The organism is Hydrogenophaga sp. (assembly GCF_019635465.1).
Taxonomy (GTDB): Bacteria; Pseudomonadota; Gammaproteobacteria; order Burkholderiales; family Burkholderiaceae_C; genus Hydrogenophaga.
Genome location: NZ_JAHBZK010000012.1, coordinates 1 through 113,181, shown reverse-complemented (window position 1 = coordinate 113,181; position 113,181 = coordinate 1). Strand labels below are relative to the sequence as shown.

General features: G+C 66.8%; 106 protein-coding genes, 1 tRNA gene, 1 other RNA gene and 1 pseudogene (1 of these 109 only partly in view). 46 read left to right on the top strand and 63 right to left on the bottom strand.

Annotation, left to right across the window (positions count from 1 at the left end):
• The 5 genes from KF871_RS12535 to KF871_RS12515 all read right to left on the bottom strand — a co-directional run.
• On the bottom strand, positions 1-646 hold the 5' portion of the coding sequence (locus tag KF871_RS12535; RefSeq protein ID WP_291142819.1) for a methyl-accepting chemotaxis protein. 1,625 nt of this gene lie to the left of the window's left edge; the window shows 646 of its 2,271 coding nt (coding positions 1-646); its start codon is at positions 644-646; its stop codon lies beyond the left edge, outside the window.
• Between the two features lie 62 nt (positions 647-708).
• Entirely contained in the window at positions 709-1,248 is a 540-nt protein-coding gene (locus KF871_RS12530) for a chemotaxis protein CheW (RefSeq protein WP_291142818.1), read from the bottom strand.
• Positions 1,249-1,270: 22 nt separating this feature from the next.
• Complete coding sequence (locus KF871_RS12525; RefSeq protein ID WP_291142817.1) at positions 1,271-1,636, bottom strand: response regulator; 366 nt, start codon at positions 1,634-1,636, stop codon at positions 1,271-1,273.
• The gene (locus KF871_RS12520; RefSeq protein WP_291142870.1) at positions 1,636-2,034 is read right to left on the bottom strand and encodes a response regulator; all 399 of its coding nucleotides are present in this window, start codon (positions 2,032-2,034) and stop codon (positions 1,636-1,638) included. The genes KF871_RS12525 and KF871_RS12520 overlap by 1 nt, the downstream gene beginning before the upstream one ends.
• Before the next feature lie 91 nt (positions 2,035-2,125).
• Positions 2,126-2,299 (bottom strand): rubredoxin, encoded by a 174-nt coding sequence (locus KF871_RS12515; protein ID WP_291142816.1) that lies wholly within the window; start codon positions 2,297-2,299, stop codon positions 2,126-2,128.
• 154 nt (positions 2,300-2,453) lie between these two features.
• Here KF871_RS12515 and KF871_RS12510 point away from each other — a divergent pair, with 154 nt between their 5' ends.
• Positions 2,454-3,401 carry a bifunctional hydroxymethylpyrimidine kinase/phosphomethylpyrimidine kinase gene (locus tag KF871_RS12510; protein WP_291142815.1) on the top strand — a complete coding sequence of 316 codons (948 nt, stop codon included), beginning with the start codon at positions 2,454-2,456 and terminating at the stop codon, positions 3,399-3,401.
• Positions 3,402-3,406: 5 nt separating this feature from the next.
• Entirely contained in the window at positions 3,407-4,711 is a 1,305-nt protein-coding gene (gene hemL / locus KF871_RS12505; protein WP_291142814.1) for a glutamate-1-semialdehyde 2,1-aminomutase, read from the top strand.
• Here the strand turns inward: hemL and KF871_RS12500 are convergent, their stop codons facing one another.
• The 4 genes from KF871_RS12500 to dusB form a co-directional block, all read right to left on the bottom strand.
• Positions 4,712-6,073 (bottom strand): MFS transporter, encoded by a 1,362-nt coding sequence (locus KF871_RS12500; RefSeq protein WP_291142813.1) that lies wholly within the window; start codon positions 6,071-6,073, stop codon positions 4,712-4,714. It abuts the gene before it with no gap.
• A 19-nt stretch (positions 6,074-6,092) separates the two neighbouring features.
• Positions 6,093-7,679, bottom strand: coding sequence for a bifunctional phosphoribosylaminoimidazolecarboxamide formyltransferase/IMP cyclohydrolase (gene purH, locus KF871_RS12495; protein WP_291142812.1), 1,587 nt, complete (start codon positions 7,677-7,679; stop codon positions 6,093-6,095).
• Between the two features lie 72 nt (positions 7,680-7,751).
• Positions 7,752-8,006, bottom strand: a complete 255-nt coding sequence (locus KF871_RS12490; RefSeq protein ID WP_291142811.1) for a Fis family transcriptional regulator — start codon at positions 8,004-8,006, stop codon at positions 7,752-7,754.
• Positions 8,003-9,037, bottom strand: a complete 1,035-nt coding sequence (gene dusB / locus KF871_RS12485; protein ID WP_291142810.1) for a tRNA dihydrouridine synthase DusB — start codon at positions 9,035-9,037, stop codon at positions 8,003-8,005. Before dusB ends, KF871_RS12490 begins: the two co-directional genes overlap by 4 nt.
• 185 nt (positions 9,038-9,222) lie before the next feature.
• On the opposite strand from dusB, the gene KF871_RS12480 reads away from it, so the two are divergent.
• The 5 genes from KF871_RS12480 (at position 9,223) to KF871_RS12460 (ending at position 13,103) form a co-directional block, all read left to right on the top strand.
• On the top strand, positions 9,223-9,705 hold the full coding sequence (locus KF871_RS12480) for a YqaA family protein (RefSeq protein WP_291142808.1): 483 nt from the start codon (positions 9,223-9,225) through the stop codon (positions 9,703-9,705).
• Positions 9,702-10,904, top strand: a complete 1,203-nt coding sequence (locus KF871_RS12475) for an MFS transporter (protein WP_291142806.1) — start codon at positions 9,702-9,704, stop codon at positions 10,902-10,904. Before KF871_RS12480 ends, KF871_RS12475 begins: the two co-directional genes overlap by 4 nt.
• A gap of 119 nt (positions 10,905-11,023) precedes the next feature.
• Positions 11,024-12,118, top strand: a complete 1,095-nt coding sequence (locus tag KF871_RS12470; RefSeq protein ID WP_291142803.1) for a hypothetical protein — start codon at positions 11,024-11,026, stop codon at positions 12,116-12,118.
• A 147-nt stretch (positions 12,119-12,265) separates the two neighbouring features.
• Positions 12,266-12,745 carry a type III secretion system chaperone gene (locus KF871_RS12465; RefSeq protein WP_291142801.1) on the top strand — a complete coding sequence of 160 codons (480 nt, stop codon included), beginning with the start codon at positions 12,266-12,268 and terminating at the stop codon, positions 12,743-12,745.
• A gap of 16 nt (positions 12,746-12,761) precedes the next feature.
• On the top strand, positions 12,762-13,103 hold the full coding sequence (locus tag KF871_RS12460) for a hypothetical protein (RefSeq protein WP_291142799.1): 342 nt from the start codon (positions 12,762-12,764) through the stop codon (positions 13,101-13,103).
• Between the two features lie 59 nt (positions 13,104-13,162).
• Here the strand turns inward: KF871_RS12460 and ychF are convergent, their stop codons facing one another.
• Both ychF and KF871_RS12450 read right to left on the bottom strand, forming a co-directional pair.
• Entirely contained in the window at positions 13,163-14,254 is a 1,092-nt protein-coding gene (ychF, locus tag KF871_RS12455) for a redox-regulated ATPase YchF (RefSeq protein ID WP_291142796.1), read from the bottom strand.
• A gap of 94 nt (positions 14,255-14,348) precedes the next feature.
• Positions 14,349-15,236, bottom strand: coding sequence for an MOSC N-terminal beta barrel domain-containing protein (locus tag KF871_RS12450; RefSeq protein WP_291142793.1), 888 nt, complete (start codon positions 15,234-15,236; stop codon positions 14,349-14,351).
• A gap of 99 nt (positions 15,237-15,335) precedes the next feature.
• Between KF871_RS12450 and KF871_RS12445 the strand changes: the two genes are divergently transcribed.
• The 3 genes from KF871_RS12445 to KF871_RS12435 are packed head-to-tail and all read left to right on the top strand — an operon-like array spanning position 15,336 to position 19,032.
• Complete coding sequence (locus tag KF871_RS12445) at positions 15,336-16,472, top strand: FAD-dependent monooxygenase (protein WP_291142790.1); 1,137 nt, start codon at positions 15,336-15,338, stop codon at positions 16,470-16,472.
• Between the two features lie 38 nt (positions 16,473-16,510).
• Complete coding sequence (locus tag KF871_RS12440; RefSeq protein ID WP_291142787.1) at positions 16,511-17,227, top strand: DsbC family protein; 717 nt, start codon at positions 16,511-16,513, stop codon at positions 17,225-17,227.
• A gap of 2 nt (positions 17,228-17,229) precedes the next feature.
• On the top strand, positions 17,230-19,032 hold the full coding sequence (locus tag KF871_RS12435; protein WP_291142784.1) for a peptidase M61: 1,803 nt from the start codon (positions 17,230-17,232) through the stop codon (positions 19,030-19,032).
• A gap of 12 nt (positions 19,033-19,044) precedes the next feature.
• Here KF871_RS12435 and KF871_RS12430 read toward each other — a convergent pair whose 3' ends face one another.
• The 4 genes from KF871_RS12430 to KF871_RS12415 form a co-directional block, all read right to left on the bottom strand.
• Positions 19,045-19,557 carry a hypothetical protein gene (locus KF871_RS12430; protein ID WP_291142778.1) on the bottom strand — a complete coding sequence of 171 codons (513 nt, stop codon included), beginning with the start codon at positions 19,555-19,557 and terminating at the stop codon, positions 19,045-19,047.
• Positions 19,558-19,675: 118 nt separating this feature from the next.
• Entirely contained in the window at positions 19,676-20,971 is a 1,296-nt protein-coding gene (gene paaK, locus KF871_RS12425) for a phenylacetate--CoA ligase PaaK (RefSeq protein WP_291142775.1), read from the bottom strand.
• Entirely contained in the window at positions 20,968-21,408 is a 441-nt protein-coding gene (gene paaI / locus KF871_RS12420) for a hydroxyphenylacetyl-CoA thioesterase PaaI (protein ID WP_291142771.1), read from the bottom strand. The genes paaK and paaI overlap by 4 nt, the downstream gene beginning before the upstream one ends.
• Positions 21,408-22,202, bottom strand: coding sequence for an enoyl-CoA hydratase-related protein (locus KF871_RS12415; protein WP_291142768.1), 795 nt, complete (start codon positions 22,200-22,202; stop codon positions 21,408-21,410). The genes paaI and KF871_RS12415 overlap by 1 nt, the downstream gene beginning before the upstream one ends.
• Before the next feature lie 128 nt (positions 22,203-22,330).
• On the opposite strand from KF871_RS12415, the gene KF871_RS12410 reads away from it, so the two are divergent.
• The 3 genes from KF871_RS12410 (at position 22,331) to KF871_RS12400 (ending at position 23,881) form a co-directional block, all read left to right on the top strand.
• Positions 22,331-23,113: an enoyl-CoA hydratase gene (locus tag KF871_RS12410; protein ID WP_291142766.1), complete on the top strand. Its 783-nt coding sequence runs from the start codon at positions 22,331-22,333 to the stop codon at positions 23,111-23,113.
• A 43-nt stretch (positions 23,114-23,156) separates the two neighbouring features.
• A tRNA-Met gene (locus KF871_RS12405) sits at positions 23,157-23,233 on the top strand.
• An 87-nt stretch (positions 23,234-23,320) separates the two neighbouring features.
• Complete coding sequence (locus KF871_RS12400; protein ID WP_291142763.1) at positions 23,321-23,881, top strand: YaeQ family protein; 561 nt, start codon at positions 23,321-23,323, stop codon at positions 23,879-23,881.
• A gap of 27 nt (positions 23,882-23,908) precedes the next feature.
• Here the strand turns inward: KF871_RS12400 and KF871_RS12395 are convergent, their stop codons facing one another.
• On the bottom strand, positions 23,909-24,502 hold the full coding sequence (locus tag KF871_RS12395) for a carboxymuconolactone decarboxylase family protein (protein ID WP_291142760.1): 594 nt from the start codon (positions 24,500-24,502) through the stop codon (positions 23,909-23,911).
• Positions 24,503-24,638: 136 nt separating this feature from the next.
• Here KF871_RS12395 and KF871_RS12390 point away from each other — a divergent pair, with 136 nt between their 5' ends.
• The 7 genes from KF871_RS12390 to mdoH all read left to right on the top strand — a co-directional run bounded on the left by KF871_RS12390 (position 24,639) and on the right by mdoH (position 33,691).
• Complete coding sequence (locus tag KF871_RS12390) at positions 24,639-25,037, top strand: hypothetical protein (RefSeq protein WP_291142757.1); 399 nt, start codon at positions 24,639-24,641, stop codon at positions 25,035-25,037.
• A 71-nt stretch (positions 25,038-25,108) separates the two neighbouring features.
• The gene (gene miaB, locus KF871_RS12385) at positions 25,109-26,464 is read left to right on the top strand and encodes a tRNA (N6-isopentenyl adenosine(37)-C2)-methylthiotransferase MiaB (protein WP_291142754.1); all 1,356 of its coding nucleotides are present in this window, start codon (positions 25,109-25,111) and stop codon (positions 26,462-26,464) included.
• Between the two features lie 21 nt (positions 26,465-26,485).
• Positions 26,486-27,904 (top strand): ATP-binding protein, encoded by a 1,419-nt coding sequence (locus tag KF871_RS12380; RefSeq protein WP_291142751.1) that lies wholly within the window; start codon positions 26,486-26,488, stop codon positions 27,902-27,904.
• The gene (locus KF871_RS12375; protein ID WP_291142749.1) at positions 27,894-28,568 is read left to right on the top strand and encodes a hypothetical protein; all 675 of its coding nucleotides are present in this window, start codon (positions 27,894-27,896) and stop codon (positions 28,566-28,568) included. The genes KF871_RS12380 and KF871_RS12375 overlap by 11 nt, the downstream gene beginning before the upstream one ends.
• Positions 28,569-28,575: 7 nt before the next feature.
• A complete protein-coding gene (locus KF871_RS12370) occupies positions 28,576-29,976 on the top strand; it encodes a sigma 54-interacting transcriptional regulator (RefSeq protein ID WP_291142746.1) in 1,401 nt (466 codons plus the stop codon).
• Between the two features lie 191 nt (positions 29,977-30,167).
• A complete protein-coding gene (locus tag KF871_RS12365) occupies positions 30,168-31,739 on the top strand; it encodes a glucan biosynthesis protein G (RefSeq protein WP_291142744.1) in 1,572 nt (523 codons plus the stop codon).
• Positions 31,712-33,691: a glucans biosynthesis glucosyltransferase MdoH gene (gene mdoH / locus KF871_RS12360; protein ID WP_291142741.1), complete on the top strand. Its 1,980-nt coding sequence runs from the start codon at positions 31,712-31,714 to the stop codon at positions 33,689-33,691. The genes KF871_RS12365 and mdoH overlap by 28 nt, the downstream gene beginning before the upstream one ends.
• Before the next feature lie 123 nt (positions 33,692-33,814).
• Here the strand turns inward: mdoH and KF871_RS12355 are convergent, their stop codons facing one another.
• Together KF871_RS12355 and ffh are read right to left on the bottom strand one after the other, a co-directional pair.
• Positions 33,815-34,432 carry a hypothetical protein gene (locus KF871_RS12355; RefSeq protein ID WP_291142739.1) on the bottom strand — a complete coding sequence of 206 codons (618 nt, stop codon included), beginning with the start codon at positions 34,430-34,432 and terminating at the stop codon, positions 33,815-33,817.
• Between the two features lie 45 nt (positions 34,433-34,477).
• Positions 34,478-35,848, bottom strand: coding sequence for a signal recognition particle protein (ffh, locus tag KF871_RS12350; protein WP_291142736.1), 1,371 nt, complete (start codon positions 35,846-35,848; stop codon positions 34,478-34,480).
• Between the two features lie 149 nt (positions 35,849-35,997).
• Between ffh and KF871_RS12345 the strand changes: the two genes are divergently transcribed.
• The 8 genes from KF871_RS12345 to KF871_RS12310 all read left to right on the top strand — a co-directional run bounded on the left by KF871_RS12345 (position 35,998) and on the right by KF871_RS12310 (position 46,301).
• Positions 35,998-36,798, top strand: a complete 801-nt coding sequence (locus KF871_RS12345; RefSeq protein ID WP_291142733.1) for an inner membrane protein YpjD — start codon at positions 35,998-36,000, stop codon at positions 36,796-36,798.
• Positions 36,799-36,808: 10 nt separating this feature from the next.
• The gene (locus KF871_RS12340) at positions 36,809-37,051 is read left to right on the top strand and encodes a PP0621 family protein (RefSeq protein WP_291142730.1); all 243 of its coding nucleotides are present in this window, start codon (positions 36,809-36,811) and stop codon (positions 37,049-37,051) included.
• A gap of 8 nt (positions 37,052-37,059) precedes the next feature.
• Positions 37,060-38,865, top strand: coding sequence for an ATP-binding protein (locus KF871_RS12335; protein ID WP_291142727.1), 1,806 nt, complete (start codon positions 37,060-37,062; stop codon positions 38,863-38,865).
• Between the two features lie 6 nt (positions 38,866-38,871).
• Positions 38,872-40,395, top strand: a complete 1,524-nt coding sequence (locus KF871_RS12330) for a sigma-54 dependent transcriptional regulator (protein ID WP_291142723.1) — start codon at positions 38,872-38,874, stop codon at positions 40,393-40,395.
• Positions 40,388-40,987: a 1,6-anhydro-N-acetylmuramyl-L-alanine amidase AmpD gene (ampD, locus tag KF871_RS12325; RefSeq protein ID WP_291142719.1), complete on the top strand. Its 600-nt coding sequence runs from the start codon at positions 40,388-40,390 to the stop codon at positions 40,985-40,987. Before KF871_RS12330 ends, ampD begins: the two co-directional genes overlap by 8 nt.
• Positions 40,988-41,328: 341 nt before the next feature.
• Complete coding sequence (locus KF871_RS12320) at positions 41,329-44,235, top strand: ribonucleoside-diphosphate reductase subunit alpha (RefSeq protein ID WP_291142716.1); 2,907 nt, start codon at positions 41,329-41,331, stop codon at positions 44,233-44,235.
• A gap of 147 nt (positions 44,236-44,382) precedes the next feature.
• Positions 44,383-45,567: a ribonucleotide-diphosphate reductase subunit beta gene (locus tag KF871_RS12315; RefSeq protein WP_291142713.1), complete on the top strand. Its 1,185-nt coding sequence runs from the start codon at positions 44,383-44,385 to the stop codon at positions 45,565-45,567.
• A 227-nt stretch (positions 45,568-45,794) separates the two neighbouring features.
• On the top strand, positions 45,795-46,301 hold the full coding sequence (locus tag KF871_RS12310) for a histone H1-like DNA-binding protein (protein ID WP_291142709.1): 507 nt from the start codon (positions 45,795-45,797) through the stop codon (positions 46,299-46,301).
• An 81-nt stretch (positions 46,302-46,382) separates the two neighbouring features.
• On the opposite strand, the gene KF871_RS12305 is transcribed toward KF871_RS12310, so the two are convergent.
• From KF871_RS12305 to KF871_RS12275, 8 genes and pseudogenes are all read right to left on the bottom strand, one after another.
• Positions 46,383-47,279 (bottom strand): carbohydrate kinase family protein, encoded by an 897-nt coding sequence (locus KF871_RS12305; RefSeq protein ID WP_291142706.1) that lies wholly within the window; start codon positions 47,277-47,279, stop codon positions 46,383-46,385.
• A gap of 18 nt (positions 47,280-47,297) precedes the next feature.
• Complete coding sequence (locus tag KF871_RS12300; protein ID WP_291142704.1) at positions 47,298-48,296, bottom strand: DUF3426 domain-containing protein; 999 nt, start codon at positions 48,294-48,296, stop codon at positions 47,298-47,300.
• Between the two features lie 183 nt (positions 48,297-48,479).
• Positions 48,480-48,584, bottom strand: a pseudogene (locus KF871_RS18780) (zinc-ribbon domain-containing protein); the annotation flags it as partial.
• Between the two features lie 36 nt (positions 48,585-48,620).
• Positions 48,621-49,505 (bottom strand): 50S ribosomal protein L11 methyltransferase, encoded by an 885-nt coding sequence (gene prmA, locus KF871_RS12295; RefSeq protein ID WP_291142867.1) that lies wholly within the window; start codon positions 49,503-49,505, stop codon positions 48,621-48,623.
• Between the two features lie 37 nt (positions 49,506-49,542).
• A complete protein-coding gene (accC, locus tag KF871_RS12290) occupies positions 49,543-50,892 on the bottom strand; it encodes an acetyl-CoA carboxylase biotin carboxylase subunit (RefSeq protein WP_291142701.1) in 1,350 nt (449 codons plus the stop codon).
• 13 nt (positions 50,893-50,905) lie between these two features.
• Positions 50,906-51,379, bottom strand: coding sequence for an acetyl-CoA carboxylase biotin carboxyl carrier protein (accB, locus tag KF871_RS12285; protein WP_291142699.1), 474 nt, complete (start codon positions 51,377-51,379; stop codon positions 50,906-50,908).
• Between the two features lie 175 nt (positions 51,380-51,554).
• On the bottom strand, positions 51,555-52,082 hold the full coding sequence (locus tag KF871_RS12280) for a TlpA disulfide reductase family protein (protein ID WP_291142695.1): 528 nt from the start codon (positions 52,080-52,082) through the stop codon (positions 51,555-51,557).
• Complete coding sequence (locus tag KF871_RS12275; RefSeq protein WP_291142692.1) at positions 52,079-52,690, bottom strand: hypothetical protein; 612 nt, start codon at positions 52,688-52,690, stop codon at positions 52,079-52,081. The genes KF871_RS12280 and KF871_RS12275 overlap by 4 nt, the downstream gene beginning before the upstream one ends.
• Before the next feature lie 39 nt (positions 52,691-52,729).
• On the opposite strand from KF871_RS12275, the gene mpl reads away from it, so the two are divergent.
• On the top strand, positions 52,730-54,115 hold the full coding sequence (gene mpl / locus KF871_RS12270) for a UDP-N-acetylmuramate:L-alanyl-gamma-D-glutamyl-meso-diaminopimelate ligase (protein ID WP_291142689.1): 1,386 nt from the start codon (positions 52,730-52,732) through the stop codon (positions 54,113-54,115).
• 3 nt (positions 54,116-54,118) lie between these two features.
• Here the strand turns inward: mpl and KF871_RS12265 are convergent, their stop codons facing one another.
• From KF871_RS12265 to rodA, 7 genes are all read right to left on the bottom strand, one after another.
• Entirely contained in the window at positions 54,119-54,439 is a 321-nt protein-coding gene (locus KF871_RS12265) for a hypothetical protein (protein ID WP_291142686.1), read from the bottom strand.
• Between the two features lie 76 nt (positions 54,440-54,515).
• Positions 54,516-55,643 carry a 3-deoxy-7-phosphoheptulonate synthase gene (locus KF871_RS12260; protein WP_291142683.1) on the bottom strand — a complete coding sequence of 376 codons (1,128 nt, stop codon included), beginning with the start codon at positions 55,641-55,643 and terminating at the stop codon, positions 54,516-54,518.
• Positions 55,644-55,851: 208 nt separating this feature from the next.
• The gene (gene chrA, locus KF871_RS12255; protein WP_291142680.1) at positions 55,852-57,201 is read right to left on the bottom strand and encodes a chromate efflux transporter; all 1,350 of its coding nucleotides are present in this window, start codon (positions 57,199-57,201) and stop codon (positions 55,852-55,854) included.
• On the bottom strand, positions 57,198-58,034 hold the full coding sequence (locus KF871_RS12250; RefSeq protein ID WP_291142677.1) for a chromate resistance protein ChrB domain-containing protein: 837 nt from the start codon (positions 58,032-58,034) through the stop codon (positions 57,198-57,200). Before KF871_RS12250 ends, chrA begins: the two co-directional genes overlap by 4 nt.
• 126 nt (positions 58,035-58,160) lie before the next feature.
• Positions 58,161-59,621: a metalloprotease TldD gene (gene tldD / locus KF871_RS12245; protein ID WP_291142674.1), complete on the bottom strand. Its 1,461-nt coding sequence runs from the start codon at positions 59,619-59,621 to the stop codon at positions 58,161-58,163.
• Between the two features lie 39 nt (positions 59,622-59,660).
• Positions 59,661-60,572, bottom strand: a complete 912-nt coding sequence (locus KF871_RS12240) for an NAD(P)-dependent oxidoreductase (RefSeq protein ID WP_291142671.1) — start codon at positions 60,570-60,572, stop codon at positions 59,661-59,663.
• The gene (gene rodA / locus KF871_RS12235; protein WP_291142668.1) at positions 60,569-61,726 is read right to left on the bottom strand and encodes a rod shape-determining protein RodA; all 1,158 of its coding nucleotides are present in this window, start codon (positions 61,724-61,726) and stop codon (positions 60,569-60,571) included. The genes KF871_RS12240 and rodA overlap by 4 nt, the downstream gene beginning before the upstream one ends.
• A 22-nt stretch (positions 61,727-61,748) precedes the next feature.
• Between rodA and KF871_RS12230 the strand changes: the two genes are divergently transcribed.
• The 7 genes from KF871_RS12230 (at position 61,749) to ruvC (ending at position 68,323) form a co-directional block, all read left to right on the top strand.
• Entirely contained in the window at positions 61,749-62,357 is a 609-nt protein-coding gene (locus tag KF871_RS12230; protein ID WP_291142666.1) for a YqiA/YcfP family alpha/beta fold hydrolase, read from the top strand.
• Between the two features lie 38 nt (positions 62,358-62,395).
• On the top strand, positions 62,396-64,456 hold the full coding sequence (locus KF871_RS12225; RefSeq protein WP_291142664.1) for a ribonuclease catalytic domain-containing protein: 2,061 nt from the start codon (positions 62,396-62,398) through the stop codon (positions 64,454-64,456).
• 100 nt (positions 64,457-64,556) lie between these two features.
• On the top strand, positions 64,557-65,402 hold the full coding sequence (locus KF871_RS12220; protein ID WP_291142865.1) for an energy transducer TonB: 846 nt from the start codon (positions 64,557-64,559) through the stop codon (positions 65,400-65,402).
• A 14-nt stretch (positions 65,403-65,416) separates the two neighbouring features.
• Entirely contained in the window at positions 65,417-66,163 is a 747-nt protein-coding gene (gene mtgA / locus KF871_RS12215) for a monofunctional biosynthetic peptidoglycan transglycosylase (protein ID WP_291142661.1), read from the top strand.
• Complete coding sequence (locus KF871_RS12210; RefSeq protein ID WP_291142657.1) at positions 66,160-66,780, top strand: 1-acyl-sn-glycerol-3-phosphate acyltransferase; 621 nt, start codon at positions 66,160-66,162, stop codon at positions 66,778-66,780. Before mtgA ends, KF871_RS12210 begins: the two co-directional genes overlap by 4 nt.
• The gene (locus KF871_RS12205; protein ID WP_291142655.1) at positions 66,780-67,766 is read left to right on the top strand and encodes a phosphatidate cytidylyltransferase; all 987 of its coding nucleotides are present in this window, start codon (positions 66,780-66,782) and stop codon (positions 67,764-67,766) included. The genes KF871_RS12210 and KF871_RS12205 overlap by 1 nt, the downstream gene beginning before the upstream one ends.
• A gap of 8 nt (positions 67,767-67,774) precedes the next feature.
• Complete coding sequence (ruvC, locus tag KF871_RS12200) at positions 67,775-68,323, top strand: crossover junction endodeoxyribonuclease RuvC (RefSeq protein ID WP_291142652.1); 549 nt, start codon at positions 67,775-67,777, stop codon at positions 68,321-68,323.
• Positions 68,324-68,335: 12 nt separating this feature from the next.
• On the opposite strand, the gene KF871_RS12195 is transcribed toward ruvC, so the two are convergent.
• Together KF871_RS12195 and lpxC are read right to left on the bottom strand one after the other, a co-directional pair.
• Positions 68,336-68,512 carry a hypothetical protein gene (locus tag KF871_RS12195; protein ID WP_291142649.1) on the bottom strand — a complete coding sequence of 59 codons (177 nt, stop codon included), beginning with the start codon at positions 68,510-68,512 and terminating at the stop codon, positions 68,336-68,338.
• Positions 68,513-68,521: 9 nt separating this feature from the next.
• On the bottom strand, positions 68,522-69,445 hold the full coding sequence (gene lpxC / locus KF871_RS12190) for a UDP-3-O-acyl-N-acetylglucosamine deacetylase (RefSeq protein WP_291142647.1): 924 nt from the start codon (positions 69,443-69,445) through the stop codon (positions 68,522-68,524).
• Between the two features lie 220 nt (positions 69,446-69,665).
• Between lpxC and KF871_RS12185 the strand changes: the two genes are divergently transcribed.
• Positions 69,666-72,770, top strand: a complete 3,105-nt coding sequence (locus KF871_RS12185; protein WP_291142643.1) for a hypothetical protein — start codon at positions 69,666-69,668, stop codon at positions 72,768-72,770.
• 53 nt (positions 72,771-72,823) lie between these two features.
• Here the strand turns inward: KF871_RS12185 and ftsZ are convergent, their stop codons facing one another.
• The 19 genes from ftsZ to dksA all read right to left on the bottom strand — a co-directional run bounded on the left by ftsZ (position 72,824) and on the right by dksA (position 95,283).
• On the bottom strand, positions 72,824-74,050 hold the full coding sequence (ftsZ, locus tag KF871_RS12180; protein WP_291142641.1) for a cell division protein FtsZ: 1,227 nt from the start codon (positions 74,048-74,050) through the stop codon (positions 72,824-72,826).
• A 162-nt stretch (positions 74,051-74,212) separates the two neighbouring features.
• Positions 74,213-75,442 (bottom strand): cell division protein FtsA, encoded by a 1,230-nt coding sequence (gene ftsA / locus KF871_RS12175; protein WP_291142638.1) that lies wholly within the window; start codon positions 75,440-75,442, stop codon positions 74,213-74,215.
• 15 nt (positions 75,443-75,457) lie between these two features.
• Complete coding sequence (locus KF871_RS12170; protein ID WP_291142635.1) at positions 75,458-76,243, bottom strand: cell division protein FtsQ/DivIB; 786 nt, start codon at positions 76,241-76,243, stop codon at positions 75,458-75,460.
• 14 nt (positions 76,244-76,257) lie between these two features.
• Positions 76,258-77,199: a D-alanine--D-alanine ligase gene (locus KF871_RS12165; protein WP_291142632.1), complete on the bottom strand. Its 942-nt coding sequence runs from the start codon at positions 77,197-77,199 to the stop codon at positions 76,258-76,260.
• Between the two features lie 147 nt (positions 77,200-77,346).
• Complete coding sequence (gene murC, locus KF871_RS12160) at positions 77,347-78,747, bottom strand: UDP-N-acetylmuramate--L-alanine ligase (protein WP_291142629.1); 1,401 nt, start codon at positions 78,745-78,747, stop codon at positions 77,347-77,349.
• The gene (gene murG / locus KF871_RS12155) at positions 78,744-79,823 is read right to left on the bottom strand and encodes an undecaprenyldiphospho-muramoylpentapeptide beta-N-acetylglucosaminyltransferase (RefSeq protein WP_291142625.1); all 1,080 of its coding nucleotides are present in this window, start codon (positions 79,821-79,823) and stop codon (positions 78,744-78,746) included. The genes murC and murG overlap by 4 nt, the downstream gene beginning before the upstream one ends.
• Before the next feature lie 154 nt (positions 79,824-79,977).
• Positions 79,978-81,291, bottom strand: coding sequence for a putative lipid II flippase FtsW (ftsW, locus tag KF871_RS12150; protein ID WP_291142622.1), 1,314 nt, complete (start codon positions 81,289-81,291; stop codon positions 79,978-79,980).
• Entirely contained in the window at positions 81,288-83,117 is a 1,830-nt protein-coding gene (gene murD, locus KF871_RS12145; RefSeq protein ID WP_291142619.1) for a UDP-N-acetylmuramoyl-L-alanine--D-glutamate ligase, read from the bottom strand. Before murD ends, ftsW begins: the two co-directional genes overlap by 4 nt.
• Positions 83,114-84,292, bottom strand: coding sequence for a phospho-N-acetylmuramoyl-pentapeptide-transferase (gene mraY / locus KF871_RS12140; protein WP_291142616.1), 1,179 nt, complete (start codon positions 84,290-84,292; stop codon positions 83,114-83,116). Before mraY ends, murD begins: the two co-directional genes overlap by 4 nt.
• Positions 84,282-85,709 carry a UDP-N-acetylmuramoyl-tripeptide--D-alanyl-D-alanine ligase gene (gene murF, locus KF871_RS12135; protein ID WP_291142613.1) on the bottom strand — a complete coding sequence of 476 codons (1,428 nt, stop codon included), beginning with the start codon at positions 85,707-85,709 and terminating at the stop codon, positions 84,282-84,284. Before murF ends, mraY begins: the two co-directional genes overlap by 11 nt.
• Entirely contained in the window at positions 85,706-87,217 is a 1,512-nt protein-coding gene (locus tag KF871_RS12130; RefSeq protein ID WP_291142610.1) for a UDP-N-acetylmuramoyl-L-alanyl-D-glutamate--2,6-diaminopimelate ligase, read from the bottom strand. The genes murF and KF871_RS12130 overlap by 4 nt, the downstream gene beginning before the upstream one ends.
• Positions 87,217-88,950: a penicillin-binding protein 2 gene (locus KF871_RS12125; RefSeq protein ID WP_291142608.1), complete on the bottom strand. Its 1,734-nt coding sequence runs from the start codon at positions 88,948-88,950 to the stop codon at positions 87,217-87,219. The genes KF871_RS12130 and KF871_RS12125 overlap by 1 nt, the downstream gene beginning before the upstream one ends.
• The gene (ftsL, locus tag KF871_RS12120; RefSeq protein ID WP_291142606.1) at positions 88,947-89,243 is read right to left on the bottom strand and encodes a cell division protein FtsL; all 297 of its coding nucleotides are present in this window, start codon (positions 89,241-89,243) and stop codon (positions 88,947-88,949) included. The genes KF871_RS12125 and ftsL overlap by 4 nt, the downstream gene beginning before the upstream one ends.
• Positions 89,240-90,163 (bottom strand): 16S rRNA (cytosine(1402)-N(4))-methyltransferase RsmH, encoded by a 924-nt coding sequence (rsmH, locus tag KF871_RS12115; RefSeq protein ID WP_291142604.1) that lies wholly within the window; start codon positions 90,161-90,163, stop codon positions 89,240-89,242. The genes ftsL and rsmH overlap by 4 nt, the downstream gene beginning before the upstream one ends.
• A gap of 8 nt (positions 90,164-90,171) precedes the next feature.
• Complete coding sequence (gene mraZ / locus KF871_RS12110) at positions 90,172-90,588, bottom strand: division/cell wall cluster transcriptional repressor MraZ (protein WP_291142861.1); 417 nt, start codon at positions 90,586-90,588, stop codon at positions 90,172-90,174.
• A gap of 272 nt (positions 90,589-90,860) precedes the next feature.
• Positions 90,861-92,189, bottom strand: coding sequence for an ATP-dependent protease ATPase subunit HslU (gene hslU, locus KF871_RS12105; protein WP_291142601.1), 1,329 nt, complete (start codon positions 92,187-92,189; stop codon positions 90,861-90,863).
• Between the two features lie 85 nt (positions 92,190-92,274).
• Entirely contained in the window at positions 92,275-92,820 is a 546-nt protein-coding gene (gene hslV / locus KF871_RS12100) for an ATP-dependent protease subunit HslV (protein ID WP_291142600.1), read from the bottom strand.
• 81 nt (positions 92,821-92,901) lie between these two features.
• The gene (locus tag KF871_RS12095; RefSeq protein WP_291142597.1) at positions 92,902-94,683 is read right to left on the bottom strand and encodes an STAS domain-containing protein; all 1,782 of its coding nucleotides are present in this window, start codon (positions 94,681-94,683) and stop codon (positions 92,902-92,904) included.
• Positions 94,684-94,719: 36 nt separating this feature from the next.
• Positions 94,720-95,283, bottom strand: coding sequence for an RNA polymerase-binding protein DksA (dksA, locus tag KF871_RS18775; protein WP_367172055.1), 564 nt, complete (start codon positions 95,281-95,283; stop codon positions 94,720-94,722).
• On the opposite strand from dksA, the gene KF871_RS18770 reads away from it, so the two are divergent.
• Positions 95,282-95,839 (top strand): hypothetical protein, encoded by a 558-nt coding sequence (locus tag KF871_RS18770; RefSeq protein WP_367172054.1) that lies wholly within the window; start codon positions 95,282-95,284, stop codon positions 95,837-95,839. The genes dksA and KF871_RS18770 overlap by 2 nt on opposite strands.
• A gap of 213 nt (positions 95,840-96,052) precedes the next feature.
• Here the strand turns inward: KF871_RS18770 and KF871_RS12085 are convergent, their stop codons facing one another.
• The 6 genes from KF871_RS12085 to dapF all read right to left on the bottom strand — a co-directional run bounded on the left by KF871_RS12085 (position 96,053) and on the right by dapF (position 101,541).
• Positions 96,053-97,117 (bottom strand): GTP-binding protein, encoded by a 1,065-nt coding sequence (locus KF871_RS12085; protein ID WP_291142591.1) that lies wholly within the window; start codon positions 97,115-97,117, stop codon positions 96,053-96,055.
• A 60-nt stretch (positions 97,118-97,177) separates the two neighbouring features.
• Positions 97,178-98,362 carry a class I SAM-dependent methyltransferase gene (locus KF871_RS12080; protein ID WP_291142588.1) on the bottom strand — a complete coding sequence of 395 codons (1,185 nt, stop codon included), beginning with the start codon at positions 98,360-98,362 and terminating at the stop codon, positions 97,178-97,180.
• A gap of 68 nt (positions 98,363-98,430) precedes the next feature.
• The gene (locus KF871_RS12075) at positions 98,431-98,868 is read right to left on the bottom strand and encodes a DsrE family protein (RefSeq protein ID WP_291142584.1); all 438 of its coding nucleotides are present in this window, start codon (positions 98,866-98,868) and stop codon (positions 98,431-98,433) included.
• A 107-nt stretch (positions 98,869-98,975) separates the two neighbouring features.
• Positions 98,976-99,950, bottom strand: a complete 975-nt coding sequence (locus KF871_RS12070) for a tyrosine recombinase XerC (protein WP_291142581.1) — start codon at positions 99,948-99,950, stop codon at positions 98,976-98,978.
• Positions 99,947-100,645, bottom strand: coding sequence for a DUF484 family protein (locus KF871_RS12065; RefSeq protein WP_291142579.1), 699 nt, complete (start codon positions 100,643-100,645; stop codon positions 99,947-99,949). The genes KF871_RS12070 and KF871_RS12065 overlap by 4 nt, the downstream gene beginning before the upstream one ends.
• A 20-nt stretch (positions 100,646-100,665) precedes the next feature.
• A complete protein-coding gene (dapF, locus tag KF871_RS12060; protein WP_291142576.1) occupies positions 100,666-101,541 on the bottom strand; it encodes a diaminopimelate epimerase in 876 nt (291 codons plus the stop codon).
• A gap of 222 nt (positions 101,542-101,763) precedes the next feature.
• On the opposite strand from dapF, the gene KF871_RS12055 reads away from it, so the two are divergent.
• From KF871_RS12055 to KF871_RS12020, 8 genes are all read left to right on the top strand, one after another.
• Positions 101,764-102,771, top strand: coding sequence for an ABC transporter ATP-binding protein (locus tag KF871_RS12055; protein WP_291142573.1), 1,008 nt, complete (start codon positions 101,764-101,766; stop codon positions 102,769-102,771).
• A gap of 53 nt (positions 102,772-102,824) precedes the next feature.
• Positions 102,825-104,111, top strand: coding sequence for an extracellular solute-binding protein (locus KF871_RS12050; protein WP_291142571.1), 1,287 nt, complete (start codon positions 102,825-102,827; stop codon positions 104,109-104,111).
• Between the two features lie 234 nt (positions 104,112-104,345).
• Positions 104,346-105,269, top strand: coding sequence for an ABC transporter permease (locus tag KF871_RS12045; protein WP_291142569.1), 924 nt, complete (start codon positions 104,346-104,348; stop codon positions 105,267-105,269).
• A complete protein-coding gene (locus KF871_RS12040) occupies positions 105,269-106,165 on the top strand; it encodes an ABC transporter permease (RefSeq protein WP_291142566.1) in 897 nt (298 codons plus the stop codon). Before KF871_RS12045 ends, KF871_RS12040 begins: the two co-directional genes overlap by 1 nt.
• Positions 106,162-106,929, top strand: a complete 768-nt coding sequence (locus tag KF871_RS12035; protein WP_291142564.1) for a GntR family transcriptional regulator — start codon at positions 106,162-106,164, stop codon at positions 106,927-106,929. Before KF871_RS12040 ends, KF871_RS12035 begins: the two co-directional genes overlap by 4 nt.
• Before the next feature lie 6 nt (positions 106,930-106,935).
• Positions 106,936-107,679, top strand: coding sequence for an aspartate/glutamate racemase family protein (locus KF871_RS12030; protein ID WP_291142561.1), 744 nt, complete (start codon positions 106,936-106,938; stop codon positions 107,677-107,679).
• 55 nt (positions 107,680-107,734) lie between these two features.
• A complete protein-coding gene (locus KF871_RS12025; RefSeq protein ID WP_291142558.1) occupies positions 107,735-109,435 on the top strand; it encodes an MBL fold metallo-hydrolase in 1,701 nt (566 codons plus the stop codon).
• 79 nt (positions 109,436-109,514) lie between these two features.
• Positions 109,515-110,453: a bifunctional helix-turn-helix transcriptional regulator/GNAT family N-acetyltransferase gene (locus tag KF871_RS12020; RefSeq protein ID WP_291142555.1), complete on the top strand. Its 939-nt coding sequence runs from the start codon at positions 109,515-109,517 to the stop codon at positions 110,451-110,453.
• A gap of 16 nt (positions 110,454-110,469) precedes the next feature.
• On the opposite strand, the gene rnpB is transcribed toward KF871_RS12020, so the two are convergent.
• The 3 genes from rnpB to KF871_RS12005 all read right to left on the bottom strand — a co-directional run bounded on the left by rnpB (position 110,470) and on the right by KF871_RS12005 (position 112,837).
• Positions 110,470-110,819: RNase P RNA component class A (gene rnpB, locus KF871_RS12015), an RNA gene on the bottom strand.
• A 39-nt stretch (positions 110,820-110,858) separates the two neighbouring features.
• On the bottom strand, positions 110,859-112,214 hold the full coding sequence (locus KF871_RS12010) for an MATE family efflux transporter (RefSeq protein WP_291142552.1): 1,356 nt from the start codon (positions 112,212-112,214) through the stop codon (positions 110,859-110,861).
• Between the two features lie 35 nt (positions 112,215-112,249).
• Positions 112,250-112,837 (bottom strand): DUF2239 family protein, encoded by a 588-nt coding sequence (locus KF871_RS12005; protein WP_291142549.1) that lies wholly within the window; start codon positions 112,835-112,837, stop codon positions 112,250-112,252.
• Between the last annotated feature and the right edge of the window lie 344 nt (positions 112,838-113,181).

The following is a 113,181-nucleotide window of genomic DNA, read 5'->3' as shown; positions in this document are numbered from 1 at the left end:
TCGTGCGCAGTGCGGAGCCCACCTGCGTCAGCGTGGCCTGCTGGTTCAGCACCGTGGAAGCACTGGCTTCGGCCGCGTCCACCTGCGGAAGAATTTCGTTCAGTGCGCCACCAAATTCCTGGCCCAGCGGTGCCAGGCCCATGTTGTTGTCGCCCTGCTTGAGACCCCGCACGCTGGTAGCCAGCACGTTCGCGCTCTCACGCACCTCCGGGAAAGCGGACGGTGCGCCCACCAGCGCCTGCGACACGCTCTTGGCCAGACGTTGCGACTGCATGAGCGCCTGACCGCTGGCAGCCACCTGCTGACTGTTCTTTTCGGCCTGACTCAGGATGAAGAACGTGATGGCACCAAGCACCAACAGCGCGAAGGCCAGCAGCACAGCCAGCGAGCGCTGATGCTGCTCGGCCGGTCGGCGGCCCAGCAGTGGCAGCGAAACCATCGCCTCCTTGCCGCCTTCTTCGTCGCCATCCGATTCGTCGTCGGTAATCAACAGGTTGTCACCCAGGTCGCCACCGCCATCGTCGGGCGCAAGGCGAGCGGCGGCGAGTTCGGCAATCTCCTGATCGGTCGCCTTGGACAGGTCCGGCTCTTCGCTGTTCTTGCTTTTCTTCGAGAACAGCCCCTGGAATCGATCTAGCGTGGCCATGTTGTTACCTTCCAACTCAGAGAACAGGTGACGTGAACGTCGGTTGCCGCATTGCGGCGTCGTCAGGCCGAAATGGCCAGAAATTCGGGTTCGGCAACCAGGGCCTGCAAGTCCAGCTCTTGCCAGGACTGCCCACGGTTGTCCACCAGTGATCGCGTGACATAGGCGGGCGCACCCTGCGGCCGCTCGCCAACTTGATTGAAGGTCGCCGGGCTGCGAAGTCCCAGCAGCCGGTCGATCCAGAGAACGGCGTTGAGCCCCAGCGCGGAGTGAAGACTGACCAGACGTGATTCGGACGAGACCCTGTCGACGGGGCGCGCCGCGGCCGGACGGGTCTGACCCTGAAGCAGGGCGGCCAGATCAATCACGCCGTGCAGACCACCCCGGAGGTTGGCGACACCGAGATACCAGTTCTTTGTGTATGGCACTGCCTGTGGTGCCGTCCACGGAAAGATCTCACCCGACTGGACCAGAGGCACCAGGTAGGGCTGCGACCCCGCCTCGATGGCCAGCCAGGTTGCCGTCACCGCTTCGGTCTTTGCCGCGGTGAGGCGCTGGGCCAAGCGTTCCTGCAGCTCTTTCAGCGACTGTCGTTTGGCCATGCTGTGCTTACTGCCGGACCACTCAGGCCAGCGCGCGGATCTTGGACAGCAGCTCGTCGCCGTTGACCGGTTTGGTCACGTAATCGCGCGCGCCCTGGCGCATGCCCCAGACGCGGTCGGTTTCGAGGTTCTTGCTGGTGCACATCACGATCGGAATGGTCGAATACTGCGGATCGCGGGTGATGGCCCGCGTCAACTGAAAACCATTCTGGCCGGGCATCACCACGTCCATCAGAATCAGATCGGGCTTTTCCTCTCCAAGACGACGAAAGGCCTCGTCCGCATTCTCGGCGGTGCGCACTGTGTAGCCATTTTTGGTCAACAGATCGGACAAGACCATCAGCTCGGTCTTGGAATCGTCGACGACAAGGATCTTCTGGATGGGCATCAGGACACTCCGTTGATGTTGGCACCGAACTGCTGCACGGCCTGCAGCAGCTGGTCTTTGGTAAAGGGTTTGGTGAGGTAGTCCTGCGAGCCGACCATGCGCCCGCGCGCCTTGTCGAACACGCCGTCCTTGGAAGACAGCATGACCACGGGAATGTTGGAGAAGCGGGCGTTGCGCTTGATGATTGCGCAGGTCTGATACCCATCGAGGCGGGGCATCAGGATGTCGCAGAAGATCAGGTTCGGCAGGTAGTCGTTGATCTTCGCGAGGGCGTCGAAGCCATCGTCGGCAAGCAGGACTTCATGGCCGCCCTGCTTGAGGAAAATTTCGGCACTACGCCGAATGGTGTTGCTGTCGTCGACGACGAGAACTTTCAGGGCGGACGATGCGCTCACGATGGACGGACTCCTCAACACCTTCTGTGCCTGCGTGGCAAGGCCACCTCAGCACATGGAACATCCGGCCGGCGAGTTCTCCCGCGCCGTCCGGTCAGATTTGCACCATCTCGAAGTCTTCTTTGCGTGCACCGCACTCAGGGCAGGTCCAGTTCATCGGAACATCTGCCCAGGGTGTACCCGGTGGCACGCCATGCTCAGGAGCACCTGCCGCTTCGTCATAGATCCAGCCGCAGATCAGGCACATCCAAGTCTTGCTTTCGCTCATGGCTTTATGGGTCGCTATCGTAAAATGCAAGAATTGTATCGAGCCTGTTCAAGCGCTCTGCGGCGCGATTTCTCAGGCGAATGGACGCGGCACTGATGCATGCGCATCATCTGACGGGTATGCAGCACCCGGCCTGCAAGACTCCCCCATCCAAATGTCCGACGCTCCAGACCACCCCGACACCCCCGAAGCCACCGATTCTGCCGAGGGCTCCCTGCCCTGCGTGCTGACCTTCAACACCAATGACCCGAGCGGCGCCGGCGGCCTCAGCGCCGACCTCACGGCCATGGCCAGTGCATCGGCGCACGTTCTGTCCGTGGTGACAGGTACCTATGTGCGCGACACGACCGCCATTCGCGATCACATTGCGTTTGACGAGGAGGCGGTAAGCGACCAGGCACGCTGCGCGCTCGAGGACATGCCCGCGCGTGCCTTCAAGGTCGGCTTTGTGGGCAGCCCGGAGAACCTCAGCGCGGTGGCCCAGATCACCAGCGACTACGCCGAACTGCCCGTCATCGCCTACATGCCCGACCTGTCCTGGTGGGACGAGCTGGCGATTGAAACCTACCTCGATGCCTGCACCGAGCTGCTGCTGCCCCAGACCACCGTGCTGGTGGGCAACCACAGTACCTTGTGCCGTTGGCTGTTGCCCGAATGGGAAGGTGACCGCCCCCCCGGCCCACGCGAAGTTGCCCGGGCGGCATCGGTGCATGGCGTGCCCTACACCCTGGTGACCGGCCTGAACGCCGCCGACCAATACCTCGAAAGCCACCTCGCCTCGCCGGAATCGGTGCTGGCATCCGCGCGCTATGAGCGCTTCGAAGCCACCTTCAATGGCGCCGGCGACACTCTGTCGGCGGCACTGTGCGCCTTGCTGGCGGGCGGTGCCGACCTGCAGACCGCCTGCGCGGAGGCGCTCACCTACCTGGACCAATGCCTGGACGCCGGCTTTCAGCCCGGCATGGGCAACGCCGTGCCCGACCGTCTGTTCTGGGCCCACGACGACAGCGAAGAAGCCCAGGCCGACGAGGGGGCCGACAGCCCCGGCTCGGACAGCACGCTGGACGCCGACGACTTTCCCCTGGACACCACCCGCCACTGATTCCCATGACCGATCGCAACCTTGAACTGTTCGAGCGGGCCAAGCGCCTGATTCCCGGTGGCGTGAATTCCCCTGTCCGCGCCTTTCGTGCGGTCGGCGGCACGCCCCGCTTCGTGCAACGTGCCCAGGGTGCTTACTTCTGGGACGCCAACGGCAAGCGCCATATTGATTACATCGGCTCCTGGGGACCCATGATCCTGGGCCATGGTCATCCGGCCGTGCTCGAAGCCGTGCAGAAGGCGGCGCTCGACGGGTTCTCGTTCGGCGCCCCCACGGAGCGCGAGGTCGAACTGGCGCAGGCCATCGTTGACCTGGTGCCCAGCATCGACATGGTGCGCCTCGTCAGCTCGGGCACCGAAGCCGGCATGAGCACCATTCGCCTGGCGCGTGGCGCCACCGGGCGCAAGAAGATCATCAAGTTCGAAGGCTGCTACCACGGCCACGCCGACGCCCTGCTGGTCAAGGCCGGCTCCGGCCTGGCCACCTTCGGCAACCCGACCAGCGCTGGCGTGCCGCCCGAGGTGGTGCAGCACACCCTGGTCCTCGAATACAACAACATCGTGCAACTCGAGGCCGCCTTCGACGCGCACGGTGCCGACATCGCCTGCCTGATGATCGAGCCCATCGCCGGCAACATGAACTTCGTGCGCGCCAGCGTGCCCTTCATGAAGCGCTGCCGCGAGCTGTGCACGCAGCACGGCGCGCTGCTGGCCTTCGACGAGGTCATGACCGGCTTCCGGGTGGCCCTGGGTGGCGCACAAAGCGTGTACGCCAGGCTCATCCCGGGCTTCGAGCCAGACATGACGGTAATGGGCAAGGTCATTGGCGGTGGCATGCCGTTGGCCGCCTTTGGCGCCAAGCGCGCGGTCATGGAACAGCTCGCACCCCTGGGCCCGGTCTACCAGGCCGGCACCTTGTCGGGCAATCCGGTGGCCACCGCCTGCGGCCTCGCCACGCTGGCCGAAATCCGCAAGCCTGGTTTCTTCGAGGCGCTGTCGGCCCGCACCCGTGCGCTTGTCGATGGCCTGCAGGCAGCGGCCAACGGCGCCAGGGTGCCTTTCAGCGTCGACTGCGAAGGCGGCATGTTCGGCTTCTTTCTGCTGCCCGAACTGCCTCAGCACTACCAGGCCGTCATGGCCTCGGACGGCCAGCGCTTCAACCAGCTCTTCCATGGGCTGCTGGATCGGGGCGTGTACATCGCGCCCGCGCTCTACGAGGCCGGTTTCGTCAGCGCCGCCCACACCCAGGCCGACATCGACGACACCGTGGCGGCGGCCGCCGAGGTGTTTCGATCGCTGGCCCAGGGCTGATCAGACCCGCAATCGCGTCAGGCTGAAGGCGCCCGCCGCACAGGCCATCAGCGCGGCCAGGCCCAGCGACAGGTAAGGGCCCAGGCCCTGTGCGGGCGGCCACTGGCTGAACACCGCGGCGGCGGCAATCGCGCCGCTCATGTGCCCGCTCAGCCTCGCCGCGCTTTGCATGCCACCCGCCCCGCCACTGCGGTGCGCCGGCGCCGAGGTCACGATGGTGTGGTTGTTCGGCGACTGGAACAGGCCGAAGCCCGCCCCGCACAGCAACAGGCAGGCAACGATCCAGGTGGCCGACGCCGTGGGGGGCAACAGCGCCAGCGTGCCCATGCCCAGCGCCATGGCACCCAGGCCGATGCCACCCAGCAAGCCCGATGGCACGCGCCCGATCAGGCGACCCGCAAAGGGCGCCACGCTGATGGTGGCCAGCGGCCAGCACATCATGAGCAGCCCGGCCTCCCAATGCCCGCGCCCGTGCGGGCCCAGAAACAGGAACGGCAACGACACGTTGGCCAGCATCTGCGCACAGAAGGCACTCACCGACGTGCACATGGACAGGGCAAACAGCCGGATGCGCAGCAGATCAAGCGGCAGCACCGGCACGGCCAGGTGCAACTGGCGCCGCACATAGATGCCCCCCGCCAGCAAGCCGCCAGCAAGCAACGCCACCGCCATCTGCGGCCGAAGCCACCCACCTTGTTCGCCCGCACCGGTGACCAGTGCATCGACGCCCAGAAACACCAGGCCGAAGGTGAGCACGTTGAGCACCACGTCGACCGGGCGCACGGTGGTTGAGGCCTTCGTCTCGCTGTCGGGCAGGGCCGCCAGACCGATCCACAGCAGCCACAACCCCACGGGCACATTGATGGCGAACAGCCAGGGCCAGTCGGCCACCGACAGCACCGCCGCGGCCACCGAGGGCCCCGCCACCGCGGTGGTGGCCACCACCATGGAGTTGATTGCGATGCCGCGCCCGAGCATGGCACGGGGGTAGACCGAGCGCACCAGCGCCAGGTTCACGCTCATCATCCCGGCGGCCCCCAGGCCTTGCACAAACCGAAGGCCCGCCAGCCACGGCAGGCTCGGCGCCATGGCGCAACCCAGCGAGGCCAGCGTGAAGACCGCTGTGCCGGTGAGGTAGACGCGGCGATAGCCGAGGCGATCGCCCAGCGACGCCAGGGGCAGCAGCACGCACAGCACCGCCAGCTGGAACGCATTGACCACCCAGATGGCGTGCGCCGCGCTGACCTGGAACTCGCTGGCCAGCGTCGGCAGTGCCAGGTTCACCAGCGTGCCGTCGAGCACGGCCATGCCGATGCCGACGAGGATCACCAGCACCGCCCAGCGGCGCTGCGGCTGGGGCAAGCCGTCGGGTGCCGCGCGCTCAGTGGCGGAAATGCCGCACCCCGCTGAAGACCATCACCACGCCGCGCTCGTCGGCGGCGTCGATGACCTCCTGGTCGCGCATCGACCCACCCGGCTGGATCACGCAGGTGGCACCAGCGTCGACCACCACGTCCAACCCGTCGCGGAACGGGAAGAACGCGTCGCTGGCCACCGCGGTGCCCTGCAGCGAGAGCTTGGCGTGGCCGGCCTTGATGCTGGCGATGCGGGCGGAGTCGAGCCGGCTCATCTGGCCGGCGCCCACGCCCATGGTCATGCCGTCCTTGCAGAAGACGATGGCGTTGGACTTGACGAACTTGGCCACCTTCCAGGCAAACATCAGGTCGTCGATCTGCTGCGGCGTGGGTTGCAGCCTTGTGGCGACCTTGAGGTCGGCGCGCTGCAGCACGTGGTTGTCGGCACTCTGGATCAACAGGCCCGAGCCCACGCGTTTGACGTCGGACAGGTTCAGGCCCTTGTCCCAGGCGGTGGGGCCGCCCGGCGGCAGGTCGATCTGCAGCACGCGCACATTGGCCTTGGCCTTGAACACCGCCAGCGCCTCGGGCGAGTAGCCGGGCGCCATCAACACCTCGACGAACTGCTTGCTGATGGCCTCGGCCGCAGCGGCGTCCAGCGGCCGGTTGAGCGCGATGATGCCGCCGAAGGCGCTGGTCGGATCGGTCTGGAAGGCCTTCTGGTAGGCCTGCAACGGGCCGTCGCCCAGCGCCACGCCGCAAGGGTTGGCGTGCTTGACGATGACGCAGGCCGGCACGTCGAAGCTCTTGACGCATTCCCACGCTGCGTCGGCGTCGGCAATGTTGTTGTACGAGAGCTCCTTGCCCTGCAACTGTTTGGCCGTGACCAGCGAGCCCGGCGCGGGGTACAGGTCGCGGTAGAAGGCCGCCGTCTGGTGCGGGTTCTCGCCGTAGCGCAGGTCCTGCAGCTTGACGAAGCGCCCGTTGGTCTGAGCCGGGTATTCGCTGCGCTTGGGCACGTCGGCGGTCTCGTCGAATTCGATCGACGACAGGTAGTCGCTGATCGCGCCGTCGTAATTGCTGATGCGGTTGAACGCCGCCACCGACAGCGCAAAGCGCGTCTTGAGCGAGAGTTGCCCCGCGGCCTTGAGCTCGTCGATCACGCCCGCGTATTGCGACGCGTCGGTGAGCACCGCCACGTCTTTCCAGTTCTTGGCGGCGCTGCGCACCATGGCCGGGCCGCCGATGTCGATGTTCTCGATCGCGTCGGCCAGCGTGCAGCCGGCTTTGGCCACCGTGGCCTCGAAGGGGTAGAGGTTGACCACCAGGATGTCGATGGTGGCGATGTCGTGTGCGGCCAGCGCGGCCATGTGCTCGGGCAGATCGCGTCGCGCCAGCAAGCCGCCATGCACCTTGGGGTGCAGCGTCTTCACCCGGCCGTCGAGCATTTCGGGGAAGCCGGTGACTTCGGCCACCTCGGTCACCGGCAGGCCTTGTTCGGCCAGCAGCTTGGCCGTGCCGCCGGTGGAGATGAGTTGCACATCCAGCGCGTGCAGGGCGCGGGCGAGGTCGACGATGCCGGTCTTGTCGGAGACGGAGATGAGTGCGCGCATGGGAGGGAAAAAAGGTACGGATTGAGAAAGGGTCAGTCAGACGGGTTGGACGGATCAGACAGGTTGGGCAGGTCAATCCGTCAGGCCGTGGTCGAGCAGCTTCTTGCGCAGCGTGTTGCGGTTCAGGCCCAGCCACTGGGCCGCACGCGACTGGTTGTTCTGCGCCTGCGCCATCACCACCTCCAGCAAGGGGCGCTCCACCGCCTTCACCAGCATGTCGTGCAGGTTGGCGGGCTCGGTGCCGTTCAAGTCGCGAAAGTAGGCTTGCAGGCTGTCGCGCACGCACGCGTCCAGTGGGTTGCTGCTCGGGTTCTTCTTGGTGCTCATGCGGCCAGCTTCCAGGCGGAGGGCGCCAGTGTGAGGGGTTGTGCGTCGATCCACGCGTCGAAGGCATCGGCCACCACGCGGCGCTGGGCCTCGATGGTGGTGGTGGTGTTCACGCTCGCGCGAAAAGCCGCAACGTCTTCGCGCGGCAGGTCCAGCGACTGGGCGTACCAGGCCAGGTGCTTGCGCGCGCTGCGCACGCCGGTGTCTTCGCCGTACAGGTCGTAGTGGTCGTCCAGGTGATCGAGCAGCCACCCGCGTACCTCGTGCAGATCGGGGGGCGGCAATTGCTCGCCAGTGCTCAGGTAGTGCGCGATCTCGCGAAAGATCCACGGCCGGCCCTGCGCCGCCCGGCCCACCATGATGGCGTCGGCACCGGTGCGTCGCAGCACCTCGCGCGCGCGCTCGGGCGAGGTGATGTCGCCATTGGCCACCACCGGAATGCGCACATGGCTTTTGATGTGGGCCACGGTGTCGTGCTCGGCCTCACCGCGGTAGCCCTGCTCGCGCGTGCGGCCATGCACGGTGAGCATCTGCACGCCCGCGGCTTCGGCCGCCAGGGCCAGCGTGGGCGCGTTTCGCACCGCGTCGCACCAACCGGTGCGCATCTTGAGCGTGACCGGCACGCCCTGCGGCGCGCAGGCGGCCACCACCGCCTCGACGATGGCGATGGCCAGCGCTTCGTCCTGCATCAGGGCACTGCCGGCCCACTTGTTGCAGACCTTCTTGGCCGGGCAGCCCATGTTGATGTCGATGATCTGCGCGCCGCGGTCGATGTTGTAGCGCGCGGCGTCGGCCATCATGGCCGCGTCGGTGCCAGCAATCTGCACCGCAATCGGCGCCACCTCGCCGTCGTGGTTGGCGCGGCGCGAGGTCTTGAGGCTGTCCCAAAGGTCACGCCGGCTGGTGACCATTTCGCTCACCGCGTAGCCCGCACCCAGCCGTTTGCACAGCTTGCGAAAGGGCCTGTCGGTCACCCCTGCCATGGGCGCGACGAACAAGGCGTTGGGCAGGCGGTACGGCCCGATCTGCATGGCGGCGGGAGGGGGGGTGGAACGAGGGGAAGGCGCGGATTGTAGCTGCCTGCTTTTTGAGCAGACAGTCCGAGGCGACAACGCCGCCTGCGAAGTCCGGGCGCACTCAGGCCCGGCCCCTTGCCCCCACCTCAGCGCCCTTCTGGCCCCGGTGACAGAATCCCCGCGGCCCACCCGCCGCACCCATGCCCACCTGGTTCGCCACCCTCGCCCACGCCCTGGCCTTGCCCGAAGTCGGTCTGACGACCGTCTTTGTGGTGGCCTTCATTTCCGCCACGCTCTTGCCCATGGGGTCGGAACCGGCGGTGTTTGCGCTGGTCAAGCTCAACCCTGAGCTGTTCTGGCCCGCCGTCCTGGTGGCCACGGTGGGCAACACCCTGGGTGGCGCGGTGAGCTGGCTCATGGGCGCGGGCACGCACCGGCTGGTGGACCGCGCACGCGGCAGCGCCACCGAGCTGCAGGCCTTGCGCTGGCTGGAGCGCTTCGGGCCCAAGGCCTGTCTGCTGGCGTGGCTGCCTGTGGTGGGCGACCCGCTGTGTGCGGTGGCGGGCTGGCTGCGTTTTCCGTTCTGGCCCTGCGTGGCCTACATGGCCATCGGCAAGCTGGCGCGCTACGTCACCATGACGGCGGGCTTGCTGTGGGTCTTTCCAGGGGTTTTCACACCATGACAGCTTCCACGGCCTCGCCGGGGTCTTCTCGCGCCAACGCCCTGCCCCGCGCTTTGTGGGCGCTGATGGTCGGCAACTTCGTCATCGGCACCGGCGTGATGGTGGTGCCCGGCACGCTCAACGAGATTTCGCACGCACTGGGTGTGTCCATCCCGCAGGCGGGGCAACTCATCACGGCGGGCGCCATCCTGATGGGCGTGGGCGCGCCGCTGTTCGCCACCCTGGTGGCCGGCTGGGACCGGCGGCGCCTGCTGACCTGGTCGCTCATCTGGTACGGGCTGCTGCACCTGGCCTGCGCGCTGGCGCCCAACTACGCCACGCTGCTGCCGCTGCGGGTGCTGGCGGTCATCTCGCCCGCGGTGTTCACGCCGCAAGCAGCGGCCAGCGTGGGCCTGCTGGTGCCCGAGCACCTGCGCGGGCGCGGCATCACCTTCGCGTTTCTCGGCTGGTCGGTGGCGTCGGTGCTGGGCATGCCGCTGTCGGCCTGGATCGGCGGCGAGCTGGGCTGGCGCTGGGCCTTCGGACTGGTGGCGGTGATGTCGGTGATCAGCGGCGTGTGGGTCTGGCGCGCCATGCCCGACGGCATCCGCCCCGCCGCGCTCTCGCGCGAGGGCTGGGGCCGCACCCTGGGCTCGGCCCGCCTGATGACCACGGTGGCCGTCACGCTGCTGTTCGCCTTCGGCCAGTTCACGCTGTTCTCGTATTTCGCACCCTACTTCGCCCAGACCCTGGGGCTGGCTGGCGGCGGCCTGTCGCTGCTGTTTCTGTGGTTCGGCGCCTTCGGCCTGCTGGGCAATGTGGTGGTCACCCGCTCGATCGACCGCGTGGGCGCGCCGCGCGCGGTGCTGGTCACCCTGGGGCTGATCGCGCTCAGCCTGCTGTTGTGGCCGTTGGGCCGGCACAGCGTGTGGCTGCAGGCATTGATCGTGGTGCCCTGGGCCCTGGGCTGTTTTTCCGCCAACTCGGCCCAACAGGCGAGGCTGGTGGGCCTGTCGCCGGCCCTGGCGCCGGCCACGGTGGCGCTCAACACCTCGGCCATGTACGCCGGCCAGGCCATGGGCGCGGCCCTGGGCGGCGCGCTCATCGCCCAAGGGGCCATGCTGCAGCTGCACTGGGTGGGGCTGGGGGTGATGGGGGTGGCGATGGGGGTGAGTGCGTGGGCGGGACGGGGCCAGCTCGTTCGCTCGCAGGTACTTTGAGGTTGTTGGAACCCGTTGCAGGTATCGGGTTACCCAAAGGCCAGTTCCGAAACCATCGGCTGGCTTGATGCGCCAAAGCGCTGGGCCACGGCCTCGCCGTTACCTTTTCATCGATTCCCATGGCCTCCAACCTGAATAGCCAGCTTTCCCATATCGCCTCGAAAATGAGGACCGCGGTGTCTCCGCACAAGGAGAATGCCAAATCGGCAGCATCGCTCTCTGCATCGACTGGCCTTGCGCCACCGAACGGTCACTTTGACGAGCAGGATGCCAAAGGCGCAAACAGCGGCAAAGTGCTGCTTTGGCGCAGGCCGGATGACAAGTCAAAGATCATCAAATACAAGTCCAACTGGGTTGGCCGCAAGCTGAGGGGACTTAGCCACGGGAAACATGAAAAATCGGGAATGGCCGCGAAGTTCGCCTTCGCCACCAAACTCGTGCGTGGTCTCAAGGGCCCCAAAAAACAAGCCGCGGAATGGTTGGTTAATTCCTTTGATGCCCGGCCCAACAACAACGGCGTGCGATATAAAGTCTCCCTCACGAACGAGTTAAGAGCATGCGTCGCAATCCTCGCCGGCGAACAAACGTCCATTACCACCGATTTCCTCAGGTCAGGGGCGCCAGAACCCGCTCCGGCGCTTTCGGTACCCGAGCCGAACGTTGAAGTCCTTCTTAAACCCCAGACAGTTGAAGCTCCTCAACTGATTGAACTCACGTCGGAAAGCGAAACCGAAGCCGAAGCAACACGAGCGCCAGGTACGACATCCGGCTCTGATGATGTCAGTGACACAAGGAAAGAAGTCTTGGCGTCATCCGTCAGGGCCGAAGCAGTAAAGCCATCAGAAATGTCCGAAGCCCAGAGATCCGGGGTTCGCGAAATCATGTGGGATTTCGCGCACACGGTAAATCAAGCCCCCGCCGGCGCTGGAGGGCATGTAAGTTTTGTCGGGGTTGTTCAAGTGACAGAGGCGGCAAAAAAAGCCGGCGAGGAAATGGCCGCTCTATTCAAAGGTGTGGCAGCGAAGCAAGAAGGAGCGCCCAACACGACAAAGACCGAGCGCGAAGCATTAAAACAAAACGTTATTCGCTACCTTGAGAAAAACTTGGTTGGCGGCAGCGCAATGGGCACTTACAGAGTGACCAAGGATTCCCAAGAGGGCCACTTCCTGCAGGCTCTCATCGACTCCTTCAGCAAGGCCTTGGATCGAGCATAAGCCCTTTCGTCAAACAAGTAGCGACTTGCTGAAGGGAATCTCGATTGTGCGTTCACCATCACACCTACGCATTAAGTGAGTCTTCTTTGCCGTCATAGCCTTGCAGCAACTGCTGCTCGCATTCCCTGTTCCAGAACTGCAATCAATATGAACGCCATCGCCACCCCCGAATCCGCCGCCCACTGCTTGGTGGCCGCCGCTGAATATTGCGAAGCCCTTGAAGCCGTGGTCGAGCTCGCGCCGGGCACCTGGTTTGTGCACTTCGAGACGGGTGGCGAATGTCTGGTGGAGTGGGCAGAGTCGCCCACGCGGTTGGTGGTGACCACCGGCGTGGGTGAGCCGCGCGAGTCGGCGCGAGCCGGTATCTACGCCAGTTGCCTGGAGTTCAACACGCTGTGGAGCGAGATGGGCTCGATGCGCCTGGCCAAGGACGACGAGGACGAGCAGCTGCTGCTGATCAACGACTTCAGCGTGGACGACGAGCACGAAGCCCATGTGGAGCTGGCCAACGCCCTGCTGCGACAGGAGGGCATGCGCCTGTTCTGGAGCCTGATCGTGGACAACGCCACCGACGAAGCCAGCGCCGCTCGACGCCCGCTGGACATGCTGGCCATGCAACGTGCCTGACCCCCAGCCGACCACCATGACGTCTACCACCCCCATGAACCCGGATGACGCCCAGGCCGCGGACGGTGTCGCCATTGAGGACGGACACCCGTCGTCGGCCGGCGCGACCAGCTCCGCCGACACCGCCCGCACACTCTTTTCGCGCAACGCCACCGGCACCCAGGCCGTGGACAGCAAGGTGCGCGCGCGGCGCGAACGGCTGCTGTCGCACGCCGACCGATCCCGCGCCCGCCGCCATGCGCTGGCCGAGCTGCTGCGCAGTGGCGCACTGGCCGACGCGGCGTCGGTGGACCCGCTGTTGCGCCAGGACGTGATGCGTCTGGTGGCGTTTGTTCGCGACGACAAACCGGTCGCCTGAACAACTTCCCTGTTGGCCGGCCACCGACCGGGGTGGCGGCCCTGCGGCTGAAACGCCGTTCAGCCGCTGAAGAGGAAGTTCATCACGTCGCCGTCCTGCACGACGTAGTCCTTGCCTTCGGCGCGCATCTTGCCCGCCTCTTTGGCCCCCTGCTCGCCCCCGAAGGCGATGTAGTCGGCAAAGGCAATGGTCTGGGCCCGGATGTAGCCCTTCTCGAAATCGGTGTGGATCACGCCGGCCGCCTGCGGGCCGGTGTCGCCCTTGTGGATGGTCCAGGCGCGCACTTCCTTCTCGCCAGCGGTGAAGTAGGTCTGCAAACCCAGCAGGCTGTAGGCGGCGCGGATGAGGCGGTTCAGGCCGGGCTCGTCCTGCCCCAGCTCCTTGAGGAATTCGAGCCGGTCGGCGTCGTCCATCTCGGACAGCTCGGCCTCGATCTTGGCGCAGATGGCCACCACCGGCGCGTGTTGCGCCTCGGCGTAGGCCGTCAGGCGATCGAGCAGCGGGTTGTTCTCGAAGCCGTCTTCGGTCACGTTGGCCACAAACATGGCCGGCTTGGCGGTGATGAGGAACAAGGGTTTGAGCAGGGCGCGCTCTTCCTTGGCCAGGTCCAGGGTGCGCACCGGTTTGGCTTCGTTGAGTGCGGTCTGGCATTTCTCCAGCAGCACCAACAGCTTCTGCGCCTCTTTGTCGCCGGCGCGGGCTGTTTTTTGCGCGCGCTGGATGGTCTTTTCGACCGTGGACAGATCGGCCAGACACAGCTCGGTCTGGATCACCTCGATGTCGGCGATGGGGTCGACCTTGCCGGCCACGTGGATGACGTTGGGGTCTTCAAAGCAGCGCACCACGTTGACGGTGGCGTCGGTCTCGCGGATGTGCGCCAGAAACTGGTTGCCCAGACCCTCGCCCTTGCTGGCGCCAGCCACCAGACCGGCAATGTCGACGAACTCCACGATCGCCGGCACGGTGCGCTGCGGCTTGACGACCTCGGCCAGCTGAGCCAGACGCGGGTCGGGCACTTCGACCACGCCCGTGTTGGGCTCGATGGTGCAGAAGGGGTAGTTCTCAGCCGCGATGCCGGCTTTGGTGAGGGCGTTGAAGAGCGTGGACTTGCCCACGTTGGGCAGGCCCACGATGCCGCATTGGAGGCTCATGGGGGGCTTTCGTCCGGGTCGGTCCCGGGGGGCGCAAAGCCGGGGATTTTACGGGGCGCGTGTGGCGCGCCCCGGTGCCGGGCTGGCGGAGCGCTCAGTCGAAGCGCCAGTCGCCCGTCACCCGCTGCCCGACCCGCAGCACCTGCCCGTCGCCGTCGAGCACGATGGCGTTCATGCCGAAGGTGATGGCGCCTTTGACACGGGCGTCGGCGCGGTAGCCGCGCAGGGTGTCGCCCACGGCCGTGCCCGGGGTGGCGGTGTCGGGGTCGATGTCGGGGATGGGGCAGCGTGAGCAGGGCTTGACCGGGGCGATCAATGCGGACGCATCCTCGCCGGTGGCGATCTGCAGTTGCTCGACGCGGTCTTCGTCGTGCGCCTGCACGCCGGCCAGCACGATGTTCGGGCGCATGCGGCGCTGGTCCACCGGCGCGTGACCACCGGCGGTCAGGCGTTGGTTGAGTTCGTCCAGCGACGCGGCGCTCGTCACCAGCAGCGCAAAGCCGTCGGCGAACTGCGTGCCGGCCTCGCGCCCACCGGTCCACTTCGGGTCGCTGGGGCGCTTGACCTCGGGGTCGAAGCGCACCAGGCGTAGGCGCTTGAGGTTGTCGGGCGCGTCGGCGCCCAGAAAGTCGCTGAACCACTGCGCGGCCAGATCGCCCATGTCCCAGGCCGCCACCTCGTCGCGCCAGACGCGCGCGGTGGTCTGGAACTCTGCAGCGGCCAGCTCCAGGTGCAGCGACAGCATGCCGGGCGCGCGCAGCACCAACTGGCCCATCTTGAAGCCCGGCTGGATCAGCGCCATGCGCGGCAGCTCGCGCTGGCTCACGAATTCACCGTCGCTGTCCACCACCATCCAGGCGCGGTCGTACAGCAGACCGGTGTCGGTGAGCTCGGCTTCGCGAACGGCAATGCCGGCGCAGCTCTTGACCGGATAGATCCAGAGTTGCTCGATGGTGGCCTCAAGGGCGTCGTGGTCGCTCATGGGTGGCGCGGCGCTGGGCCGGGAAGGGGTGGCAGGGAAAGCGGCGCATTGTGCCCGCACCGGCGCAGCGGGCGCTGCGCCTCCCTAGAATCCCACCCCATGTCATCGAACACCTCGACCCGACGCGCCGACGTGGCCATCCGCGGCGCGGGCGTGGTGGGCCAGACCCTGGCCCTGCTGCTGGCGCAAGACCGATTGCGTGTGGCCCTGGTGGCCCCGCCGGCCGCGCCCAAACCCCACGACGTGCGCGCCTACGCCCTCAACGCGGCGGCGCGCGATCTGCTGCAAGGCCTGCGTGCCTGGCCCGACGACACCCCGGGCGCGGTCACCCCGGTGCGGCGCATGCAGGTGCGTGGCGACGATGGGGGCCAGCTTGCCTTCGACGCCGCCGAGCTGGGCCAGGACGCGCTCACCTGGATCGTCGATGTGCCGGCGCTGGAGCAGCGCCTGAGCGCTGCCATCGGCTTTGCCGGGGGCGTCGAGCGCGTGGGCGAGGCGCCTCCGGCGCGGCTGACCGTGGTCTGCGAAGGTCGCCACAGCGCCACGCGCGAGTCACTGGGCATCGAAACCGATGTGCGCCCCTACCCGCACAAGGCCCTGGCCGCCCGGCTGCGCGCCAGCCGGCCGCACGCGGGCGTGGCGCACCAGTGGTTTGCGCAGGGCGACATCGTCGCGCTGCTGCCGATCGGCGGCGAGGAAGGATGTGAGTACGCACTCGTCTGGTCGTTGCCTGCCGCCAGAGCGGACGAGTGGCTGGGTGCAGACCCGGCGGCCCTGGCCGAGGCGGTGCAGGCGCGCGCGGGCGACGCGGTCGGCACGCTGGAGCTGGTGTCGCCCGCTCAGGCCTGGCCACTGAATCTGGCGCGCGCTCAGCGCTGGATCGCGCCGTCGCCTGGCGGCACGGTGGTGCTGGCCGGCGACGCGGCCCACACTGTGCACCCGCTGGCCGGCCAGGGGCTCAACCTGGGCCTGGCCGACGTGGCCGAGCTGGCCCGCGTGCTGCACGCGCGCGAGTACTGGCGCGAACTTGATGACCCGAAACTGCTCAGACGCTACGAGCGGGCCCGTGCGGCCGACCTGCGGGCCATGGCCCTGGTCACCGACGGCCTATTCTCTTTGTTCGGCCTGAACGATCCCCGGGTGCAGTTGCTGCGCAACCGGGGGCTCAGCGGGTTCGACCGCAGTGGCCCGCTCAAGCGCTGGTTCGCGCGACAGGCCATGGGCTCGTCGCTGTGAGGCCTGTTTCCACCGATACCCTGACCTCGGGTCACATCATGAAACGCATCCGATCCCTGGCCCTGGGCCTGCTTGCCGCGCTGAGCCTGCACGCGTTCGCCCAAGAGGCGGCCATCCGCAAGAACCTCGCCGAGCGCCTGCCCAACTTCCCGCCCATCGAGGAAGTCACCAAGACGCCCTTCCCCGGCCTGTGGGAAGTCCGCCTGAGCGGCAACCAGCTGCTCTACACCGACGACGCCGGCACCTACGTGCTGGGCGGCCCGCTGATCGACACCAAAAACAAGGTCAACCTGACCGAGGCGCGCACCGAAAAGCTCAACGCCATCGCCTTCAAGGATCTGCCTTTCAAAGACTCCTTCAAGCTGGTCAAGGGCAAGGGCACGCGCCAGGTGGCGGTGTTCGAGGACCCGAACTGCGGCTATTGCAAGAAACTGCACCAGGAGCTCACCCGCATCGACGACGTGACCATCCATGTGTTCCTGATCCCGGTGCTGGGGCCGGATTCGGTCGACAAGTCGCACCGCATCTGGTGCGCCAAGGACCGCGCCAAGACCTACAGCGACTGGATGCTCAACCAGAACCCGCCCGCCGAGGCCAAGTGCGACGTCGCCGCCATCGAGCGCAACAGCCAGCTGGCCGCCAGTCGCGGCATCAACGGCACGCCGACGCTGATCTTCGTCAACGACAAGCGCGCGCCGGGCTATGTGCCGGCCGAGCGCCTGGAAGCCTTGCTGCAAGACGCCAAGCCGCGCTGACCATGGCGACCACCCGACGCCGCGCCGCCCCACCCGCCATCCAGTTCCGCGTCGAGATTCGCGACCTTCACGCGCACCTGTTCGCCGTGACGCTGCAGGTCAGCCGGCCGGCCCGGCGCCAACGCTTTGCCTTGCCGGTGTGGATTCCGGGCAGCTACCTGGTGCGCGAGTTCTCGCAGCATCTGCAGGGCCTGCGGGCCCGTCAGGGCGGCCGGTCGGTCGCGCTCAAGCAGCTCGACAAACACCGCTGGCAGGCCGAGTGCGAGGCCAACCAGCCGCTCACGCTGCACTACGAGATCTACGCGCTCGACGCCTCGGTGCGCACCGCCTGGCTGGACGCCACGCGCGGCTTCTTCAACGCCACCAGCACCTGCCTGCGCGTGCTGGGACAGGAAGACCAGCCGCATGCGCTGGACGTGTCCGACAAAGGACTGCCGGAGGACTGGACGCTGGCCACCGGGCTGCGCCCACAACGCGTGGACGCGCGCGGCTGGGGCCGCTACGTGGCGGCCGACTACGACGAACTGGCCGATGGCCCGGTCACCTTCGGCCACTTGCTGAGCGCCGAGTTTGTTGCCGGCGGTGTGCCGCACCGCTTCGTGATCACCGGCGCGGGCGCCTGGGTCGACATGGACCGGCTGATCGAAGACACCCGGCGCATCTGCGACACGCAGATCGCCTTCTGGCACGGCGACGGGGCGCCCCCCTTCGAGCGCTACGTCTTCATGCTGCACGCCAGTGGCGAGGGTTATGGCGGTCTGGAGCACCGCAACAGCACCGCGCTGATCTGCCAGCGCAACGAGCTGCCCGCGCTGCGGGCGCCAGGCGCCAAGCCCGCGGCGCTGAAAGCCACCGATGGCTACACCACGCTGCTTGGCCTCATCAGCCACGAGTACTTCCACACCTGGAACGTCAAGCGCTTGCGCCCGGCCGAATTCGCGCGCTACGACTACGACCGCGAGAACCACACCGAGCTGCTGTGGTTCTTCGAAGGCTTCACCAGCTACTACGACGACCTGTTTTTGCGCCGCGCCGGCCTGATCGACGACGGCACCTACCTGCACCTGGTCACCAAGACCCTGAACCAGGTGGCCCAGACGCCGGGACGGCAACTGCAATCGGTGGCGCAGGCCAGCTTTGACGCGTGGGTCAAGTACTACCGCATGGGCGAGAACACGCCCAACGCCACAGTGAGCTACTACACCAAGGGTTCGCTGGTGGCCCTGTGCCTGGACCTGACCCTGCGCCGCGATGGCCACGGCTCGCTCGACGACGTGATGCGCGCGCTGTGGCAACGCTGTGCCGGCGGGCCCATGAAGGAAAGCGACGTCCGCCGCGTGCTGCGCGAGGTCGGCAAGCGCTCATTCGACAAGGAACTGGACGCCTGGGTGCACGGCACCGGCGGGCTGCCCACCGACACCTTGCTGCCGGCCCTGGGCGCGCGTGTGCAGCAAGACCCGGCGCCGCTGGCGCAGCAGCTGGGTCTGCGCGTGGGTGAGGCCGGCGGCTCGCTCACCATCAAGACGGTGCTGCGCGATGGTGCCGCCGAGCGGGCGGGCTTTGCGGCCGGTGACGAATGGCTGGGCGTGGAGTTTGCGCCCGCGCGACGTGGGCAGGCGCCCGAAGCCTGGCGCGTTCAGCGCCTGGACGACGTGCAGGCGATGCGCGGCGAACGCACCCAGCTCACCGCCCTGGTGGCGCGTGACCGGCAGTTGCTGCGCCTGGCGCTGCAATGGCCGGCGGTGCAGCACAGCCAGCGCGTCACCGTGGGCGACGCCACCTTGCTGGCCGGCTGGCTCGGCTGAGCGCTGCCGGGCTCAGACCAGCGGCAGACGCGGCGCCACGTCCACGTCGAACTGGGCGGCAGCGGCCGTGTTTTTCATGTTGAGCAGCACGTCGCGAATACGTGGCAGCAGCGCCTGCAGGTCGCCGGGGTTCTTGCAGCCCTCGACTTTGATGGCCAGGGTCTCGCCCATCGGCCCCAGCTGATCGTTGATGAAGCGCGCCACCAGGCGGCGTGCCTCGCCAAAGGGCAGCAGGTCTTCGGCCAGTGGGGGCGGCAGGGTTTCGATGACCCGCTGGTCCACGGGGGCGCTGAACGCCTCGGGTGTGGACACCACCATGGCCGTGACCCAACCTTGTTCGGCCAATGACTCGAGCAAGGGCAGCGAGGCGCCCTCGCCGCCCAGCAGCTTGTCCAGATCGCCCACGGTGCGCTTGCCGTCGACCATGATGAGCAGCGAGCGCAGGCGCGGGCCCAACCCGGGCGGGCGACTCGTCAACGCCTCACGGCCCTGATCGGTCTTCACAAAGACGGTTTGTGTGTCCATCGCATCCCAACCTTTGCGCGCGACTGTAGCCACAGGGGGTCAATCGTCAACACCGGGTTTGACCCCAGTGACGGCCGCGCAGGTGACAGGCGTCACGCCGGGCCGCACGGACGCGCCCTCAGCGTGGCCGCTGGTCCACAACCCGCTTGGCCTTGCCCTGGCTGCGCTCGACGCTGCCCTCGGGCCGCAGCTCAACCTCGATGCTGCTGCCCACGAACACCTTGACGTCGTGCTGCAGCGCGCGCGCCGCGGCCTTGGCCTCGGGCGACTGCGGGTCCAGCCCGGGGCGGGTTTCCACCCGCACGCTCAGACAGTCCATCGGGCCTTCGCGCGTGAGCACGCACTGGTAGTGCGCAGTGAGTGCGGGCTGCTTGAGGATGAGCTCCTCGATCTGGGTGGGAAACACGTTGACGCCGCGCACGATCATCATGTCGTCGCTGCGCCCGGTGATCTTCTCCATGCGCCGCATGGTGCGCGCGGTGCCGGGCAGCAGCCGGGTCAGGTCGCGCGTGCGGTAGCGGATGATGGGCAGCGCCTCCTTGGTCAGGCTGGTGAACACCAACTCACCCAGCTCGCCATCGGGCAGCACCTGCCCGGTCTCGGGGTCGATGATCTCGGGGTAGAAGTGGTCCTCCCAGATGGTGGGGCCGTCCTTGGTCTCCACGCACTCGTTGGCCACGCCCGGCCCCATCACCTCGCTCAGGCCGTAGATGTCGACTGCGTCGATGCCCATGCGCTGCTCGATCGCCTTGCGCATGTCGTTGGTCCAGGGCTCGGCGCCGAAGATGCCGATGCGCAGGCTGCTCTCGCGCGGGTCCAGCCCCTGGCGCTCGAACTCGTCGGCAATGGCCAGCATGTAGCTGGGCGTGACCATGATGATGTCGGGGCGGAAGTCCTGGATGAGCTGCACCTGCCGCTCGGTCTGACCGCCGCCAAAGGGCACCACCGTGAGCCCCAGCCTCTCGGCGCCATAGTGCGCACCCAGGCCGCCGGTGAACAGGCCGTAGCCATAACTCACGTGCACCATGTCGCCCGGTCGCGCGCCGCTGGCGCGCACGCTGCGCGCCACCAGCGAGGCCCAGGTGTCGATGTCGCGCGCGGTGTAGCCCACCACCGTGGGCTTGCCGGTGGTGCCGCTGCTGGCGTGGATGCGTGCGCAGCGCTCGCGCGGCACGGCGAACATGCCAAAGGGGTAGTTCTCACGCAGGTCGGCCTTGGTGGTGAAGGGAAACTTCGCCAGGTCGGCCAGGCTGTGGCAATCGTCGGGGTGCACGTCGGCGGCGTCGAACTTGGCGCGGTAGACGGGCGAATTGGCGTAGGCGTGCTGCAGCGTGGCGCGCAGGCGCTTGAACTGCAGGGCACGCAGTTCGTCAACGCTGGCCTTTTCGATCGGCTCAAGGGGAAAGTGGCTCATGACGGGCTCTCTTCGGGAAACACGGTGCCGGGGATCTGCGCGCTCTTGCCGCGGAACATGGCCACCACCTCCCCGCGCTGGTTGGTGACCTTCATGTCGTAGATGCCGTGGCGGCCCGACAGGGTCTGCTCGACCCCTTCACAGGTGAGTACGTCGCCCGCGTGCGCCGGTCGCAGGAATTCGATGCTGCAGCCCGCCGCCACCGTGTTGCGGTTGTGGCTGTTGCAGGCAAAGGCAAAGGTCGAATCGGCCAGGGTGAAGATGAAGCCGCCGTGGCAGATCTGGTGCCCGTTGAGGTGCAGCGGCTGCACCGGCATGCGGATGACCGCCCGCCCCGGCTCGCAGCTGAGCAGCTCCATGCCCATGGTGTCCTTGCTCGCCGTGTCGACGGCGAACATGGTCTCGCCCACCTTCTTCGCGCGTTCCTGGGGCGTCATCACTGCCCCTTGAAGCGCGCCGGGCGCTTCTCGCGAAAGGCCATCACGCCTTCGATGTAGTCGTGCGTGCGGCCCAGTGCCGACTGCGTGTCGCGTTCCACGTCGAGCTGCGCATTGAAGCTGCGCGTGGCCGCGTCGCGCAGCAGGTGGCGCGTGGCAACCAGGGCCTGCGTGGGCATGGCCGCAAGCTTGTCGGCCATGGCCATGGATGCACCCAGACAGTCCTCGGCCACGTCCCAGATCATTCCCCACTCCCTGGCTTGCGCGGCGGGCAGCTTGTCGCCGGTCATGGCCAGCGCCATGGCGCGCGCCAGACCCAGCCGCTCGACCAGCAACCAGCTGCCGCCAGCGTCCGGGATCAGGCCGATCTTGCTGAAGGCCTGAATGAAGCTCGCGCCCGGTGCGGCAATGGCGATGTCGCAGCACATGGCCAGCGACGCACCGGCACCGGCGGCGACGCCATTGACGGCCGCGATGGTGGGCATGCGCAGTTTCATCAGCCGGCGCGCGCTGGGATTGAAGGCCTGCTCGATGACCGGCCCGGGGTCGGCGCGGGCGACCAGGTCGGGGCCGGGCTCGAAGTCGAACTCGGCCAGATCGGCGCCGGCGCAGAAGCCGCGGCCGGCACCGGTGATGACCAGTGCGCGGATCGCGGCATTGCCCTCGGCCTGGTCGAGCGCGGCCCACAGGTCGCGGTGCATGGCCCGCGTGAAGCTGTTGAGCGCGTCCGGCCGGTTGAGCGTGAGCAGGGCCACGGCCCCGCGTTCTTCGTACACCACAGTGGTGTCGCTCATCGTGTCTCCTCGGTGGGTGGCGTTGGCGGGCAATTTACCATTAACCAACCGATCGGTCGGCTAATGGTTTCCCGCATATCGGACCGCTATAGTGCCCGCCTGAACCCGAAACCCCCCGAGGAGATTCCATGAGCAACGCCCCCGAACTGATCACCGTGCGCACCGAAGGGCGCGTGGGCATCGTCACCCTGAACCGCCCCAAGCAGCTCAACGCACTGAACAACCAGCTCATGGACGAACTCGGCGCCGCGCTCAAGGCCTTTGACGCCGACGAAGACATCGGCTGCATGATCGTCACCGGCAGCGAGAAGGCCTTTGCCGCCGGGGCCGACATCGGCGCCATGGCCACCTACAGCTTTGCCGACGTTTACAAGGGCGACTACATCACCCGCAACTGGGAAACCATCCGCGGCATCCGCAAGCCGGTCATCGCGGCAGTGAGCGGCTTTGCCCTGGGCGGCGGCTGCGAGCTGGCCATGATGTGCGACTTCATCATCGCCGCCGACAACGCCAAGTTCGGTCAGCCAGAAATCAAACTGGGCATCATTCCGGGCGCCGGTGGCACCCAGCGCCTGCCGCGCGCGGTGGGCAAGTCCAAGGCGATGGACATGGCGCTCACCGGCCGCATGATGGACGCCACCGAGGCCGAGCGCGCCGGTCTGGTCAGCCGCGTGGTGCCGCTGGACAAGCTGATGGACGAAGCCCTGGGCGCCGCCCTGATCATCTGCGGCTTCTCGCAGATCGCGGTGATGGCCGCCAAGGAATCGGTCAACCGCTCGTTCGAGGGCACCCTGTCGGACGGCGTGATGTTCGAGCGCCGCATGTTCCATGCCCTGTTCGCCACCAGCGACCAGAAGGAAGGCATGGACGCCTTCGTGAACAAGCGCGCACCCGTCTTCAAGAACGCCTGATGTCGCCGGCGGCTGTCAGATTCTGGCTATAATGCGCGGCTTCGGCGATATAGCTCAGTTGGTTAGAGCGCAGCATTCATAATGCTGATGTCGGTGGTTCAAGTCCACCTATCGCCACCAGATTCGAGGCGGGCTCCGGCAACGGAGCCCGCCTTTTTCATTGCCCGTCTGCTTCGCTCAACGCCACACGCCACACGCAAAACGCCCATGGCCCTAAAGTCCACCATCTTCAAGGCAAACCTGCAGATCGCCGACATCGACCACGGCTACTACGCCGACCACGCCCTGACGCTGGCGCGCCACCCGAGCGAGACCGACGAACGCATGATGGTGCGGCTGGTCGCACTGGCGCTGAACGCGCACGAACTGGTCGACACCTGCAACGGTGACGGCACGCTTGCCTTCGGCGCCGGCCTGTCGGACCCCGACGACCCGGACCTGCACCTCACCGACTTCACCGGCCGCAAGCGCCTGTGGGTCGAGGTGGGCCAGCCCGAGGACAAACCCCTGAGCAAAGCCTGCAGCCAGGCCGACGCCGTACGCGTCTACGCCTACGGCCCCGCCGCCGAGGTCTGGTGGCGTGGCATCGAAGGAAAGCTTTCGCGCCTTGAGCGGCTGCAGGTCTGGCGCCTGAGCGCCGACAGCGCGCAAGCCCTGGTCGAACTGGCCGAACGCAGCATGCAGTTGCAGGCCACGGTGCTGGAGGGCGTGCTCACGCTCAGTGGCGAGCGTGGCAGCGTCAGCCTGGAGCCCGTGCGCTGGAAGTGAGCTGCCCGCGCCGGTGAATGCGCCGGTTCATGCGCCGTGCTTGCCCGGCGTCCAGCCTTGCGCGCCCAGCGCGCGCTCAGCCACTGCGGTCGGCACCGCCTCCAGCGGCGTGGCCATGGTGTCGTTCCAGCGGTTGAGAAAGGCGAACATGGCCACCACGCCCAGGATCTCGACGATCTCGCCATCGCTCCAGTGGCGCTGCAGTTCAACGAACTGCTCGTCCGTCACCGCATTGGGCTGGCTCGCCGCGGCCAGCGCAAAGTCCAGGGCCAGGCGTTCGCGCTCGCTGTAGTGCGGGCTGCTGGCGAAGGTCCAGATGTCGGCCAGCTTGGCCTCGCTCACGCCGAAGTTCTTGGCCCCCAGCAGCGTGTGCGCCTGGCAGTAGCGGCAGCCCGAAACCTGACTCACGACGTGGCCGATCAGGCGGCGAAAACCCAGATCGACATCACTCTCAGGGTCCATCACGGCAGCGTTGAGCACCGCCAGCGCCTGCGCCAGCTTCGGGCGCCGCTGCATGGTCAGCACGCTGTTGGGCGTGAAGCCCAGGGTGCCCAGAAAGAAGTCGAAGTGGGGTTTGAGCTCGGGCGTGGTTTCGGGGGGCAGGGGCGCCAATCGGGGCATGGGAGTCTCCGGGTTTCGAATGCACCACACTGTGCCACCCGCAGACCAAAGGGCGCGCCGATCCACCGCGCGGCAAGCCGGCGTCGGTGACCCGCATGCGACAATCCGCGCCTTCTTCAGCCTCTGGATCTACACCATGAACCGCTGCTTCACCACCCTGCTGGCCGCCCTGGCCATCGCTGGCGGGGTACACGCCCAGGAATCGGTGCGCAAGTTCCCCAAGCAGACATTGCGTGGTGAACTGGTTGTCAAACTGCCGCCCTATGTCGAGATGGATGAACGTGTGGTGCGCCTGTCGCCCGGCGCCCGCATCATCGACACCAGCGACCGCATCCTGCGCTCGGCCACCCTGGTCAACCAGACCCTGACCGTCAACTACCTCCTCGACAAGCGCGGCCAGATCAGCCAGGTCTGGCTGTTGACCGAGGCCGAGATGAAGGAAAAGCGCCCAGGCTACGGCGTGGAGCGCAACTACACCTTCGAGTCGCAGCAAAGCAGCGACGGCCAGCCGGCGGCGTCGACCACCGCCAACTGACCCCCATTTGAATGCGCACCGCCAGGCATCGGGCGGTGCATCGGGCGTTGCACGCCCGCAGGAGCCCCACCATGACCCGCAAAGTCTTCATCAAGACCTTTGGCTGCCAGATGAACGAGTACGACTCGGACAAGATGGCCGACGTCCTCGGCGCCGCCGAGGGATACGAACCCACCAACGACCCCGAGCAGGCCGACCTGATTCTGTTCAACACCTGCTCGGTGCGGGAGAAGGCGCAGGAGAAGGTGTTCTCCGACCTGGGCCGCATCAAGCACCTCAAGCAAAAGGGTGTGCTCATCGGTGTCGGCGGCTGCGTCGCCAGCCAGGAGGGCGAGGCCATCATCCAGCGCGCGCCCTTCGTGGATGTGGTGTTCGGCCCGCAGACCCTGCACCGCCTGCCCGAGCTGCTGGCACAACGCGCTGCGCAGGCGCGCCCGCAGGTGGACATCAGCTTCCCCGAGATCGAGAAGTTCGACCACCTGCCGCCGGCCAAGGTCGACGGCGCCTCGGCATTTGTCTCGATCATGGAAGGCTGCTCCAAGTACTGCAGCTACTGCGTGGTGCCTTACACCCGCGGTGAAGAGGTCAGCCGCCCGTTTGACGACGTGCTGGTCGAGGTGGCGGGCCTGGCCGACCAGGGCGTGAAGGAAGTGACGCTGCTGGGGCAGAACGTCAACGCGTACCGCGGCGCGATGGGCGACACCAGCGAGATCGCCGACTTCGCCATGCTGATCGAGTACGTGGCCGACATTCCCGGCATCGAGCGCATTCGCTACACCACCAGTCACCCCAATGAATTCACGGCGCGACTGATCGAGGCCTACGCCAGGGTGCCCAAGCTGGTAAACCACCTGCACCTGCCGGTGCAGCACGGCTCGGACCGCATCCTCATGGCCATGAAGCGCGGCTACACCGCCATGGAATACAAGAGCACGATCCGCAAGCTGCGCGCGATCCGCCCCGACATCTCCATGAGCAGCGACTTCATCGTCGGCTTTCCCGGCGAGACCGAAGACGACTTCAACAAGATGATGAAGCTCATCGACGACGTGGGCTTTGACAGCAGCTTCAGCTTCATCTTCAGCCCGCGCCCCGGCACGCCCGCGGCCAACCTGCCCGACGACACGCCGCACGAGGTCAAGCTCAAGCGGCTGCAGCACCTGCAGGCCACCATCGAGGCCAACGTGCGACGCATCAGCGCCAGCCGCGAGGGCACGGTGCAGCGCATCCTCGTCGAAGGGCCGGCGCGTCGCCCGGGCCCGGACGGTGCCGCCGAGCTGATGGGTCGCACCGAGTGCAACCGCATCGTCAACTTCAACGGCGGCCCCAACGGCGCGCGACTGACCGGGCAGATGATCGACGTACGCATCACCCAGGCCCTGCCCCACTCGCTGCGCGGCGAGGTGCTGGTGCGCGAAGCCGCCTGACGGCGCTCCATCCCGGACATCGTGCGCCCCTCCTCGCTGTCGTTCCAGCAGCTGCTGCTGATCGCGTTTTTGCTGATCGGCGCGCTGCTCGGTGCGGCCGCCGTGCGCGCCCTGTTCTCGCTCGAGACACTGCTCGGGCAAAGCCGCGAAGGCACGGCGCAGGCCATTGCGCTGGCCACGGCGGCGCAATCGCTGTCGGAACGCAGCCTGACCATGGAACGCGCTGCGCGCCAGTCGCTGGTGCTGCGCGACAACCAGCTGCGCCAGCGATTCACCGAAGCGGCGGGGCACGCACGCGACATCCTCAAGCGGCTCGAAGACAACGAACTGCCGGGCGAGTTTGCGCAACCCTGGCGACGCCAGATCGATGTGGTCACCGGCTTGCTGGAAGGACCGGCCGACACCGCGCTGGACCGCGAGCGCGAGGTGGCCCGCGCGTTCCGTGAGCTCGACGGTCACAGCGCCGCCATTGCGCAAAAGGTGCAGGCCATCATCGCTGCCCGCAACGAAGCGCTGCAGGCCGGCTTCGAGCGCAACCAGCAGCAGCTCACGCAGATCGTGACCGGCTCCATCCTGCTGGCGGCCGCCATGGCGCTGGGCTTCGGCATCTGGCTGGCCAAGCCGTTTCAGCGACTGGAGCGCGCCATCGTCGGCCTGGGCGAGAACCGCCTCGACCAGCCCATCGACATCCGAGGCCCCAAGGACGTGCGCCGTGTGAGCCAGCAGCTGGACTGGCTGCGATTGCGCCTGACCGAACTCGACGCCGACAAGGCGCGCTTTCTGCGCCACATCTCGCACGAACTCAAAACGCCCCTGGCCTCACTGAGCGAGGGTGTGGCCGTGCTCGGCGACGGTGTGGCCGGCGCTCTCAATCCCAACCAGGCCGAGGTGGTCAACATCCTGCAGCACAACACGCAGGTGCTGCAGTCGCAGATCGAGGCGCTGCTGAGCTTCAATGCCGCCGCCTTCGAGGCGCGTCAGCTGCGGCGCGAACGCACCGACTTGCGCGCCCTGCTGGAAGAGCAGGTCGAGGCGCAGCGCCTGCACTGGCAGGCGCACGGCCTGCAGGTGCGCGTCGAGGGCGAAGCCGTCGTGGCGCCGGTCGACAGGGAAAAAATGGCTTCGGCCATCGGCAACCTGCTGCTCAACGCCATCCGCTTCTCGCCCCACGGCGGCACCATCCGGCTGGTGCTGCTGGCGTTGCCGGCGCGCGTCAGCATCGACATCGTCGATCAGGGTCCCGGCGTGGCACCCGCCGACCGCGAACGCATTTTTGAACCCTTCTTCCGTGGCGAGCGTCAACCCGAAGGCGCGGTGCGAGGCACCGGCATCGGCCTGTCCATCGTTCACGAATACATCGTCGCGCACGGCGGTCGCATCGAGTTGATCGATGATGCGCGCGGTGCCCACTTCCGCATCGAACTGCCCCATGCCTCCTGACCTTCGATTCACCCACTGGCGTCTGGCCTGCGCGCTGTTGCTGGGCACACTGGGAACAGCCTGCGCGGTGACGCCTGCCGAAGCGCCGCCGCCGGCGCGCGCTGCGGGCGCGACTGTGGCCGCGTCCACGCTGCTGAGTGGCGCGCCGGCCAGCCCGCCGGATGCCGCGCCGCCACCGGCCACCGTGGCGGTTGCGCCCGTGCTGGTCAACGCGGCCGCCAGCGAGGTCAGTGAAGCCGACGCCAACAGCGCCCTCCTGCGCTATGGCGAACGGGTGCGCGCGCTGACCCCGCCCGAACTCACCCTGGAGATCGCCTCGCTGGGCGACCCGGGGATGCAGGCCCCGCGCCAGCTGCAACTCGCCATGGCGCTGATGCAGTCCGGTCAACCGGTGGACACCGCGCGCGCCCTGGGCCTGGCCCAGCGCGTGGCCGCCAACGGCGCACCCGAGGTCACTCCATACCGTCCCTTCGCTCGCCTGCTGGCCGCTCGGCTGATGGAGCAGCGTCGGCTGGAGGAAGCGCTCGATCGCCAGGCCCAACAGTTGCGTGACCAGCAGCGCCGTATCGACCAGCTCAATGATCGGCTGGAGGCCATGCGCGCCATCGAACGCAGCCTGAACAACCGCGCGCCTGCGGCGGCGCCGCGGCCCGCCACACCCTGATCGCAGCATGAGCACGTCGCCCACACCTCGCGCGCGCCTGCTGGTCGTCGACGACGACGCCGACATGCTGCGACTGCTGTCGATGCGCCTGGGCTCTGCCGGCTACCAGGTCACCGCCGTCGGGTCGGCCGAAGCCGCGCTGGCGCAGCTCGAGATCGAACGCCCGCAGCTGGTGTTGTCCGACGTGCGCCTGCCCGGGCGTGACGGCCTGGCGCTGTTCGACGAGGTGCGTGCGCGCCACCCCTCGCTGCCGGTGATCCTGCTCACTGCCCACGGCACCATCCCCGACGCCGTGGAAGCCACCGCGCGCGGCGTGTTCGGCTACCTCACCAAGCCCTACGACGCCAAGGAACTGCTGGAGAAGATCGCGCAGGCCCTGGCCCTGGCTGCGCCCAGCCTGCCCTCGCGCCAGGCCGACGAAGCCTGGCGCGCCGAGATCGTGAGCCGCTCCAGCCGCATGGCCGACCTGCTGGCCGAGGCGCGATTGGTGGCACGCAGCGACGCCAGCGTGCTGCTGCGCGGCGACTCGGGCACCGGCAAAGAAGTGCTGGCCCGTGCCATCCACAAGGCCAGCGCGCGGGCGAACAAGCCCTTCGTGGCGGTGAACTGCGGCGCCATCCCAGAAGCACTGCTGGAGTCTGAGCTGTTCGGTCACGTCAAGGGCGCCTTCACCGACGCGGTCAGCAACCACAAGGGCCTGTTCCAGGCGGCCGACGGCGGCACCTTGCTGCTCGACGAAATCGGTGACATGCCGCCGGCCTTGCAGGTCAAGCTGCTGCGCGTGCTGCAGGAGCGCGCCGTGCGCCCGCTGGGGTCGAGCCAGTCGATCCCGGTCGACGTGCGCATCGTCTCGGCCACGCACCGCGACCTGGAAGCCGCCATGGCCGACGGCCAGTTCCGTGAGGACCTGTATTACCGGCTCAACGTCGTCACCCTGCACCTGCCGACGCTGGCCGAGCGCCGCGAGGACATTCCGCTGCTGGCCAACCACTTTCTGGCGCGCCTGTCGGCCAAGTACGGCAAACGCAGCTCGGGCTTCGCGCCCGAAGCGCTCAAGGCGCTGACCATGGCCGCCTGGCCGGGCAACGTGCGACAGCTCTACAACGTGGTCGAACAGGTCTGTGCGCTCAACACCACCCCGCTGGTGCCGCTGGCGCTGGTGCAGCGCGCGCTTCGCACGCCCTCGGTCGAGGTGCTCAGCCTGGCGGAGGCGCGCCAGCGCTTCGAGCGCGCGTACCTGGTCGACCTGCTCAAAATGACCGATGGCCACGTGGCCGACGCGGCCCGCCTGGCCCAGCGCAACCGCACCGAGTTCTACCGCCTGCTGCAAAAGCACGAACTCACCCCCGGCCTGTTCAAAAGCGACGGCCTGCACGGTGACGACGACGGGGCTGTCGCCGAATCGTGACAGCCCCAAACGGTTGATTCACAACGCTTTTTTGCAGCGCAGCAAAGGCCTTGTCGCCGCATGGCGACAAAAACCGGGGTGTTTCGCGCCGCCATGGCGCGGTCACCGCGGATTCGGGGTCTCGGCGCGCATCAAGTGCTTGATCTGAAAGGCGTTTTTCGTCATGGCACAGGGTTTGCCCTTAAGCAGGCATGCCCCGGCTTTTTCAACGCCTCATCCAACGCCTTCAACAGCAGCGCCGCCACCTGGCCATCGGCCTGGGCGCCGCATGCCTGCTGGGTTTCGGGCCTGCGCACGCATTCGACTGGGACCAGCTCACCCACCTGGCGCAGGTGCGCGCCAGCGAACCCTGGCGCGAAAACAGCGACAAGCTGCCCGACGCGCTGGCCAACATCAGCTACGACCAGCTGCGCGACATCCGCTTTCGCACCGAGCGCGCCACCTGGCGCGAGCAGAACCTGCCTTTTGAAGGGCAGTACTTCCACCTCGGCCTGTACCAGACGCAGCCGGTGCGCATCCACGAGCTGCTGGCCGATGGCCAAGTGCGCCACCTGCCGTACCGCGTCGAGGACTTCAACTTCGGCGCCAACCGCTTCGACACCACCGCCTGGGGCGACCTGGGCCATGCCGGCTTTCGCCTGCACTACCCGCTCAACAACGTTGCCTACAAAGACGAGCTGATCGTCTTTCTGGGCGCGAGCTACTTCCGCGCGCTCGGCGCCCAGCAGCAGTACGGCCTGTCCGCACGCGGGCTGGCCATCGACACCGTTGGCGGCCAGGGCGAGGAGTTCCCGCGCTTCACCGAGTTCTGGCTGCAGCGCCCGGCGCCCGATGCAAAGACCGTCACCGTCTTCGCGCTGCTCGAGTCGCCCCGCGTCACCGGCGCCTACCGCTTCGACATCGAGCCCGGCTTCAACACCCGCACCCGCGTACAGCTGCGGCTGTTCGCGCGCGACGGCGCGCCCGCCATCCACACCCTGGGCATCGCGCCGCTGACGAGCATGTTCCTCTCGGGCGAGAACCAGCCGATGCCCGGCGACTTTCGCCCCGAGGTGCACGACTCCGACGGCCTGATGCTGGTCACCGGCGAAGGCGAGTGGCTGTGGCGCCCGCTGCAACGGCCGGCCTCGCTCACCGTCAGCTCGTTCGCCACGCGCCAGCCGCGCGGTTTCGGCCTCATGCAGCGCGACCGGCGCTTCTCCAGCTACGAAGACGTCGAGGCCCGTTACGAGCGCCGTCCCAGCGCCTGGGTCACGCCCGTGGGCGACTGGGGCGCCGGCCGTGTGGAGCTGGTGCAGCTGCCCACCCCCGACGAGACGCACGACAACGTGGTCGCGTACTGGGTGCCGGCGCAGGCGCTGCAGCCCGGTCAACCGCTTGACCTGACCTACGACATCGCCTGGCAAGGCGACGAACAACAGCGACCGCCGGCCAGCTGGGTCACGCAGAGCCGCCGCGGCTACGGCTTCACCCGCCTGAGTGCGGACGAGCAAAGCGCGCAGCCGCAATACGTGCTCGATTTCGCCGGCCCCGCCATCGATGCCCTGCCCGCCGGCGCCGAGGTCCGCGCCGTGGTGAGCACCAACGCCAACGGCCGCGTGCTCGAAGCCATCGCCTACCCCAATCCGGCCACGCGCAGCTGGCGCCTGAGCCTGCGCGTCGCGCGCATCGATCCGGCGCAGCCGGTCGAGCTGCGCGCCTTCCTGCAACACCAGCAACACACCGTGAGCGAAACATGGACGCACCTGCTTCTGCCCGAATGAGCCACCGCAGCCTGCTGCGCGAGGAACGCCATCCGAACGCGGTGACCGCACCGCCGATCCACCGCGGCTCGATGGTGCCGCGGCCCTGGCGCGGCTTCTGGAACAGCGTGGGCACCGCCCTGCTCGAAACCGCCAGCCGGGCGCTGCCACCCTACCGCCGCAGCGCAGCGCCTGAGAGCGAACCGCGCATGCCCTGGCAGGCCGCGGCCCAGCGCCGCCGCGCCGTGTTCACCGCGCTGACGCTGGTGTGGACCATGGTGGCTGCGCTGTTGTTCGCGCACCTGCAACCCGAAGGCGGCAACGTCTGGCTGCAAGGCGGCCAGCTGGTGCTGTTCGTGACCCTGTCGGCCTGGGTGCTGACCGGCTTCGTCACCGCATTGATGGGCTTCTGGGTCACGCTGTTCGGCGACCGTCACACGCTGCGCGCCGCCGACGTGCGCGACCACGACATGAACCCCGATGCGCGCACGGCCATCATCATGCCGATCTGCAACGAGGACGTGGCCACCGTGTTCGCCGGCCTGCGCGCCACCTGCGATTCGCTGGCCACCACCGGCGAAGCCCAGGTGTTCGACGTGTTCGTGCTGTCCGACTCCTACGACCCGGCCATCCAGCGCGCTGAGCGCGCCGCCTGGGAAAACCTGCGCGCCGAGCTGGCAGCACAGGGTGGCCGCGCCTCGGTCGAGGTGTACTACCGCCTGCGCACGCGCCGCACCCACCGCAAGGCGGGCAACGTGGCCGACTTCTGCCGCCGCTGGGGCAAGGACTACCGCTACATGATCGTGCTCGACGCCGACAGCGTGATGAGCGGGCGTTGCCTGGTCGACATGGTCAAGCTGATGGAAGCCAACCCGCGCGCCGGCATCATCCAGACCGCCACCCAGGCCGTGGGCCACGCCACCTTGCACGCCCGCGCGCAGCAGTTCGCCTCGCGCGTGACCGGTCGCCTGTTCACCCTGGGCATGCAGTTCTGGCAACTGGGCGAGTCGCACTACTGGGGCCACAACGCCATCATCCGGGTCGAACCCTTCATGCAGCATTGCGCGCTGGCGCCCATCGCCGGCAAGGGCGGCATGGCCGGCGGCATCATGTCGCACGACTTCGTCGAAGCCGCGCTGATGCGCCGCGCCGGCTACCACGTGTGGCTGGTGTCCGACCTGCAGGGCAGCTACGAGCAGCAGCCACCCGACCTGCTCAGCGAACTGCAGCGCGATCGCCGCTGGTGCCAGGGCAACCTGCAGAACGCGCGCCTGATGGCCGAGCCCGGCATCCACCGCGTTCACCGCGCCATGTTCGTCATTGGCGCCATGTCCTACCTGTCGGCGCCGCTGTGGCTGGCCTTCCTCACTTTCGGCACGGCGCTGTGGGTGAGCGACCAGACCATGGTGAGCAGCTGGGGCGCGGTGCCCGCCGAGCTGCGCGGTCTGTGGATCTGGACGCTGTGCCTGCTCTTCATGCCACGCGTGCTGGGCCTGATCGCCGTCTTCCTCAAGCGAGAGCAACGCCTGTTCGGCGGTGGCGCCACGCTGCTGTTGAGCGCACTGGCCGAGACCGGCCTGGCCCTGCTGCAGGCGCCGATCCGCATGCTGGCGCACTCGCTGTTCGTGGTGGTGGCGCTCACCGGCATCAAGCTCGACTGGAAATCGCCCCCGCGCGAGGCCAGCGGCATCGCCTGGGGCGACGCCGCTCAGCGCCTGGCGCCCATGAGCGCCGTGGTGGCCTGCCTCGGCTTTGGCGTTGCGCTGCTCAACGCCGACGCCCTGCTCTGGCTGGCGCCCGTCGCGCTGCCGCTGGTGCTGGCCATCCCGTTGACGGTGGCCACCAGCCACGTGGAGCTTGGCGCGTGGATGCGCTCGCGCGGCGTGCTGCTCATCCCCGAGGAATCGTGGTCGCCCGCTGTGCTGCGCAGTGCCTGGCGCCACGCCAGCCGGCTGGCCTTGAAGGCTGCGTAATTGGCTGCGGGATGACAGATGACTCGCCGCTGCGCGGCGGGATGACCAATGACTGCGGGCGCGCCGACGTTGTCATTGAGCGCGCATCGCGAAGTCATTCATCATTTGTCATCCCCCCGGTCATCAAGAGGCGTCGGGCGGCTGCAGATAGCGCGCATCGGACCAGGTGGCCAGCCATTGCGGCGCAAAGGCCACGAACACCGCCACCACCAGCCCTGTCAGAAAGCCGTCGCCCCAGGCCATGAGCCAGACCGCGACGAAGGCCTGATCGCTGGGCGAAGGGTGCGCCAGCAATCGCAATGAGGCGGCGACAAACACCGCCAGCACGGTGGTGAAGAAGCCGCGCCCCAGCGTGTAGACAAACGGGTTGGCCGGCAACCAGCGCCGCAACACGGCGCCCAGCCCCAGGGCCAGCGTGGCCGGCAGCACGCCGAGCCACCACAGCCGCTCGATCACGAGCGCCGGTGCGTCGCCACCGACCAGGCCCACGATCAACGCCACGCCCACCAGCGCCGGCACCGCCAGCGGCCAACCCAGCATCAGCACCAGCAGGTTGGCGGCGGTGAGTTGCACTTGCAGACCGGCCGGCATGAGCGTGGGCGTGAGCCAGAGCAGTGGCACCAGCACCAGCGCGCCCAGCGCAGGCGTGAGCAAGGGGCCGTTCAGCAGGCGCCAGGGTCTGAGCCACAGCGCCACCAGCAACGCCATGGCACAAGCGATGGATTCAATCAGCAGCCACATGGCCGCCAGTGTGGGCCATGCAGTCGGCCAACGGCTTGACGCAGGTCAGCCCATGCCGGGCAGCTTGGGCATGCCCTTCATGCCACCCATGCGCTTCATCATCTTCATCAGGCCGCCGCCCTTCATCTTCTTCATCATGTCGCGCATCTGCTCGAACTCCTTGAGCAGGCGGTTGACCTCCTGCACATGCACGCCGGCGCCCTGGGCGATGCGGCGCTTGCGCGTGGCCTTGATGATGTCGGGCTTGCGTCGCTCGGTGGGGGTCATGCTGCAGATGATCCCTTCCTTGCGCTTGATGTCCTTCTCGGCGCGGCTCAGGTCGGCGTCGCCGGCCTTGGCGGCGAGTTGCGCCGGCAACTTGTCGAGCAGGTTGGACAGGCCGCCCATCTGCTTCATCTGCTGCAGCTGCTGCAGAAAATCCTCCAGATCGAAGCCCTCGCCGCTCTTGACCTTGGCGGCCAGCTTCTGCGCCGCGGCCATGTCCACGCCCGCGGTGACCTGTTCGACCAGGGCCACGATGTCGCCCATGCCCAGCACGCGTTGCGCGTGGCGATCGGCATCAAAGACTTCCAGCCCGTCGATCTTCTCGGACACGCCCGCGAACTTGATCGGCACACCGGTGACCGAGCGCACCGACAGCGCAGCACCGCCGCGGGCATCACCATCGAGCTTCGTCAGCACGATGCCGGTCAGCGGCAGCGCGTCCTTGAAGGCCTTGGCGGTGTTGACCGCGTCCTGGCCCTGCATGGCGTCGACCACGAACAGCGTCTCGACCGGTTTGAGTACGTTGTGCAGGTCCTGAATCTCGCGCATCAGCGCTTCGTCGATGGCCAGGCGACCCGCCGTGTCCACCAGCAGCACGTCGAAATGGTGGCGCCGTGCGTGGTCGAGCGCCGCACGCGCGATGTCGGCCGGCTTCTGGTCCGGCGTGCTGGGGAACCATTCGGCGCCCGCCTGGGCCGTCACCGTCTTGAGCTGCTCGATGGCCGCGGGGCGATAGACGTCGCCCGACACCGTCAGCACCTTCTTCTTGCGGCGCTCGATCAGGTGGCGCGCCAGCTTGGCGGTGGTGGTCGTCTTGCCGGCGCCCTGCAGACCGGCCATCAGGATCACCGCCGGCGGTTGCGCCGCCAGGTTGATGTCGGCCACGCCTTCGCCCATGGTCGCGGCGAGCTCGCGGTTGACGATGCCTACCAGCGCCTGGCCAGGGGTGAGCGAGCCCACCACGTCCTGCCCCAGGGCCTTTTCCTTGACCCGGGCGATGAAGTCGCGCACCACCGGCAGGGCCACGTCGGCCTCTAGCAAGGCCATGCGGACCTCGCGCAGCATGTCGCTGACGTTGGTCTCGGTGATGCGCGCCTGACCCCGCATCTCCTTGACGATGCGGGACAGGCGGTCGGACAGCGCGGATGCCATGGATGGGGTTCGTCGTTCGGTGGGGTGGGCAGGCGGCTGTGGGTTCGCCCACACAGACCGCGCATCGACCCCGCTTGAGCGGGGCGTCGCGGCCGGGGCCGCCGTTAAGATGTGCGGGTGATTTTAGTGCCCCGCCCACGCCTGCGGTCATGAACCTGCTGCCCCAACTGGCCCTGAACCTGCCGGCGACCGTGCTGTCGGCGATCACCGCATTGGCCTATGCCCTGGTGGCGTGGATGCATCCCCGCCTGAGCCAGATGCGCGCGCGCGGCCTGCTCGCCATCACCTGGGGGCTGCACCTGCTGGCTTTGCTGGCCGGGCTGACCGTCGACCCGGTCCGTTTCGGCTTTGGGCCGGCGCTGTCGGTGACGGTGTGGCTGGTACTCACCATCTATTTGATTGAAAGCCGGCTGTACCCCCAGCTGCGCGCGCGCGGGGTGCTGGCTGTGCTGGGCGCGGCGGTGATGGTGATTGCGCTGCTGTTCCCCGGTGCTCACCACCCGGCACTGCCCTCAGCTTGGATGCCGCTGCACTGGGCATTGGGCATCGCTGCCTACGGGTTGATCGGCGCCGCCGTCGTCCACGGCTTCCTGATGCAGCGTGCCGAGCAGGCCATGCGGCACGGCACCACCCACGACACCGCCATGCCCCTGCTGACCCTGGAGCGCCTGACGTTTCGCTTCCTGGCGGCGGGCTTTGTGCTGCTCACGCTCACGCTGGCAGCCGGCTGGTACTTCTCCGAACTGCTCAACCAGCGCATGGTGTGGAACCACAAGACCGTGTTTTCGGTGCTTTCCTGGCTGACCCTTGCGGTGCTGCTGTGGGGGCGTTGGCAACTGGGGTGGCGTGGACGCACCGCCGTGCGCACGCTGTATGTGGGTGCTGGTCTGTTGTTGCTGAGCTATGTGGGCTCGCGCTTCGTGCTGGAAGTGCTGCTGCACCGCCCCTGAGGACGCACCGATGAAATACCTGCTTGTGTTCGCCGTCGTCATGGTGGCGTACTGGATCTGGCGCAACAACCGCCGCGAAGAAATGGCCGCTCGTGCAGCGCCCAAGGCGCGGCGGGCGGTGGCGGCGCCGGTGACCATGGTCGCCTGCCGCGTCTGTGGCACCCACATGCCGCACACCGAAGCCGTCCAGGGCCGGGAAGGCGTGTACTGCAGCCAAGAGCATCGTCAACGCATCGAGGGGCCACCGGCCTGACGCTACCCATGGCGCACGAAGACAGCTCGCAATTCGCTCCCTCGTGGTACTCGGCGTTCGAGACGCCGGGCAGCCGCTCACGCGAGCAACGGAAGAAGGCGTTCATGCGCCTGTGGCGCGCCTTCATGCAGGCTCGCGTCTTCGTCGCGGTGGTGGTGCTGGGCCTGCACCTGTTCCTGCTGCTGGCCACGGGCAACGGCTCGCTGCCCATGACCGCCCTGGCCTCGGGCTATCTGCTGGCCACCGTGGTGGTGCTGCTGCTGTGGCACCCGGCCGAGCACACCCGTGCGCCCACGGTGCAGTGGATCATCACCATCGGTGTCGACGTGGCGGTGGTCGCCGCGCTCCAGCATTTCGACAGCAGCGGCATCAACTTCACGCCGCTGTTCGCCCTGCCCGTCTTGCTGGGCGCCATTCTTGGCCAGCTGGTCATCGGGCTGGGCAGCGCGGCGCTGGTGACGCTGCTGCTGCTGGGCGACGCCTGGCTGTCTTCGCCCGCGCTGGGCCAGATCGACAGCGCGCGTTTCCTGCAGGCCGGCCTGGCCGGAACCGGTTTCTTTCTCGTCGCGGTGCTGGCACACCAGTTGGCCATTCGCCTGGCACGGGAAGAGGCCGTATCGGCCAGCAGTCAGGCGGCGGCGCGCGCACAGGCAGCCGTCAATGAGGTGGTGATTGAAAGCCTGGAAGTGGGCGTGCTGGTGATCGACGCCCATGGGGTGGTGCGCAACGCCAATCCGGCTGCGCGCAACATGCTCATGGGCGAGGCATTTCCGGCCGGGGCCAAGCTGCTGCTGTCGGCGCGCCCGAGCTGGTCGCACCTGGCGTCGCTGGTGCAAGAGAGCTTCGCCATCGATGCGGCCCTGGAGACCGAGACCACCATCGAGCATGGCGACCGCCCTGCGCAGCGCCTGCACGCACGCACCCAGCTCACACCCGTGATCGGTGAACGCGGTTCGCTGTGTGTGTTGTTCCTCGAAGACCTGCGCGAAGTGGAGGCGCGGGTGCGCACCGAAAAGCTGGCGTCGATGGGCCGCATGTCGGCCGCGGTGGCCCACGAGATCCGCAATCCGCTGTCGGCCATCACCCAGGCCAACGCCTTGCTCGACGAAGACGCCAAGACGCCGGAACAAAAGCGGCTGACGCGCATGATCGATCAAAACGCGCAGCGCCTCTCACGCATCGTCGACGACATCCTCAACATTGCCCGGCCCCAACCCAGCCGGGCCGATGGACAGGTGCCTGCGCTGCCCCTGGACGTGGCGGTCCGCCAGGTCACCGGCGAATGGGCACGGCAGAACCAGGTCACCAAGGCACTGGGCGTGCACCTGCATTCGTCCCAGGCCAGCGTGCGCTTCGACCCCGAACATCTGCGGCGTCTGTTGGTCAACCTGCTGGACAACGCCTTGCGCCATGCCAGCGGCAAGGCAGCTTCCATTCGCGTCATCACGCAGGCCAGCGGCCAGGAGCATTTGCGCATCTCGGTCTGGAGCGACGGCGGCCCGCTGGAGGCCACCGTGGTCAAGCACCTGTTCGAGCCGTTCTTTTCGTCAGAGAGCCGCTCCAGCGGACTGGGGCTGTACATCTGCCGCGAGCTGTGCGAGCGCTATGGCGCACAGATCGCCTACCAACGCTCCCGCCTGGATCAGCTCGAAGGCAACGAGTTCTACGTGCTGATGCCGGCGGTGCGCGGCAGCGGCGCACCTGTGCGCGACGGCGGCCAGCATAGCCTGCCGTACTCCATGTCGCCACAGGACATCGAGCGCACCATCGTCGACCCTTTGCGCTCCGGTCGTTCGCCGCTGGGCAAGCACTGACCCGCCATGGCCACGGCATCGCCCAGCGCATCCATTCTGGTGGTCGACGACGAGCCCGACCTTCGCACGCTGTACGAGCTGACCCTGCTGCGCGAGGGTCATGCTGTCACCACCGCGCCCGACCTGCACCAGGCCCGCGACTGCCTCGCCCATCACCGCTTTGACGTGCTGATCTCGGACATGCAGCTGCCCGATGGGCTGGGGCTGGAACTCTTGCGCGAGGTGGCCGACCGCCAGCGCAGCGAACGCTGCATCGTGATCACCGCGCACGGTTCGGCCGAGAACGCGGTCGAGTCGCTCAAGGCGGGGGCGTTCGATTACCTCACCAAACCCGTCGATCTGCGCCAGTTGCGTGGCGCCGTGAGTGCCGCGCTGCGCTCGCAACGGGCCCCACTGGCGGCCGCGTCCTCTGACGAACGCGCAGCACCTGCCAACGGCCCCATCCGCGCCGCGCCTCCGCCGCCGTCTGGCCAACGCGCCCTTGAGCGCATCGTCGGCCATTCGCCCAGCGTGCAGCAGATCAAGGCACGCATCGAGAAGGTGGCCACCAGCATGGCACCGGTGCTGATCCTGGGTGAGTCGGGCACCGGCAAGGAACTGGTCGCACGTGCGGTGCACGAGTGCAGTCACCGCGCCAATGGCCCATTCGTGGCGGTCAATTGCGGCGCAATTCCAGAGAACCTCATCGAAGCGGAATTCTTCGGCGCACGCAAAGGCGCATACACCGGCGCGGCCGCCGACCGTGAAGGCTATTTCCAGGCCGCCAACGGTGGCACGCTCTTTCTCGACGAGATTGGCGACCTGCCAGTGTCGATGCAGGCCAAGTTGCTGCGCGTCATTCAGGAGCGCCGGGTGCGCGCACTGGGTGCCGTGCAAGAGGAAGCCGTGGATGTGCGGCTGGTGTCCGCCACGCACCGCGATCTGCCTGCCCTGGTGCAGTCGGGCGAGTTTCGCCAGGATCTGTTCTACCGACTCAACGTCATCGGCTTGCGTACGCCGGCCCTGCGCGATCGGCCCGAAGACCTGCCCGTCCTCGCGCATGCCCTGCTGCAGCGCCTGTGCGACGAATCGGGGCAGCCGATGCCGCACCTGAGCGACGCCGCGCTGCACTGGTTGCAGTCGCGCGAACTGCCGGGCAACGTGCGAGAGCTCGAAAACCTGCTGCAGCGTGCGCTGGCGCTCTCCGCCGGGGATGAACTCCGACCCGAAGATTTCAGCGAAAGCGGCGACACGATGCCCGATACGCTGCAGGACACCCTGCCCGACAGGTCAGCGCACGCCGACGACGAAGGGGCCCCCAGTGACCCGTCCGATGATGCGGAGGCAGAGCTGCCCACTGACCTGCAAAGCTTCCTCGACGAGCAGGAGCGGCAGGTGTTGATCAAGGCCCTTCAGGAGAGCGGCTACAACCGCACCGCCGCGGCGGCGCGCCTGGGCCTGAACTTGCGCCAGATCCGCTACCGCATCCAGCGCCTGGGCATTTCGCTGCCCGGCGCCCAAGGCAACGACGCCGACGGTGGCGATGCCTGAGCTTCCCTGGAATTCGGGATGGTGGGCCCGCGCCCGCCAGGTGACATCACCCAACCACGGACCGCGCCCCGCCCACATGGCCATCGACACCGTGGTCGTGCATTCGATCAGCCTGCCACCCGGCGTCTATGGCGGCCCGCAGGTGGAACAGCTGTTCACCAACCGACTCGACTGGGACGCGCACCCCTACTTCGATCGCATTCGCGGGATCGAGGTGTCCTCGCACTTTTTCATCCGACGCAACGGTGAAACGGTGCAATTCGTGTCTGTGCTGGACCGCGCGTGGCACGCCGGGCAATCGAGCTGGCGCGGTCGAGGCAACTGCAACGATTTCTCCGTTGGTATCGAGCTCGAGGGCCTTGAGGGCGAGCTCTTCGAGTCGGCCCAGTACGACGCGATCGCAGCCCTGTGCGCCGCCCTGTGCTCGCAGCACCCGGTTGCGCAGATCGTTGGTCACGAGCACGTTGCACCCGGGCGCAAACAAGACCCTGGGTCAGGTTTCGACTGGCCTCGACTGCGCCGCGCGCTCGGTTGGTCGCGCCATTGTTTTCCCGAGACGACAAACGCGCAGTCCGCCACATCTGCGGATTGATGCCTGCCCAGTCAGCGCTGCATCCCAACTGCGATGCGGCCTGCAGCAGCAAATCGCCTTGCAACGCCCGCCAATGCTGCCTCCTGCAAGTGCATCGCGCGCCACGCGCGAACCCTGCGCACACTGAAGAGCGCGACGACAAAAGCCGCTGCCGACGATCGGTGGGCATCACGCGTAAAAACACTAGGGGTAGCGCCTTGTACCCCCTATGGACACCAGATATAGTGTGCGCCCAGCGGTGATCAACAAACCCCATGCAGTAAGTCGCAAGTCTGCATGCCGGCGCCAACGACACCGATTTCACTGCCCATAACAAGCCAGACCGGACCGCAAGAGGAACCATGCTGACCGCCACCACCCCCCAGACCCCGACCTCAACCGCCAGCCGCGTGGCCGCCAGCGCCACGTCCAACGCCGGCAGCAGCCACAGCGCGTCGGTGTATGCGCAATACCAGATCATTCGCCGCAACGGTGCGGTGGTGCCGTTCGAGCCCAGCAAGATTGCGGTGGCGATGATGAAGGCGTTCCTGGCGGTGCATGGCACGCAGGGTGCCGCATCGGCCAGCGTTCGCGAAACGGTGGACGAGTTGACGCAGAACGTGGTCCGCGCCCTGATGCGCTCGCGCCCGGGCGGCGGCACCTTCCACATCGAAGACGTGCAGGACCAGGCCGAACTCGGCCTCATGCGCAGTGGCCACCACGAGGTAGCACGTGCCTATGTGCTCTATCGCGAGCGCCGCGCTGCCGAGCGCGCTTCGCAGGCCGCTGCCGCCAAGCCCAGCGAACCCGTGCTCCACGTCCTGGACCGTGGCCAGCGCGTCCCGCTCGACGTCGAGGCGCTGATGCGCTTGATCAGCGACGCCTGCAACGGCCTGGGGGCCGACGTGAAGGCGGACCCGATCGTTGCCGAAACCAAGCGCAACCTCTACGACGGCGTGCCCATCGAAGAGGTCTACAAGGCGGCCATCCTTGCCGCGCGTACCCTGATCGAAAAGGATCCGGACTACACCTACGCCACCGCCCGCCTGCTGCTGCACACCATCGTCAAGGAAATCCTCGGCGAAGAAGTGCCGCAGGCCCAGATGGCCCAGCGTTACGCCGACTACTTCCCCGGCTACATCAAGAAGGGTGTTGACGCCGACCTGCTCAACCCTGACATGCTGCAGTTCGATCTGGCGCGCCTGGGTGCAGCGCTGAAGCCCGAACGTGACCTGCAATTCGACTACCTCGGCCTGCAGACCCTGTACGACCGCTATTTCCTGCACGTGCGCAAAACCCGCATCGAACTGCCGCAAGCCTTCTTCATGCGCGTGGCCATGGGCCTGTCCCTCAACGAAATCGATCGCGAGGCCCGCGCCATCGAGTTCTACGAAATCCTGTCCACCTTCGACTTCATGAGCAGCACCCCCACGCTGTTCAACAGCGGCACCCTGCGCTCGCAGCTGTCCAGCTGCTACCTGACCACCGTGCCCGACGACCTCGACGGCATCTACGAGTCCATCAAGGAAAACGCGCTGCTGTCCAAATTCGCTGGCGGCCTCGGCAACGACTGGACCCGTGTGCGCGCCCTGGGCAGCCACATCAAGGGCACCAACGGCGAGTCGCAAGGCGTGGTGCCCTTCCTCAAGGTCGTCAACGACACCGCCGTGGCGGTCAACCAGGGTGGCAAACGCAAGGGCGCCGTCTGCACCTACCTCGAGTCCTGGCACCTCGACATCGAGGAATTCCTGGAACTGCGCAAGAACACCGGCGATGACCGCCGCCGCACCCACGACATGAACACCGCGAACTGGATTCCGGATCTGTTCATGAAGCGCGTGCTCGAAAAAGGCGAATGGAGCCTGTTCTCGCCGTCCAACGTGCCCGATCTGCACGACAAGTTCGGCACCGACTTCGAGCAGGCCTACACCGCCTACGAAGAGAAGGCCGCCCGTGGCGAAATCAAGCCCTACAAGAAGGTGCCCGCCACCGACCTGTGGCGCAAGATGCTGTCGATGCTGTTCGAAACCGGCCACCCCTGGATCACCTTCAAGGACGCCTGCAACGTGCGCAGCCCGCAACAGCACGCCGGTGTGGTTCACAGCTCCAACCTGTGCACCGAAATCACGCTCAATACCAGCGACACCGAAACCGCTGTCTGCAACCTGGGTTCGGTCAACCTGCTGCGCCACCTCAAGGACGGCCCCAACGGCAAGGAGCTGGACCACGACAAGCTCAAGAAGACGATCTCGACAGCGATGCGCATGCTCGACAACGTGATCGACATCAATTATTACGCTGTCAAGAAGGCCCGCGACTCCAACCTGCGCCACCGTCCGGTGGGCCTGGGCGTGATGGGCTTCCAGGACGCGCTGTACGAGCTGCGCATCCCCTACGCGTCCAACGAAGCCGTCGACTTTGCCGACCGCTCGATGGAAGCCGTCTGCTACTACGCCTATTGGGCATCGACCGAGCTTTCCCGTGAACGCGGACGCTACAGCAGCTTCAAGGGCTCGCTCTGGGACAAGGGCATGCTGCCGCCGGACACGCTCGACCTGCTGGCCCAGCAGCGCGGCGGCTACGTCGATGTGGACCGCACCGCCTCGCTCGACTGGGACGCGCTGCGCAACAAGATCGCGCAGGACGGCATGCGCAACTCCAACTGCGTTGCGATCGCACCCACGGCCACCATCTCCAACATCATCGGCGTCGACGCCTCGATCGAACCCTGCTTTGGCAACCTCTCGGTCAAGTCGAACCTGTCCGGCGAGTTCACCGTCATCAACAGCTACCTCGTCAAAGACCTCAAGCGCCTGGGCTTGTGGGACGACGTGATGGTCATGGATCTCAAGCACTTCGACGGTTCGCTGCGCCCGATCGATCGTGTGCCGCAGGACGTCAAGGCGCTCTATGCAACGGCCTTCGAAGTCGAACCCGTGTGGCTGGTCGAAGCCGCGGCGCGCCGCCAGAAGTGGATCGACCAGGCGCAAAGTCTGAACATCTACATGGCGGGTGCATCGGGCAAGAAGCTCGACGAGACCTACAAGCTCGCCTGGCTGCGCGGCCTCAAGACGACCTATTACCTGCGCACCACCTCGGCGACGCAGGTCGAGAAATCCACGGGACGCACCGGCCAGCTCAATGCGGTGTCGGTCGATCATTCCTCGACCGCTCACGCATCGACCAACGATGCCGCGATGAACGCCGAGCCCGCCACTGACGTGAAGTTCTGCGCCATCGATGACCCGGGCTGTGAAGCTTGTCAGTGATTGGAAACGCGTGCATGCGATGCACGTTGCGATGCATTGCAGCGATTCATTCGATGCAACACCGCAACAAAATCGGGATGCACGCGCTCTGATTGCTTTGCAATTCGCACAGACACTTTGATAATTCGCTGAATCGGACCGATATCTATGTTGACCTGGGAAGACCCCGCAACGCCTCTCTCGACGCCGCCGCAAAGCCCTCGCCCCTCCGGCCAGCCGGGCTTGCAAGTCTCATCTGTTGGTGAGGCCACCGCCGCCGTCTCCGCACAAACTTCGATGCCTGCCACTTCTGCGCGAGCCGATGCAGGTACGCACCGACGCATCAACGTCGCCGACAAGCGCATCATCAACGGCCAGACCGACGTCAACCAGTTGGTACCGTTCAAGTACAAGTGGGCCTGGGAAAAGTACCTCGCCACCTGCGCCAACCACTGGATGCCGCAGGAAGTGAACATGAGCCGCGACATCGCGCTCTGGAAAGACCCCAACGGCCTGAGCGAAGACGAGCGTCGCATCGTCAAGCGCAATCTGGGCTTCTTCGTGACGGCCGATTCGCTGGCGGCCAACAACATCACGTTGGGCACCTATCGCCACATCACGGCGCCCGAGTGCCGGCAGTTCCTGCTGCGCCAGGCTTTTGAAGAAGCCATCCACACGCACGCGTATCAGTACATCGTCGAGTCCCTGGGACTGGACGAAGGCGAGATCTTCAACGCCTACAACGAGGTGCAGTCCATTCGCGACAAGGACGAGTTCCTGATCCCGTTCATTGACGCGATCATGGATCCCACCTTCACGACCGGCACGCCCGAGAACGATCAGACGCTTCTGAAGTCCTTGATCGTCTTTGCCTGCCTGATGGAAGGTCTGTTCTTCTACGTCGGCTTCACGCAGATCCTGGCGTTGGGTCGCCAGAACAAGATGACCGGGGCCGCCGAGCAGTACCAGTACATCCTGCGCGACGAGTCCATGCATTGCAATTTCGGCATCGACCTGATCAACGCGATCAAGCTCGAAAATCCAATGCTGTGGACGCCTCAGTTCAAGGCAGAGATCAAGGCCTTGTTCGAAAAAGCCGTCGAGCTTGAGTACCGCTATGCCGAGGACACCATGCCCCGTGGCGTGCTGGGCCTCAACGCATCCATGTTCAAAGGTTATCTGCGCTACATCGCCAACCGCCGTGCGACGCAGATCGGTCTTGAGCCCCTGTTCCCGAACGAGGAGAACCCGTTCCCCTGGATGAGCGAGATGATCGATCTCAAGAAGGAACGCAATTTTTTCGAAACACGGGTCATCGAATACCAATCGGGTGGCGCACTGTCCTGGGATTGAACTCCGATCGGGGTCCTCTCGCATTGCCTACCCATATCGCGCATCGACGCATGCATCGTTTCAACAAGTCAGTCCGACAGGCGCCAAGACGCAACGGCTGATTTGACCCCGGGTTCAGTGCCCTGAAGGTGGCCGCGGCAATGCTGCGGTACTTCAGGGCATTGAATCACTTCACCGGCCATCTGACCGGCTGAAGTGCTCTTTGCAACTTGATCAAGGAGAAAGCAATGGCAACTGCGAAGAAGGCCCCGGCCAAGAAGGCCGCGGCGAAGAAGGCACCGGCGAAGAAAGTCGCTGCCAAGAAGGCACCGGCGAAGAAAGTCGTCGCCAAGAAGGCACCGGCGAAGAAAGTCGCTGCCAAGAAGGCACCGGCGAAGAAAGCCGTAGCCAAGAAGGCGCCGGCGAAGAAAGTCGCTGCCAAGAAGGCACCGGCGAAGAAAGCCGTAGCCAAGAAGGCGCCGGCGAAGAAAGTCGCTGCCAAGAAGGCACCGGCAAAGAAAGCCGTAGCCAAGAAAGCACCGGCGAAGAAAGTCGTTGCCAAGAAGGCGCCGGCCAAGAAAGCCCCGGCGAAAAAGGCAGCTGCGAAGAAGGCCCCTGCGAAAAAGGCGGCCCCCGCAAAAAAAGCTAAGCCGGCCAAGGCGCCGGCTGCCCCTGCTCCCGCTGCGGCACCTGCCGCTCAGACCAAACTGAATCCTCAAGCCGCTTGGCCGTTTCCGACGTCCAGCAAGCCCTGAGCATTCACGGTTGATCTGAAAGCCCGGCTGCGAAAGCGCCGGGCTTTTTTCTTGACCGAACCCAGGCTCAGCCAGGTAAGTTCATCGCACAAGGCTCTCAACTGAGTAGTTCTGCGGGCCGCGCACCGCAATCTTGAGAGCTCCCATTTGATTGCCGAGTTGGGCACAACGCTGCAATGGCCAGCCTTGCGACAAACCATGCAACAGTGCCGCTCGAAATGCATCGCCACATCCTGTGGGATCGACCACAGCCGCTGCCGCAACACCGGCAACACGCATGGCAACCCCCACCTCCCACACATCGCAACCCTGCTCGCCCAGCGTGACGATCAAGCCCTTCACGCGTTGCGACACCTCAGCCAACGTCCACCCTGTCCGATCGCACAACATGCGACCTTCGTAGTCGTTGACGGCCACCCAACTCGCTTGTTCGATGAAGTTTCGCAGTTCTTCGCCGTTGAACATGGGTAGACCCTGGCCCGGGTCGAACACGAAGGGAATGCCCGCGGCCTTGAGCTGCGCTGCGTGGGACAGCATGGCGTCACGCCCGTCCGGCGCAACAATGGCCAGCGCCAGGTCGCTGCGCGAAGGCACCGGATTCTGGTGCGCGAACGACATGGCACCAGGGTGGAATGCCGTGATCTGGTTGTTGTCCTTGTCGGTCATGATCATGGCCTGCGCGGTGTAGGACTCGCTCACACTCACCACGTGTGCGGTGTCCACACCCAACGCCTGCATGCGGGCGAGGTAGTCGGTGCCATCGTTGCCCAACGCAGCCAGTGGGACCGCATCACTGCCCAGCTGACGAAGTCCGTAGGCAATGTTGCCCGCGCAGCCACCAAAGTCGCGTCGAAGGCCCGGCACCAGAAACGACACGTTCAGTATGTGCAGTTGATCGGGCAGGATCTGATCGGCGAATCGGCCCTCGAAGGTCATGATGGTGTCGAAGGCAAGCGAGCCGCAAACAAGAATGGCCATGGTCAGTATCTCAGTCGGTCAGGGGTAGAAAACGAGCGCCCGGTAGCCTGCGGTCGGCGCACCCTCGTCGAGAGCAATCGCCAATCGCAAGCTGACCGACACAGTGCCTTGCGCCGGCAGCGCAAGCGGTGCATCCGGCCAGTCAGACGGAAGAAACACCCGGCGCAGCACCGGCTGATCCGTGGTGTTCGTCAGCGTCAGCTCCAGCGCCGGAGGAGCAACTTCTACAGGTGCGCGATTGCGCAGCACGAAATCGAACGAATAGAAGTTGCCGAGGCGGCGCACCAGTTGCGCGCTTTCGATCTCGACCGCATTGATGCGGTGTGCGGGTGAAAGATCGCAACCGAGGTACCCACACGCCTGCACCACCCAGGGTCGCCATTCGGGATGTTCAGCCACCAGCGTGTGCCGATGCTGAATGCCCCACTGCCCCAGCAGAACGAGGCCAAGCAGCAGCACCACCAACGACAACAAGCCGCGCATCGCCCCAGAGGTCCAGAACGCCTGGCGTTGGGCTTGCTGCACGAAACCCGGCACGACGGTGGCGTCGTCGGTGTCGTCATCCGATGAGGTCGACGATTGGGCGGCTTCGCTCGCCACTTTTTCTACAACATCCGGTCGAACCAGCCCCGGGGCGGCCATGGGCACTTCGCGCGCACTTTGCACGAAGCGCTGCAATTCAGCCTGAAACTCGGGCGAAAGCCCATCGCTGTCGCTGGCAGGAGAAGCCTGCTCGTTCTCGGTGAGTGGTGCCGCATCGGGCATGTCGGCAGGAGGCGGGTCTGCCGACGGCTCCGGTGCAATGTCTGCCTGCTCAGTCGGCTCAGCCGCCAGCGGAGCAACCTCTTCCGCCGGCACCTCTTCAACGTCGGCAGGTGCTGGCGGCTCCAGTGGCCCATCGCCAAACCAGGCGCGCAGATCGTCGTCGGCGGGTACTTCTGCCTCAGCGGGTGCCAATGGAACCGTCGGCGCAATTTCGGCGACCGGCTCGGCCGACGGCATGGCGGAAGCGTCCACCGATGCAAGGTTTGGGGCAGGTGGTGGCGGTGGCGGTGGCGAAAGGCTCGCAGCCGCGGGTCGCTGCACCGCCTGCGCGCGCTCGACCGCCGTTGCCACGGCGTTCGCTCGCACGGGTTCGGTCGCTACCGCCTTGGTCTGCTCAGACGACCATGGGGACAAATGCACCGTGGCATCAAAAACGTCAGAGCAATGCCCGCAGCGAACCCAGCCATCCGATATCTTGAGTTGGTCGGCCACCACGCGGAACATCGTGCCGCAAGCGGGACAGCGGGTGGTGAAACTCATGCGCCGATTATGGCGGTTGACCGCGCGAACCGGACCTCAAGCCTTGCGGGCCGTCATCAGTACCCACCCATCTTCTTCATCGCGCACATCCAGCGCGACCCACGGTGCATAAGCCTCCTTGAGCTCGTCCGACTGGCGTGCCAAGATGCCCGCCAGCACCAGATGCCCCCCTGATCGCACATGGGCGCACAGCAGCGGTGCCAACACCTTGAGCGGCGTCGCCAGAATGTTGGCCAACACCAGGTCGTGCTCGCCATGTGCGAGATCGGGCATGCCCGCCACCATGGGCGCATGGTTGGCCTCGGCATTGAGTCGCGTGGCTTCGACGGCCGCGGGGTCGATGTCGACGCCCATCACCTCGCGGGCCCCATGCTTGGACGCACCAATGGCCAGAATGCCCGAGCCGCATCCGTAGTCCAGCACGCGCGGACCGACCGGCGCGTGGCGCGCGATCCACCGCAGGCACATGCGCGTGGTGGGGTGTGTACCGGTGCCAAAGGCCAGCCCTGGATCCAGCCGAATGACTTGCTCAGCTTGCGCGGGAGGTTCGTGCCAGGTGGGCACGATCCAGAACGTTGACGTGATCTCCACCGGCTCGAACTGCGATTGCGTCAGCCGAACCCAGTCCTGATCGGCGACGACACGGATGCCCTGTACCAGGCATTCGGTGAAGAAATCCTGCGCCTGCAACAGCTGGGCAGCTTCCCGTGCGGCGGCCTCGTCAACAAACAGCGCGACCACCCTGGATCGCTGCCAACCTTCTTTGGGCGGTGGCATGCCCGGCTCGCCAAACAGGGCCTGCTCGGCCTGCGTCATGGCGTCGGCGTCCTCGACCGAGGTGCTGAGCGCGTCCAGTGCGTCCAGCGCGTCGCCCACGGGCTCCACCGCCGCCTCTGGGACCAGCAGCACCAGCTCAAACAAAGACCCGGCCTGCGGCCGGGTCGGGGTGGCGTCGTGCTCAGCGCTCACGTTGGGACAGCCACTCTTCAAGGTAGTGGATGTTGGTGCCGCCAGCCACGAAGTTGGCGTCGACCATCAGCTCCCGATGCAGCGGGACATTGGTCTTGATGCCCTCGACCACCATCTCTGCCAGGGCCGTGCGCATACGCGCCAGCGCTTGCTCGCGAGTGTCACCGTGCACGATGATCTTTCCGATCATGGAGTCGTAGTTGGGGGGCACGAAGTAATTGGAGTACGCGTGCGAGTCCACGCGCACGCCCGGCCCGCCAGGGGAATGCCACATCGTGATGCGCCCGGGCGACGGCGTGAACTTGTAGGGGTCTTCGGCGTTCACGCGGCACTCGATGGCATGCCCTTTGAGCTGGATCTGCCGTTGCGTGAATGGCAGCTTCTCACCCGCGGCCACCGCAATCTGGGTGCGCACGATGTCGATGCCGGTGATCCATTCGGTCACAGGATGTTCGACCTGCACCCGGGTGTTCATCTCGATGAAATAGAACTCGCCGTTCTCGAAGAGGAACTCGAAAGTGCCGGCGCCGCGGTAGCCGATCTTCTTGCAGGCTGCAGCGCAGCGCTCGCCAATCTTCTCGATCAGCCGACGCGGAATGCCGGGAGCGGGTGCTTCTTCGATCACCTTCTGGTGGCGGCGCTGCATGGAGCAGTCGCGCTCACCGAGGTACACCGCGTTTCGGTGCTGATCGGCCAGCACCTGGATTTCGATGTGGCGCGGGTTCTGGAGAAACTTCTCCATGTAGACCTCGGCGTTGCCGAACGCAGCGCCTGCTTCCGCCTTGGTGGTCTGCACGGCGTGCAGCAGCGCCGCTTCGGTGTGCACCACCCGCATGCCACGGCCACCGCCGCCGCCCGCAGCCTTGATGATCACCGGATAGCCGACCGCCTTGGCGGTGCGCTTGATGACGACAGGGTCATCCGGCAAGGCACCATCGGAGCCAGGCACGCAGGGCACGCCCGCCTTGATCATCGCCTGCTTGGCCGACACCTTATCGCCCATAAGCCGGATCGAATCCGGAGTCGGTCCGATGAAGGTGAACCCGCTCTTCTCGACGCGCTCGGCAAAGTCGGCGTTTTCGGACAGGAAGCCATAGCCGGGGTGGATGGCCTCGGCATCGGTGACTTCGGCTGCCGAGATGATGGCCGGCATGTTGAGGTAGCTCTGCCCGGACTGCGCAGGGCCGATGCACACGGCCTCGTCTGCGAGCTTGACGTACTTGGCGTCGCGATCGGCCTCCGAATAGACCATCACCGCCTTGATGCCCATCTCGCGGCAGGCACGCTGAATCCTCAGCGCTATCTCGCCGCGGTTGGCGATCAGGATCTTCTTGAACATGGGCGGTCGACCCTCACTCGATAACGAACAGGGGCTGACCGTACTCCACCGCCTGGCCGTTCTGGACCAGGATCTGGGTGACGGTGCCGCTCTTGTCTGCTTCGATCTCGTTGAGGATCTTCATGGCTTCCACGATGCAGATGGTCTCGCCTTCCTTGATGGTGTCGCCCACCTCGACAAACGGCTTTGCACCGGGCGATGAGGCGCGGTAGAACGTGCCCACCATCGGCGACTTGACCACATGGCCTTTGGGTTCGGGGGCTGCAGTGGTGGCAGGAGAAGCGGCCGCCGCTGCCGGGCTGGCCACCTCCACAACCGGCATGGCCGCCGGCGCGGTGGGCGCCATGCTGTAGGTCACCGGCGCCGGCACCAGGGCAGGGCTGGCCTTGACGATGCGGACCTTGCCTTCGGCTTCGGTGATCTCGAGCTCCGAGACGTTGGACTCCGACACCAGGTCGATCAGAGTCTTTAGTTTGCGTAAATCCATACTATCTCCAACGATTTCTACGCCAAACCGGCTCAAATGCTTGCAACTTCATTGAATTGCAATGCGCCAGGCGGCGCGAGGGTGCAGCAGTGTACACGAAGGCATGCATTCCGCCACCCTGGCAATCCGGCAACGATACGCGGGAATAGCCCGACGTTGAACCCTGTTGATGACGTCAGGCCAGGGTTGCCCAGTGATCGAGGTCCGCAGGCTTGAGCTGCCCGATCTTGCGCTGCACGACGCGCCCGTCTCGCCCGAAGAGCACCGAAAACGGCAACCCCCCGGACGGGTTGCCCAGCTCGCGACTGAGGTCCGTCCCCGCAAAACCCGTCATGGCGACGGGGAACGCAATGGGCAACTTCTTCAGGAACGCCTGCACCGCCTCGACCCTGTCGACAGCCAGACCCAACAGCTGCCACCCCTGGCCTTGCTGGCGCGCATGAAAAGCATTGAGCAGCGGCAGCTCTTCCACGCAGGGCGGGCACCAGGTTGCCCAGAAATTGACCAGCAGTGGTCGCCCCAGCATCGGTTGCATGGGCACGGGATGCCCATCGGGCGCATCAAAGCTGGTGGCCCAGAACTTCCTCTCGGCTTCGGTGGTCACCGCTTCCAGGCGAAAGTGACGCTGCGCCCACCAGGCGCCAGCGGCGGCTGCGCCGACGGCCACGCCGCCGGCCAGCCAATGACGGCGCTGCAGTTTCATGGCGCGCCCCCCGCTTCAACCGCCATGCGCCGCAACAGCGCTTGACGGTCGCCCCTGGGTTTGCGGCCTTGTGCATCGGGCTTGAGCGCGCCTTTGAGGTCATCAAGGTCGTGCACCATCAGGTGAATCAACACCCACTGAGACAGGGCCTCGCAACGGGCGCGGATGGTCAGGGCGTCGATCGAGCGGCCTCGCCAATCGGTGGCCGAGCCCGGGTGGTACTCGACCCGCTGATCCAGCAACGCCCATTCGGCCTGCTTCGGGTCGTCGCAAAACAAGTGCATGTGGATATCGGTGAGTCGGGTGGCGGTGCCGTGCCAGACGGCGCCACCCAGGTAGGGGCGGAAGGCGTCAAGTCGATCCATCCAGCGCAGCGCCAGTTCCCGCAGGGCCTGCAACTCGGCAGGCTGGGTGTCGGCGCAGAACACCGCAATGTGCTCGCGCACGGCGGCTTCGAGCCGTTCGTTGTCGGGCAAGGGCGTGCGCGCGGGCAGATTCAGCTGCCGAATGGCCGACCGCTTGGCGGCTGCGTAGTCCTGACCCTCGTCAACCACCAGCCGGGCAGCCACGGCTGCGATCTCGGCGGTGGTGTCATCTTGCGAAAACATCCAGAGATTGTGCCCGCGCGCGACTCCTAGAATCCGCGCATGCATATTCACATCCTGGGCATTTGCGGCACCTTCATGGGCGGCGTCGCTGCCCTGGCCCGAGAAGCGGGCCACCGCGTCACCGGTTGCGACGCCGGCGTCTATCCCCCCATGAGCGATCAGCTGCGCGCGCTGGGCATCGATCTGATCGAGGGATTTGGCGCCGATCAGATGGCGCTGAAGCCCGATGTGTGGGTGGTTGGCAATGTGGTGAGCCGAGCGCGCCTGCCCGACGGCAGTGCCAAGTTCCCACTGATGGAAGCCATCCTGGACGCGGGAGCGCCTTACACCAGCGGACCTCAATGGCTGGCCGAGCACGTGCTCCAGGGCCGGCATGTGCTTGCCGTCGCCGGCACACACGGCAAAACCACCACGACCTCCATGCTGGCCTGGATCCTGGCGGCCTGCGAACACCAGCCCGGCTTCCTGGTTGGCGGCGTCCCGATGAATTTCGGCGTGTCGGCCCGCCTGGGTTCAGGCGCGGCCTTCGTGATCGAAGCTGACGAGTACGACACCGCGTTCTTCGACAAGCGCAGCAAGTTCGTCCACTACCGTCCCCGAACAGCGATCCTGAACAACCTGGAGTTCGACCACGCGGACATCTTCGATGACCTCAAGGCCATCGAGCGCCAGTTCCATCACCTGGTGCGCACGGTGCCCAGCAGCGGGCGGGTGGTCGTCAATGGTGTCGAGGAAAGTCTGGACCGCGTGCTGCACATGGGCTGCTGGAGCGAGGTCTGCACCTTTGGCAGCGCGGTGAGCGATTTTGTGGCCGACGGAGAGCCCCACGACTTTGCCGTGCTGCGGCGTGGCGAATCGGTGGGGCGCGTGCAATGGTCGCTCTCGGGTGTGCACAACCAGCTCAACGCTCTGGCTGCCATCGCCGCCGCGGAACACCTCGGGGTCGCACCGGCACAGGCTGCGCAGGCCCTGGCGAACTTCGAGAATGTTCGCCGACGCATGGAAGTTCGCGGACAAGTCACTCGCGATGGCGGCGCGATCACCGTCTACGACGATTTCGCGCACCACCCGACCGCCATTCGCACGACGCTGGACGGACTCGCGCGACGCCTGGGGCAGCCGCGCGGCCGCATCCTGGCGGTGTTCGAGCCGCGCAGCAACACCATGAAGCTGGGGACCATGAAAGCCCAGTTGCCCTGGAGCCTGGAGAGCGCCGACCTGGCCTACTGCCATTGCGGCGGCCTTGACTGGGATGCACGCGAGGCCCTGGCGCCGATGGGAGAACGCGCATCAGTGGCCGACAACATCGACACCCTGGTACAGCAAGTGGTGTTGGCCGCGCAGGCGGGCGATCACATTGTCTGCATGAGCAATGGCGGCTTTGGTGGGATCCACGAACGCCTGCTCAAGGCGATGGCCGTCTGAGCGTCAATAGCCGATCGACTGCCCCGGCACATCCACAGTGACGATGGGTTTGGCCAGGGCCGCACTGGCGGCCCGCGCAAAGGCCACCGCCCAATCGCGATGGGTCGCTTCCTTGAAGCGCGCCTCGCCGGCCGCTTGCGCCACGCACAGGATCTTGTCGGCCATCAGCACCTTGCCGGTAGGTCGAATCGGCTCACAGCCCATGTCGGTGAATTGCTCGTCGAGCCAGTGCCGCGCCTGGTCGTGCGGCATGGGCTGAACCTCTTCGAGGTCGATCCGGTAGGTGGCGGGTTCGCCCCAGGTGACGATGACTTGGCTGCGCATGAACAGTCTCCTCTCGGGTGTTGGCCGCATTGTGCCGCGCGATACAACAGGCCCCACCCGTGAAACCCCCGTGTCCTCAGCGGCTCCGCGAAGCGCTCACGGCCTGAGACAGTATCTCGAGGGCGCTCATCGAATCGCCCCATCCCAGGCAGGCATCGGTGATGCTCTGGCCATAGTGCAGCTTCGCCGGATCGTCCTTGCCCGGTGAGAACTTCTGGGCACCGGCTTCGATGTGGCTCTCGATCATCACGCCGAACACTGAGCGGGAGCCACCCGCGATCTGTGCGGCCACATCGCGCGCCACGTCCAGCTGCTTTTCGTGCTGCTTGCTGCTGTTGGCGTGACTGAAGTCGATCATGAGCCGCGGCGTTTCCTTGGCGGCCTCCAGGTCTTTCACGGCAGCGGCCACGCTGGCTGCGTCGTAGTTGGGCGTCTTGCCCCCACGCAGAATGACGTGGCAATCCTTGTTGCCCTTGGTCTGCACGATGGCCACCTGCCCGTTCTTGTGCACCGACAGAAAGTGGTGTCCGCGTGCAGCGGCCTGAATGGCGTCGGTGGCGATCTTGATATTGCCGTCGGTGCCGTTCTTGAAGCCGATCGGTGCGCTCAGGCCGGAGGCGAGCTCGCGGTGCACCTGGCTTTCGGTGGTGCGCGCACCGATCGCGCCCCAGCTGATCAGGTCACCGATGTACTGCGGCGAAATCACGTCCAGGAATTCGCTACCGGCTGGCAGCCCGAGACGGTTGATCTCGATGAGCAACTGGCGCGCAATGCGAAGACCCTCGTCGATGCGGAAAGTCTGATCCAGATAGGGGTCGTTGATGAGGCCTTTCCAGCCCACGGTGGTGCGTGGTTTCTCGAAGTACACCCGCATCACGATCTCCAGCGTATCGGCGTACTTCTCACGCAACGGCTTGAGGCGTCGCGCGTAGTCGAGTGCCGCGGCCGGGTCGTGGATGGAGCACGGCCCGATCACCACCAGCAGCCGATCGTCCTGACCGTGCAGGATGCGGTGAATGCGCTGGCGGGTCTGGCTGATGAGCGCCTCGGTCGGTGTGCCAGCAATCGGGAAGAAGCGAATGAGGTGTTCGGGAGGGGGAAGCACGGTGATGTCCTGGATGCGTTCGTCGTCGGTGTCGCTGGTCTTGTCGACGGGTCGCGCATACCAGGCGTCGCTGGCGGCAGAAGTGGCTTTGGCGTTCATCACAGGCTCCTGGAAGGGTTCGTGGGGTAGAGACGGGGCGAAAAAAAACCGCCGGGCTTGGGGCTCCGGCGGTTTTTTCGAGATTCTTGGCGCGCTTACAACTTCGCCTCTCGTCCGCCGGGGACAGAGAACCAAAAGTAAAAGGCAAAGTAGCCGAGACGCGAAACCATGGCGCGCAATGTAGCACAGGGCCGCGCACAAAGCCTTGTCACACGGCCCAACCGCTGGTTTTGAGCAACACGCCCAGCACAGCGCAGGCGCCGATCACCGTCATGACGCCCAGCTTGAAACGCAGCAAGGCGAGTGCAGCCATTGCGCCGATGAACAAGGCGATCCCGTCCAATGGCCCACCCGCCACCGGCCTGGCCACATGCCCCAGAAAAAAGACACCGAGGCTGGCCACCACGCCGACCACTGCCGCGGTGATGCCGGTCAAAGGCGCCGTAAACCGAAGCTGGCCGTGGGTGCTCTCGACCAGCGGACCACCCGCCAGAATGAAAACAAACGACGGCAGAAAGGTGAACCAGGTCACCACCACCGACGCCACCAGACCGCCCAGCCAGGGCGATTGCGCACCCAGTACCTGCGTCTGCCACCCACCCAGAAAGGCGACGAACGCCACCACCATGATGAGCGGCCCCGGCGTCGTCTCGCCCAAGGCCAGACCGTCAATCATCTGCGGCCCACTCAACCAGGCGTGCTGGACCACGGCGCCCTGGTAGACGAATGGCAGCACGGCGTACGCACCGCCAAAGGTGAGCAAGGCCGCCTGCGTGAAGAACATCCCCATGGTTGGCAAGGGTCCGCCCCACCCTTGCCAGACCACCAATACGGCCATGGGCAGTGCCCACAGCACCAGACCGGCCAACACCACCCGCACCAACCGAGCGCGGGAAAACCGTGCGTGCACCGGCGTCGGCGTGTCATCGTCAATGAGGGCCGCCAAATGTTGCCCCTGCTCAGCCGGTGCAGCATGCGTCGGTGCGGGCAGAAACTGCCCTGGTGCCAGCCACCCGCCCAGCCAGCCCAGGCACAGGGCCGCCAACACCACCCACGGAAACCCGATGCCGAGCACCGCGATGGCCACAAAGCTGGCGATCGCCATCGCCCACAACCAGGGCGAGCGACGCGGTGAACGCAGGGTCTTGCTGCCAATGCGCCACACCGCATGCAGCACGATGGCCGCCACCGCGGGTTTGATGCCATAGAAAACCCCGGCCACCCATGGCACCTGTCCGAACACGAGGTAGATCCAGCTCAGCGCAATGAGCAGCAACAGCGACGGCAGCACAAACAGCACGCCAGCGATCACGCCTCCCCGGGTGCGGTGCATCAACCAACCCAGGTAGGTGGCAAGCTGCTGCGCCTCGGGGCCGGGCAGCAACATGCAGTAGTTGAGCGCATGCAGAAAACGGCGCTCGCTGATCCAGCGCCGCTGCTCCACCAACTCCCGGTGCATCACCGCGATCTGACCAGCCGGACCGCCGAAGCTGATGAAGCCGAGCTTGAGCCAGAAACGAAGCGCCTCGACGAAGGGAACGGCCCCGGGCCGGCTCATGCAGGGCTCCACACGTGGGATTCGTGCGTGCCTGCGGTCTCGCTCTGACACCAGGCGTGCAGACCGTCGTACACCGTCATGCCAGCCGCCAGCATGGCCTGATCGTCCATCGCGTGCAGGCGGCTCAGACCCAGGGACACATGCAAGAGACCAGCACACGCGGGGGCCAGATCGAGGGCCCCGGTGTCCGCACCGCGCACGATGGCGGCGAGCCGATCGAGCGCTGGTGTGTGCAGACCGAAGGCCTCCAGCAATGCATCGAAGCTGCAGTGATCTCCCACGTGGCTGATGGGCCCACCCGCAATGTCGAAGGCCACCGCGCCTGTGGCCTGGGCGCGCGACAACACCTCATCGGCAGGCACGTAATCCACCTGAGCGAGCGGATCAATGAATCTGCGAACCAGCCAGGGACAGGCAATGCGGTCGATCTTCGGCCGCGCGCGGGTGATCCAGCAGCTCGGCGCATCGCCGCACACCCCCAAGTCGGGACGCTGTCGCACCAACGGCAACGGCTGTGCCCGCACCCGCGCCACGAATGCAGGGTCATCCACGCCCGCCTCGGCGCCCTCGATGCCACCTTCCAGCGCCCAGGCGCGCCGTCCACTGGCGCGCAAGGTCAGTGCGGCGTCTCGGCTGACCTCGTGACCATGGACGCAATAGACAACCACGTCGCGCTCGCGCGCGCTGTCCGGCAGTGATCGCAGGGCCGAGGCGATGCGGTGGGCAGCGCCGTCGAAACGCTCGGCGCGGCGCACGTCAAGCACCCAGGGCGCATCGGGATGGCCCAGGCGCGCGGCCAGGGCAGAGCGGGAGATGAAGAGGTCGTCGTCCATGACAGGCTCCGTAAAGGGCTGGTCAGCGCTTGGACGACGTGTCTTGGCCCGCCTTGCAGCGGTCCACGGGAGGCTGGTGTCCCGCAGCGGCGCAGTGTAGCGCTGGGCGCCGCTTGGGGCCAGCGCTCAGGCGGTGCCGCCGACCGTCAAGGCTTCGATGCGCAAGGTGGGCTGGCCGACGCCGACCGGCACGCTCTGGCCTTCCTTGCCGCAGGTGCCCACGCCGGTGTCGAGCTTCATGTCGTTGCCGATCATGCTCACGCGGGTCAGCGCGTCGGGGCCGTTGCCCACCAGGGTCGCCCCTTTCACCGGGTACTGGATCTTGCCGTTTTCGACCCAGAACGCCTGGCTGGCCGAAAACACGAACTTGCCACTGGTGATGTCGACCTGTCCGCCACCGAAGTTGGTGGCGTACAGGCCCTTCTTGATGCTCGCCACGATCTCGCCCGGGTCCTTGTCGCCACCGAGCATGTAGGTGTTGGTCATGCGTGGCATGGGTGTGTGGGCGTAGCTTTCGCGGCGGCCGTTGCCGGTGGGTTTGACACCCATGAGGCGGGCGTTCATCGCGTCCTGGATGTAGCCGCGCAACACACCGTCTTCGATCAGCACATTGCGCTGCGACGCGTTGCCTTCGTCGTCGACGTTGAGCGACCCACGCCGATCGGCGATGGTGCCGTCGTCGAGCACAGTCACGCCCTTGGCCGCCACGCGCTGGCCAATGCGGCCGGCGAAGGCGCTGGAGCCCTTGCGGTTGAAATCGCCCTCCAGGCCATGGCCCACCGCCTCGTGCAGCAGAATGCCCGGCCAGCCACTGCCCAACACCACCACCATCTCGCCGGCGGGCGCCGGGCGCGATTCGAGGTTGGTCAGGGCCTGCGAGACCGCTTCGTCCACATACGACTGCACCATGGCGTCGTCGAAATAGGCCAGACCAAATCGGCCACCGCCACCGGAGCTGCCCATTTCGCGGCGGCCATTCTGCTCGGCAATCACCGTCACCGACAGGCGGATCAGCGGACGGACATCGGCCGCCAGCGTGCCGTCGGCGCGGGCCACCAGCACCACGTCGTGTTCGGCCGCCAGACCCGCCATGACCTGCGCCACGCGCGGGTCCTTGGCCTTGGCCATGCGCTCGACCTTCTCAAGCAGCGCCACCTTGGCGGTGCTGTCGAGCGAGGCAATGGGGTCCACGCCGCCATAAAGGGAGCGCGACTTGGCAACCTTGGCGCTGGCCACCTTGACCTTCTTGGTCTGGCCCTGACCCGAGATGCTGCGCACCGCATGCGCAGCGTCGATCAGCGAGTTCCAGGACAGGTCGTCGGAGTAGGCAAACGCCGTCTTCTCACCGCTGACGGCACGCACACCGACACCTTGCTCAATGCCGAAACTGCCAGTTTTGACGATGCCTTCCTCCAGGCTCCAGCCCTCGTGGCGGGTGGCCTGGAAGTACAGGTCGGCGTCGTCCACGCCATGCGAGGCGATCTCGGCCAGCGCCTTGTGCAGGTGGCTGGTTGTCAAGCCGAAGGGTTCGAGCAGCACCTGCTCGGCGGTGGCCAGTCGGGCCAGGGTGGGTTCGCGCGCGATCATGGGGTGGCATTGTAGAAAGCCGCCGGCCACGCGCCAGCGTCATGGTTTTGGCAGGCCGTCCGGATGGGCGCGCATCCAGTCCAGCAGGGCCGCATCATCCCGACCGGCCATGCCCTCACCCAGCGCCGCAGCAAACACCGCCGCCGCCAGCGGCCCCAGCACACCAGCGTGCCCGGCCCGGTGGGCCGCCGCGACCGCCAGCCCGGTGTCCTTGGCCAGCAGGGTCATGTGCGCCAGGGGTTGGTGATCGCCGGTCAGCGCGCGGCGCAGGCGATCGGTGCCGATCCAGCTCTGTCCGCTGGAGCGTTCGATCACCCCCAGCGTCACGTTCGCGTCCAGCCCCAGGCGTTCGGCCAGCGCGATCACCTCGGCCGCGCCAGCCAGGTTGATGCCCGCCAGCAGGTTGTTGACCAGCTTGGTGCGGGCCCCGTCGCCCACGCGCTCACCCACCCGGAAGATGGCGTTGGACAGGTCGTCCAGTAGCCTCGTGTGGCGCTCGATCACCGCCGTGGCGCCGGCCAGCATCAGGCTCATGGTGCCCGCGCGGGCGCGCGCCGGCCCGCCCGACATCGGGGCGTCGAGCGTGTCCACGCCCTGCCCCCCCAGCCGCAGGGCCATCGATGCCACGTCTTCCGGCGCAATCGTGGGGCACAACATCACCGTCTGACCAGCCCGCAGTGCCGCGGCGGCGCCTTGTTCGCCCCAGAGCGCATCGCGACACTGCGCAGCGTCGACCACCACGATGGCCATCACGCCGCCGTCGGGCAGACGTTGCGCGGCTTCAAGCGGGGTGGCGCACAACTGCGCGCCGGCGGCTTCGGCCTCGCGCTGGCGCTGCGCATCGATGTCGCACACCGCTACCGGCCAGCCGCGCTCGCGCAGGCGCTGCACCATGCCGCCGCCCATGTTGCCGGCGCCGACGATGGCCACGGTATCCAGCGGCGCGATCACGATGGCACCAGGCGCTTGGCGCGCGAGATCGACAACAGGATGCCCAGCCCCACGCCCATGGTGACCATGGCCGTGCCGCCATAGCTCACAAAGGGCAGCGGCACGCCCACGACCGGCAGGATGCCGCTGACCATGCCCATGTTGACGAAGGCGTAGACGAAGATGTTCAACGTGAGCGCCCCCGCCAGCAAACGCGAGAACAGCGTGGGTGCGTCCGCCGCGATCATCAGCCCGCGCAACAGCAGGGCAATGAAGCCGGTCATCAGCATCAGCACGCCCAGCAGACCGAACTCCTCGGAAAAGCCGGCAAAGATGAAGTCGGTCGTGCGCTCGGGGATGAACTCCAGGTGGGTCTGCGTGCCCTGCATGAAACCCTTGCCCCAGACGCCGCCCGAGCCGATCGCGATCATCCCCTGGATGATGTGAAAGCCTTTGCCCAGCGGGTCCTTCGTGGGGTCCAGCAGGGTGCACACGCGTTGCCGCTGGTATTCGTGCAGCACATGCCAGTCGACCCCTGGCGCGCACCAGCTCGATTCGTTGGTGACCAGCACCACCACTGCCACCACCCCGACCACCACCGGCGGAATGATCAGCTTCCAGCTCAGCCCGGCGAAGAAGATCACCGCCAACCCCGAGGCCAGCACCAGCAGGGTGGTGCCCAGATCGGGCTGCTTGAGGATGAGCGCCGCCGGTACCGCCAGCAACAACCCGGCCACCACGAAATCGGCCGCCTTGAGCTGCCCTTCGCGCCGATGGAACCACCAGGCCAGCATGAGCGGCATGGCGATCTTCATCAGCTCACTCGGCTGGATCACCGTCACGCCGATGTCGAGCCAGCGCTGCGCGCCCTTGCGCACGATGCCCATGAACTCCACACCCAGCAGCAGCGTCACCCCCACGGCGTACAGCGGCAGGGCCAACGCCATCAACCGCTGAGGCGGTATCTGCGAAAACACCAGCATCACCGTCGCGCCAATGACCATGTTGCGTCCGTGCTGCGAGAAGCGCGAGCCGTGGTCGAAGCCGACCGAATACATGGTCACCAGTCCCAGCGTGGCCATGCACAGCACGATCACGATCAGCGGCCAGTCGAAGCCGCGCAGGAACGGCACCACGCGCTGCGCCAGGGAAGGTGTTTCGATCACGACGGCCATGGGGCGCGATTATCCTCAGCCCATGACCTGCACCACCCACCTGCTCTACCTGCATGGTTTTCGCTCCTCGCCCCAGTCGGCCAAGGCACGGCAGGTGAGCGAACGGGTGACCCGGCATCACCCTGCGGTTCGCTGGTGGTGCCCGCAGCTGCCGCCTTCGCCTGGGGCAGCGTCGGCCCTGATCCGCGAGGGCGTGGCCAACTGGCCGCGCGACACCATGGCGGTGGTGGGCTCCTCACTGGGCGGCTTCTATGCGCGCTGGCTGTCGCTGCAGGTAGGCTGCCGTGCGGCCTTGCTCAACCCGGCGGTGCACCCCGCGCGCGATCTGTCGGCCCACATCGGCGAGCAGACCACCTGGCAAAACCCCGAGGAACGCTTCTTCTTCGAGCCCGGCTTCGTCGATGAACTGCGCGTGCTGGAGGCCGACATCGCCAGCCAGGCCAGCGCCACGCCCGCGTCCGCCGATCGGCTGTTCGCCATCCTCGCCAAGGGTGACGAACTGCTGGATTGGCGCGAAATGCAAGACTTCTGCGCGGGTGGCCAGGTGCGCCTGCTGGAGGGCAGCGACCACGCCCTGAGCGATTTCGACCAGCACATCGACGCCCTGTTCGACTTCCTGAGCCTCGTCTAGCGCAACCCTGGGGTGCCGGGATGGGACAATCCCGCCCCATGTACATCCTGTTCGACGAGGCCGGCAAGTTCCTGACCGGCCGACTGCTGTCCGAAGCCGAAAGCTCCCTGCAAGTGGAGCTGGATTCGGGCAAGCGGGTCAAAGTGAAATCCGCCAACGCACTGCTGCGTTTCGACAAACCCGCGCCGGGCGAATTGATGGCCGAAGCCACCGCCCTGGCCGAGGCCATGGACCTCGAGCTCGCCTACGAATTCGCCCCTGACGAGGAGTTCGCCTACGCCGACCTGGCGCGCGAGTACTTCAGCGCCAGTGCCGGCGTGGCCCAGCAAGCCGCCGCGCTGCTGTGCCTGCAGGGCGCACCGCACTACTTCCGCCGTGCCGGCAAGGGCCGCTTCAAGAAGGCGCCGCCCGAGATCGTGGCCCAGGCCCTGGCCGCCATCGAGAAAAAGAAGCAGGTGCAGGCGCAGATCGACGCCTGGGCCGCGGAACTGGCGGCCGGCAGCTGCCCCCAGCCGGTGCGCGATCAGCTCTACCGCATCCTCTTCAAGCCCGACAAGAACGGCGCCGAGTACAAGGCGGTGGTCGACGCCGCCAGACGCGCGCAGATGGCGCCGCTGGCGCTGCTGCAACAGGCCGGCGCCATTCAAAGCGCCTACCAGTTCCACTGGCAGCGCTTCCTGTTCGAGCACTTCCCCAAGGGCACGGGCTTTCCGGCGCTGCAGGCGCCGGCCATCAGCGACGAGTTGCCGCTGGCACCCGTACAGGCCTTCTCGATCGACGACTCCGCCACCACCGAAATCGACGACGCGCTGTCGCTGCAAGGTCTGGGCAGTGGCACGGTCATCCTGGGCATTCACATCGCAGCGCCCGGGCTGGCCATCACCCCCGACAGCGCGCTCGACCAGATCGCACGCCAGCGGCTGTCCACCGTGTACATGCCGGGCCACAAGATCACCATGCTGCCCGACGACGTGGTGCAGGCCTACACACTGCAGGAGGGTCGCGACTGCCCAGCCCTGTCGCTGTACGTCACGCTGGACGAAGCCACGCTGGAGCAGCGCGAGACGCGCACCGCGCTGGAGCGCGTGCCGATTGCCATCAACCTGCGCCACGACCGGCTCGACGCGGTGATCACCGATGCCTGGCTGGCCGGCGAGGCCTCGGCCGGGGCCGAACCCGCCGTGGCCGCCCTGCAGCCGTCCCTGGCCTTTCTGCACCGCTTTGCGAAGCACCACAAGGCCCAGCGCGAGCTGGTGCGCGGCAAACCCGAAACCTTCACCCGACCCGACTACACCTTCCGCCTCGACGGCGTGCAAGGCAGTGAGCCCGATGGCAGCGAGACGGTGCAGATTGGCACCCGTTCGCGCGGTGCGCCGCTGGACCTGATCGTGGCCGAGGCGATGATCCTGGCCAACAAGACCTGGGGCCAGTGGCTGGCCGACATCGGCGTGCCGGGCATCTACCGCAGCCAGGCCAGCCTGCAGCCGGGCATCAAGGTGCGCATGGGCACCAAGGCGCTGCCACACGCCGGCATTGGCGTGAAGTGCTACGCCTGGAGCACCTCGCCCTTGCGCCGCTACGTCGATCTGGTCAACCAGTGGCAGATCATTGCCTGCGCCCGCCACGGCAAGACCGCCGCCTTGGTCGCGCCCTTCAAGCCCAAGGACGCGGCCCTGCTGGCGGTGATCAGCGCCTTCGATGCGGCCTACTCGGCCTACAACGGCTTCCAGGGCGGCATGGAGCGCTACTGGACGCTGCAGTACCTGCGCCAGAACGGCATCGGCGAGCTCAACGCCACGCTCATCAAGGACAACCTGGTGCGCGCCGACACCCTGCCGCTGGTGCTGCCGGTGCTGGGCGCCGATGGCCTGATGCGCGGGGCGCACGTGAAGGTGCGCCTGGGCGACATCGACGAAATCACCCTCGAAGTGGCCGGCACGGTGATCGAACGCCTTGACCAGGCGGCGGACGACGCCTCGGCGGCCGAAGCCGACGAGGCCGACGATGAAGAACCGCTCGGCGCCCCCCTGGCGCTGGCCATCGACGTGAACGACGCGCAGGACGGCGCGACACCCGATTCACCGAGCCAGAACGGATAATCCGCGCGTGACTTCCGCTCGTGCCAAGCCCGCTTCGCCGCCCAAGCCTTCCAAGCCGCGCACCCCCTCGCCCGGCAAGGCTCAGGCCTTGCGGCGCCGGTTGCGCAAGCTGACCACGCTGCAGCTCGCGCTGCTGGTGTCGCTGGGCGTGCACGCCGCGCTGCTGACGATCCGCTTCGTCGACCCCGAGCGCTTTGACCGGGTGTTCCAGGACACCCCACTGGAGGTCATCCTCGTCAACGCCCGCAGCGACCAGCGCCCCGACAAGGCGCAAGCCATTGCGCAGGCATCGCTGGCCGGTGGCGGCGACGCCGAGCGCGGACGCGCCACCTCGCCATTGCCCCCGTCGGCCATTGCCCGGTTGGGCGACGCCCCCGACGAACAGGTCCGCAAGGTCGAGGCGCTCAAAGATCAGCAGGAGCGGCTGCTGGCCCAAGTGCGCCGGGCGTTGGCCGCCATGCCGCCGCCCGAGAAAGCCAAGTCGCCCAACAGCCGCGAGGCCATCGAGCGCGAAGAGAAGCGCCAGGCGCTGGTGAAGATCCTGGCCGAGATCGAAAAGCGCATCAACGAAGAGAACGCCCGGCCCAAGAAGCGCTACATCAGCCCGGCCACGCGCGAGGCCGTGTACGCGGTGTACTACGACGGTCTGCGCCGGCGCATCGAACAACACGGCACCGCCAACTTCCCCGAGCAGGGCGGGCGCAAGCTCTACGGCGAACTCACCATGGTCATCACCGTGAACCACACCGGGCAGGTGCTCGACACCGAGGTAGTGCAAGGCTCGGGCAACCAGCTGCTTGATCGCCGGGCCCAGGCCATCGTGCGCGGCCTGGGCTTCGGCCGCTTCAATGACGCCATGCGCCGCCAGGCCGACCAGATTGTGGTGGTCTCGCGCTTTCGCTTCACCCGCGAAGACGGGCTGCAAACCCAGCTGTCCGGGCAGTGAAAGGCCAACACGCGGTGCGCGCATTCGGACGCTGGTTGCTCTGGATCCTGGCCGCCGGGCTGGCGCTGCAGTTGTTCTTTCTGGGGCGCATCGCGCTCATGGCGGTGATCGACCCGCAAAGCACGGCCTTCCAGCGCTCTGAAGCCTGGCGCATCGCGGTCAACGCCGCGCGCGGCGACGGCAACTGGCGCTGGCGCCAGCAGTGGGTGGACGCCGAGCAGATCAGCCCCCATCTTTGGCGCGCGGTGGTGGCGTCGGAAGACGCCGGCTTCTTCGATCACGGCGGCGTCGAATGGGCGGCCATCGAACAGGCCTGGAAGAAGAACGAACGCCGCCAGGAACAGGCCGAGCGCCGCGCGGCGCAAAGCCCCAACCGGCCGGTGCGGGCGGCCAAGGTGGTGGGCGGCTCCACCATCACCCAGCAACTGGCCAAGAACCTGCTGCTCTCGGGCGAGCGAACGCTGCTGCGCAAAGGGCAGGAGCTGGTGCTCTCGCTCATGCTCGAGCTGGTGCTCGACAAGCGCCGCATCCTGGCGATCTACCTCAACAGCGTCGAGTGGGGTGAAGGCGTGTTTGGCGCCGAGGCCGCGGCCCAGCGCTACTTCAACAAGCCTGCCAGCCGCCTGAGCGCGTACGAGGCCGCGCGCCTGGCGGTGATGCTGCCTTCACCCAAGTTCTTCGAAACCCGCCAGGGTTCGGCCTACCTGGCGCGACGAGCCGGCACCATCGTCGCGCGCATGGGCGACGTGAACCTGCCATGACCAGGCTGGCCGCCAGTGCCGTCGGCTACTTCTTCCTGGGCCTGGTGCGCCTGCTCACGGGTGCCCAGGCGCGCTGGTACGGCTGCCCGCCCAAGGCCGAGCAACGCATCTACTTTGCCAACCACCAGAGTCACGCCGACCTGGTGCTGATCTGGGCCGCCCTGCCCCACGAGCTGCGCGGCATCACCCGCCCGATTGCCGCCAAGGACTACTGGACCGCCTCATCACTCAAGCGCTGGATCACCACCGAGGTGTTCAACGCCGTCTACGTCGAGCGCGAGCGCAAGGGCGATGAAGACCCCTTGGCGCCCTTGATCGCTGCGCTGGAGAGCGGCGACTCGCTCATCCTGTTTCCCGAGGGCACGCGGGGCTTCGACGAGGACCCGCAGCCGTTCAAGAGTGGCCTCTACAACCTGGCCCAGCGGTTTCCGGACGTGGTGCTGGTGCCGGCCTGGATCAACAACGTGCAGCGGGTCATGCCCAAGGGCGAGGTGGTGCCGGTGCCGGTGCTGTGCTCGGTGACCTTTGGCGAGCCGCTGAAGCTGGGCATCGACGAGCCGCGCGCGGATTTTCTCGTTCGGGCCAGGGCCGCCGTCATGGCGCTGAGGGACGTCTGATGGGCAGCTTTCTGCGTGGCCTCAGCCAGAACCAGCAGGTGGCCCTGCTGTTCCTGGTGGTGTTCGGACTGCTCGCGCTGGTGACCGCCATCGGCGTGGTGCTGTCGCTGCGCGAACGGCGCGCCCACGCCGGCGACGAGGCGCTCGCACAGCGCCGCCACGACAACGCCGCGCTGCTGCGCATGTCGTGGTTGATGGCCATCGTGTTCTGGGTTGGCTGGGTGCTGGGCGAAGGCGTGAGCATCGTGCTGTTCGGCGCCTTGTCCTTCTTCGCCCTGCGCGAGTTCATCAGCCTCTCGCCCACGCGGCGCGGCGACCACCGCAGCCTGGTGCTGGCCTTCTTCGTGGTGCTGCCCCTGCAATACGCGCTGGTCTGGAACGCGCAGTTCAACCTGTTCACCGTCTTCATCCCGGTTTACGTATTCCTGGCGCTGCCGGTGGTGAGCGCGTTGCGCAACGATCCGCAGCGGTTTCTGGAGCGCAACGCCAAGCTGCAGTGGGGCATCATGGTCTGCGTCTATGGGCTCAGCCATGTGCCTGCGCTGTTGTTGCTGCAGTTCCCGCGCTGGCTGGGCAACAACGCCTTCCTGGTGTTCTTCCTGGTCATGGTGGTGCAGACCTGCATGCTGGTGCAGCACCTGGCGGCCCGTGGCCGCCAACGCCCGGTGGCGCCCGCCATCAGCGAAAGCTTTCACTGGGCCAGCTGGGGCTGGGGCCTGCTGGCCGGCGGTGCGGTGGGTGTGCTGCTGGCGGGCTTCACGCCGTTCAAGCCCCTGCCCGGCCTGGCCATGGCGCTCATCGCCTGTGCGGCAGGCTCCCTGGGTCACCTGGTGATGAAGGCCATCAAGCGCGACCGGGGCGTCACCAACTGGGGCGGCGAGCGCCGCTCGGTCACGGGCGCAGCCGGCCTGCTCGATCGCGTCGACGCGCTGTGTTTCGCCGCACCGGTGTTCTTTCACTCAGTGCGCTGGACCTTCGGTCTGTGACCCAAACCATGCGAATTCTCGGCATCGACCCCGGCCTGCAATGCACCGGCTTTGGTGTGCTCGACACCGACGGCCCACGCCTGCACTACGTCGCCAGCGGCACCATCCAGACCAGCCCGAAGGACGGCGCCTTGTTGCCCGCGCGCCTGAAGGTGCTGTTCGACGGCATCAGCGAGGTGGTGCAGCGCTACCAGCCCGAGGTCGCGGTGTGCGAAATCGTCTTCGTCAACGTGAACCCGCAGGCCACCTTGCTGCTGGGTCAGGCACGCGGCGCCTGCCTGACCGCCCTGGTGGCCAACGGACTCAACGTGGCGGAGTACACCGCCCTGCAACTGAAGAAAGCCGTGGCCGGCCACGGCCGCGCCACCAAGCCGCAGATGCAGGAGATGGTCAAACGCTTGCTGCAGTTGCCCGGGTTGCCCGGCAAGGACGCGGCCGATGCGCTGGGTCTGGCCATCACCCACGCACAGGTGGCGCGAACCACCGCTGCGATTCAGCGGGTGGCGCCGCTGCGTGCACGAACGCATGCGGCGTACAAGGGTGGGCGCAACTACTGAAGTCTTTGGTGGCTAGAGCAATCGCTCAAGCACCAGCACGCCGAAGAAACCCAATGCGGCCAGGATGGTCCACTTGAGGATGACGAGCCCCCACTGGCGGTAGCGCACCTGGCCGGTGCCCACATAGAACGCAAACGACACACCCGCTGCGAGCAGCAGCAGCATGACGGCCCAGCGAAACAGCAGCATGGCTGAGGCTTACCAGGCCGGGGCGACCTGCGCGAAGCCCCGGGGCGCCTCGCGCTCGTTGTCGAAGCTCACCACCTCGTAGGCCTGGGGGTTGGCCAGCAGCGCGCGCAACAGCTGGTTGTTCATGGCGTGGCCGCTGCGAAAAGCGCTGTACGCCGCCAGCAAGGGCTTGCCCACGATGTACAGGTCGCCCATGGCATCGAGGATCTTGTGCTTGGCGAACTCGTCGCCGTAGCGCAGACCGTCGGCATTGAGCACCTTCACGTCGTCCATGACGATGGCGTTGTCCAGCCCGCCGCCCAGCGCCAGGCCGTGCGAGCGCATCATCTCGACGTCGCGGGTGAAGCCGAAGGTGCGGGCGCGGGCGATCTCGCGCGCGTAGTTGCCACTGCCCAGGTCGAACTCGACGCGCTGGCCCGAGGCATTGACCGCCGGGTGATCGAACTCGATTTCGAAGCTGAGCTTGTAGCCGTGGTACGGCGCCAGCCGCGCCCACTTCAGGCTGCGCCCTTCGCCTTCGCGCACCTCCACCGTCTGCGTCAGACGAATGAAGCGCTTGGGGGCCTTCTGCGTCACGATGCCGGCACTCTGCAGCAGGTAGACGAACGACGCCGACGAACCATCAAGGATGGGCACCTCTTCGGCCGTGATGTCGATCAGCAGGTTGTCCAGCCCCAGGCCGGCGCAAGCGCTCATCAGGTGTTCGATGGTGTGCACCTTGGCGCCACCGTTGGAGATGGTGGAGGCCAGTCGGGTGTCGCTCACCGACGTGGCATTGACGGGGATGTCCACCGGCTCGGGCAGGTCGACCCGGCGGAACACGATGCCGGTGTCCGGAGCGGCGGGCCGCAGCGTCAGCTCCACCCGCTGACCGCTGTGCAGACCGACGCCGACCGCCTTGGTCAGGGATTTGAGGGTGCGTTGCGCAAGCATCCGCGGATTGTAGGTTTTCGCCCTGTTCCGTGCAGTGAGCAAAAGTGATCGCGCTCATCGCGACAGGCAATGGGCCCTGGCAGCGGGTGGGGCAGGTCAACTGGTTCCGATTGGGGCGAGGCGTCTCACTGCCGGCGGTCACCCATTGGTGAGGGTCGGTGATGGAACTGCCCGTCACTCAGCGCGACACAGACGCAGTCCGCACAAGCACGAGTTCAACATGATCAAAGACAAAACCCATCGCACTTCCGTCTCAAGCACGGGCACAAGCCAGCCCTTCGAGCAGGCGCCCCCACGATCAGCCGAGGCCCGTATCGACAAGGTGCAGGTGCACCAGACCACCAATGACAAAGGGCATCTGCGCCTCACGATGACCCTGCCCGTTCATGAACTGGGCGCGCAACAAACCCAGCAGTTCAAGGCCATGGTCTCCATGAAGCTGGCGACCCTCTACCCGGGGCGCCTGCAACCCGCTCAACCGAACACGCCACCTGACAAGCACGTCATTGATCTCGATCTGAGCTTCTTCGAACGCTGGGATGTGGAGAACACGCTGACGATGCTCGACACCGCCTTCAAGGTGACGAGGACGTTCGGCTGGAGTTCCCAGGTGCTGGAGGCCGTGTTGGACAACCCATCCACATCGGTGCAACACCCGTCAGATCTGGGGGTGATCATTGAAGGGCACAACGACGAGCGGGTTCGCGCCGTGCCGGGCATGAATGAAGACCAGGCTGGTGCATTTGCCAAACTCTGCCTGAGCCTGGCCGGTGACCGGGCGGTGCCCCGGGGCGCACCGCTCATGCTGGACTTGTTGACCAAGACGCTGCGCGAGCCACATGCGCCATCGACCCACCGCATGCTGCTGGCCGCAACCCTCAAGACGCTGGACCTGTGTCGCGACCTCCACAACGCAGACCTCGCGGGCAAGCTGCTGGAGCGTCTGGCACTGTGCGTGACGACCGCACACGCTCAACTGCCCACGCAAGACCCTCTGCGCACCCAACTGGCTGAGGCAGGTGACTTCATTCTCCAGAAGTACAACGATGGCGAGTCGCTCCTGGCGCACCACGTGCTTTCTCTGCTCAATGCACACATCGATGATGCCCCACAGCACACGCACACATCGCTGTTGGAGCAGGAACCTGTTGATGCCCTGGTGGAATCGACAGCGACCCGCCTTTTCGATCAATGCGCCGGTCTGCGCACCGGCAGACGCGTGATTGAACAATTGCTTCACCTGGTGCAGTCGATACCGGGTGAGGCGGCGCAGACGTTGCGGCAGGAACTGTTCGACCGCACCCAGTATTTCAGCGAGACGGAGATTCTGGGAGAACGCAGCGCTGGCGCAGAAGACCGCGCCAGACTGGCGCTGAGCGAAAAGGGCCTGGACGTATCAATCGGCTGGGTCAATGGCTCACTTTCGCTGCGTCTGGATCAGGAGTTCATTCCCGATCGACATGCCGACCTGCTTGCGGCCTACGGGCAGGCCTGCACCCTGGACTTCGCCACCCTGGTTTTTCGGTTCCTGTTGGCGCAACCCGGCCTGAGCAGCAACCACCGTCGGGTGGCACTGGAGGCCGCGCTCAGGGTGTCCAGCAGCAACCCTGGCGACACGCCGTTGCCAGTGGATCAGCGCGACGCCCTGATTCAACTGGTTATGTATGCCTTGAGAGAACACCCCGGCGACGCCAACAACCTGCCCATCTGTTCTTCCCTTTGCGATCGGCTGCTGGAGCTGAACAACCCCGAGCTGGTGGCTGGGGCGCTTGGGCTTGAACTCGGCGATGACGCTGCCTGCCAGTTGCTGTTGGTCGGCATGGAGGTTCTGCTGGCCCAGCCGGACGGCATTCCCTGGCGCTACGCAGATGCCTGGAGGGCGAGCGCCGAACGGCTGATCGGGGTCATGGAGGAAACGGCACACAACAGCTTTGTCGCCATTCTGGATGCGCGCCTGGCCCGACAGGGCTTGAAAGGCAAGTCCCTGACGCTGCGCGATCTTTGCAGGCCGCACATCCAGGCCAGTGGCGGCGGCTTGCAAGCCGTCAGCAAGCTCTGGCGCAAGCTGTGTGAATTGCACGTGGCGCTGCACATGGTGAAGGACCCTGCCAAGGCAGTGACCCGACCGATCGACGAAGCCTTGATGCCGCTGAAGATTCTGTGCACCGCTGATCCTTTGGTGAACGCGCGGGTTCTTCTCGCTTCGGTGCAGGCCCTGTTGCGCATCGACTGCCCAGACACCGACCAGCTCCACAGGCTGAGGGTCAGATTCGAGTCGAATCACGAGATCCCGAACAACGCATTTGCAAACATCCTGCTGCAGGAGATTGCCGCAAGGGAGGTTGCCAACGATAAGAAGAGCCTTCGCGCGGCCTTGTGCTGCATGCTGATGTGCGCGGTGCCATGGTCGCCGTCCGTCGCTCAGGATCCGCAGTTGAAACAGACCCTGGGCCTGCTGTTTGAAGAACTGATCGCGTGCGGTTATGCACGCATGGCCGCTCACTTTCTGGTGCAGATTCAACAGGGCCTTCGTCACGCACCGGTGCTGTGGGAAGTCAAGAGCGGCGATCACGCACACGCCGAACTCGCGAGTCGGCTGGCCTCAGCGCTTCACGAGAACCGCGCGGATTTTGCGGGCGAAGCCGAGCGCGAATGGACCACCGCCATGGCCGCATGTCTCGCTCATCTGGGGGACAACTATGAATTCGCCCCCGAATGGTGGAGGCACATGCTGCAGTACGCCACGCACCACAGGCTGCGGGCAATCACCGCCATCACCACGCTGAGCCTGCAGGCAACCTCGCGCACCAGCCCACTCAACAGCCTGTTGGCCCATCAGGCCTGGCAGTCAGAACACTTCCTGGACAAGGTCTCCGTCTGGACCCAGGCCGGCCTCAACGCTGTGTTGGCCATTCTGAGCGGTTTGATAGCCGACGAAGGCAAGACAGGCGACAAACGCCTGGGCTTGCCATGGGGGGCACCCCCGATCGAATGGTTGGGCGACACCACGGTACTGCACCCGCAGTTCCCCGGCACGCCGGACGAGCCCGAGGCCAGCGTCGCGCGCCAATGGCCGGCGGCCAAGCCCTACCTGGTGCTCACCCACATGTTGATCAGCAACTTCAAGGACCTCTCCCCGCAGCACGAGACCAGGGTTCTGATCGACAAATGCTTGCGGCAACTGGTCGCAGACTTGTGCCTGCCCGTATTCGACGACGGCAGTACCAAGCCTTCCGACGTCGTGGCGATGCACGAGGCCATCGCCAGCTTGATACAGCACGATCTGGACCACTGGATCTACGAGCCGGACGATGATTCCTTCTAAGAACTCCCCTGGCCAGGTACCGGGGTGGGACTGAGCCCACCCCCAGGCACGCCTCAGTCCGCCTGCTTGCGCAGGAAGGCCGGGATCTCGAAGTCGTCCATGCCGCCCGATGCCAACGCATCCACCTTGGCCGCGGCCTGGGTGCGGTTGGTGCGCCAGACACTGGGCACCGCCATGTGCTGGTAGTCGGGCTGGCCGTTGCTCCCTGCCGCGCCCGCGCCGGGGCCACCCACGGCCTGGTTCACCGTCGGCACATTGAAGGGCACGTTGTCGGTACCGGTGCGCAGCACCTGCAGCGGCGGCGCCGTGCGGCGTGCGCCCTGGCGCGACAGGCCGGTGGCAACCACCGTCACACGCATCTCGTCGCCCAGGGTGTCGTCGTAGGCGGCACCGTAGATGACGTGGGCTTCGGCCGAGGCATAGGCGCGGATGGTGTTCATCGCCAGCTTGGACTCCGACAGCTTGAGCGAGCCCTTGGCCGCAGTGACCAGCACCAGCACGCCCTTGGCGCCCGAGAGGTCGATGCCTTCGAGCAGCGGGCAGGCCACGGCCTGCTCAGCGGCGATGCGCGCGCGGTCCGGGCCGGCTGCCGTGGCCGTGCCCATCATGGCCTTGCCGGGTTCACCCATCACGGTGCGCACGTCTTCGAAGTCGACGTTGACGTTGCCGTACTCGTTGATGATCTCGGCGATGCCGCCCACCGCGTTCTTGAGCACGTCGTTGGCGTGCGCAAAGGCTTCGTCCTGGGTGATGTCATCGCCCAGCACTTCGAGCAGCTTTTCGTTGAGCACCACGATCAGCGAGTCGACGTTGGCTTCGAGCTCGGCCAGGCCGTTGTCGGCGTTGGTCATGCGACGGCCGCCTTCCCAGTCGAACGGCTTGGTCACCACGCCGACGGTGAGGATGCCCATTTCCTTGGCCACGCGGGCGATCACCGGCGCGGCGCCAGTGCCGGTGCCACCACCCATGCCGGCGGTGATGAAGAGCATGTGCGCGCCGTCGATGGCTTCGCGGATGCTGTCCACCGCACCCTCGGCGGCCTCGCGGCCCTTCTCGGGCTTGCTGCCGGCGCCCAGACCGGTGATGCCGAGCTGAATGGTCTTGTGCGACGCGCTGCGGGCCAGTGCCTGCGCGTCGGTGTTGGCGCAGATGAACTCCACGCCCTGGACCTGGCGCGCAATCATGTGCTCGACCGCGTTGCCGCCGCCGCCGCCCACGCCGATGACTTTGATCTGCGTGCCCAGGTTGAATTCTTCGACTTCGATCATTTCGATGCTCATTGCGTACTCCTTGATGCAGTTGCCTGTTTGTCTGGTGATGTTCGGAAGGCCAGGGTTCGGGTCATCCGGGGGGTCCGGTGTGTTCGGCACACCGTCCTCGTCGTCGTCGACATCGCCACGTGGGGGGACCGTGGGCCAGGAGCAGGGTTTGTGGAGCGCTCATCAAAACGTCCCCACAAACCAGTTCTTCACGCGCTCGAAGGCGCTGGACATCGAGCCCGCCTTCTGCGCCACCTTGTGGCCACGCACCCTGGCCAGGCGTGCTTCTTCGAGCAAGCCCATGACCGTGGCGGCGCGCGTCTGCGCCACCATGTCGGACAGCGCGCTGGTGTAATTGGGCACGCCACGGCGCACCGGCTTCAGGAAGATGTCCTCACCGAGCTCGACCATGCCGGGCATGACCGAACTGCCACCGGTGAGCACGATGCCGCTGGAGAGCATTTCTTCGTGGCCGCTGTCGCGCAGCACCTGCTGCACCAGCGAGAAGATCTCCTCCACGCGGGGCTCGATCACGCCGGCCAGCGCCTGCCGACCCAGCATGCGCGGACCGCGATCGCCCAGGCCGGGCACCTCGACCTGGGTATCCGGGTCGGCCAGCAGCTGCTTGGCACAGCCACTCTCTACCTTGATGTCCTCGGCGTCCTTGGTCGGCGTGCGCAGCGCCATGGCGATGTCGCTGGTGATCAGGTCGCCAGCAATCGGAATGACCGCGGTGTGGCGGATCGCGCCGCCCGAGAAGATGGCCACGTCGGTGGTGCCGGCGCCAATGTCGACCAGCGCCACGCCAAGCTCTTTCTCGTCGTCGGTGAGCACTGCCTGACTCGAGGCCAGCGGGTTGAGCATGAGCTGATCCACTTCCAGCCCGCAGCGGCGCACGCACTTGATGATGTTCTCGGCCGCGCTCTGGGCGCCGGTGACGATGTGCACCTTGGCCTCCAGGCGGATGCCACTCATGCCGATCGGCTCTTTCACCTCCTGCCCGTCGATCACGAACTCCTGCGGCTCCACAAGCAGCAGGCGCTGGTCGGTCGAGATGTTGATGGCCTTGGCCGTCTCGATCACCCGTGCGACGTCGGTGGCGCTGACCTCGCGGTCCTTGATGGCCACCATGCCGCTGCTGTTGATGCCCCGGATGTGACTGCCGGTGATGCCGGTGTAGACGCGGGCAATGCGGCAGTCGGCCATCAGCTCGGCTTCTTTCAGGGCCTGCTGGATGCTTTGCACCGTGGCGTCGATGTTGACCACCACCCCGCGCTTGAGGCCGTGGCTCTCCGATACGCCCAGGCCGGCCAGCTTGAGCGTGCCGCCGGGCTGTACCTCGGCCACCACCACCATGATCTTGGCGGTGCCGATGTCGAGTCCGACGACGAGGTCCTTGTATTCCTTGGCCATGATGGGTGCGTGCGATTACCGTTTCGAGGTGGGAGTGGGTGCGTTGTCGGTGGTCACGCCGCGGATGCGCAGCGCGTAGCCGTTGGGGTAGCGCAGGTCGGCCGCCAGCAGCGGGCCGGCGTAGCGTTCGGTGAGCTGGGGCAGCGTGCCGACGAAGCGCTGCACACGGGCCGTGAGTTCGTCGGGCGTGCCGCGCCCGAGGTCGATGTCGGCACCGTTGTGCAGGTGGGCGCGCCAGCTGCCGCGCTCGCCCAGCTCCAGGCGTTCGATGCCCAGATCAATGCGCGCGAACACAGGTTGCAGGGTCTGGAACAGCGCCCACACATCGGCGGAGCGGCCTGCGGGCCCGACCAGTTCCGGCAGGTTGTCGGCGTCGTCCGGGCTGGCGTCAAAGACCTCGCCCAGCGTGTTGACCAGTTGGCCCGAGCCGGCCTCGCCCCACCAGGCCACCGGCTGGTGTTCTTCGATGGTGACGCGCAACCGGTTGGGAAAGTCGCGCTGGACCACTGCGCGACGCACCCAGGCCACTTGCTCGAACATCTCGCGCACCTGCTGCAGATCGATGGTGAGAAAGCTCGACGACAGCCGCGAGCGCATCTGCGTGGCCAGTTGCGCGCGCAGGGTCACCGCGTTCTGGTGGGAGACGTCACCGGCCACCACGATGCCCTTGACCGTCCAGACCGGGTGACGCACAGCCCAGGTCGCCACCGCGCCCAGCGACAGCAGCGCGAACACACCCAGCAGGAGCTGGGTGGCCAGGGCCATCAGCTTCACGTCCAGGGGCAGTTCGGTGTTCGCCATATCGCGTGGGGTGGTCAGGCGTTGTCCAGACTGGCGGTGGCCAGGATCTGTACACACAGGTCCTCGTAAGACAGGCCGGCGGCGCGCGCCGACATGGGCACGAGCGAATGGCCGGTCATGCCGGGCGAGGTGTTGATCTCGAGCAGGTAGGGCTTGCGGGTGGCGGCGTCGATCATCACGTCGGCGCGCGACCAGCCGCGGCAACCCAGGGTGCGGTAGGCCTGCAACACCAGCGCCTGGATCGCCACCTCTTCGCCAGCGGGCAAGCCGCAGGGCACGAGGTATTGGGTGTCGTCGGTGAAGTATTTGTTCTGGTAGTCGTAGTTGCCTTCGGGCGCGATGATGCGGATCACCGGCAGCGCACGCGCGCCGTCGTCCGTGCCCAGCACCGGGCAGGTCACCTCGTCGCCGCTGATGAACTGCTCGCACATCACCATCGGATCGAGCTTCGACGCCATGGCGTACGCAGCCTCGCACTCATCGGCACTCACCACCTTGCTCAGGCCGATGGTCGATCCCTCGCGCACCGGCTTGACGATCATGGGCGAGCCCAGTGCCGCAAAGGCTTCGCGCGTTTCGGTGGCGCTGCGCACCTGGCGCCAGGCGGGCGTGGACAGCCCCTCGGCCACCCAGATGCGCTTGGTCATCAGCTTGTCCATCGCCACGCTGGAGGCCATCACGCCAGGGCCGGTGTAGGGAATGCCCAGCAACTCCAGCGCGCCTTGCACCGTGCCGTCTTCACCAAAGCGCCCGTGCAGGGCAATGAAGCAGCGAGCAAATCCATCGCGCTTGAGCTCGCCCAGCTCGCGCTCGGCTGGGTCGAAAGCGTGCGCATCCACCCCTTTCGATTGCAGCGCCTTGAGCACCCCCGTGCCCGACATGAGCGAGACCTCGCGCTCGGCGGAGCGACCACCCATGAGCACGGCAACCTTACCGAAGGTCTTGACGTCAACCATGCTTGCTCCCGCATGACGAATGACGCGGCGCGTTGCGCCTGCATGACAAATGACCAGCAGATGCCCGCACGACGCAGTCATTTGTCATCGCAGCGCGCAGCGCGCCGTCATTCGTCATGAGCGCCCACAACGCGCAGTGATTTGCCATCATTTCGCCAACTCCATGATCTTTGCGGCGACGGCCCCCACCGAGCCGGCCCCCATGCACAGCACCACATCGCCATCGCGGCCGTTGTCGAGCACCGCTTGTGGCATGGCGGCGATGTCGTCGACGAACACCGGCTCGAGCTTGCCGGCCACGCGCAAGGCCCGCGCCAGCGATCGGCCGTCGGCCGCCACGATGGGGGCTTCGCCCGCGGCGTAGACCTCGGCCAGCAACACGGCGTCGGCCTGACCGATGACCTTGACGAAGTCCTCGAAGCAATCGCGCGTGCGGGTGTAGCGGTGCGGCTGAAAGGCCAGCACCAGGCGTCGGCCAGGGAAGGCACCGCGCGCGGCAGCGATGGTGGCCGCCATTTCGACCGGGTGGTGGCCGTAGTCGTCCACCACGGTGATGTGGCCACCGCCGGGCAGCAGGGCCTCGCCATAGCGCTGGAAGCGGCGCCCCACGCCTTTGAAATCCGCCAATGCCTTGCGCACGGCGTTGTCCGGCACACCGAGTTCGACCGCGATGCCGATGGCGGCGAGCGCGTTGAGCACGTTGTGGCGACCGGGCAGGTTGAGCACCACATCCATGTCGGGCAGCGCCACGCCATTGCGGCGCTGCACGGTGAAGTGCATCTGGCCGCCGACCGCACGCACGTTCAACGCACGCACCTGCGCGTCTTCGCTGTCGATGCCGTAGCTGGTGATCGGCCGCGCGATCTGCGGCAGGATCTCGCGCACCGCGGCGTCGTCCACGCACACCACGGCGGCGCCGTAGAACGGCATCTTGTGCAGGAACTCCACGAACGCCCCCTTGAGGCGCCCGAAGTCGTGCCCGTAAGTGTCCATGTGGTCGGCGTCGATGTTGGTGATCACCGAGATCATGGGCAGCAGGTTCAGGAACGAGGCGTCGGACTCATCGGCCTCGACCACGATGTATTCGCCGCTGCCCAGCGCCGCATTGGCACCCGCGCTGTTGAGCCGGCCACCGATGACGAAGGTCGGGTCCAGCCCCGCCTCGGCCAGCACACTGGCCACCAGGCTGGTGGTGGTGGTCTTGCCGTGTGTGCCGGCAATCGCCACGCCCTTCTTCAGGCGCATCAGCTCGGCCAGCATGACCGCGCGCGGCACCACAGGGATCAGCCGCGCATGCGCTGCGACCACCTCGGGGTTGTCGGCCTTCACGGCAGTGGAGGTGACGATGGCGTCTGCGCCGTCGATGTGCTGTGCGTCGTGCCCCTGGAACACCTCGGCGCCGAGCGCGGTCAGGCGGCGCGTGGCGGCCGAGTCGCCCAGGTCGCTGCCCGAGATGCGGTAACCCTGGTTGAGCAACACCTCGGCGATGCCGCTCATGCCGGCGCCACCGATGCCGACGAAATGGATGTGACGGATGGCGTGCTTCATTCGGATCTGACTTTCGCGAGTTCGGCGCAAGCGCCCACCACCGCTTCAACCGCACCGGTCCTGGCCACCGTGCGCGCCTTCTCGGCCATGGCCAGCAGGCGCTCGCGGTCCAGCGCCATCAGCAGCGCCGAGAGCTTTTCGGGTGTGAGTCCGGCCTGGGCTTCGAGCCAGGCCGCGCCGGCGTCGACCAGGAAGCGGGCGTTGTGCGTCTGGTGGTCGTCCACCGCCGCCGGGAACGGCACCAGCAGGGACGCCGCCCCCACGGCCGCCAGTTCGGTGACCGTGCTGGCGCCCGCGCGTGCGATGACCAGGTCGGCTTCGGCGTAAGCGCTGGCGGTGTCGTCGATGAAAGGGGTGAGCTCTGCGTCCACGCCGGCAGCGGCGTAGTTGGCGCGCAAGGCGTCGATCTGTTTCTCGCCGCTCTGGTGCAGCACCAATGGGCGTTGATCCAGCGGAATGCGCGCGAGCGCCTGGGGCACCACGCGATTGAGTGCCTGAGCGCCCAGGCTGCCGCCGACGATGAGCACCTTGAGTGGACCACCGCGGCCGGCAAAGCGCTCGGCCGGCGCGGCTTGCTGCAGGAAGGCCTCGCGCAAGGGGTTGCCCACCCACTCGGCCTTGGCCAGCGCATTCGGGAATGCACTGAAGCGGCGGTCGGCCACCTCGGCCAACACCTTGTTGGCCAGGCCGGCGATCGAGTTCTGTTCGTGCAACACCAGGGGTTTGCCCAGCAGAACACCCATCATCCCGCCCGGGAAGGTGATGTAGCCGCCCAGGCCCACCAGCACGTCGGGCTTGACCCGGCGCACCACCTGCAGGCTTTGCCAGAAGGCACGCAGCAGGTTCAGCGGCAACAACAGCTTGGTGAGCAAACCCTTGCCGCGCAAACCACCAAAGGCCACCGACTCCAGCGGGAACCCGCGCGGCGGCACCAGCCGGCTTTCCATGCTGGCGGGCGCGCCCAGCCAGTGCACGCGCCAGCCGCGCGCGCGCAACGCCTCGGCCACGGCCAGGCCCGGGAAGATGTGGCCACCGGTGCCGCCAGCCATCACGAGGGCGCAGGGTTGGCGGGTCATGCGCCTGTCCCTCCTGACGACGAATGACGCGGGGCTTCGCCCCCGCATGACGAATGACCGGACCGCGTCGGCGCACGGCAGTCATCTGTCATGAACGCCCGCAGGGCGACATCAATTGTCATCCGCACCGCAAAGCAGAAGGAGAAGGTGCACGTCACGATCGCACCCCCCGCATCATTTCGCGGTTCTCGTAGTCCACCCGCAGCACGATGGCCAGGGCCACCAGGTTGAGCAGAATGGCCGAGCCGCCGTAGCTCATGAACGGCAAGGTCAGGCCCTTGGTCGGCAAAGCACCGAGGTTGACCCCGATGTTGATGAAGGCCTGGAAGCCGAACCACAGGCCCACGCCCTGCGCCACCAGGCCCGCAAACACCTGGTCGAGCGCGATGGCCTGTCGGCCGATGTGCATGACGCGGCGCGTGAGCCACAGGAACAGGCCGATCAGCGTGACCACACCGGCGAGGCCGAACTCTTCGCCGATGACGGCCAGCAGGAAATCGGTGTGGGCTTCGGGCAGCCAGTTGAGCTTTTCAACACTACCGCCCAGGCCGACACCGAAGATTTCGCCGCGCCCGAAGGCAATCAGTGCGTGCGACAGTTGGTAGCCCTTGCCCAGCGCATGCTCTTCGCTCCAGGGATCGAGGTAGGCAAAGATGCGCTCGCGCCGCCATTCGCTGGCCATGATCATCATGGCGAAGGCCGCCACCACCACCGCCGCGATCAGGAAGAACATGCGTGCGTTGACGCCACCAAGGAACAGGATGCCCATGGCGATCACCACGATCACCATGAAGGCGCCCATGTCGGGCTGCGCCAGCAGCAGGGTGCCCACCACGCCCAGCGCCACCGCCATGGGCAGCACCGCCTGCCAGAAGTTCTCCTTGATCTCCATCTTGCGGACCATGTAGCTGGCCGCATACAGCAGCACCGAGAGCTTGCCGAGCTCGGACGGCTGGAAGTTCATGATGCCCAGCGAGATCCAGCGCCGCGCGCCGTTGACACCCTTGCCAATGACCGGGATCAGCACCACCACCATCAGGACCAGCGCGATCGCGAAGAGATAGGGTGCCAGGCGTTCCCAGGTCTTGACGGGCACCTGGAACGCCAGCAACGCCGCCACAACGCCGATGACCATCGACATGGCATGGCGCACCACGAAATGGGTGTGGGTGTAAGCCGCGAAACGCGGGTTGTCGGGCAAGGCGATGGAGGCGGAATACACCATGACCAGGCCCCAGGCCATGATGGCGAACACCACCCACATGAGGGGCTGGTCGAAACCGGTCACGCCGACCGACACGCCACGTGCGCGGCCGTAGCTGCGGCTGGACAAACGCACCGGGATGTCCCCTGCCCCAGCCAGATCGGCACCGCCGAGCGCGGGCAACCAGCCGAACAGGCGCGCACGCAGCGCCGCCCAGCGACCGGGTGTCGCCGCCTTGACGGTGCTGGCCTTGCGTTTGCTCACAGACCACCCTCCAGGCTCATGCCGCGCGCCTCGGCCAGTTCACGCACCGCAGCCACAAACACCTCGGCGCGGTGCTCGTAGTTGCGGAACTGGTCCAGGCTGGCGCAGGCCGGCGACATCAGCACCGCATCGCCCGACTGCGCCAGCGTCGCCGCCTGCGACACCGCGGCTTCCAGATGGCCAACGTCCTCCACGCCCACGCCAGCGGCCGACAGGGCGTCGCCGATCGACGCGCGAATCAGGGCGGCGTCACGGCCGATCAGCAGCACGGCGCGCGCGTGGCGCGCCAGCGCGTCGGCCAGCGGCGCGAAGTCCTGCCCCTTGCCGTCGCCGCCCAGAATGACCACGAGGCGGCGCTCGGCACCCAGGCCGTTGACCGCCGCGAGCGTCGCACCCACGTTGGTGCCCTTGCTGTCGTCGAAGTACTCGACGCCATCCAGGATGGCGACCGGCTCCACGCGGTGTGGCTCGCCACGGTACTCGCGCAGCCCATGCAGCATCGGCCCCAGCGGTGCACCGGTGGAGGTGGCCAGCGCCAGCGCAGCCAGGGCGTTGGCCGCGTTGTGGCGGCCGCGAATGCGCAAGGCCTCGGCCGGCATGAGGCGCTGGAAGTAGAGCTCTTCGTCCTCAATGGCGCCGCGGGCCTTGCTGCGCGTTTCGTCGAGCGCCAGCGCCCGCACCAGCCAGGTCATGCCATTGACGGTTTCCAGACCCCAGTCGCCGGCACGGTCGGGTGCATCGAGCCCGAAGCTGCACCACGCCCGCGCGGGCACCTGCCGGTTGCGGTTGCCGATCTTGACGGTGACCAGGCCCGGCTTCATGGCGATGACCCGCGGATCGTCGCGGTTGAGCACCATCAAAGCCTGCGCACCGAACACCGCCGCCTTGGCCTGCGCATAAGCGTCCATGCTGCCGTGCCAGTCGAGGTGGTCTTCGGTGAGGTTGAGCACCGTCGCTGCGGTGGGCACCGACGCCCAGGCGCTCTCACTGGCGCCTTCACCGTTGCGATCGGCTGCGCCGTCGAGCTGGAAGCTCGAGAGCTCGAGCACCCAGGCGCGCGGCAGATGCGGTGGCGGCACCGGCGGTGCGGGGGGCGGCACCAGCAGCGTGGGACCGTCATCGTCCTCGTCGTCGACGTTCGCGACAGGCTCCGTGTCGACGTCAACGCCGTCAGCGGCGGGGGCTTCGTCGTCGCGGGTCGCTTCGTCGGCATCAGACGGGGGCACGTCAAGCGCAACCGGCGCGTCTGCGCTGTCCGCCTCGGCTTCAGCCGCTTGCGCTGCCGCACGTTCATCGTCCGCCTGCTGTGCCAGTGCTTCGGCGTCGAGTGCGGCCGTCAACACGTCCAGCATGGCCGGACCGATATTGCCCGCGGTGGCCACCTGCCAGCCCGTGCGCTCCAGCAGCAAGGCGCACAGAGACGTGACCGTGGTCTTGCCGTTGGTGCCGGTGATGGCCAGCACCTGGGGCCGGTAGGGAAAGCGCTCGCGTTGCGACAGCGCGTGCAGGGCCTGCGCAAACAGATCGAGTTCGGTCGCCACCGCCGTGCCGCTGGTCCGTGCATGCGCGAACACCGCTTGCAGAGCCGTGGGCGCCAGGCCGGGGCTGCGCGCGATCAGGGCCCAGGATGCGCGCGCGAGCAGCGCGTCGTCGAACGACCCGGCGATGAACGTCGCTTGCGGACAGGTCTGGCGCAGCGCAGCCAATTGCGGCGGCTGCTCGCGCGTGTCGGCCACCGTCACGCGCGCGCCCTGGCGCGCGCACCAACGCGCCATCGACAGGCCGGAGGTGCCGAGACCGAGGATGAGGACGGGTTGATCGGTCATCGCAGCTTGAGGGTGGACAGGCCGATCAGGCACAGCAGCATGGTGATGATCCAGAAGCGCACCACCACCTGGGTCTCCTTCCAGCCCTTCTTTTCGAAGTGGTGGTGCAACGGCGCCATCTGGAACAGGCGACGGCCCTCGCCGAAGCGCTTCTTCGTGTACTTGAAGTAGCTCACCTGCAGCATCACCGACAGGGCTTCGACGACGAAGATGCCGCCCATGATGGCGAGCAGGATCTCCTGGCGCACGATCACGGCGATGGTGCCCAGTGCGCCGCCGAGCGCGAGTGCGCCGACATCACCCATGAACACCTGCGCCGGGTGGGTGTTGAACCAGAGAAAGGCCAGGCCCGCGCCGGCCATGGCCGCGCAGAAGATGAGCAGTTCGCCCGCGCCGGGAATGTGTGGCAGCAGCAGGTAGCGCGCGAACACGGCGTTGCCCGTGACGTAGCAGAACACGCCCAGGGCCGAGCCCACCATGACCACCGGCATGATGGCCAGCCCGTCCAGGCCATCGGTGAGGTTGACCGCGTTGCTGGCCCCCACGATCACGAGGTAGGTGAGGATCACGAAGCCCACCACACCCAGGGGGTAGCTCACCTCCTTGAAGAAGGGCACGAGAAAGCCCGATTGCGGCGGCAGATCGACGGTGAAGCCGGATTTGACCCAGTCGATGAAGAGCTCGAAGACCCGTGCGTTGCTGGTCTCGGACACGGCGAACACGAGGTAGAACGCCGCCACCAGGCCGATGACGGACTGCCAGAAGTACTTCTCGCGCGAGCGCATGCCTTCGGGGTTCTTGTGCACCACCTTGCGCCAGTCGTCCGCCCAGCCGACGGCACCGAAGCCCACCGTCACCAGCAGCACGATCCACACGAAGCGGTTGCTCCAGTTGAACCACAGCAGTGTGGACAGCGCGATGGCGAACAGGATGAGCACGCCGCCCATGGTGGGGGTTCCCCCCTTGGACAGGTGGGTCTGCATCGCGTACTCGCGAATCGGCTGACCGATCTTGAGCGCGGCCAGGCGGCGGATGAACCACGGCCCCGCCACCAGCCCCACCACCAACGCAGTGACAGCCGCCATCACCGCACGGAAGGTGAGGTACTGAAAGACCCGCAGAAAGCCCAGGTCGGGCGAGAGGCCTTGCAGCCAGAGAGCGACGCTAGGCAGCATGCGATCCGTCCTTGTTGTTCTGTTCCTGGGTCGGGTCGAGCGCGCGCACCGCACGCACCACGCGCTCCATGCGCATGAATCGGGACCCCTTGACCAACACGCTGGCCACTGCGCCGGTGGACACCTCGGCCGCCACATCGGCGGCCAGTGCGTCCACGTCGTCCACCACCTGGGGCGCGGGTTCGCCTGAGGCACGCAGCGCCAGCGTGGCGGCACGCATGAACTCGCCACTCACACGGACCTCGTCGATGCCGCGCGCAAAGGCATGGCGCAACACCTCCAGGTGAAACGCCAATCCCTGATCGCCCACCTCGCCCATGTCGCCCAGTACCAGCAGGTGCGGGCCTGGCAAAGTGCCCAGTACCTCGATGGCGGCACGCACCGAGTCGGGGTTGGCGTTGTAGCTGTCGTCCACCAGGGTCACGACTCGCCCGTCGATCTGCAGCGCCAGCGCGCGCGAACGCCCACCGACCGGCTCGAACGCATTGAGACCTTGCGCGATCGCCGCCAGCGGCAGGCCCGCAGCCACTGCACAGGCAGCGGCCGCCAGCGCATTGCGCACGTTGTGCTGCCCGGCGATACGCAGCGTGACCTCGGCATCGCCCAGCGGCGTGGCCATGTGCAGTGCCCAGGCCTCACCCAGCCAACGGGCCGAATGCGCGCGCACGGTAGCTTCGGGATCGACATCGCTGAACGAGACGACGCGCCGCTCCGCAGCCAGCGATTGCCAGAGCGGGGTGTGGATGTCGTCGCTCGGGAACACGGCCACGCCATCGGCGGCCAGCGCCGAGATCACGCTGCCGTTCTCGCGCGCGACCGCTTCGATGCTGCTCATGAACTCCTGGTGCTCGCGCTGGGCGTTGTTGACCAGGGCCACCGTGGGTGCCGCCACAGTGGCCAGCTGAGTGATCTCACCCGGGTGGTTCATGCCGAGCTCAACCACCGAGCAACGGTGCGACGCGTTCAAGCGCAGCAGCGTCAGCGGCACACCGATGTGGTTGTTGAAGTTGCCTTGCGTGGCGTGCGCAGCCTCGCCCGCGTGGGCGCGCAGGATGCTGGCGATCATCTGGGTGACCGTGGTCTTGCCATTGCTGCCGGTGACGGCGATCAGCGGCAGATCGAACTGTGCACGCCAGTCGTGCGCCAGCTGCAACAGGGCGGCAAAGCTGTCCGGCACCTCGACACCGGGCAACCCCGCTGCCACGAGTCCGTGCTCGGCCACCGCGCCCACTGCGCCGGCCGCCAGCGCCTGCGGCAGAAAGTCGTGCGCGTCGAAGCGCTCACCTTTGAGCGCCACGAACAGATCGCCCGCTTGAAGGCTGCGCGTGTCGGTGTGCACCCGCAGCACCGGCGCATTGATCGCACCCATGGCCCGCGCGTTGGTGAGGCCTGACAGCAGCTCGGCGATGGTCTTCATGCGGCAACCCCTCTGCGCGTCGCCAGCGCCGTGCGCGCGTGCGCCAGGTCGGAGAACGGTGACTTCACGCCGGCCACCTCCTGGTAATCCTCATGCCCCTTGCCGGCCACCAGCACTACATCAGCAGGCGCTGCCTCGCGCACCACCCAGGCGATGGCCTCGGCGCGGTCGACGATGGTCCGGGCGGCCTGGGCCGATGACAGCCCCTGCGCCATCTGCTCCAGGATCGATTCGGGCGCCTCGCAGCGTGGGTTGTCGCTGGTCAGTACCGCGCGATCGCTGTCGCGCTCGGCCACGGCGGCCATCAGGGGCCGCTTGCCCGGATCGCGGTCACCCCCACAGCCGATCACCACCCACAGCCGGCCCTGGCGGGCGTGGGCCAGGGGCTTGGCGGCGCGCAGCGCCTTCTCGAGCGCATCCGGCGTGTGGGCGTAGTCCACCAGCACCAGGGGTTGATCGGGCTGGTCGGCGCATGCCGGCTCCATGCGACCAGGCACCGGCGTCAGTGCGCCCAGACCTTGCAACACCGCACCCATGGACACACCCAACGCCCGCGCAGCGGCCATCACCCCCAGCAGGTTGTGCACGTTGTAGCGGCCGACCATGGGCACGCGCACCTGGCTGCGGTGGCGCTCGTTGCCTAGGTGGTCGCGCTCGACCAGATCGAAGGCCAGGCCCTCGGCGGTCACTTGAAGCGCTTGCGCCATCAACCGCGCCGGGGCGTCGATGGCCACCGTCCAGACGTCCAGGCCGCGCCCGGCCAGATGGTCGGGCAACAAAGCGCCGCGGGCGTCGTCGATGTTGACCACAGCGGCCTTGAGACCCACCCAGTCGAACAGGGCCTGTTTGGCAGCCCAATAGGCTTCCATCGAACCGTGGTAGTCGAGGTGGTCTTGCGTGAAGTTGGTGAACACACCCACCGAAATGCGGGTGCCATTGAGACGCCCTTCGACCACACCGATGGACGAGGCCTCGATGGCCACGGCGCGCAGGCCCGCATCCACAAAACGCCGCAACTGGTGTTGCAACTGCACCGGGTCGGGCGTGGTCAGGCCGGTGACCTGCAATGCCTCGCCCGGGCGACCCATGCCGAGCGTGCCGACCACCGCGGCCGGGTGGTCGCAGGCCGACAGCAGTTGCGCCAGCCACCAGGCGCTGGACGTCTTGCCATTGGTGCCGGTGATGGCCACAACCTCGAGCGCGCCACTGGGCTCGTGGCAGAACGCGCTGGCAATGGGGCCCGCCTGCACCTTCAACGATGGCACCGCGAGCACGCGGGGATCGTCGCGAAAGCCAAACGCCTCCAGGCCCTCACGCTCGACGACCGCCGCGCCGGCGCCCGCGTGCAAGGCGTCCTCGACAAACCGGCGACCGTCGGTGGCCGCGCCCGGCCAGGCCACGAATCCGTCGCCTGGGCGCACACGACGGCTGTCGCACACCAGTTCGCCGGTCACGCTGGCGCGCAACCAGGTGGCAGCGGCCAGGGGTTGGATGAGTGTCTGCACCATCAGAACGACTCCTCCACCGGCTCGGCATTGATCTGCGGTTTGACGTTCATGTCGGGCTGCACGCCAAGAATGCGCAGGGTCTGCTGCACGGTTTCGCTGAAGACCGGCGCCGCCACCGTGCCGCCGTAGAACTGGCCGTCGCGCGGCTCATCGATCATCACGGCGACGATGATGCGCGGCTGCTCGATCGGCGCGATGCCCACGAAGAACCCGCGGTACTTGTCTTCGGCGTAGCCCTTGCCTTCCTGCTTGCGCGCTGTACCGGTCTTGCCACCCACCGAGTAGCCCATGGTCTGTGCCTTGGTGGCCGTACCGCCGGGTTGCGTGGCCAGCCCCAGCATGTGGCGCACGGCGCGCGTATTGGCCGCGCTGAACACACGAACGCCCTGCGCGGGCGTTTCGCTGCGCAGCAGGGTCAGCGGAATCAACTCGCCGTCGCGCGCAAAGATGGTGTAGGCCTGCGCCAGCTGGAACAGTGACGTCGACAGACCGTAGCCGTAGCTCATCGTGGCCTGCTCGATCGGGCGCCAGCTTTTGTAAGGCCGCAGCCGGCCGGCCACCGCGCCCGGAAACGGCACGTGCGGCTTCTGCCCGAAGCCGGCCTGCGCATAGGTTTCCCACATCTCGCGCGGGCTCATCTGCATGGCCAGCTTGACCGTGCCGACGTTGCTCGACTTCTGGATGATCTGCGAGACGGTCAGCACCTCGGAGGGGTGTGTGTCGCGGATGGTGGAGCCACCAATCGTGATGCGCCCCGGCGCGGTATTGACCGGCGTATTGGGGGTGACCATGCCTTTGTCGAGCGCCAGCGCCGTGATGAAGGGCTTCATCGTCGAGCCGGGCTCGAAGGTGTCGGTCAGCACACGGTTGCGCAACTGCTCGCCGCTGAGGTTGCGGCGGTGGTTGGGGTCGTAGCTGGGGTAGTTGGCCAGCGCAAGCACCTCGCCCGTGATGGTGTCGACCACGATCACGCTGCCGGCGCGCGCCTTGTGCAGTTGCACCGCTTCGCGCAGTTTCTGCCAGGCGAAGTACTGAACCTTGCTGTCGATGGACAGTTGCAGATCGGGCCCGTCGACCGGCGGCACCACGTCGCGCACATCCTCCACCACGCGGCCCAGGCGATCCTTGATGACACGGCGCGAACCCGCCTTGCCGGCCAACTGCTGATTGAAGGCCAGCTCCACGCCCTCCTGCCCGCGATCCTCGACGTTGGTGAAGCCCACGACATGCGCGGCGGCCTCACCCTCGGGGTACTGACGCTTGTACTCGCGGCGCTGATAGATGCCCTTGATGTCCAGCTCCGATATCTGCCTGGCCACCGGCTCATCCACCTGGCGCTTGATCCAGACGAAGCTCTTGTCGTCGTCGGCCAGGCGTTTGCGCAGCTCACTCAACGGCATGTCGAGCAGACGCGCCAGTTCCCGCAGTTTGGGGTGACGCTTGTCCACGTCGTCTGGTATCGCCCAGATGCTCTGGGCCACCACGCTGGAAGCCAGGATCAGGCCATTGCGGTCCAGCACGCGTCCCCGGTTGGCCGGCAGGTCGAGCGTGCGGGCATAGCGCACTTCACCCTGGCGCTGGAAGAAGTCGTTGCCCAGCACCTGCACATACGCAGCCCGGGCCGCCAGCCCCGCGAAGGCCATGGCCAGGCAGGCCACGATGAACTTGCTTCGCCACACCGGCGTCTTGCTGGCCAGCAAGGGGCTGGAGGTGTAGTTGATGCTGCGCCTCATCGCGTCGTCTCCGTCGTGGGCGCAGGCGACGCGGCCGGATTGACGTATTGCGTGATGCCGGGCGTCACCGATCGCATTTGCAGCTGCTTGGCGGCCAACTGCTGCACGCGGGCCGGAGTGGCCTGCGCGCGGCGCTGCACCACCAGTTGCTCGTGTTCGGCATCCAGACGGCGACCCTGTGCCTGCGCCTTGTCCAGCGCGGCGTAGACGCGGCGCGACTCGTACTGGGTGTGCACCAGATAGAACGCGCTGGCCAGCACCGCCAGCAGCAGCACCAGGTTGAGGCGGATCACGGCGACACCCCCGTTCGGGTGGCCACGCGCATGACGGCACTTCGCGCACGCGGGTTGCCGGCGACCTCACCGGCGGAAGGCATCACCCGCGACACGTCCACCAACTGCATGGGCGCCGGCTCGGCAAAAGGAGCACGTCGGTCCACCACGGTGCGCGAATGGCGCGCCATGAACTGCTTGACCATGCGGTCTTCCAGAGAGTGGAAGCTGATGACCACGAGTCGCCCGCCTTCCTTGAGCACAACCAGGCTGGCGGCTAGCGCCGCTTGCAGTTCTTCAAGCTCGGCGTTGATGAAAATCCGAAGAGCCTGAAATGTGCGCGTTGCAGGGTCCTTGCCCGGCTCGCGGGTTTTGACCGCGCCAGCCACGACTTCGGCCAGCTCACGGGTGGTTCGAAAAGGGCCCCGTTCCTGTCGGCGGCGATCAATCGCCTTTGCAATCGGTGCAGCAAACCGTTCTTCGCCATAGTCACGAATGACCTCCGCCAGGGTGGATACCGAAACCGTCTCGAGCCACTGGGCGACGCTTTGCCCCCGCGTGGTGTCCATGCGCATGTCCAGCGGACCGTCGTGGCGAAACGAGAAGCCGCGCGACGGGTCGTCGATCTGGGGAGAGCTCACGCCGAGATCCATCAAGACGCCGTCCACCACGGATGGCCCCAGTTCGCTCAGTGCGCGAAAACCTTCGTGGCGCACCTGCAGGCGCACATCCGATGCGGCCAACGCCTGCGCCACCTCGATCGCCTGGGGATCTTTGTCGAAGACGGTCAATCGCCCAGCGGGCGAGAGCCTCTGCAGGATGGCGCGGCTGTGACCGCCGCGCCCGAAGGTCGCGTCCACATAGTGCCCGTCCGGGTTGATCGACAGCGCCTCGACGGCTTCGTTCAACAGGACGGTCTGGTGTGCCCATGCCGTTTGCACCGCCGCCCTTAGAAGGAAAAGTCCCTGAACACATCGGGCATGTCGCCCTGGGCTTCCTCGGCTTCCTTGGCCTTGTAGGTGGCGGCATCCCACAACTCGAGGTAGGCGCCCATGCCCAGCAACATCACGTCCTTGGAGAGGCCAGCTGCCTCGCGCAATTCGGGGGCGATCAACACGCGACCCGTGGCATCCACTTCCACGTCCATGGCATTGCCGAGGAAAATGCGCTTCCACCACTGCGCCCCCATGGGCAATGACGCGATGCGGTCCCGGAATTCCTCCCAGGCCGGCCGCGGAAACACCATGAGGCAGCCGTGGGGGTGTTTGGTGATGGTCAGTGCCGTGCCCAGGGCGTCGCGATGCCGGGTCGGCACGGAAAGCCGACCCTTGGCATCGAGATTCAACGACGACGGACCCTGAAACACTGTGATTTGCCCCTGGGTGGCACTTTCCACCACTTAATTGCACTTTTTCCCACTGTAGCAGGAAATGCAAGCACCACAACCGGGCGTGCGCAGTTTTTTCCCAATGAAATCAACCACTTAGGGCTGATTTTGATGCGAGATTCGCACCAAAAAGCACAAGAAAAGCAAGCACTTACAAAGCGCATTGCATGTGAAGCTTGAAAACAGAAACGCCCGTGGCAAGGCCAGCGGGCGTGCATCGGGGCGACGGGCGGCGCCCCTGATTCAGGGCTTCAGAGAATGAAGCGCGAGAGGTCCTCGTCCCGGCTTAGCGCGCCGAGGCGCTCGTTCACATAGGCCGCGTCGATGGTGACGGTCTGCCCCTGGCGCTTGGTGGCGTCGAAGCTGATCTCGTCGAGCAGGTGCTCCATCACCGTTGACAAGCGGCGTGCGCCGATGTTCTCGGTGCGCTCGTTCACCTCACATGCGATCTGCGCGAGCTGGCGGATGCCGTCTGGCGTGAACGCAAGGGTGACGCCTTCGGTGCTCAACAACGCCTGGTACTGGCGCACCAGCGAGGCGTGCGTCTGCGTGAGGATGGCCTCGAAGTCGTCCACCGACAGCGATTGCAGCTCGACGCGAATCGGGAAGCGCCCCTGCAGTTCGGGAATCAGATCGCTCGGCTTGGACAGGTGGAACGCACCGCTGGCAATGAACAGGATGTGGTCGGTCTTGATCGGGCCGTATTTTGTGGACACCGTGGTGCCCTCGACCAATGGCAGCAGGTCCCGCTGCACGCCCTGACGAGACACTTCGCCCGCCGTGCCCTCGCCGCGCGAGGTCACCTTGTCGATCTCGTCGATGAACACAATGCCGTTCTGCTCGGCGTTGTGCAGCGCTTTGGTCTTGATCTCTTCTTCGTTGACCAGCTTGGCCGCCTCTTCCTCGACAAGCAGCTTCATCGCCTCGGCAATCTTGAGCTTGCGCACCTGCTTGCGGCCAGCACCGAACTGCCCGAACAGGCCTTTGAGCTGCTCGGCCATCTCTTCCATGCCGGCGGGCCCCATGATCTCCATCGAAGGCCTGGGTTCGGCCAGCTCGATTTCGATCTCGCGCTCATCGAGCTCGCCTTCCCGAAGCTTCTTGCGAAAGTTCTGCCGGGCCGCCCCATCGTTGGCCGGCTGAGGCTCGAACCCGACACTGCGCGGCGGGGGAATGAGGATGTCGAGGATGCGGTCTTCCGCCGCATCCTCGGCGCGTGTGCGCTGCTTGCGCATCTCGGCTTCGCGCGTCTGCTTGATGGCGATGTCGGCCAGGTCGCGCACGATGCTGTCGACGTCCTTGCCCACGTAGCCGACTTCGGTGAACTTGGTCGCCTCGACCTTGATGAAGGGCGCGTCGGCCAGGCGCGCCAGGCGGCGTGCGATTTCGGTCTTGCCGACACCGGTGGGGCCGATCATGAGAATGTTCTTGGGCGTGATTTCGGCCCGCAGCTTTTCATCAACCAGCTGGCGTCGCCAGCGATTGCGAAGCGCAATGGCGACAGCTCGCTTGGCCCCATGCTGGCCGATGATGAACCGGTCCAGCTCGGAGACGATTTCCTGGGGGGTCATGGAAGACATGGGCGTTGGGCGTTCGGCGTTGTGCGTTCGACAGTCAGGCAGCCAAGCGGGGGGCGCGCTCGCTGCACACCCGCCAGCGTTGGACCTAGAGCGTCTCGATGGTGTGGTGCATGTTGGTGTAGATGCACAACTCGCCCGCAATCGCAAGCGACTTGCGCACCACGTCTTCGGCACTCAGATCGGTGTGATCGATCAGCGCCTTGGCGGCCGCCTGTGCGTAGGCACCACCCGATCCGATGGCCACGATGCCGTGCTCGGGTTCGAGCACGTCCCCGTTGCCAGTGATGATCAGCGACGCCGTCTTGTCGGCCACCGCCAACATGGCCTCGAGGCGGCGCAGCACACGATCGGTTCGCCAGTCGCGCGTCAGCTCGATGGCGGCGCGCGCCAACTGCCCCTGGTGCTTCTCCAGCTTGGCTTCAAAGCGCTCAAACAGGGTGAACGCGTCGGCCGTTGCGCCAGCGAAACCCGCGAGCACGCGATCGTGGTGTAGTTTGCGCACCTTGCGCGCGCTGCCCTTGACCACGATGTTGCCGAGCGTGACCTGGCCGTCGCCGCCGATGGCCACCTGAACACCCGCCGGCGTTTCGCGACGGACACAGACAATGGTGGTGCCGTGAAAGGATTCCATTTGACTCATCTGGGGTTGAGACCGGGCGCCTGCAAGGGGCGTGGCTGAAACCGGTTGAAACGGCGACGCGCGCAGAGCCCGTCAGTCGTTGCGCAACACCACCTTGGCGTACTCAGTGATGCCCACGACGTGGAAGAACGCCGACACCAGGCGGTGCACGTCCACGAACTGCACCAGACGGCCCTGCGCATGGTGGTCGGTGACCCAGTTGAGCAGGGTTCCAGCGGCAGAAAAATCCACCCGGATCAGGTTGCGGCAGGACAGGATCAGCACGTCGGCGCCGGTCAGTCGCTGCTCAAGCATGTCGATCGTGGACTGCGCATCGCCGCGGATCTCGCCCGACAGCTCCACCAGCCCAAGGTGGTTCACACCTTGCGAGGTGTCGATGATCGATTCGCCCGACAGGGTGGAAGACACGGCCTCGATGACCGATTCGCCCAACACCGAGTGCCCACCTTCGTCGCCATCGGCACGAACCGACTGGTAACGGCAACGCGGCTTCTCCCACCCCGGAGGCGAGAGTTCATACGTGACGCAGAAATCGAGGGCCGTGAGTTCGAATTCGTCGACGCGGTTCATCAGGCGCAGCAGCGCCATGCGCAGCTCCCACCACAACTGCTCCACGTCGCGCCGTCCCGAGGGCGTCATGCTCTTGAGCAAATCGCGCAAATGGGCCCCGCCACCGAAGCGAAGCTCAACGTCCTGATCGGTCCACAAGGTCACCATGCCCAGCAACGCACGGGCCGCCTTTGCATCCATCGACTCGATCAGCGACCAGTCGATCACCCAGGGTTGTTTGGCGCGACCAAGCACGTTCTGCAGAGTGCCGATCGCATGGGCATCCAGTTCGGCTTCGCACACCCAGACCGCGCGCGAGCTGGTGGCCGCAGTGGGCTCGTCCGTGTTGCCCAACAGCTTCTGCACCTGGGCCGGCATGTCGTACCACTGCGGCGCGGAGCGATCAAAGCGATTGACGAAGTCCACCGCGCGGCTCTCGAAAGCCGCCAGCTGGCCGGTGGCGCGATAAAGGTCAAACAAGGCCAGCCAGTCGGCTTCCTGGTTGACGCGAGGCCCGTTTTCGGCCAACGCATCGAGCAGGCCTTGCTCCGCCCCCGGATCGTCACCATTGGCGAATCGGATCGCGGCCTCTTCCACCTCTGGATCCTGCGCCACCTCCTGCACGTCGAGTGCGTAGAAATGGGAAGCGGAGAACGAGGCCCCCTGCGTGCTGCTGGCCGACCCCGATCGGGGCGCCATCAAGCCCGTGCGCGCCGTCGAGGACGGTTTCTCGGGTGTCAGCGCCATCGGGGTCGTGGGCGCGTGAGACGTAGCCGACGCCGGCTTCACCAACGGGGCCGGCTCCGTCACGTCGTACTGCGCCTTGAGGCGGGCGGGATCGACCTGAGGCGCAGATGCAGAGCCCGCTTTGTCCCGGGCTCTGGCACCCGGGCCCTGGCTGGTGGTGTTCAACCCGGAAGAACCGGTGGACGTGATGGAGTCAGCGCCCTTGGTCTTCCACCATTGCATGGACATCTGCGCTTCGATCTCGTCGATCTTCTTGAGCGTCATGGCCCTGTCGTCCGGTTTGGACGGCAGGCTGCTCTGGAAGAACGACGGGCGCATGCCCTGGGCTTCGGCCGGTGTGCCTTCGCGGCTGCGGATCTTGCGCAGCATGTCGAACTCGCGCTTGCGCACGAAGTCGTTGCGACGCTTGCGCTCGATCATCTCCTTGAGCGCGGCCTTGCTGTATTCGCTTTCGCGATCGGACTGGCGCGTGTCCAGGTCCGCCCAGCTCGTGGTCGGATGGCGAACGAACTTCACCACCTTGGAAAGGAAGCCGCCGGTGGAATCGTCCTTGGACATGAATCTCCGCGTTCGTCGTCGAGTTGAATGACGCGCTCAGTCGCCGAACATCTTCTGCTTGAGCTCGCGCCTTTGTTGCGCCTCAAGCGAAAGGCTGGCCGTCGGGCGGGCCATCAGACGGCCCACACCGATCGGTTCGCCCGTCTCCTCGCAGTAGCCGTAGTCGCCCGCGTCAATGCGCGCAATGGCCTGCTCAATCTTCTTGAGCAGCTTGCGCTCGCGGTCGCGGGTGCGCAGCTCTAGGGCGTGCTCTTCTTCGATGGTCGCGCGATCCGCCGGATCGGGCACCACCACGGTGTCTTCGCGCAGGTGCTCGGTCGTCTCGCCGGCATTGGCCAGCATGTCGGCCTTCAAGCGCTGGAGCTTGAGGCGAAAGAACGCCAGTTGCTGATCGTTCATGTACTCGCTGTCCGGCATGGCAAGCACGTCCGGATCGGTGAGCTGGTCGATCGGCAGCGTCTTCCAGTTGTTGGCCCGTTTCGGGTCTTTCTGCAGGGAGGTGGGCACGGGGGCAGTCATGGCAGTTCGCGGGATTGTCTGGGAGTAGGTCGCCTTGGCGGCGTCCGGTGCGTGGGTGGGAACCACCTCGGCGCGGGTCATGGATTCCATCATTGCCCGGCGTGCTTCGCGCTTGGATGGCGCGGGCGCGGCGGCTTTGACCACCACCGGGGCGGCGGCGATCTTGTTGATCAAGGCAGAGGCCACGGACGCGGCACGGTCGGTGGCGGAAGTCTTGGCCGACGCCCGGGTCTCGACCTTTGCGGGCTTGGCGGCCTTGGCCGGTGCAGGTTTCACTGGGGCTTTGGCGGCAGGTCTGGCGGGCGCTTTGACCGGCGCTTTGACTGGCGCCTTGGCAGCCACCTTTGCCGGTGCCTTCGCAACCGCCTTGGCCACCGGTTTCGCGGGGGCCTTGGCCGAGGATTTGGCCGGCGCTTTGCTCACGGCTTTGGCAACCACCGGTTTGGCCTTGGCCGCGACTTTGGGTGCCGCCTTGGCCACCGAACGCGCACCCGCGGCCGCCTTGGCCGTCTTCACCACGGACTTGGCCGCGGAGGACTTGCCTGCTTTCGCTGCCTTGGATGCCGTGGCTTTCAAGAGGGGTCTCCTGTGGGTGGCGGGCAGGGTGCGCGGGACTTACATCCCAGGCACACACTGAAGTCAATACGTCGAGCCGGCGGGGCCCCGCTGGCAAAGGCGCAGTTATACCCCCTTGCCAAGCGGCGATCCGACGGAATGTCCACCTCGAGGACCCCCCTGCCCGATTTGGGCCGCGATTGTAGCCACGTGAACACACGCGCCGTTGACGGCCGTCGGCTGCAGGCGCCGCTGGGCGCGATATATCGCACGTCAGGTGCGGGCAGGTTGGTGCTCAGACCAGGCTTTGCTCAAGCCCTTGCTCCAGGATGTCGCGCGGCAGGTCGATACCAATGAAGACCAGCTTGCTCTGGCGCTTCTCCCCCTCGCCCCAGAGCGGCCCGAGGTCGCTGCCCATGAGCTGATGCACCCCCTGGAAGATCACCTTGCGGTCGGTGCCCTGCATGTTGAGCACGCCTTTGTAGCGCAGCATGCGCGGACCATAGACCTGCACGATGGCACCCAGGAAGTCTTCGAGCTTCTCGGGGCTGAACGCGCGATCGGCCCGGTACACGAAACTCTTCACGTCGTCATCGTGGTGATGGTGGTGCCCGTGCTCATGCCCGTGCTGGTGCGACGGGTGGTTGCAGTGCTCGCCATGCTCATGGTCATGGTCGTGGTGATGCCCATGGTCGTGGTCGTCGGCCTTGAGAAAGTCGGGGTCGATGTCCAGCTTGGCGTTCAGATTGAAGCCACGCAGGTCAAAGACCTCCTTGATCGCCACTTCGCCGAAGTTGGCCGGGCGCATCGGCGCGCGCGGGTTCATGTGCTTGAGCCGGTGGATCAGCGCATCGACCTCATCCTTGTCCACCAGATCGGCCTTGCTGACGAAGATCTGGTCGGCAAAGCCCACCTGTCGGCGCGCCTCTTGCCGATCGTTGAGCTGCTGGGCTGCGTGCTTGGCATCGACCAGGGTGACGATGGCGTCCAGCAGGTATTGCTCGGCCACCTCGTCGTCCATGAAGAAGGTCTGCGCCACCGGGCCGGGGTCGGCCAGTCCCGTGGTCTCGATGACCACACGCTCGAAGTCGAGTTCGCCCTTGCGCTTTTTCTGGGCCAGGTCGTTGAGCGTGGCGCGCAGATCGTCGCGGATGGTGCAGCAGATGCACCCATTGCTCATCTGGATGATGTTCTCGTTGGTGTCGGCGACCAGGATCTCGTTGTCGATGTTCTCTTCGCCGAACTCGTTTTCGATCACCGCGATCTTCTGGCCGTGCGCCTCGGAGAGCACGCGCTTGAGCAAGGTCGTTTTGCCCGAGCCCAGGAAGCCGGTGAGGATGGTGGCGGGAATCAAGGCCATGGTGTTCCGGGATGAATGCAGAAGGGCAGCGAGTTTAGGTCAGCAAGATGCACGCCAGCCTCAGGGGCGGCGCATCACCACCAGCCCTTTGAGGTATTCGCCTTCGGGGAAACTGACCGTCATGGGGTGGTCCGGGGCGCCCCCCAGCCGATGCAGGAAGACCCCGTCAACGCCCGCTTCCAGACCGGCCGCGGCCACGATCTTGTGAAACAGCTCGACGCCCACGCCGCCCGAACACGAGAACGTGAGCAGCACCCCGCCCGGCTTGAGCAGTTTGAAGCCAAGCCGGTTGATGTCCTTGTAGGCACGCGCGGCGCGCTCGGCGTGGGCGGCCGTCGGCGCCAGCTTGGGCGGGTCGAGCACGATGGCGTCGAATTGCCGCCCTTGCTCGATGAAGCGGCGCAGCGTGGCGTTGACGTCGGCGTCCAGCCATTCGCAGCGCCCGGCGTCGAACCCATTGAGCGCGACGTTGGCGGCAGCCTGCTGCAGCGCAGGCCCCGACGAATCGACCGACACCACGTGCGACACGCCACCGGCCAGCGCCGCCACGGTGAAGCCACCGGTGTAGCAATAACAGTTGAGCACCTCCCCCAGGTTCAGGCGCTGGACCAGATCGCGGCAGATGCCACGGTTGTCGCGCTGGTCCAGGTAGTAGCCGGTCTTGTGTCCGGTGGCGATGTCCAGGCCCAGGCGCCAGCCATGCTCGGTCAACACCTGCGCGCTTTCACCCTGTCCACGCAACCAGCCGGTGGCCTCGGGCAGGCCTTCGAGCTTGCGGCTGCTGGTGTCGCTGCGCTCGTACAGGCGTGTGCAGCCGGTCAGTTCAATGAGCGCGTCGGCAATGGCCGCCTTGAACCGTTCCACGCCGGCGGCGCCAAACTGCGCCACCAGTGTGTCGCCATAGCGGTCCACCACCAGGCCCGGCAGCCCATCGGCTTCGGCATGAACCAGTCGCACGCCGTCGCTGGGGATGGCCAAGCGATCGCGCAGCGCAATGGCGGCCCGCAGTCGCTCGTGCAGAAATGCGGCGTCAATGCGCTGCGTCTGCTCGAAAGACCACATCCGCACCCGGATGCGCGACGCCGGTGAAAACGCACCCCAGCCGAGGAACTGGCCATCGGCGCTGTCCACCCGCACGGTTTCGCCTGGGTCGGCACCGCCTTTGGCCACTGCGCCATCGAACACCCAGGGGTGATGGCGCTGCAGTGAGCGCTCCTTGCCGGGTTTGAGTCGAATCGATTTCATGGGCGCGATTGTCGGTGGCCCAAGAAAAAGGCCGGGACTCGCCCGGCCGTGGCACCAGCCCGATCGCCTCAGGGCTTGAGGTAGACGAAGCCCTCTTTGGCTTGCAGACGCGCCACTTCGGCCACACCCGAGGGCACGATCGTGGCCTCGAGCACCACCTTGGCGGGGTCGATCTTGCGCGAGACCAGCGTGTTGTTGCACACGCGGAATTCGACGCCCTTGGCGGCCAGGTCGCCGATGGCACCCGCGAAACTCTGCTCATTGGGCGTGGTAGCGCCCTGCAAGAGGAAGTCGATGCCGGCGCCGTGGGCCACCACCACGATCTTGGCCTTGGGATCGGCCGACAGGTGGTTCTGGATGTTGCGCAGGCCACGCACCGCCTGCGGGATGCCTTCGCTCATGTGGTAGACGGTCTTGATCGTGTCGTCGGCCGCGTGGGCCGGGGCGATCAGGCCGAGCATCGCGGCCAGCCAGGTGAATTGGAGGAGTTGCAGCAGGCGTTTCATGGGTGGTCTCGTCGGGTGGTTAAAGAAGCAATCAACAATATTCGGAGTCGCTCATTTTGAGACGGCGGGCGCGGGCGGGTCAGCGGGATTTCCCTGCCCACCAGGACTCACGGCTTGCCCGGTCCTTTGCCGGGCCCCTTGCCGGGCGCGCCCTGGGCACGCGGGTGGGCCGCGTCGTACACCTGGGCCAGGTGCTGGAAATCCAGGCGCGTGTAGACCTGGGTTGTGCCAATGTTGGCGTGTCCCAGCAGCTCCTGCACCGCGCGCAGGTCGCCGCTGGACTGCAGCACGTGGCTGGCGAACGAGTGCCGCAGCATGTGGGGGTGCACCGGGGTGGACAGGCCCGCCTGCAGCGCACGGCGCTTGAGCCGCACACGGATGTGCTGCGGCGTCAGGCGCTGGCCATGCTGCCCGATGAACAGGGCCGCGTCTTCGCGCGCAAAGGCCGACCGCGCGGCCAGCCAGCGCTGCACCGCCGCCACCGCGCTGCGGCCCACGGGCACGCTGCGGCGTTTGCTGCCTTTGCCCAGCACGTGGGCCTCGCCCGCGTCCAGGTCGATCCAGCCGCGCGCCTGCGCGCTGGCCATCACATCCAGGCCCACCAGCTCGCCGATGCGCAGCCCGCAGCCATAGAGCAGTTCGGTGATGCAGGCGTCGCGGGCTTCGAGGGCCGGGTGATCGTCCTGGCTGTGCTCGGCCAGGCGCACCGCGTCATCGACCGCCAGCGCCTTGGGCAGGGGCTTGCCCGCCTTGGGCGCGCGCACGTCGTGCACCGGGTGGTGCTGGATCACGCCCTGGCGGGTCAGCCAGGTATAGAAACCGCGCCAGCCCGAAAGAATGAGCGCGATGCCGCGCGGGCTGCGCCCGGCGCCGTGCATCTGCGCGATCCAGCGCCGCACGTGGGTGGGCTGCACCTGGGCCAGCGCCACACCGGCCTCGACGGCCGCGGATTGCAGCTTGCTCAGGTCTTCGGTGTACAGCGCCACGGTGCGCTCGGCCAGGCGCTTGTCCACCCGCACATGGGCCAGGTAGGCCGCGACCAGGGCCGCATCGCCGTCGGCGGGGCGGCCGGCATCGGTCATTCGAGCGAGACCCGTTCCACCGGGCGCAGCCGGCCCAGCGCGGCACTGGCGAGCTCGCCAATGCGCTCCAGAAAGTCGGTGCCCATGTCGGCGGTGAAGCGTTGCGGATCGCCCGACGCCAGCACCAGCAAGCCAAACGCCTCGGGCGCCGCACCGACGCGCAGGGGGATGAGCGCCAGCGAGGCGGCCGAGGCCGGATCCTCGAGCCACTGCGCCGCTTCGAGCCCGGGGTTGTTGCCGCAATACGGCAGGCTCAGCGACGAGGCGAAGGCCTGGGCGTCTTCGCTCACGCCCTGGGCGAACGGCTCGTGGGCGAACACCTCGTCCACCCCCCAGACCTTGATGGCCACCTGCGGCACCACGAACTGACGCGCCAGTTCGGCGGCCACCACCGCGGGCAGGTCGGCCGCGCCGCGCACCATGAGGAGTTCGCGCGTCCAGCGCTGCAGCTTGTCGGCGATGGCCGTGTTGTCCTTGCCGTGGCGCACCATGTCGGCGGCCTTGAGCTCCAGCCCCTTGATCTTCTCGCGCAGCATTTCGGCCTGGCGCTCCTGCAGGCTCACCGCGCGCCCACCGTGGGGGCTGGTGAGCTGCACCTCGGCCAGCAGGCCGGCGTGGCGCTCGAAGAAGTCCGGGCTGTTGGCCAGGTACTGGGCAATGTCGTCCTCGGTGATCGGTGGAATGGGTTGGTTCATGGTCGGAAGGGTTGTCTGGGTCAGCTCAGGTCGGGCACATCAATCACGCCCTCGAACACCGGGGTGGCGGGGCCGGTCATGAACACCGGCGCATCCAGCGACTCGGTGGCGCGCCATTCGATGGTGAGCACGCCGCCGCGGGTGTGAACGTCCACACGCTCGGCCAGCCAGCCCAGGCGGATGCCGGCCACCACCGCCGCACAGGCGCCGGTGCCGCAGGCCAGCGTTTCGCCGGCGCCGCGCTCGTACACGCGCAACTTGACGGTGTGGGGGTCGACCACCTGCAAGAAGCCGGCGTTGACGCGTTGCGGAAAGCGCTCATGGCGCTCGATCAGCGGCCCCCAGCCGGCCACCGGCGCACTGTCGACGTCGTCGACACGCAGCACGGCATGCGGGTTGCCCATGGACAGCACGGCCACCGGCACATCGCCGGCATAGGGCAGGGTCAGCGGCCACCGCTCGAAGCCACCGACCCGCTCCGGCTTGAGGCCGGTGGACACGAAGGGCACCGCCGGCAGGTGAAAGACCGGCGGTCCCATGTCGACCGTGACGCGCCCGTCGGCCAGGCGACGCAGTTCGAGTTCGCCGTTCTTGACCTTCACCCGCAGCGGGTTGCGCTCGCTCAGGTGCTGGTCGTGCACGTAGCGCACAAAGCAGCGCGCGCCGTTGCCGCAGTGCTCGACCTCGCCGCCGTCGGCGTTGTGGATCACGTATTCGAAGTCCAGCCCCTCGCCCGGCGACGGCCGCACCGACAGGATCTGGTCGGCCCCCACGCCGAAATGGCGATCGGCCAGGAAGCGGTACTGCGCCGCGTTCAAGCCGAGCAGGCCGCGCGTTTCATCGAGCACGACGAAGTCGTTGCCCGCGCCCTGCATCTTGGTGAAGCGGATCTGCATGGCGGCGATTATCGGCGCTGCCGCCCGGCGCGACGCCATGGCCCGCGATCGGCCCGCACCATCCCGGGGTTGGTGCGCCCGCCGCCGGTGCGCGCGCACTGTTGTGCCCCGCTGGCACCACCGCCATCGGCGGTGCGCGCACAAAGTCAGTGCCTTTTGTACGCAATCTTTCGCCGATTGCGTACAAAACTGCCTGGCACGGGACATGCAAGAACAGACGCCATGTCCACCGACGCCCCCACCCCAGCCGCCGTCGAGCTGATCGCGCTGACCAAACGCTACGGGCCCACCAGCGTGGCCGTGGACAGCATCGATCTGCGCATCGCCCCCAACAGCTACTGCTGCCTGCTCGGCCCCTCGGGCTGCGGCAAGAGCACCACCCTGCGCATGATCGCGGGGCACGAGAGCACCACCAGCGGCGACATCCTGCTGGAGAACCGCAACATCACCGCTCTGCCCGCGGCCAGCCGCGGCACCGCCATGATGTTCCAGAGCTTCGCCCTGTTCCCGCACCTCAGCGCGCTGGACAACGTGGCCTTCAGCCTCAAGATGAAAGGCGTGGCCAAGGCCGAGCGCCAGGCGCGGGCCCAATCGCTGCTGGAGCGCGTGGCCATGGGCCACCTGGCGCAGCGCAAGCCGGGTGAACTCTCCGGCGGCCAGCAGCAGCGCGTGGCGCTGGCGCGTGCCCTCATCACCCAGCCCAGGGTGTTGCTGCTGGACGAGCCCCTGTCCGCGCTTGACCCTTTTCTGCGCATCCAGATGCGCGCCGAGCTGCGCCAATGGCAAAAGGACCTCGGCCTGACCTTCATCCACGTCACCCACTCGCAGGAAGAGGCGATGGCGCTGGCCGACACCATGGTGGTGATGAACCACGGCCGCATCGAGCAGGTCGGCGGCCCACACCAGATCTACAACCGGCCCGCCAGCGAGTTCGTGGCGCGCTTCATGGGCGGCCACAACGTGCTGGCCACCGCACACGGCAAGGTCGCCGTGCGCAACGACCACATCACGCTCGACGAAGCCGCCAGCGGCAGCGACTGGCAGGCCACGGTGAGCGACGTGGAGTACCAGGGCACCTACGTGTTGATCGGCCTCAAGCTCGACGGCGACAGCACCGACACCGTCTCGGTCATGGTGCCCGAGGCGCGCTACCTGCAACGCCCCTTCCAGCTGGGCGAGCGCGCCCGCCTCACCTGGGACCCCCAACGCGCCCACAGCTTCGGCGCGTGACACCTTTTCGCATCCGTCTTCCCTTTCGTTCACACCACCACAGGAGCACACCCATGTCCGATTCCCTCGACAGCAAGTCCGGCCAGGCCGGCATCTCGCGCCGCAGCCTGCTGCAAGGCACCGCCGGCATGGCCGGCATCCTGGCCAGCGGCGTCGGCCCGGCCGTGCATGCGCAAGAGAAGATCGTGCTGCGCTACCTGGGCACCGCGGTGAACCAGGACAAGACCATTGCCGAGAAGTTCGAGAAGGACACCGGCATCAAGATCCAGTACGTGGCCGTCACCACCGACGACGTGACCAAGCGCGCCGTGACCGCGCCCAACAGCTTCGACCTGATCGACACCGAGTACTTCTCGCTCAAGAAGATCGTGCCCACCGGCAACCTCAAGGGCATCGACGTCAAGAAGATCAAGAACGCCGACAAGATCACCTCGCTGTTCACCACCGGCACGGTGGCCGGCAAGGCGGTGGGCGACCAGGGCACGGCACCCAAGAAGGTCATCTTCCTGGAAGGCGAGAAGAGCAAGGTCTTCGCCAAGTCGCCCACGCAGTTCATGAGCCTGATCCCCACCGTGTACAACGCCGACACGCTGGGCATCCGCCCCGACCTGATCAAGCGCCCGATCTCCTCCTGGGCCGAGCTGCTCAACCCCGAGTTCAAGGGCAAGGCCGCCATCCTGAACATCCCCTCGATCGGCATCATGGACGCGGCCATGGTGGTGGAAGCCATGGGCATCCACAAGTACGCCGACAAGGGCAACATGACCAAGGCCGAGATCGACCTGACGATCAAGACCCTGATCGAAGCCAAGAAGTCGGGCCAGTTCCGCGCCCTGTGGAAGGACTTCAACGAGTCCGTCAACCTGATGGCTTCGGGCGAGGTGGTGATCCAGTCGATGTGGAGCCCGGCCGTGACCGCCGTGCGCACCAAGGGCATCGACTGCGTGTTCCAGCCGCTCAAGGAAGGCTATCGCGCCTGGGCAGCCGGCTTCGGTCTGCCGGCCACGCTCTCGGGCAAGAAGCTCGACGGCGCCTACGAGTTCATCAACTGGTTCCTCGACGGGTGGGCCGGTGCCTACCTCAACCGCCAGGGCTACTACAGCGCCGTGCTGGAAACCGCCAAGGCCAAGATGGAAGCCTACGAGTGGGCCTACTGGATGGAAGGCAAGGCCGCCACCCAGGACATCAAGAGCCCCAACGGCGACGTGCTGGCCAAGACCGGCAGCGTGCGCGACGGCGGCAGCTACGAGCAGCGCATGGGCGGCATCGCCTGCTGGAACGCGGTGATGGACGAGAACGAGTACATGGTCAGGAAGTGGAACGAATTCGTCGCGGCCTGACGGCCTCCCCCCGCGCCGCCTGTGGCGTGCCTTGCAGGCCGCGTCATCGCCAGAGGCGATGACCCTTCGTCCCGTCCAAGCCTGCGCAGGCAGGCTCGGAGCCGCGGTCCTCAGCCCCCCGGAGGGGGCGCCACCTGCGGCCCGGCAAAGCCGGTTCCGCGGTGGCCTGGAGGGGGCTTCGCTGCGCTCGCCGCGACGGGCCCTCCGTCCATTCTTTCCTGATTGACCCATTCCATGAGCAGTTCGTCCACCCCAGCGGCGCACGGCGTCGCCGACACTCCCGAGCGGCCGGTGCCGGCCTGGTGGCAGGCCACGCCGTACACGGTGGTGTTCGTGCTGTTCTTCCTGTTGCCCCTGGGGCTGATCCTGATGGTCAGCTTCTGGGACTTCAACGAATACGAGTTGCTGCCGGGCTTCACGCTGCGCAACTACGTGAGCATTTTCGAGGGCTGCTCGGCGCTCACCGATCACGGTGACTTCTGCGTCACGCTCTCGACCTACATCTCCACGCTCAAGTTCTGCCTGCTGGTGTGGCTGATCACGCTGGTGCTGGGCTTTGCCGTGGCCTACTTCCTGGCGTTCCATGTGCGCTCCAGCGGCATGCAGACGGCCTTGTTCGTGCTGTGCACCGTGCCGTTCTGGACGTCCAATGTGATCCGCATGATCTCGTGGGTGCCACTGCTCGGGCGCAACGGCCTGGTCAACCAGACGCTCACCGGGCTGGGCATCGTGGACGAGCCCATCGAGTGGCTGCTGTTCTCGGGCTTCTCGGTGGTGCTGGCCTTCGTGCACCTCTACACGATGTTCATGATCGTGCCCATCTTCAACAGCATGATGCGCATCGACCGCAGCCTGCTCGAGGCCGCCAGCGACGCCGGCGCCAGCGGCTGGCAGACGCTGTGGAACGTGATCGTGCCGCTGTCCAAGACCGGCATCATCATCGGTTCGATCTTCGTCATCACCATCGTGATGGGCGACTTCGTGACCATCGGCGTCATGGGTGGCCAGCAGATCGCATCCGTGGGCAAGATCATCCAGGTGCAGACCAGCTACCTGCAGTTCCCGCTGGCCGCCGCCAACGCCGTCATCCTGCTGGCGGTGGTGCTGATGATCATCTGGGGCCTCACGCGGCTGGTCGACATCCGCAAGGAGCTGTGATGTCAACGAAGTCTTCCGACGCCCGCGCCCCCGGCTTCTGGCCGCTGGCCATCGTCTTCGCCCTGTTCGTGCTGTTCATGTACGGGCCGATGTTCGTGATCTTCGTGCTCAGCTTCCAGGGGCCCGAAGGTGGCCTCACCTTCCCGCTGCGCGGCTTCTCGCTGCACTGGTTCCGCCAGCTGGCCGAGGGCCTGGGCACGGTGGACATCGGCGCGGCCTTCCTGCGCTCGCTCGGCCTGGGCAGCGTGGTGATGTTGTGCACCGTCGTGCTGTCGGTGCTGGCCGGCTTGGCCTTCCGCAAGAAGCTGAGCGGAGGCAACGCGCTCTTCTATGTCACCGTGGCCAGCCTGATCATGCCGTCCATCATCGTGTCGCTGGGCATCGGCCTGCAGTTCCGCTTGCTGGACACCGGCCTCAAGTGGCTGCTGGGTGTCGTTGGCGCCGAGAGCACGCTGGAGACCTATGGCACGGCGCTGGGGCTGTACACCTCGGCGCTGGGCGCCCACCTCACCTGGACCCTGCCCTTCGGTCTGCTGATCATGTTCGCGGTGTTCAACCGCTTCAACCCGGCCTACGAGGAAGCCGCGCGCGACCTCGGCGCCACGCGCTGGCAGACCTTCCTGCACGTGGTGCTGCCCCTGATCGGGCCGTCGGTCATCGGCATCGGCATGTTCGGCTTCACCCTCAGCTGGGACGAGATCGCCCGCACCTCGCAGGCCATCGGCGATGTCAACACGCTGCCCTTGGAGCTGCAGGGCCTGACCGCCACCGTCACCACGCCAGCCATCTACGCCCTGGGCACGGTGACCACCGTGGTGTCCTTCCTGGTGATCGGCGTGACGGTGGGATTGGCCATGTTCCTGGGCCGCACGCAGCGCCAGAGGCGCCCGGCATGAGCCGCATGCCGCCCCGCACGGCGACGCGCCCCGCTGCGGCCGCGCGCAAGCGCCAAGCCGTGGCCGCGACGCCGGTCCTCAGTGACCAGGACATCTACGACCGCATGATCTCGGCCGTGCTCGACCACCGCCTGCTGCCCGGCACCAAGCTCATCGAAGACCGCCTGGCCGAGGCCTTCGGTGTCTCGCGCACGCGCATCCGGCCGGTGCTTGTGCGACTGGCCAACGAGCACATCGTCACCCTCACGCCCAACCGCGGCGCCACCGTGGCGCAGCCCACCGCGCAGGAAGCGCGCGAGGTGTTCGAGGTGCGGCGCCTGGTGGAGGCGCCGCTGGTGGAGCGCTTCATCGCCCAGGCCGACAACGCCGACGTGCAGTTGCTGACGCGCTGCATCCGCGACGAGGAAGCCGCGCGCAGCGCCGGCGACATGCGCCGCGCAATCCGCCTCTCGGGCGACTTTCACCTGCACATCGCCGAACGTTCGGGTCACGCCACCCTGGGCGGTGTGCTGCGCGAAATGGTCTCGCGCACCTCGCTGATCCTCATGGCCTACAGCCCCACACACGGCCGCGCCGCTGAAGAAGCCACCGCCTGTGGCTGCCAGGAGCACCGCGCGCTGCTGTCGGCCATCAAGCTGCGTGACCCGAAGGAAGCGGTGCGTTTGATGAAGGAGCACCTGAGCCGACTGGAAGCGCAACTGGTGTTCCCAGCCGAGCGCGATCCCGGCCCCGATCTGGTGGACCTGTTCGGCGTCAGCGCCTGAGCCACCGTGCGCGAACTGCTGGTCATCAACCCCAACACCTCGGCCTCGGTGAGCGCGCTGCTGCAGCGCCACGTGCAGGCCGCGGCCGGCTCGCACGTGCGGGTGCGCACCACCACCACGCGCTTTGGCGCGCCCTACATCGCCGACGAAGCCAGCTTCGCCGTGGCCGCCCACGCCGCGCTCGACGCCTGGGCGGCCGACCTGGCCGACACCGCCACCGCTGCGCCCGACGCCGTGCTGATCGGCTGCTTCGGCGACCCGGGCCTGATGGCCTTGCGCGAGTCCAGCCCGGCACCGGTCACCGGCCTGGCCGAGGCGTCGTTCATTGAGGCCGCCCGCCACGGTCGCTACGCCATCGTCACCGGCGGCGAACGCTGGGGCCCGATGCTGCAGCGCCTGGCCCTGTCGCTGGGCCACTCGCAGCAACTCGCCGGCATCCACACCGTGGTGCCCACCGGCGCGCAACTGGCGGCCGACCCGGCCGGCGCGCAGCGCCTGCTCGCCCAGGCCTGCGCCGATGCAGCGCGGCAGCTCGGCGTGCAGGCCGTCATTCTGGGCGGCGCGGGGCTGGCCGGCATGGCGGCCGCGGTGCAGCCGCAGGTGCCGGTGCCTGTCATCGACAGCGTCACCGCCGGCACCCACTGGGCGCTGCGCAGCCCGCCCCTGCCCCCCGCGCGCGCCACACCGGGCTTCGACATCGCCTGGCAGGGGTTGTCGCCCGAGATGCAGCGGCTGTCACCCACGGCCTGATCCCCCCCACCTGCGCGACAGGCGGCCCTCCACCGGCTCCCGCACAATCGCCGGCATGGTCCGCCCTGCCCAGCTCCTGCACCCCGCCCGCACCCCCGCCCCCCTGCGCCCCGCCGCCACCGTGCTGCTGCTGCGCGACGGCCCCGACGGCGTCGAGGTGCTCATGACCCGCCGCTCGATGACCGCGAGCTTCGCGCCCGGCGCCTATGTGTTCCCCGGTGGCGGCATCGACGCCGCCGACGCGCAGTGCTTCGACGCTGCGGCGCGGCGACCGACCCAGACCGATCTGCGCCTGACCCAGGCCATCGCCGCCATCCGCGAAAGCTTCGAAGAGCTGGGTGTGCTGCTGGCCCGCCATGCCGACGGCCGCTGGGCCGGTGCCGACGACATCGCGGCGCTCGATCGCAAGGCGCCGTTCGCCGCGCAGTGCGCCGCGCGCGGCTTGCGCCTGGCGGCCGACGAGGTCTTCGTGCTGGCGCACTGGATCACCGACCGCGACCTGTCGCGCCGCTTCGACGTGCCCTTCCTGGTGGCCCGCATGCCCGAGGGCCAGGAGCCGGTGGCCGACGAGGCCGAGCAGTTCGAGCCGCTGTGGGTGCGCCCGGCCGACGCCCTGGCGCGCCACGCGGCGGGCCAGTTCTTCATCATCTTCCCGACCATTCGCACGCTGGAGCGGCTGCAGGCGCACGCCACCGTGCAGTCGGTGCTCGACGCCTGCGCCGCGCACGACGAGCCGCTGTGGACGAGTTGCCCGCGCGCCGGCCTGGTGCACGGGCGCGAATCGCGCCACATGGAGCACGAGCCGCCGTTCGGCGAGCTGGCGCTGGTGTGCCCGGACGGTCAGATCGTGCACCCGCTGGATTGGCAGCACGAACAGCCGGTGGCCTTGCTCAGGCACGTGGCGCGGCTGACCGCGCCCAACCCCGGCGTGATGACCGGGCCCGGCACCAACAGCTACCTCGTGGGCGACCCCGGCACCGGCTTCGTGGTGATCGACCCGGGTCCGGACGAGCCCGAGCACATCGAACGCCTGTGGCGCGCCGCCGGCGCCGACCTGCGCGCCATCGTCTGCACACACTCGCACCCGGACCATTCGCCCGGCGCCCAACGCCTGCAAAGTCTGTGCACCCAGGCCGGCCGCGGCACCCCGCCCATCCTGGGGCTGGCCAGTCTGCCCACCGCGCGCGAGAACAGCCGCTTCACGCCCGACCGCGAACTCGCCGACGGCGAACGCATCGAGCTGCGCGATGCCGCCGGCCTCACACACACGCTGCTGGCGGTGCACACGCCGGGCCACGCCGCCAACCATGTGTGTCTGGTACTGCTCGAAGACGGGCTGCTGTTTTCGGGCGACCACATCCTCAACGGCAGCACCACGGTGATCGATCCGCCCGACGGCAACATGAGCGCCTACCTCGATTCACTCGACCGGCTGGCCGCCTTGTGCGACGAACACGGCATTGACTTCATCCTGCCGGCGCACGGCCACGTGCTGGGCGACCTGCGCCGCGACGCCGACAACGCCTCGGCGCCGGTCGAAGGTGGCGCGCGGCGCGCCATCGACCACCTCAAGGCGCACCGCCTGGCGCGTGAGGCCAAGATCGCGCGCGCCATGGCGCAACGCCCCGACGGCGGCCTGGACGACTGGGTGCCGCTGGCCTACGACGACGTGCCCGATCGGCTGTGGCCAGTGGCCCGGCGCTCGCTGCAGGCGCACGTGGACCGCATCCGCGCACTCGGCGGCTTCAACCTCTGACCCGATCGCCCGCATGGGCAGCGGGGCGCGGGTTTGCCCTATTTGTTGACTCAGTCAACACGATGAATCATCGGTCAACATGAAACCCGCGAGCCCCGCACCAGCCGACATCGACGCCGTCCGCCAGTTCAACCGCTTCCACACGCGCCTGGTGGGCGCGCTCGACGAGCACCTGCTGGCCTCGCCACTGGCACTGCCGCAACTGCGCGTGCTCTACGAGGTGGCCAAGGCGCCGCGCCAGGCGCCGATGTCGGCGCGCGCCATCGCTGAGGCCCTGCAGATGGACCCCGGCCACCTGAGCCGCGTGGTTGCCGCGCTCGAAGGCATGGGCCTGATCGAGCGCACACCCGCCGCCGATCACGGCAAACGTCTTGAACTGCGCCCCACGGCCGAAGGCCGCCAGCTGTTCGCGAAGGTCGATGCCGCGTCGGCCAAAGAGGTCGCGGCGCTGCTGGCGCCACTGTCGCCCGCCGAGCGCCGCGAGCTGGTGGGTGCCATGGCCCGCGTGCGCCAGTTGCTGGGCGACACGCCAGCCAGCAGCACCGTCATCCTGCGCGAGCCGGTGCCCGGCGACATGGGCTGGATCGTGCACCGGCAGGCGCGCCTGTACGCCGAGGAATACGGCTGGGACTGGACCTTTGAAGGCCTGGTGGCCGAGATCGCCGGCCGCTTCGTGCAGCAGTTCCAGCCCGGGTTGGAGCGCTGCTGGGTGGCCGAGCGCGAGGGCAGCGTCATTGGTGCCGTGTTCGTGGTGCGCGCCGACGAGCACACCGCCCAGTTGCGCATGCTCTACGTGGACGCCGCGGCGCGCGGCCTGGGCCTGGGCCGGCGCCTGGTCGACGAGTGCATCCGCTTTGCGCAAGCGGCCGGCTACCGGCGCATGGTGCTGTGGACCAACGACATCCTCACGGCCGCGCGCCACATCTACGAGGCCACCGGCTTTGTGCTGGAGCGCGAAGAGCGCCACCAAAGCTTCGGCAAAGACCTCAACGGCCAGTACTGGGCGCGCGAGCTCTGAAGCCGCTTTGAAATAAGTGTGAAGCGCGCCGATAAGCCGGATTCTGTGCATGCCGGTTGCCCGGCATGTGACCGCCATTCTTCTGGGCCGTGGGTCACCCACACGGCTCGGTGCCACCTACCCGCCAGCTCCGCGGAACCACATCGACACTGGCCTATTTGGTGTTGCTGCGCGTAGAGATTGCCCGTTTCACCCGAACTGAATCGGCTCGTCTCTGTTGCTCTGATCCTCACCTTAGGGCCCGTCGCGCGAACGCGGCGGGCTTGTCGGTGGAGAGGTGTTACCTCCTACGCTGTCCTGTGCAGTCCGGACGTTCCTCCAGCACGCCCTTTCGGGCCTTGTGCCAGCGGCGGTCTGGCGCGCTTCACGGGCGCGATTATCGCCGGGCCCAGCGCGCCGCGTTGCTCACACCAGCCGATGGATCGGCCGCTTGCGCCACACCAGCTGGTGGTAGCCGCTTTGCAGCACCAGCATGCAGGCATACGCCACCGGAAACGCCACCCAGATCCCCGGCAGGCCAAGGCGCCCATCCAGCAACCAGGCCGCGGGCAGTTGCACGCCCAGGATGCAGAACACCGAGATCGCCATCGGCACCAGCACCACACCGCTGGCGCGCATGATGCCGCCCACGATGGCCTGGTAGCCGAACAGCAACAGGCTCCACAGCATCAGGTGCATCAGGTGCTTGGCCTCGGCCAGCACCTCGGGCGTGGTCAGGAACAGGCCCAGCAGGTGGTGCGCCAGGGCGTAACCCAGCAGCACCAGCGCGCCGGTGATGAGCGTGTTCAGCCACAGGCCGGTGCGCAGGATGGCCCCCAGCCGCTCAACCCGCCCGGCGCCAATGGACTGCGCGGCCAGGATGGATGCGGTGATGGCGATGGACAGCGCCGGGAATTGCACGTAGTTGACCACCTGCGTCACCGCGCCGTAGGCCGCCGTGGCCGACGAGCCATGGCGGTTGACCAGCGCCAGGATCGCCAGCTCGGACAACGAGATCACCACCATCTGCAAGCCCGTGGGCAAGCCGATGCGCATGACCTTGCCCAGGATGGCGCGATCCAGCTTGAGCGCGTCGAGCATGGGCTCATCGAAGGCCAGCACGTGGTGGCGCTTGCCCAGCCGCCGCACCAGATAGGCCAGCGCCACCGCGTACGAGACCAGGCCCGCATAGGCCGCGCTCTGGATGCCCAGCGGCGGCAGGCCGAGCCAGCCCTTGATCAGCGCGGGCGTGAGCAACAACCCCAGACCGGTCGACAAGGCCAGCGCGATCAAGGGCGAGACGGTGTCGCTCACGCCGCGCAGCAACTGGGTGAACAGGATGAACACCAGCAGCAGCGGCATGATGAGCAGCATCACGCGGGCATAGGCCACCGCGTCGTCGAGCACGTCCAGCGGCGTGCCCAGGGCCTGCATGGCGGGGCGCGCAAACACCACGCCGATGACGGCCGCCGCCACGCCAATGAGCGCGCCCAGCGTGAGCGCGGTGCCCGCGATGGCCTTGACCTTGTGCGGCTCGCGCGCACCCCAGGCCTGACCGATCAGCACCGAGGCACCGGCGCCGATGCCGATCACCAGCGAAATGAAGAAGAAGACGATCGGGAACATGCCCGAGACGGCCGCCAGCGCGTGCGTGCCGAGCATCTGGCCGATGAAGATGCCATTGAGCGTGCCCGACAACCCCTGCAGGATGTTGGACAGCACCATGGGCACCAGAAAGAACAGGTAGACGCGCCAGAGCGGTCCTTGGGTGGGGGGCGGCATGAAAGCTCCGATGAAAAAAGTGGGTGCAGGTGCGACTACTGGGTGGCGTCGGCGACGAAAGCGTCGCGCGCCAGGAAGGCCAGGTGGCTGCGGATGTCGGGTGGCCAGTTCGCGGTGCGCTGATCAAAGGCCTCGGCGTCGTGCGCAAACAGCGCGCGCGACGCCTCTTCAAAGCCTTCGAAACCGCCCGCAATGGCGCTCATGAAACGGTAGGCGCGCTCGGTGGCCTGGCGCTGCGCGTCGCGGCCCGCGTTGGCCCGCCGTGCCTCATCGACCAGGCGGCGCAGCGCCGCGGACGCACCACCGGACTGCTGGGACAACCATTCCCAGTGGCGCGGCAGCAAGGTCACCTCGCGCGCCACCACGCCCAGGCGCGGGCGACCCACGGCGGGGGCGGCGGCGGGTTCGGACTGGCCGCGGGCCGCCGCGGGCGCGGGCGCCTTTGCGGCGTCGGCGGGCCAGGGATAGTCCATCTGGGCGCCACTGGCGTCGTCGAACACCAGCAACCCGCCAGCCGACAGATCGAGCGCGCCGAGCGCACGTGCCACCTCGGCGTAATTGCCAAAGGCCACTCGGCGGGCACCCAGAAAAGCGGTGCAGCGGGGAATGTCGGGATTGGGCATGGTTCGTTTTGCGTTGGGCGGCGTGCCGGGGGCGGGACACTGAGGACACTCAACCCGCCGAAGCGGGCGAATTCTACCCGGGTTATTAACTTATACCCGGGTCTTTTTACAACGCACCCGACCAACGGATTGGCGACAATCGCGGCCTGCTTGATCGACACAAGCCCCACGAGACCATGATCCGCATCGCCGAACTCAAACTGCCCCTGGCCGAACTGCCCCAGGAGGCCCCTCGCGCCGCCGACGCCCCCAGCGAGACCGACGCCGACCGCGCGCCGCCGCCCCACCCCATCGACGCACTCAAACGCCTGGCCGCACAGGTGCTGGGCACCGACGTTGCGGCC

Excerpts from the sequence above, each read along its gene's own strand:
- KF871_RS12275 (WP_291142692.1), bottom strand. The coding sequence starts at position 52,690 with ATGTTTTCGCAAGATGACACCACCGCCGAGATCGCAGCCGTGGCTGCC.
- murC (WP_291142629.1), bottom strand. The coding sequence starts at position 78,747 with ATGAAGCACGCCATCCGTCACATCCATTTCGTCGGCATCGGTGGCGCC.
- hslU (WP_291142601.1), bottom strand. The coding sequence starts at position 92,189 with ATGTCTTCCATGACCCCCCAGGAAATCGTCTCCGAGCTGGACCGGTTC.
- KF871_RS12355 (WP_291142739.1), bottom strand. The coding sequence starts at position 34,432 with ATGTGGCTGCTGATTGAATCCATCGCTTGTGCCATGGCGTTGCTGGTG.
- KF871_RS12130 (WP_291142610.1), bottom strand. The coding sequence starts at position 87,217 with ATGGTGCAGACACTCATCCAACCCCTGGCCGCTGCCACCTGGTTGCGC.
- KF871_RS12510 (WP_291142815.1), top strand. The coding sequence starts at position 2,454 with ATGTCCGACGCTCCAGACCACCCCGACACCCCCGAAGCCACCGATTCT.
- hslV (WP_291142600.1), bottom strand. The coding sequence starts at position 92,820 with ATGGAATCCTTTCACGGCACCACCATTGTCTGTGTCCGTCGCGAAACG.
- mpl (WP_291142689.1), top strand. The coding sequence starts at position 52,730 with ATGCATATTCACATCCTGGGCATTTGCGGCACCTTCATGGGCGGCGTC.
- KF871_RS12400 (WP_291142763.1), top strand. The coding sequence starts at position 23,321 with ATGGCCCTAAAGTCCACCATCTTCAAGGCAAACCTGCAGATCGCCGAC.
- KF871_RS12320 (WP_291142716.1), top strand. The coding sequence starts at position 41,329 with ATGCTGACCGCCACCACCCCCCAGACCCCGACCTCAACCGCCAGCCGC.
- KF871_RS12010 (WP_291142552.1), bottom strand. The coding sequence starts at position 112,214 with ATGCCGCCCCCCACCCAAGGACCGCTCTGGCGCGTCTACCTGTTCTTT.
- paaI (WP_291142771.1), bottom strand. The coding sequence starts at position 21,408 with ATGACGCCCCAGGAACGCGCGAAGAAGGTGGGCGAGACCATGTTCGCC.
- miaB (WP_291142754.1), top strand. The coding sequence starts at position 25,109 with ATGACCCGCAAAGTCTTCATCAAGACCTTTGGCTGCCAGATGAACGAG.
- dusB (WP_291142810.1), bottom strand. The coding sequence starts at position 9,037 with ATGCAGATCGGGCCGTACCGCCTGCCCAACGCCTTGTTCGTCGCGCCC.
- KF871_RS12310 (WP_291142709.1), top strand. The coding sequence starts at position 45,795 with ATGGCAACTGCGAAGAAGGCCCCGGCCAAGAAGGCCGCGGCGAAGAAG.
- KF871_RS12280 (WP_291142695.1), bottom strand. The coding sequence starts at position 52,082 with ATGAAACTGCAGCGCCGTCATTGGCTGGCCGGCGGCGTGGCCGTCGGC.
- purH (WP_291142812.1), bottom strand. The coding sequence starts at position 7,679 with ATGCGCGCACTCATCTCCGTCTCCGACAAGACCGGCATCGTCGACCTC.
- KF871_RS12315 (WP_291142713.1), top strand. The coding sequence starts at position 44,383 with ATGTTGACCTGGGAAGACCCCGCAACGCCTCTCTCGACGCCGCCGCAA.
- KF871_RS12530 (WP_291142818.1), bottom strand. The coding sequence starts at position 1,248 with ATGGCCAAACGACAGTCGCTGAAAGAGCTGCAGGAACGCTTGGCCCAG.
- KF871_RS12450 (WP_291142793.1), bottom strand. The coding sequence starts at position 15,236 with ATGAGCGACCACGACGCCCTTGAGGCCACCATCGAGCAACTCTGGATC.
- ruvC (WP_291142652.1), top strand. The coding sequence starts at position 67,775 with ATGCGAATTCTCGGCATCGACCCCGGCCTGCAATGCACCGGCTTTGGT.
- KF871_RS12045 (WP_291142569.1), top strand. The coding sequence starts at position 104,346 with ATGAGCAGTTCGTCCACCCCAGCGGCGCACGGCGTCGCCGACACTCCC.
- mdoH (WP_291142741.1), top strand. The coding sequence starts at position 31,712 with ATGGACGCACCTGCTTCTGCCCGAATGAGCCACCGCAGCCTGCTGCGC.
- KF871_RS12075 (WP_291142584.1), bottom strand. The coding sequence starts at position 98,868 with ATGAAACGCCTGCTGCAACTCCTCCAATTCACCTGGCTGGCCGCGATG.
- KF871_RS12250 (WP_291142677.1), bottom strand. The coding sequence starts at position 58,034 with ATGGACGACGACCTCTTCATCTCCCGCTCTGCCCTGGCCGCGCGCCTG.
- KF871_RS12340 (WP_291142730.1), top strand. The coding sequence starts at position 36,809 with ATGAAATACCTGCTTGTGTTCGCCGTCGTCATGGTGGCGTACTGGATC.
- KF871_RS12370 (WP_291142746.1), top strand. The coding sequence starts at position 28,576 with ATGAGCACGTCGCCCACACCTCGCGCGCGCCTGCTGGTCGTCGACGAC.
- KF871_RS12210 (WP_291142657.1), top strand. The coding sequence starts at position 66,160 with ATGACCAGGCTGGCCGCCAGTGCCGTCGGCTACTTCTTCCTGGGCCTG.
- KF871_RS12080 (WP_291142588.1), bottom strand. The coding sequence starts at position 98,362 with ATGAAATCGATTCGACTCAAACCCGGCAAGGAGCGCTCACTGCAGCGC.
- KF871_RS12430 (WP_291142778.1), bottom strand. The coding sequence starts at position 19,557 with ATGGACACACAAACCGTCTTTGTGAAGACCGATCAGGGCCGTGAGGCG.
- hemL (WP_291142814.1), top strand. The coding sequence starts at position 3,407 with ATGACCGATCGCAACCTTGAACTGTTCGAGCGGGCCAAGCGCCTGATT.
- KF871_RS12165 (WP_291142632.1), bottom strand. The coding sequence starts at position 77,199 with ATGGTTGACGTCAAGACCTTCGGTAAGGTTGCCGTGCTCATGGGTGGT.
- ftsZ (WP_291142641.1), bottom strand. The coding sequence starts at position 74,050 with ATGAGCATCGAAATGATCGAAGTCGAAGAATTCAACCTGGGCACGCAG.
- mraY (WP_291142616.1), bottom strand. The coding sequence starts at position 84,292 with ATGCTGCCTAGCGTCGCTCTCTGGCTGCAAGGCCTCTCGCCCGACCTG.
- KF871_RS12070 (WP_291142581.1), bottom strand. The coding sequence starts at position 99,950 with ATGACCGATGCCGGCCGCCCCGCCGACGGCGATGCGGCCCTGGTCGCG.
- KF871_RS12460 (WP_291142799.1), top strand. The coding sequence starts at position 12,762 with ATGACGTCTACCACCCCCATGAACCCGGATGACGCCCAGGCCGCGGAC.
- KF871_RS12475 (WP_291142806.1), top strand. The coding sequence starts at position 9,702 with ATGACAGCTTCCACGGCCTCGCCGGGGTCTTCTCGCGCCAACGCCCTG.
- KF871_RS12410 (WP_291142766.1), top strand. The coding sequence starts at position 22,331 with ATGAGCAACGCCCCCGAACTGATCACCGTGCGCACCGAAGGGCGCGTG.
- KF871_RS12335 (WP_291142727.1), top strand. The coding sequence starts at position 37,060 with ATGGCGCACGAAGACAGCTCGCAATTCGCTCCCTCGTGGTACTCGGCG.
- rodA (WP_291142668.1), bottom strand. The coding sequence starts at position 61,726 with ATGGCCGTCGTGATCGAAACACCTTCCCTGGCGCAGCGCGTGGTGCCG.
- murF (WP_291142613.1), bottom strand. The coding sequence starts at position 85,709 with ATGAAGACCATCGCCGAGCTGCTGTCAGGCCTCACCAACGCGCGGGCC.
- lpxC (WP_291142647.1), bottom strand. The coding sequence starts at position 69,445 with ATGCTTGCGCAACGCACCCTCAAATCCCTGACCAAGGCGGTCGGCGTC.
- KF871_RS12125 (WP_291142608.1), bottom strand. The coding sequence starts at position 88,950 with ATGAGGCGCAGCATCAACTACACCTCCAGCCCCTTGCTGGCCAGCAAG.
- murG (WP_291142625.1), bottom strand. The coding sequence starts at position 79,823 with ATGACCCGCCAACCCTGCGCCCTCGTGATGGCTGGCGGCACCGGTGGC.
- KF871_RS12445 (WP_291142790.1), top strand. The coding sequence starts at position 15,336 with ATGTCATCGAACACCTCGACCCGACGCGCCGACGTGGCCATCCGCGGC.
- KF871_RS12195 (WP_291142649.1), bottom strand. The coding sequence starts at position 68,512 with ATGCTGCTGTTTCGCTGGGCCGTCATGCTGCTGCTGCTCGCAGCGGGT.
- KF871_RS12185 (WP_291142643.1), top strand. The coding sequence starts at position 69,666 with ATGATCAAAGACAAAACCCATCGCACTTCCGTCTCAAGCACGGGCACA.
- dksA (WP_367172055.1), bottom strand. The coding sequence starts at position 95,283 with ATGACCCGCGCCGAGGTGGTTCCCACCCACGCACCGGACGCCGCCAAG.
- accC (WP_291142701.1), bottom strand. The coding sequence starts at position 50,892 with ATGTTCAAGAAGATCCTGATCGCCAACCGCGGCGAGATAGCGCTGAGG.
- KF871_RS12365 (WP_291142744.1), top strand. The coding sequence starts at position 30,168 with ATGCCCCGGCTTTTTCAACGCCTCATCCAACGCCTTCAACAGCAGCGC.
- KF871_RS12260 (WP_291142683.1), bottom strand. The coding sequence starts at position 55,643 with ATGAACGCCAAAGCCACTTCTGCCGCCAGCGACGCCTGGTATGCGCGA.
- KF871_RS12395 (WP_291142760.1), bottom strand. The coding sequence starts at position 24,502 with ATGCCCCGATTGGCGCCCCTGCCCCCCGAAACCACGCCCGAGCTCAAA.
- KF871_RS12265 (WP_291142686.1), bottom strand. The coding sequence starts at position 54,439 with ATGCGCAGCCAAGTCATCGTCACCTGGGGCGAACCCGCCACCTACCGG.
- KF871_RS12480 (WP_291142808.1), top strand. The coding sequence starts at position 9,223 with ATGCCCACCTGGTTCGCCACCCTCGCCCACGCCCTGGCCTTGCCCGAA.
- KF871_RS12095 (WP_291142597.1), bottom strand. The coding sequence starts at position 94,683 with ATGTCCAAGGACGATTCCACCGGCGGCTTCCTTTCCAAGGTGGTGAAG.
- tldD (WP_291142674.1), bottom strand. The coding sequence starts at position 59,621 with ATGATCGCGCGCGAACCCACCCTGGCCCGACTGGCCACCGCCGAGCAG.
- KF871_RS12470 (WP_291142803.1), top strand. The coding sequence starts at position 11,024 with ATGGCCTCCAACCTGAATAGCCAGCTTTCCCATATCGCCTCGAAAATG.
- ffh (WP_291142736.1), bottom strand. The coding sequence starts at position 35,848 with ATGGCATCCGCGCTGTCCGACCGCCTGTCCCGCATCGTCAAGGAGATG.
- KF871_RS12415 (WP_291142768.1), bottom strand. The coding sequence starts at position 22,202 with ATGAGCGACACCACTGTGGTGTACGAAGAACGCGGGGCCGTGGCCCTG.
- KF871_RS12465 (WP_291142801.1), top strand. The coding sequence starts at position 12,266 with ATGAACGCCATCGCCACCCCCGAATCCGCCGCCCACTGCTTGGTGGCC.
- KF871_RS12050 (WP_291142571.1), top strand. The coding sequence starts at position 102,825 with ATGTCCGATTCCCTCGACAGCAAGTCCGGCCAGGCCGGCATCTCGCGC.
- KF871_RS12345 (WP_291142733.1), top strand. The coding sequence starts at position 35,998 with ATGAACCTGCTGCCCCAACTGGCCCTGAACCTGCCGGCGACCGTGCTG.
- dapF (WP_291142576.1), bottom strand. The coding sequence starts at position 101,541 with ATGCAGATCCGCTTCACCAAGATGCAGGGCGCGGGCAACGACTTCGTC.
- KF871_RS12435 (WP_291142784.1), top strand. The coding sequence starts at position 17,230 with ATGGCGACCACCCGACGCCGCGCCGCCCCACCCGCCATCCAGTTCCGC.
- paaK (WP_291142775.1), bottom strand. The coding sequence starts at position 20,971 with ATGAGCCACTTTCCCCTTGAGCCGATCGAAAAGGCCAGCGTTGACGAA.
- murD (WP_291142619.1), bottom strand. The coding sequence starts at position 83,117 with ATGACCGATCAACCCGTCCTCATCCTCGGTCTCGGCACCTCCGGCCTG.
- KF871_RS12515 (WP_291142816.1), bottom strand. The coding sequence starts at position 2,299 with ATGAGCGAAAGCAAGACTTGGATGTGCCTGATCTGCGGCTGGATCTAT.
- KF871_RS12025 (WP_291142558.1), top strand. The coding sequence starts at position 107,735 with ATGGTCCGCCCTGCCCAGCTCCTGCACCCCGCCCGCACCCCCGCCCCC.
- KF871_RS18770 (WP_367172054.1), top strand. The coding sequence starts at position 95,282 with ATGGATTCCATCATTGCCCGGCGTGCTTCGCGCTTGGATGGCGCGGGC.
- chrA (WP_291142680.1), bottom strand. The coding sequence starts at position 57,201 with ATGAGCCGGCCCGGGGCCGTTCCCTTCGTCGAGGCGCTTCGTTTCTGG.
- KF871_RS12525 (WP_291142817.1), bottom strand. The coding sequence starts at position 1,636 with ATGCCCATCCAGAAGATCCTTGTCGTCGACGATTCCAAGACCGAGCTG.
- KF871_RS12330 (WP_291142723.1), top strand. The coding sequence starts at position 38,872 with ATGGCCACGGCATCGCCCAGCGCATCCATTCTGGTGGTCGACGACGAG.
- KF871_RS12005 (WP_291142549.1), bottom strand. The coding sequence starts at position 112,837 with ATGCCCAATCCCGACATTCCCCGCTGCACCGCTTTTCTGGGTGCCCGC.
- KF871_RS12085 (WP_291142591.1), bottom strand. The coding sequence starts at position 97,117 with ATGGCCTTGATTCCCGCCACCATCCTCACCGGCTTCCTGGGCTCGGGC.
- KF871_RS12390 (WP_291142757.1), top strand. The coding sequence starts at position 24,639 with ATGAACCGCTGCTTCACCACCCTGCTGGCCGCCCTGGCCATCGCTGGC.
- accB (WP_291142699.1), bottom strand. The coding sequence starts at position 51,379 with ATGGATTTACGCAAACTAAAGACTCTGATCGACCTGGTGTCGGAGTCC.
- KF871_RS12490 (WP_291142811.1), bottom strand. The coding sequence starts at position 8,006 with ATGAGCACCAAGAAGAACCCGAGCAGCAACCCACTGGACGCGTGCGTG.
- KF871_RS12230 (WP_291142666.1), top strand. The coding sequence starts at position 61,749 with ATGACCTGCACCACCCACCTGCTCTACCTGCATGGTTTTCGCTCCTCG.
- ychF (WP_291142796.1), bottom strand. The coding sequence starts at position 14,254 with ATGAGCCTCCAATGCGGCATCGTGGGCCTGCCCAACGTGGGCAAGTCC.
- KF871_RS12065 (WP_291142579.1), bottom strand. The coding sequence starts at position 100,645 with ATGAACCAACCCATTCCACCGATCACCGAGGACGACATTGCCCAGTAC.
- ftsA (WP_291142638.1), bottom strand. The coding sequence starts at position 75,442 with ATGGCCAAGGAATACAAGGACCTCGTCGTCGGACTCGACATCGGCACC.
- KF871_RS12020 (WP_291142555.1), top strand. The coding sequence starts at position 109,515 with ATGAAACCCGCGAGCCCCGCACCAGCCGACATCGACGCCGTCCGCCAG.
- KF871_RS12040 (WP_291142566.1), top strand. The coding sequence starts at position 105,269 with ATGTCAACGAAGTCTTCCGACGCCCGCGCCCCCGGCTTCTGGCCGCTG.
- KF871_RS12225 (WP_291142664.1), top strand. The coding sequence starts at position 62,396 with ATGTACATCCTGTTCGACGAGGCCGGCAAGTTCCTGACCGGCCGACTG.
- KF871_RS12305 (WP_291142706.1), bottom strand. The coding sequence starts at position 47,279 with ATGGCCATTCTTGTTTGCGGCTCGCTTGCCTTCGACACCATCATGACC.
- KF871_RS12035 (WP_291142564.1), top strand. The coding sequence starts at position 106,162 with ATGAGCCGCATGCCGCCCCGCACGGCGACGCGCCCCGCTGCGGCCGCG.
- KF871_RS12375 (WP_291142749.1), top strand. The coding sequence starts at position 27,894 with ATGCCTCCTGACCTTCGATTCACCCACTGGCGTCTGGCCTGCGCGCTG.
- KF871_RS12055 (WP_291142573.1), top strand. The coding sequence starts at position 101,764 with ATGTCCACCGACGCCCCCACCCCAGCCGCCGTCGAGCTGATCGCGCTG.
- KF871_RS12205 (WP_291142655.1), top strand. The coding sequence starts at position 66,780 with ATGGGCAGCTTTCTGCGTGGCCTCAGCCAGAACCAGCAGGTGGCCCTG.
- KF871_RS12170 (WP_291142635.1), bottom strand. The coding sequence starts at position 76,243 with ATGGCGAACACCGAACTGCCCCTGGACGTGAAGCTGATGGCCCTGGCC.
- KF871_RS12440 (WP_291142787.1), top strand. The coding sequence starts at position 16,511 with ATGAAACGCATCCGATCCCTGGCCCTGGGCCTGCTTGCCGCGCTGAGC.
- ampD (WP_291142719.1), top strand. The coding sequence starts at position 40,388 with ATGCCTGAGCTTCCCTGGAATTCGGGATGGTGGGCCCGCGCCCGCCAG.